Annotated in this window: 117 protein-coding genes, 1 tRNA gene, 1 pseudogene and 1 riboswitch (1 of these 120 only partly in view); of the genes and pseudogenes, 64 read left to right on the plus strand and 55 right to left on the minus strand. The window is 65.8% G+C overall.

Going from position 1 to position 110272, the window contains the following annotated elements:
- The 3 genes from ArtHe_RS13180 to ArtHe_RS13190 form a co-directional block, all read left to right on the plus strand.
- A protein-coding gene (locus ArtHe_RS13180; RefSeq protein ID WP_248317372.1) for an IclR family transcriptional regulator crosses the window boundary here: on the plus strand, nt 1-393 show its final stretch. 474 nt of this gene lie to the left of the window's left edge; 393 of the gene's 867 nt are visible here — the last part of the coding sequence; its start codon lies beyond the left edge, outside the window; its stop codon occupies nt 391-393.
- A 54-nt stretch (nt 394-447) separates the two neighbouring features.
- Entirely contained in the window at nt 448-1044 is a 597-nt protein-coding gene (locus tag ArtHe_RS13185; RefSeq protein WP_248317373.1) for a DUF1349 domain-containing protein, read from the plus strand.
- A gap of 119 nt (nt 1045-1163) precedes the next feature.
- The gene (locus tag ArtHe_RS13190; RefSeq protein WP_248317374.1) at nt 1164-2255 is read left to right on the plus strand and encodes a type I restriction endonuclease; all 1092 of its coding nucleotides are present in this window, start codon (nt 1164-1166) and stop codon (nt 2253-2255) included.
- Nucleotides 2256-2335: 80 nt separating this feature from the next.
- On the opposite strand, the gene ArtHe_RS13195 is transcribed toward ArtHe_RS13190, so the two are convergent.
- On the minus strand, nt 2336-2692 hold the full coding sequence (locus tag ArtHe_RS13195; protein ID WP_248317375.1) for a nuclear transport factor 2 family protein: 357 nt from the start codon (nt 2690-2692) through the stop codon (nt 2336-2338).
- Nucleotides 2693-2790: 98 nt separating this feature from the next.
- Between ArtHe_RS13195 and ArtHe_RS13200 the strand changes: the two genes are divergently transcribed.
- The gene (locus ArtHe_RS13200) at nt 2791-3810 is read left to right on the plus strand and encodes an LLM class flavin-dependent oxidoreductase (protein WP_248317376.1); all 1020 of its coding nucleotides are present in this window, start codon (nt 2791-2793) and stop codon (nt 3808-3810) included.
- A gap of 146 nt (nt 3811-3956) precedes the next feature.
- Here the strand turns inward: ArtHe_RS13200 and ArtHe_RS13205 are convergent, their stop codons facing one another.
- The 4 genes from ArtHe_RS13205 to ArtHe_RS13220 all read right to left on the minus strand — a co-directional run bounded on the left by ArtHe_RS13205 (nt 3957) and on the right by ArtHe_RS13220 (nt 6293).
- Complete coding sequence (locus ArtHe_RS13205) at nt 3957-4499, minus strand: DUF488 domain-containing protein (protein WP_248317377.1); 543 nt, start codon at nt 4497-4499, stop codon at nt 3957-3959.
- Nucleotides 4496-4711 carry a DUF2945 domain-containing protein gene (locus tag ArtHe_RS13210; RefSeq protein ID WP_248317378.1) on the minus strand — a complete coding sequence of 72 codons (216 nt, stop codon included), beginning with the start codon at nt 4709-4711 and terminating at the stop codon, nt 4496-4498. The genes ArtHe_RS13205 and ArtHe_RS13210 overlap by 4 nt, the downstream gene beginning before the upstream one ends.
- A gap of 140 nt (nt 4712-4851) precedes the next feature.
- A complete protein-coding gene (locus ArtHe_RS13215; protein WP_248317379.1) occupies nt 4852-5151 on the minus strand; it encodes a hypothetical protein in 300 nt (99 codons plus the stop codon).
- A gap of 116 nt (nt 5152-5267) precedes the next feature.
- The gene (locus ArtHe_RS13220; RefSeq protein WP_248317380.1) at nt 5268-6293 is read right to left on the minus strand and encodes a hypothetical protein; all 1026 of its coding nucleotides are present in this window, start codon (nt 6291-6293) and stop codon (nt 5268-5270) included.
- Nucleotides 6294-6581: 288 nt separating this feature from the next.
- Here ArtHe_RS13220 and ArtHe_RS13225 point away from each other — a divergent pair, with 288 nt between their 5' ends.
- Nucleotides 6582-8039, plus strand: a complete 1458-nt coding sequence (locus ArtHe_RS13225; protein WP_248317381.1) for an FAD-binding oxidoreductase — start codon at nt 6582-6584, stop codon at nt 8037-8039.
- On the opposite strand, the gene ArtHe_RS13230 is transcribed toward ArtHe_RS13225, so the two are convergent.
- A complete protein-coding gene (locus ArtHe_RS13230; RefSeq protein ID WP_066303580.1) occupies nt 8027-8254 on the minus strand; it encodes a hexameric tyrosine-coordinated heme protein in 228 nt (75 codons plus the stop codon). The genes ArtHe_RS13225 and ArtHe_RS13230 overlap by 13 nt on opposite strands.
- A 104-nt stretch (nt 8255-8358) precedes the next feature.
- Entirely contained in the window at nt 8359-8688 is a 330-nt protein-coding gene (locus tag ArtHe_RS13235; RefSeq protein ID WP_066303587.1) for an antibiotic biosynthesis monooxygenase, read from the minus strand.
- Between the two features lie 51 nt (nt 8689-8739).
- On the opposite strand from ArtHe_RS13235, the gene ArtHe_RS13240 reads away from it, so the two are divergent.
- Together ArtHe_RS13240 and ArtHe_RS13245 are read left to right on the plus strand one after the other, a co-directional pair.
- Nucleotides 8740-9360: a flavin reductase family protein gene (locus ArtHe_RS13240; protein WP_066303589.1), complete on the plus strand. Its 621-nt coding sequence runs from the start codon at nt 8740-8742 to the stop codon at nt 9358-9360.
- A 211-nt stretch (nt 9361-9571) separates the two neighbouring features.
- The gene (locus tag ArtHe_RS13245) at nt 9572-11350 is read left to right on the plus strand and encodes a BCCT family transporter (protein WP_248317382.1); all 1779 of its coding nucleotides are present in this window, start codon (nt 9572-9574) and stop codon (nt 11348-11350) included.
- Nucleotides 11351-11462: 112 nt separating this feature from the next.
- Here ArtHe_RS13245 and ArtHe_RS13250 read toward each other — a convergent pair whose 3' ends face one another.
- Nucleotides 11463-12590: an NADH:flavin oxidoreductase/NADH oxidase gene (locus ArtHe_RS13250; RefSeq protein WP_248317383.1), complete on the minus strand. Its 1128-nt coding sequence runs from the start codon at nt 12588-12590 to the stop codon at nt 11463-11465.
- A 111-nt stretch (nt 12591-12701) separates the two neighbouring features.
- Between ArtHe_RS13250 and ArtHe_RS13255 the strand changes: the two genes are divergently transcribed.
- From ArtHe_RS13255 to ArtHe_RS13270, 4 genes are all read left to right on the plus strand, one after another.
- Nucleotides 12702-13064 (plus strand): helix-turn-helix transcriptional regulator, encoded by a 363-nt coding sequence (locus tag ArtHe_RS13255; protein ID WP_248317384.1) that lies wholly within the window; start codon nt 12702-12704, stop codon nt 13062-13064.
- A 90-nt stretch (nt 13065-13154) separates the two neighbouring features.
- Nucleotides 13155-13221, plus strand: a riboswitch (guanidine-III (ykkC-III) riboswitch).
- A gap of 10 nt (nt 13222-13231) precedes the next feature.
- Complete coding sequence (locus ArtHe_RS13260) at nt 13232-13546, plus strand: multidrug efflux SMR transporter (RefSeq protein WP_248317385.1); 315 nt, start codon at nt 13232-13234, stop codon at nt 13544-13546.
- Between the two features lie 3 nt (nt 13547-13549).
- Nucleotides 13550-13900, plus strand: coding sequence for a multidrug efflux SMR transporter (locus ArtHe_RS13265; protein WP_248317386.1), 351 nt, complete (start codon nt 13550-13552; stop codon nt 13898-13900).
- Nucleotides 13901-14016: 116 nt separating this feature from the next.
- A complete protein-coding gene (locus ArtHe_RS13270) occupies nt 14017-15492 on the plus strand; it encodes an amino acid permease (protein WP_248317387.1) in 1476 nt (491 codons plus the stop codon).
- 6 nt (nt 15493-15498) lie between these two features.
- On the opposite strand, the gene ArtHe_RS13275 is transcribed toward ArtHe_RS13270, so the two are convergent.
- The 3 genes from ArtHe_RS13275 to ArtHe_RS13285 are packed head-to-tail and all read right to left on the minus strand — an operon-like array spanning nt 15499 to nt 19170.
- Nucleotides 15499-17079: a HAMP domain-containing sensor histidine kinase gene (locus ArtHe_RS13275; RefSeq protein WP_248317388.1), complete on the minus strand. Its 1581-nt coding sequence runs from the start codon at nt 17077-17079 to the stop codon at nt 15499-15501.
- Nucleotides 17076-17819 carry a response regulator transcription factor gene (locus ArtHe_RS13280; RefSeq protein WP_066303215.1) on the minus strand — a complete coding sequence of 248 codons (744 nt, stop codon included), beginning with the start codon at nt 17817-17819 and terminating at the stop codon, nt 17076-17078. Before ArtHe_RS13280 ends, ArtHe_RS13275 begins: the two co-directional genes overlap by 4 nt.
- Before the next feature lie 46 nt (nt 17820-17865).
- A complete protein-coding gene (locus tag ArtHe_RS13285; protein WP_248317389.1) occupies nt 17866-19170 on the minus strand; it encodes an MFS transporter in 1305 nt (434 codons plus the stop codon).
- A gap of 150 nt (nt 19171-19320) precedes the next feature.
- On the opposite strand from ArtHe_RS13285, the gene ArtHe_RS13290 reads away from it, so the two are divergent.
- The 3 genes from ArtHe_RS13290 (at nt 19321) to ArtHe_RS13300 (ending at nt 20726) form a co-directional block, all read left to right on the plus strand.
- A complete protein-coding gene (locus ArtHe_RS13290) occupies nt 19321-19761 on the plus strand; it encodes a hypothetical protein (protein WP_248317390.1) in 441 nt (146 codons plus the stop codon).
- Nucleotides 19762-19917: 156 nt separating this feature from the next.
- Nucleotides 19918-20235, plus strand: a complete 318-nt coding sequence (locus ArtHe_RS13295) for a hypothetical protein (protein WP_248317391.1) — start codon at nt 19918-19920, stop codon at nt 20233-20235.
- A gap of 98 nt (nt 20236-20333) precedes the next feature.
- Nucleotides 20334-20726 carry a DUF1622 domain-containing protein gene (locus tag ArtHe_RS13300; RefSeq protein ID WP_248317392.1) on the plus strand — a complete coding sequence of 131 codons (393 nt, stop codon included), beginning with the start codon at nt 20334-20336 and terminating at the stop codon, nt 20724-20726.
- On the opposite strand, the gene ArtHe_RS13305 is transcribed toward ArtHe_RS13300, so the two are convergent.
- Nucleotides 20680-21186, minus strand: coding sequence for a hypothetical protein (locus ArtHe_RS13305; protein ID WP_248317393.1), 507 nt, complete (start codon nt 21184-21186; stop codon nt 20680-20682). The two genes, ArtHe_RS13300 and ArtHe_RS13305, sit on opposite strands and share 47 nt — an antisense overlap.
- A gap of 203 nt (nt 21187-21389) precedes the next feature.
- Here ArtHe_RS13305 and ArtHe_RS13310 point away from each other — a divergent pair, with 203 nt between their 5' ends.
- Nucleotides 21390-21638: a PLDc N-terminal domain-containing protein gene (locus ArtHe_RS13310; RefSeq protein WP_248317394.1), complete on the plus strand. Its 249-nt coding sequence runs from the start codon at nt 21390-21392 to the stop codon at nt 21636-21638.
- Nucleotides 21639-21766: 128 nt separating this feature from the next.
- Nucleotides 21767-23035: an Nramp family divalent metal transporter gene (locus ArtHe_RS13315; protein ID WP_248317395.1), complete on the plus strand. Its 1269-nt coding sequence runs from the start codon at nt 21767-21769 to the stop codon at nt 23033-23035.
- Between the two features lie 9 nt (nt 23036-23044).
- Here the strand turns inward: ArtHe_RS13315 and trxB are convergent, their stop codons facing one another.
- The 4 genes from trxB to ArtHe_RS13335 form a co-directional block, all read right to left on the minus strand.
- The gene (gene trxB / locus ArtHe_RS13320; RefSeq protein ID WP_248317396.1) at nt 23045-24022 is read right to left on the minus strand and encodes a thioredoxin-disulfide reductase; all 978 of its coding nucleotides are present in this window, start codon (nt 24020-24022) and stop codon (nt 23045-23047) included.
- An 87-nt stretch (nt 24023-24109) separates the two neighbouring features.
- On the minus strand, nt 24110-24997 hold the full coding sequence (locus tag ArtHe_RS13325; protein WP_248317397.1) for an ABC transporter permease: 888 nt from the start codon (nt 24995-24997) through the stop codon (nt 24110-24112).
- Entirely contained in the window at nt 24994-25899 is a 906-nt protein-coding gene (locus tag ArtHe_RS13330) for an ABC transporter ATP-binding protein (RefSeq protein WP_248317398.1), read from the minus strand. Before ArtHe_RS13330 ends, ArtHe_RS13325 begins: the two co-directional genes overlap by 4 nt.
- Nucleotides 25900-26109: 210 nt before the next feature.
- A complete protein-coding gene (locus ArtHe_RS13335; protein WP_248317399.1) occupies nt 26110-28461 on the minus strand; it encodes a transglycosylase domain-containing protein in 2352 nt (783 codons plus the stop codon).
- 346 nt (nt 28462-28807) lie between these two features.
- On the opposite strand from ArtHe_RS13335, the gene ArtHe_RS13340 reads away from it, so the two are divergent.
- Genes ArtHe_RS13340 through ArtHe_RS13350 form a run of 3 tightly spaced genes read left to right on the plus strand, consistent with a single transcriptional unit; the run spans nt 28808 to nt 30421 of the window.
- Nucleotides 28808-29401 carry a hypothetical protein gene (locus ArtHe_RS13340; RefSeq protein ID WP_248317400.1) on the plus strand — a complete coding sequence of 198 codons (594 nt, stop codon included), beginning with the start codon at nt 28808-28810 and terminating at the stop codon, nt 29399-29401.
- Nucleotides 29398-29982, plus strand: a complete 585-nt coding sequence (locus ArtHe_RS13345) for a hypothetical protein (protein ID WP_248317401.1) — start codon at nt 29398-29400, stop codon at nt 29980-29982. The genes ArtHe_RS13340 and ArtHe_RS13345 overlap by 4 nt, the downstream gene beginning before the upstream one ends.
- A 40-nt stretch (nt 29983-30022) precedes the next feature.
- A complete protein-coding gene (locus ArtHe_RS13350; RefSeq protein WP_248317402.1) occupies nt 30023-30421 on the plus strand; it encodes a VOC family protein in 399 nt (132 codons plus the stop codon).
- Between the two features lie 695 nt (nt 30422-31116).
- Here ArtHe_RS13350 and ArtHe_RS13355 read toward each other — a convergent pair.
- Nucleotides 31117-31189: transfer RNA gene (locus tag ArtHe_RS13355), tRNA-Ala, on the minus strand.
- Nucleotides 31190-31421: 232 nt separating this feature from the next.
- On the opposite strand from ArtHe_RS13355, the gene ArtHe_RS13360 reads away from it, so the two are divergent.
- Nucleotides 31422-31811 (plus strand): four-helix bundle copper-binding protein, encoded by a 390-nt coding sequence (locus ArtHe_RS13360; RefSeq protein ID WP_248319798.1) that lies wholly within the window; start codon nt 31422-31424, stop codon nt 31809-31811.
- Between the two features lie 12 nt (nt 31812-31823).
- Complete coding sequence (locus ArtHe_RS13365) at nt 31824-32153, plus strand: hypothetical protein (protein WP_248317403.1); 330 nt, start codon at nt 31824-31826, stop codon at nt 32151-32153.
- A 62-nt stretch (nt 32154-32215) separates the two neighbouring features.
- On the opposite strand, the gene ArtHe_RS13370 is transcribed toward ArtHe_RS13365, so the two are convergent.
- A complete protein-coding gene (locus tag ArtHe_RS13370) occupies nt 32216-32521 on the minus strand; it encodes a hypothetical protein (RefSeq protein WP_248317404.1) in 306 nt (101 codons plus the stop codon).
- Entirely contained in the window at nt 32518-33039 is a 522-nt protein-coding gene (locus ArtHe_RS13375; protein ID WP_248317405.1) for a DUF664 domain-containing protein, read from the minus strand. The genes ArtHe_RS13370 and ArtHe_RS13375 overlap by 4 nt, the downstream gene beginning before the upstream one ends.
- 138 nt (nt 33040-33177) lie before the next feature.
- Here ArtHe_RS13375 and ArtHe_RS13380 point away from each other — a divergent pair, with 138 nt between their 5' ends.
- The 9 genes from ArtHe_RS13380 (at nt 33178) to ArtHe_RS13420 (ending at nt 41611) form a co-directional block, all read left to right on the plus strand.
- A complete protein-coding gene (locus tag ArtHe_RS13380; protein WP_248317406.1) occupies nt 33178-33402 on the plus strand; it encodes a hypothetical protein in 225 nt (74 codons plus the stop codon).
- 115 nt (nt 33403-33517) lie between these two features.
- Nucleotides 33518-34459 carry a metal ABC transporter substrate-binding protein gene (locus ArtHe_RS13385; protein WP_248317407.1) on the plus strand — a complete coding sequence of 314 codons (942 nt, stop codon included), beginning with the start codon at nt 33518-33520 and terminating at the stop codon, nt 34457-34459.
- On the plus strand, nt 34456-35256 hold the full coding sequence (locus ArtHe_RS13390; protein ID WP_248317408.1) for a metal ABC transporter ATP-binding protein: 801 nt from the start codon (nt 34456-34458) through the stop codon (nt 35254-35256). Before ArtHe_RS13385 ends, ArtHe_RS13390 begins: the two co-directional genes overlap by 4 nt.
- Complete coding sequence (locus tag ArtHe_RS13395) at nt 35253-36143, plus strand: metal ABC transporter permease (RefSeq protein ID WP_248317409.1); 891 nt, start codon at nt 35253-35255, stop codon at nt 36141-36143. The genes ArtHe_RS13390 and ArtHe_RS13395 overlap by 4 nt, the downstream gene beginning before the upstream one ends.
- Entirely contained in the window at nt 36140-36853 is a 714-nt protein-coding gene (locus tag ArtHe_RS13400; RefSeq protein ID WP_248317410.1) for a helix-turn-helix domain-containing protein, read from the plus strand. The genes ArtHe_RS13395 and ArtHe_RS13400 overlap by 4 nt, the downstream gene beginning before the upstream one ends.
- Before the next feature lie 78 nt (nt 36854-36931).
- Nucleotides 36932-38893: a heavy metal translocating P-type ATPase gene (locus ArtHe_RS13405; RefSeq protein WP_248317411.1), complete on the plus strand. Its 1962-nt coding sequence runs from the start codon at nt 36932-36934 to the stop codon at nt 38891-38893.
- A 34-nt stretch (nt 38894-38927) separates the two neighbouring features.
- A complete protein-coding gene (locus tag ArtHe_RS13410; RefSeq protein ID WP_248317412.1) occupies nt 38928-39278 on the plus strand; it encodes a nuclear transport factor 2 family protein in 351 nt (116 codons plus the stop codon).
- 66 nt (nt 39279-39344) lie between these two features.
- A complete protein-coding gene (locus tag ArtHe_RS13415) occupies nt 39345-40031 on the plus strand; it encodes an ABC transporter ATP-binding protein (RefSeq protein WP_349238356.1) in 687 nt (228 codons plus the stop codon).
- 2 nt (nt 40032-40033) lie between these two features.
- Nucleotides 40034-41611: a DUF6297 family protein gene (locus ArtHe_RS13420; protein ID WP_248317413.1), complete on the plus strand. Its 1578-nt coding sequence runs from the start codon at nt 40034-40036 to the stop codon at nt 41609-41611.
- A gap of 65 nt (nt 41612-41676) precedes the next feature.
- Here the strand turns inward: ArtHe_RS13420 and ArtHe_RS13425 are convergent, their stop codons facing one another.
- From ArtHe_RS13425 to ArtHe_RS13460, 8 genes are all read right to left on the minus strand, one after another.
- Nucleotides 41677-43176, minus strand: a complete 1500-nt coding sequence (locus ArtHe_RS13425; RefSeq protein ID WP_248317414.1) for an FGGY-family carbohydrate kinase — start codon at nt 43174-43176, stop codon at nt 41677-41679.
- Nucleotide 43177: 1 nt separating this feature from the next.
- The gene (locus ArtHe_RS13430) at nt 43178-44812 is read right to left on the minus strand and encodes a fucose isomerase (protein ID WP_248317415.1); all 1635 of its coding nucleotides are present in this window, start codon (nt 44810-44812) and stop codon (nt 43178-43180) included.
- A gap of 57 nt (nt 44813-44869) precedes the next feature.
- The gene (locus tag ArtHe_RS13435) at nt 44870-45730 is read right to left on the minus strand and encodes a dihydrodipicolinate synthase family protein (RefSeq protein WP_248317416.1); all 861 of its coding nucleotides are present in this window, start codon (nt 45728-45730) and stop codon (nt 44870-44872) included.
- Nucleotides 45731-45794: 64 nt separating this feature from the next.
- Entirely contained in the window at nt 45795-46943 is a 1149-nt protein-coding gene (locus ArtHe_RS13440; protein ID WP_248317417.1) for a sialidase family protein, read from the minus strand.
- A complete protein-coding gene (locus ArtHe_RS13445) occupies nt 46940-48541 on the minus strand; it encodes a tripartite tricarboxylate transporter permease (RefSeq protein WP_248317418.1) in 1602 nt (533 codons plus the stop codon). The genes ArtHe_RS13440 and ArtHe_RS13445 overlap by 4 nt, the downstream gene beginning before the upstream one ends.
- Nucleotides 48538-49092 (minus strand): tripartite tricarboxylate transporter TctB family protein, encoded by a 555-nt coding sequence (locus ArtHe_RS13450; RefSeq protein WP_066303132.1) that lies wholly within the window; start codon nt 49090-49092, stop codon nt 48538-48540. Before ArtHe_RS13450 ends, ArtHe_RS13445 begins: the two co-directional genes overlap by 4 nt.
- 2 nt (nt 49093-49094) lie before the next feature.
- The gene (locus ArtHe_RS13455; RefSeq protein WP_248317419.1) at nt 49095-50057 is read right to left on the minus strand and encodes a tripartite tricarboxylate transporter substrate binding protein; all 963 of its coding nucleotides are present in this window, start codon (nt 50055-50057) and stop codon (nt 49095-49097) included.
- A 47-nt stretch (nt 50058-50104) separates the two neighbouring features.
- Entirely contained in the window at nt 50105-50791 is a 687-nt protein-coding gene (locus ArtHe_RS13460) for a GntR family transcriptional regulator (protein ID WP_248317420.1), read from the minus strand.
- Nucleotides 50792-50993: 202 nt separating this feature from the next.
- On the opposite strand from ArtHe_RS13460, the gene ArtHe_RS13465 reads away from it, so the two are divergent.
- Complete coding sequence (locus ArtHe_RS13465) at nt 50994-53957, plus strand: aminotransferase (RefSeq protein ID WP_248317421.1); 2964 nt, start codon at nt 50994-50996, stop codon at nt 53955-53957.
- Between the two features lie 289 nt (nt 53958-54246).
- Nucleotides 54247-54513 (plus strand): hypothetical protein, encoded by a 267-nt coding sequence (locus ArtHe_RS13470; RefSeq protein WP_248317422.1) that lies wholly within the window; start codon nt 54247-54249, stop codon nt 54511-54513.
- 28 nt (nt 54514-54541) lie between these two features.
- Here the strand turns inward: ArtHe_RS13470 and ArtHe_RS13475 are convergent, their stop codons facing one another.
- Nucleotides 54542-54790 (minus strand): hypothetical protein, encoded by a 249-nt coding sequence (locus ArtHe_RS13475; protein ID WP_248317423.1) that lies wholly within the window; start codon nt 54788-54790, stop codon nt 54542-54544.
- A 299-nt stretch (nt 54791-55089) separates the two neighbouring features.
- Here ArtHe_RS13475 and ArtHe_RS13480 point away from each other — a divergent pair, with 299 nt between their 5' ends.
- The 6 genes from ArtHe_RS13480 (at nt 55090) to ArtHe_RS13505 (ending at nt 58837) form a co-directional block, all read left to right on the plus strand.
- Entirely contained in the window at nt 55090-55254 is a 165-nt protein-coding gene (locus ArtHe_RS13480) for a hypothetical protein (RefSeq protein ID WP_248317424.1), read from the plus strand.
- 223 nt (nt 55255-55477) lie between these two features.
- Nucleotides 55478-56425 (plus strand): choloylglycine hydrolase, encoded by a 948-nt coding sequence (bsh, locus tag ArtHe_RS13485; protein WP_248317425.1) that lies wholly within the window; start codon nt 55478-55480, stop codon nt 56423-56425.
- 40 nt (nt 56426-56465) lie between these two features.
- Nucleotides 56466-56786 (plus strand): hypothetical protein, encoded by a 321-nt coding sequence (locus ArtHe_RS13490; protein ID WP_248317426.1) that lies wholly within the window; start codon nt 56466-56468, stop codon nt 56784-56786.
- Nucleotides 56787-57008: 222 nt separating this feature from the next.
- Nucleotides 57009-57200, plus strand: a complete 192-nt coding sequence (locus ArtHe_RS13495) for a hypothetical protein (RefSeq protein ID WP_248317427.1) — start codon at nt 57009-57011, stop codon at nt 57198-57200.
- A gap of 623 nt (nt 57201-57823) precedes the next feature.
- Nucleotides 57824-58165, plus strand: a complete 342-nt coding sequence (locus tag ArtHe_RS13500) for a hypothetical protein (protein ID WP_248317428.1) — start codon at nt 57824-57826, stop codon at nt 58163-58165.
- A 102-nt stretch (nt 58166-58267) separates the two neighbouring features.
- Nucleotides 58268-58837, plus strand: a complete 570-nt coding sequence (locus ArtHe_RS13505) for a sugar O-acetyltransferase (RefSeq protein WP_248317429.1) — start codon at nt 58268-58270, stop codon at nt 58835-58837.
- Between the two features lie 43 nt (nt 58838-58880).
- Here ArtHe_RS13505 and ArtHe_RS13510 read toward each other — a convergent pair whose 3' ends face one another.
- Nucleotides 58881-59960, minus strand: coding sequence for an alkene reductase (locus ArtHe_RS13510; protein ID WP_282568688.1), 1080 nt, complete (start codon nt 59958-59960; stop codon nt 58881-58883).
- 371 nt (nt 59961-60331) lie between these two features.
- On the opposite strand from ArtHe_RS13510, the gene ArtHe_RS13515 reads away from it, so the two are divergent.
- Nucleotides 60332-61840 (plus strand): NCS2 family permease, encoded by a 1509-nt coding sequence (locus tag ArtHe_RS13515; RefSeq protein ID WP_248317430.1) that lies wholly within the window; start codon nt 60332-60334, stop codon nt 61838-61840.
- A 53-nt stretch (nt 61841-61893) separates the two neighbouring features.
- Here the strand turns inward: ArtHe_RS13515 and xdhC are convergent, their stop codons facing one another.
- Genes xdhC through ArtHe_RS13530 form a run of 3 tightly spaced genes read right to left on the minus strand, consistent with a single transcriptional unit; the run spans nt 61894 to nt 66635 of the window.
- Entirely contained in the window at nt 61894-62703 is an 810-nt protein-coding gene (xdhC, locus tag ArtHe_RS13520; protein ID WP_248317431.1) for a xanthine dehydrogenase accessory protein XdhC, read from the minus strand.
- Nucleotides 62704-62724: 21 nt separating this feature from the next.
- Nucleotides 62725-65127: a xanthine dehydrogenase molybdopterin binding subunit gene (gene xdhB / locus ArtHe_RS13525; protein ID WP_248317432.1), complete on the minus strand. Its 2403-nt coding sequence runs from the start codon at nt 65125-65127 to the stop codon at nt 62725-62727.
- The gene (locus tag ArtHe_RS13530) at nt 65124-66635 is read right to left on the minus strand and encodes an FAD binding domain-containing protein (protein WP_248317433.1); all 1512 of its coding nucleotides are present in this window, start codon (nt 66633-66635) and stop codon (nt 65124-65126) included. Before ArtHe_RS13530 ends, xdhB begins: the two co-directional genes overlap by 4 nt.
- Before the next feature lie 678 nt (nt 66636-67313).
- Between ArtHe_RS13530 and ArtHe_RS13535 the strand changes: the two genes are divergently transcribed.
- Nucleotides 67314-68459: a Vms1/Ankzf1 family peptidyl-tRNA hydrolase gene (locus ArtHe_RS13535; RefSeq protein WP_248317434.1), complete on the plus strand. Its 1146-nt coding sequence runs from the start codon at nt 67314-67316 to the stop codon at nt 68457-68459.
- A 296-nt stretch (nt 68460-68755) separates the two neighbouring features.
- Here ArtHe_RS13535 and ArtHe_RS13540 read toward each other — a convergent pair whose 3' ends face one another.
- Entirely contained in the window at nt 68756-69118 is a 363-nt protein-coding gene (locus ArtHe_RS13540) for a DUF1801 domain-containing protein (protein ID WP_248317435.1), read from the minus strand.
- Nucleotides 69119-69380: 262 nt separating this feature from the next.
- On the opposite strand from ArtHe_RS13540, the gene ArtHe_RS13545 reads away from it, so the two are divergent.
- From ArtHe_RS13545 to ArtHe_RS13555, 3 genes are read left to right on the plus strand one after another with little or no spacing between them, the layout of a single operon-like run.
- Nucleotides 69381-70334 (plus strand): ABC transporter ATP-binding protein, encoded by a 954-nt coding sequence (locus ArtHe_RS13545; RefSeq protein ID WP_248317436.1) that lies wholly within the window; start codon nt 69381-69383, stop codon nt 70332-70334.
- A gap of 23 nt (nt 70335-70357) precedes the next feature.
- The gene (locus ArtHe_RS13550) at nt 70358-71416 is read left to right on the plus strand and encodes an iron-siderophore ABC transporter substrate-binding protein (RefSeq protein ID WP_248317437.1); all 1059 of its coding nucleotides are present in this window, start codon (nt 70358-70360) and stop codon (nt 71414-71416) included.
- On the plus strand, nt 71413-73539 hold the full coding sequence (locus tag ArtHe_RS13555; protein ID WP_349238357.1) for an iron ABC transporter permease: 2127 nt from the start codon (nt 71413-71415) through the stop codon (nt 73537-73539). The genes ArtHe_RS13550 and ArtHe_RS13555 overlap by 4 nt, the downstream gene beginning before the upstream one ends.
- A gap of 32 nt (nt 73540-73571) precedes the next feature.
- On the opposite strand, the gene ArtHe_RS13560 is transcribed toward ArtHe_RS13555, so the two are convergent.
- Both ArtHe_RS13560 and ArtHe_RS13565 read right to left on the minus strand, forming a co-directional pair.
- Nucleotides 73572-73991, minus strand: coding sequence for a hypothetical protein (locus tag ArtHe_RS13560; protein ID WP_248317438.1), 420 nt, complete (start codon nt 73989-73991; stop codon nt 73572-73574).
- 17 nt (nt 73992-74008) lie between these two features.
- Nucleotides 74009-74434 (minus strand): hypothetical protein, encoded by a 426-nt coding sequence (locus tag ArtHe_RS13565; protein WP_248317439.1) that lies wholly within the window; start codon nt 74432-74434, stop codon nt 74009-74011.
- A 153-nt stretch (nt 74435-74587) separates the two neighbouring features.
- Between ArtHe_RS13565 and ArtHe_RS13570 the strand changes: the two genes are divergently transcribed.
- On the plus strand, nt 74588-75034 hold the full coding sequence (locus ArtHe_RS13570; RefSeq protein ID WP_248317440.1) for a MepB family protein: 447 nt from the start codon (nt 74588-74590) through the stop codon (nt 75032-75034).
- On the opposite strand, the gene ArtHe_RS13575 is transcribed toward ArtHe_RS13570, so the two are convergent.
- Both ArtHe_RS13575 and ArtHe_RS13580 read right to left on the minus strand, forming a co-directional pair.
- A complete protein-coding gene (locus ArtHe_RS13575; protein ID WP_248317441.1) occupies nt 75031-75801 on the minus strand; it encodes an alpha/beta hydrolase in 771 nt (256 codons plus the stop codon). The genes ArtHe_RS13570 and ArtHe_RS13575 overlap by 4 nt on opposite strands.
- Before the next feature lie 106 nt (nt 75802-75907).
- Nucleotides 75908-76873 (minus strand): GlxA family transcriptional regulator, encoded by a 966-nt coding sequence (locus tag ArtHe_RS13580; RefSeq protein WP_248317442.1) that lies wholly within the window; start codon nt 76871-76873, stop codon nt 75908-75910.
- Nucleotides 76874-76974: 101 nt separating this feature from the next.
- Between ArtHe_RS13580 and ArtHe_RS13585 the strand changes: the two genes are divergently transcribed.
- On the plus strand, nt 76975-77613 hold the full coding sequence (locus ArtHe_RS13585; RefSeq protein WP_248317443.1) for an HD domain-containing protein: 639 nt from the start codon (nt 76975-76977) through the stop codon (nt 77611-77613).
- 67 nt (nt 77614-77680) lie between these two features.
- Here ArtHe_RS13585 and ArtHe_RS13590 read toward each other — a convergent pair whose 3' ends face one another.
- The 7 genes from ArtHe_RS13590 to ArtHe_RS13620 all read right to left on the minus strand — a co-directional run bounded on the left by ArtHe_RS13590 (nt 77681) and on the right by ArtHe_RS13620 (nt 85553).
- Nucleotides 77681-78535, minus strand: coding sequence for an aldo/keto reductase (locus tag ArtHe_RS13590; protein ID WP_248317444.1), 855 nt, complete (start codon nt 78533-78535; stop codon nt 77681-77683).
- 61 nt (nt 78536-78596) lie between these two features.
- The gene (locus tag ArtHe_RS13595) at nt 78597-79364 is read right to left on the minus strand and encodes an SDR family oxidoreductase (protein WP_248317445.1); all 768 of its coding nucleotides are present in this window, start codon (nt 79362-79364) and stop codon (nt 78597-78599) included.
- Complete coding sequence (locus ArtHe_RS13600) at nt 79361-81136, minus strand: FAD-dependent oxidoreductase (RefSeq protein ID WP_248317446.1); 1776 nt, start codon at nt 81134-81136, stop codon at nt 79361-79363. The genes ArtHe_RS13595 and ArtHe_RS13600 overlap by 4 nt, the downstream gene beginning before the upstream one ends.
- A gap of 94 nt (nt 81137-81230) precedes the next feature.
- Nucleotides 81231-82631 carry an MFS transporter gene (locus ArtHe_RS13605; RefSeq protein ID WP_248317447.1) on the minus strand — a complete coding sequence of 467 codons (1401 nt, stop codon included), beginning with the start codon at nt 82629-82631 and terminating at the stop codon, nt 81231-81233.
- Nucleotides 82628-82957, minus strand: a complete 330-nt coding sequence (locus ArtHe_RS13610) for a Dabb family protein (RefSeq protein ID WP_066303529.1) — start codon at nt 82955-82957, stop codon at nt 82628-82630. The genes ArtHe_RS13605 and ArtHe_RS13610 overlap by 4 nt, the downstream gene beginning before the upstream one ends.
- A complete protein-coding gene (locus ArtHe_RS13615) occupies nt 82954-84609 on the minus strand; it encodes an FAD-dependent oxidoreductase (protein WP_248317448.1) in 1656 nt (551 codons plus the stop codon). Before ArtHe_RS13615 ends, ArtHe_RS13610 begins: the two co-directional genes overlap by 4 nt.
- 146 nt (nt 84610-84755) lie before the next feature.
- Nucleotides 84756-85553, minus strand: coding sequence for an IclR family transcriptional regulator (locus tag ArtHe_RS13620; protein ID WP_066303524.1), 798 nt, complete (start codon nt 85551-85553; stop codon nt 84756-84758).
- 135 nt (nt 85554-85688) lie between these two features.
- Here ArtHe_RS13620 and ArtHe_RS13625 point away from each other — a divergent pair, with 135 nt between their 5' ends.
- Nucleotides 85689-86507 carry an SDR family oxidoreductase gene (locus tag ArtHe_RS13625; protein WP_248317449.1) on the plus strand — a complete coding sequence of 273 codons (819 nt, stop codon included), beginning with the start codon at nt 85689-85691 and terminating at the stop codon, nt 86505-86507.
- A 200-nt stretch (nt 86508-86707) separates the two neighbouring features.
- Nucleotides 86708-87484, plus strand: coding sequence for a carboxymuconolactone decarboxylase family protein (locus ArtHe_RS13630; RefSeq protein ID WP_248317450.1), 777 nt, complete (start codon nt 86708-86710; stop codon nt 87482-87484).
- Here the strand turns inward: ArtHe_RS13630 and ArtHe_RS13635 are convergent.
- Nucleotides 87481-87693, minus strand: coding sequence for a hypothetical protein (locus ArtHe_RS13635; RefSeq protein ID WP_248317451.1), 213 nt, complete (start codon nt 87691-87693; stop codon nt 87481-87483). The genes ArtHe_RS13630 and ArtHe_RS13635 overlap by 4 nt on opposite strands.
- A 155-nt stretch (nt 87694-87848) precedes the next feature.
- Complete coding sequence (locus ArtHe_RS13640) at nt 87849-88100, minus strand: DUF4386 family protein (protein ID WP_248317452.1); 252 nt, start codon at nt 88098-88100, stop codon at nt 87849-87851.
- A gap of 93 nt (nt 88101-88193) precedes the next feature.
- On the opposite strand from ArtHe_RS13640, the gene ArtHe_RS13645 reads away from it, so the two are divergent.
- Nucleotides 88194-88439 carry a TetR/AcrR family transcriptional regulator C-terminal domain-containing protein gene (locus ArtHe_RS13645; RefSeq protein WP_248317453.1) on the plus strand — a complete coding sequence of 82 codons (246 nt, stop codon included), beginning with the start codon at nt 88194-88196 and terminating at the stop codon, nt 88437-88439.
- An 80-nt stretch (nt 88440-88519) separates the two neighbouring features.
- Complete coding sequence (locus ArtHe_RS13650) at nt 88520-88747, plus strand: hypothetical protein (RefSeq protein ID WP_248317454.1); 228 nt, start codon at nt 88520-88522, stop codon at nt 88745-88747.
- Between the two features lie 11 nt (nt 88748-88758).
- Here ArtHe_RS13650 and ArtHe_RS13655 read toward each other — a convergent pair whose 3' ends face one another.
- Nucleotides 88759-89490 (minus strand): helix-turn-helix domain-containing protein, encoded by a 732-nt coding sequence (locus ArtHe_RS13655; protein ID WP_248317455.1) that lies wholly within the window; start codon nt 89488-89490, stop codon nt 88759-88761.
- Nucleotides 89491-89708: 218 nt separating this feature from the next.
- On the opposite strand from ArtHe_RS13655, the gene cynS reads away from it, so the two are divergent.
- The 4 genes from cynS to ArtHe_RS13675 all read left to right on the plus strand — a co-directional run bounded on the left by cynS (nt 89709) and on the right by ArtHe_RS13675 (nt 93000).
- Nucleotides 89709-90161, plus strand: a complete 453-nt coding sequence (gene cynS / locus ArtHe_RS13660; RefSeq protein ID WP_248317456.1) for a cyanase — start codon at nt 89709-89711, stop codon at nt 90159-90161.
- Between the two features lie 10 nt (nt 90162-90171).
- Nucleotides 90172-90999, plus strand: a complete 828-nt coding sequence (locus tag ArtHe_RS13665; protein WP_066303512.1) for a formate/nitrite transporter family protein — start codon at nt 90172-90174, stop codon at nt 90997-90999.
- 262 nt (nt 91000-91261) lie between these two features.
- Nucleotides 91262-92461 carry a hypothetical protein gene (locus ArtHe_RS13670; protein WP_248317457.1) on the plus strand — a complete coding sequence of 400 codons (1200 nt, stop codon included), beginning with the start codon at nt 91262-91264 and terminating at the stop codon, nt 92459-92461.
- 101 nt (nt 92462-92562) lie between these two features.
- On the plus strand, nt 92563-93000 hold the full coding sequence (locus ArtHe_RS13675; RefSeq protein WP_248317458.1) for a hypothetical protein: 438 nt from the start codon (nt 92563-92565) through the stop codon (nt 92998-93000).
- Between the two features lie 83 nt (nt 93001-93083).
- Here the strand turns inward: ArtHe_RS13675 and ArtHe_RS13680 are convergent, their stop codons facing one another.
- The gene (locus tag ArtHe_RS13680) at nt 93084-93692 is read right to left on the minus strand and encodes a sigma-70 family RNA polymerase sigma factor (protein ID WP_248317459.1); all 609 of its coding nucleotides are present in this window, start codon (nt 93690-93692) and stop codon (nt 93084-93086) included.
- Complete coding sequence (locus ArtHe_RS13685) at nt 93689-94279, minus strand: hypothetical protein (protein WP_248317460.1); 591 nt, start codon at nt 94277-94279, stop codon at nt 93689-93691. The genes ArtHe_RS13680 and ArtHe_RS13685 overlap by 4 nt, the downstream gene beginning before the upstream one ends.
- 182 nt (nt 94280-94461) lie before the next feature.
- Here ArtHe_RS13685 and ArtHe_RS17885 point away from each other — a divergent pair, with 182 nt between their 5' ends.
- The 8 genes from ArtHe_RS17885 to ArtHe_RS13720 all read left to right on the plus strand — a co-directional run bounded on the left by ArtHe_RS17885 (nt 94462) and on the right by ArtHe_RS13720 (nt 103533).
- Nucleotides 94462-94584 (plus strand): hypothetical protein, encoded by a 123-nt coding sequence (locus ArtHe_RS17885; protein WP_282568689.1) that lies wholly within the window; start codon nt 94462-94464, stop codon nt 94582-94584.
- 186 nt (nt 94585-94770) lie between these two features.
- Entirely contained in the window at nt 94771-95004 is a 234-nt protein-coding gene (locus ArtHe_RS13690; protein ID WP_248317461.1) for a hypothetical protein, read from the plus strand.
- Between the two features lie 185 nt (nt 95005-95189).
- The gene (locus ArtHe_RS13695) at nt 95190-96614 is read left to right on the plus strand and encodes a deoxyribodipyrimidine photo-lyase (RefSeq protein ID WP_248319804.1); all 1425 of its coding nucleotides are present in this window, start codon (nt 95190-95192) and stop codon (nt 96612-96614) included.
- Nucleotides 96615-97107: 493 nt separating this feature from the next.
- Nucleotides 97108-98298 carry a protein kinase family protein gene (locus tag ArtHe_RS13700; RefSeq protein WP_248317462.1) on the plus strand — a complete coding sequence of 397 codons (1191 nt, stop codon included), beginning with the start codon at nt 97108-97110 and terminating at the stop codon, nt 98296-98298.
- A 1163-nt stretch (nt 98299-99461) separates the two neighbouring features.
- Complete coding sequence (locus ArtHe_RS13705) at nt 99462-99815, plus strand: hypothetical protein (RefSeq protein WP_248317463.1); 354 nt, start codon at nt 99462-99464, stop codon at nt 99813-99815.
- Nucleotides 99816-100433: 618 nt separating this feature from the next.
- Nucleotides 100434-101294 (plus strand): DUF4062 domain-containing protein, encoded by an 861-nt coding sequence (locus tag ArtHe_RS13710; protein ID WP_248317464.1) that lies wholly within the window; start codon nt 100434-100436, stop codon nt 101292-101294.
- Between the two features lie 379 nt (nt 101295-101673).
- Entirely contained in the window at nt 101674-101985 is a 312-nt protein-coding gene (locus ArtHe_RS13715) for an ABC transporter ATP-binding protein (RefSeq protein WP_248319806.1), read from the plus strand.
- Between the two features lie 3 nt (nt 101986-101988).
- On the plus strand, nt 101989-103533 hold the full coding sequence (locus ArtHe_RS13720) for a DUF6297 family protein (protein WP_248317465.1): 1545 nt from the start codon (nt 101989-101991) through the stop codon (nt 103531-103533).
- A 55-nt stretch (nt 103534-103588) separates the two neighbouring features.
- On the opposite strand, the gene ArtHe_RS13725 is transcribed toward ArtHe_RS13720, so the two are convergent.
- Nucleotides 103589-104236, minus strand: a complete 648-nt coding sequence (locus ArtHe_RS13725; RefSeq protein WP_248317466.1) for a sigma-70 family RNA polymerase sigma factor — start codon at nt 104234-104236, stop codon at nt 103589-103591.
- Nucleotides 104233-104823, minus strand: a complete 591-nt coding sequence (locus ArtHe_RS13730) for a hypothetical protein (protein WP_248317467.1) — start codon at nt 104821-104823, stop codon at nt 104233-104235. Before ArtHe_RS13730 ends, ArtHe_RS13725 begins: the two co-directional genes overlap by 4 nt.
- 318 nt (nt 104824-105141) lie before the next feature.
- On the opposite strand from ArtHe_RS13730, the pseudogene ArtHe_RS13735 reads away from it, so the two are divergent.
- Nucleotides 105142-105366 (plus strand): annotated as a pseudogene (locus ArtHe_RS13735) (formate/nitrite transporter family protein); the annotation flags it as partial.
- 109 nt (nt 105367-105475) lie between these two features.
- Here the strand turns inward: ArtHe_RS13735 and ArtHe_RS13740 are convergent.
- Together ArtHe_RS13740 and ArtHe_RS13745 are read right to left on the minus strand one after the other, a co-directional pair.
- Nucleotides 105476-106249: a DUF4839 domain-containing protein gene (locus tag ArtHe_RS13740; RefSeq protein ID WP_248317468.1), complete on the minus strand. Its 774-nt coding sequence runs from the start codon at nt 106247-106249 to the stop codon at nt 105476-105478.
- A 416-nt stretch (nt 106250-106665) separates the two neighbouring features.
- Complete coding sequence (locus ArtHe_RS13745; RefSeq protein ID WP_248317469.1) at nt 106666-107373, minus strand: hypothetical protein; 708 nt, start codon at nt 107371-107373, stop codon at nt 106666-106668.
- A gap of 114 nt (nt 107374-107487) precedes the next feature.
- Between ArtHe_RS13745 and ArtHe_RS13750 the strand changes: the two genes are divergently transcribed.
- Nucleotides 107488-108051: a hypothetical protein gene (locus tag ArtHe_RS13750; RefSeq protein ID WP_248317470.1), complete on the plus strand. Its 564-nt coding sequence runs from the start codon at nt 107488-107490 to the stop codon at nt 108049-108051.
- A complete protein-coding gene (locus tag ArtHe_RS13755) occupies nt 108044-108349 on the plus strand; it encodes a hypothetical protein (RefSeq protein ID WP_248317471.1) in 306 nt (101 codons plus the stop codon). The genes ArtHe_RS13750 and ArtHe_RS13755 overlap by 8 nt, the downstream gene beginning before the upstream one ends.
- Before the next feature lie 244 nt (nt 108350-108593).
- Here ArtHe_RS13755 and ArtHe_RS13760 read toward each other — a convergent pair whose 3' ends face one another.
- Nucleotides 108594-108752: a hypothetical protein gene (locus tag ArtHe_RS13760; RefSeq protein WP_248317472.1), complete on the minus strand. Its 159-nt coding sequence runs from the start codon at nt 108750-108752 to the stop codon at nt 108594-108596.
- Nucleotides 108753-108824: 72 nt separating this feature from the next.
- The gene (locus ArtHe_RS13765) at nt 108825-110246 is read right to left on the minus strand and encodes a PIN domain-containing protein (RefSeq protein ID WP_248319808.1); all 1422 of its coding nucleotides are present in this window, start codon (nt 110244-110246) and stop codon (nt 108825-108827) included.
- Between the last annotated feature and the right edge of the window lie 26 nt (nt 110247-110272).

Consider the following 110272-nt stretch of genomic DNA (forward strand, 5'->3'; position numbering starts at 1 on the left):
CTGGCGTCCGGGTTGGTGAAATACACCGAGGACACGGTCCAGAGCCCGGCGCACCTCCGGCGGCTGCTGGCCCAGATCCGCGAACAGGGCCACGCTGTGGGCAACGGTTTTATCCATCCTGATGCGCGGGGAATCGCCGTCCCGGTCTACGGATTGAAGGAAACGGTTGTTGCCGCCATCAGCGTGGTGGTCCCCAATGACGCTGCACCTGCGCTGCCGACTGTGCGGCTGCTCAAGGACGCTGCCCGCCAGGTGTCGACGGCGCTGCAGGCCGCCTATCTGCCGCTGGGTGATCCCGGGTCCCCGGTGGGCGGCAAATACCGCACGCTGGTGCACTCCTCCAGGCATTCCATGGAGTTCCTGGGGCAGCACCGGAAGGACCACCCGCAGTAGGGCCCGGTGTGGGTCATTACCAGGAACGACTACGTGGAGATGATAGGCAGGACTATGCAGGAATTCTTGAACCAGGCCACCTGGACGCATCCGCCCGTCAGGAGCGAACTCGACGGCGGTAGCCTCCTTGTTGAAGCAGCCCAGGGCAGTGACTACTGGGAAAAGACGTACTACGGTTTCCAGCGGGATTCAGGCCATGCCCTCCTGGTTCCTGTCGCTGGGGACGGCGCCCTGGAGGTTACGTTCAAATCCTCCTTTGACGGCCCCTATGACCAAGCTGGTCTCATGATCCGGACCGATGAGTCCCATTGGATAAAGGCCGGCGTCGAATTCACCGATGATGAACCTCACGTAGGCGCTGTGGTGACGCGGGAATACTCGGACTGGTCCCAAAGCGCCGTGCCGGAATGGGCTCACACTGACGTCACCATCCGTGCCAGCTGGACTGGGAACTCGGTCGTCCTCAGGGCACGCGGTGAGAAGGAACCCTGGCGGACCATCCGGGTAGCGCACCTGGAAATCACCGACTCCACCAAAGCCGGCCTCTATCTGGCGGCACCGGAGCGGGCGGGACTCACCGTTTCCTTTTCGCGGGTCTCTTTCGGTCCCGTCGATGATGACCTTCATACCCAGCCCTCAGCGCTCCATTAGAAAGGTCAACGCCCCGATTCTCAGTACGGCGTGTGCTGGTGCAGGGCGAGCTCTACGAAAATGTGAATGTCAGACTGCAGAGATAGACTTCCAAAAAGCTTGTAGAAAATGGGGGAAACATGGATTTCGCAGAACGCTTGCTCGCGCTAGCCGCAAAGGTGCGGCAACAACGGGAGTCAATTGAGACTGAAGAGGCGACGAAGAACGCTTTCATCATGCCGTTCATCTCCACGATTCTTGGCTATGACGTCTTCAATCCCCTAGAGGTTGTACCCGAGTTCACTGCCGACGTTGGCGTAAAAAAGGGCGAAAAAGTTGACTACGCCATTGTGCACAACGGCGAAGTTCAGATCCTGATCGAATGCAAGAAATCGAAAGAACCAGTCAAGATAGAGCATGCTTCCCAGCTCTACCGCTACTTCGCGGTAACCAACGCGCGAATCGCTATCCTGACCAACGGTGAGCACTACCAGTTCTTCACTGATCTCGATGCCCCCAACCGGATGGACGCGAAGCCTTTCCTCGTACTGGATCTCACCGACATCGATGAGACCCTAATCCCGGAATTGCAGAAACTCTCCAAGGACGTCTTCGATCTTGACTCGGTCATCAACGCAGCTGGCGAGTTGAAGTACATCGGGCAGATTAAGCGCATCATCGCCGCGCAGTTCAAGGAACCGGATGACGATTGGGTCAAGTACTTCACGTCGCGCGTATATGAGGGAGCGGTTACGCAAAAAGTTCGGGAGCAGTTCACTCCCTTGGTCAACAAAGCAGCAAAGCAGTTCCTAAACGATCAAGTAAATGGCCGGCTGAAGACGGCTTTGGGGACCGAGACACTGCAGACTGCTAATGCAGAACAGTCTGCCGCAGCGCTGACGAGCGAACCCGAGGTTGAAAAGGACCTCGCGGACAACGACGGAATCGAGACGACGCTTGAGGAGCTCGAAGGGTTCCAAATAGTGCGCGCGATTGTCTGTAGCGAAGTAAGTCCCTCTCGTGTTACTCAGCGAGATGCCAAGACATACTTCGCAGTCCTACTTGATGACAATAACCGGAAGCCTATAGCCCGGCTTCACTTCAATCGAAGCCAGAAGTACGTGGGTATCTTCGACGAGGAGAAGGTTGAAACCCGGATGCCGATCAACTCGCTGGACGAGATCTACAACCATGCCGAAGCGCTTCGAAAGAGCGTCCACAGCTACCTCTGACACGATGTGAGGTGGACGGCGGCCAGGAGCCGCCGTCCACCTCCTGCCCGGGTTTCAATGCCAGCACTCTTAGCTCCCTTTCAGTACGGCGTGTGCTGGTGCAGGGCGAGCTTCCACTCGCCGTCTTCCATAACGTAGACGCTGCTCAGCAGCGCGGTATACGGAGTTCCGTCGCGGTCGGCCCGCACCTTGTAGGTGAGGAAACCGACGTCGGGCCCCAGATACGTTTCCAACGGTTCGATAATCTCGAAACTGGTCCACGGAGGACCGTCCATTGAGGCGATGATCTGGTTACGGTCGGTGATCCGCAGGCCGTTGGTCAGCATGATTACGGGCTCCCGCGCGAGCACCCGGGAGTAGAACGCGGTGGCCTCCTCCGGCCCGATGGAGAGCGCATGCCAGCCCTCGGTTTCCAGCACTACAAGTTCGTTTGCCATGGTCCGGGAGTCTAGACCCGGGACTGTGCCCGCAACAGGGGTTCCGGTATCCGGAGCCGGGCCGGAATATCCGCCCTGTCCCGGGCGCTGTGGCAGATATGAAGAAAATTGGCTTCCTTTCCTTCGGCCATTACCGCGATGTTCCGGGTTCGCTGACGCCGACAGCCCGGGACGCACTCCTGCAGACGATTGACCTGGCGGTCGCCGCCGAGGAACTCGGAGCCGACGGCGCCTTCGTCCGGGTGCACCACTTCGCGCCGCAGCAGGCCTCTCCGTTCCCGCTGCTGGCAGCGATGGCAGCACGCACCAGCCGGATCGAGCTGGGCACCGGAGTGATCGATATGCGGTACGAAAATCCGCTCTACATGGCAGAGGAAGCAGCCGGTGCGGACCTGATCAGCGGCGGCCGGCTGCAGCTCGGCATCAGCCGGGGATCCCCCGAGCCGGCCCTGCGCGGCGCCGAGTCCTTTGGCTACCTCCCGACGGAAGGAGAGTCCGACGCCGATCTGGCCCGCCGCCACACCGCCGTCTTCCGGGCCGCGATCGCCGGGCACGGCATCGCCCCGGCTAACCCGGAGATGACCGGCTCCCGCGGTCTCCTCGCGATTGAACCGCAGTCCCCCGGCCTCAGCCAGCGGATCTGGTGGGGCTCCGGAACGCGGGCGACGGCGAAATGGACCGGAGAGCAGGGCATGAACCTGATGAGCTCCACCCTGCTGACTGAGGACACCGGCGTTCCGTTTGATGAGCTGCAGGCCGAGCAGATCCAGGTTTACCGCCAGGCCTGGGCCGACGCCGGCCATCCCGGCACGCCGCGGGTTTCGGTGAGCCGCAGCATCATTCCGCTGGTCTCCGAGGCCGACCGCCGCTACTTCGGGCTGCGTGCACAGGCCGAGGGCCACGACCAGGTAGGCCGGCTCGACGGCGGCCTGGCCCGGTTCGGGCGCAGCTACGTCGGCGAGCCGGACGTGATCGCGAAGGAACTGGCAGCCGACGCTGCGGTCCGGGAAGCAGACACCGTCCTCGTGACCGTGCCCAACCAGCTTGGCGTGGATTACAATGCCGCGCTGCTGGAGAACATCGTGAAGCTGGTGGCCCCCGACGCCGGCTGGCGGTAGCCGCCGCGGCGCAGGCCCTCAGCCGTTTGGCTCGATCGGCTTGAGCAGCGGTGCCAACGGCGCCGGGGCCAACGGCGCCGGTGCCAACGGCCCCGGTGCCGGTGCCGGCCTAGCGCCGCGGGACCTCTCATTGAACACCCTTTGGCTCAGCGGACTCCCGGATACGTGACCTCATGCCCGGCGCCGACAACCGCTCCCTGGCTCAGTTCCGCCGGCTTGACCTGGTGCCTGCCGAGTATGTGGAGGACCTCCCCGCCGCGGGCCAGGAGGTGGTCCGCTATGATCCGCCGATGGCACCGCCACCAGACAGCCTCGGAGCACATGAGCGCTGTCCGGGATGCTGCTTCTTGGACGGCAGCCAGCGCCTCATGGAATGCCACGGAGAGTGCGTGATCCGCGTAGTTGTGGAAGCTCCGGTTCTCCCACCAGGCGTTCACCTCGAATGGCACGTCCTTACTGACCGGCCGGCGCCCGGTGAGACCTTCCAGTCGGATCAGTGTGATGCCGTTCTCCGCCAGGGACGCTTCGAGAGCGTCGTTGTTGAACTGCGGGTACTTGGTGGAGCCCGGAAGCTTGCGGACGTCGACAACCTGCTCGATATCGCTCTCCCGCAGAAGCTCCAAGAACTCATCCAGCGGCCGGTTGGAATGGCCGATGGTGAAGACCGGCAGTGTTCCCACGGCGCTCACTCCTCCAGGAGGCGGAGTGCACTGCCCTTGTGAGCGGCAATATGGTCTGTCGTGTCGCTCTGGATCTCGTACTGCGGATCCTCCCGGGACGCCCGGTGGGTATGGCCTTTGTAATCGAAGTCAGCCGTGTGCACCTTCACGATCCGGCCCGAGACCCGGCCCGCCTCCGAGTTCCACGAAACGTGGTCGCCTACGGAGAAGCGTTCAGCCATTACTGCTCCCTTGGTAATCCTGATTGAAAGCTCCCGCCTGGGTGCGCAGCTCTGGCGACCTCCCCCGGAGGAGAACCCACCAGAGCTGCACACCCAGCGGAGATCGCCCCTCGGAGGGGCTGCTTCCGTGCGCCCTTTCGCTACTTCCGCCGCCCGAAAGCCAGCGAAGCAACAGCCGTTACCGCCGTCACCGTGTACACCGCGGGCCAGGCACCCAGCTTCTTGGCCAGCGGATGGGAGAGACCGAAAGCGGCGACGTAGGTGGTGGTCAGTGCGACGGCGGTTCCGGTGCCGGCGTCGCGCTTCCACAGCGCAAACGCTGCCGCACCCGCAGCGGCCAGGACAGCGCCGCCAAGCTGCCGGTTGCCGGTGTCACGGGCGGTCTTGTAGCCGCCGATCAGGCCGGCGGAAGTGATGAGCGGGGTCAGCAGGGATGCCACGGTTTCTCCTTCAGATTGGACTGCTTCCAGCCTAACCCCGGCGCCGGACCGGCTCTGGCTGCCCGAGGGTGTCCTGCCCGCCGGCGTCCGCCCCGCCGCCCGGGCGGGTCCGGGGACTACCCGCCCAGCCGCCCCAGCCGGTACTCCAGCTTCGCCCGGCGCGTGCCGTCGTCGTCCATCAGCTGCGTACGTTCCACATAGTCCATCCCGAACCGGTGCAGCAGGACGTCGTCCGCGGCACGGACGTGGCCGGGACGGAAGCGGTACTCGATCCGCCGGGACACAATGGCCCAATCAGCGGTCTTGAACAGGGCGTGGGCCTGCGGCACGGAAACCACGCCGTTGGCGCGGAGCACTTCCACCAGCCACTCGTACTGGTCCGCTCGGCTGCGCGGATTCTGCGGCAGAACATGTTCCAGGATGCCGCGGACCGCATCGGCGGTGAGTATCAGCGAGGGTGCGGCGACGGCGTGTAGGGCCTCCCGCTCGTCCCGGGCCTTCTGCGCCGTGACCAGTTCGTTGATGGTTTCGAACTCGCGGTCGGCAAGTTCGATCAGGCCCGAGGCCAACGTGAAGGCCCGGTTGACCTCCGGAGGTACCTCGCCGCCGCCCTTGTAACGGATATCGTGCTCAAACTCAGCCCACGCGTGCTGCAGGATGGTGCGCAGCTGCACCTCGAACCGCTGGCCGCAGAAGGCTTCGCAGCCGGGCGGTGGATTTCGGTCCGGGACGGCAAGCACCAGATGCTGGCCGGAGTAGCCGAATTCGCCGCGGGAACGCTGCTCACCTGCCTTATCCACGTGGCCCAGCTGGTCGAATGCCCCGCTGAGGGCGCCAATGGCGCTGCTGATATCCGAATCCAGGAAGACGATGATCCGCAGGCCGATGACGTCGTCGATGTCCCGCATACCCCTGGGATACTTCGGCGTGCCGTCGGGCAGCATCCGGGACAGCTTCTCGCTGAGCGAGCCCGCGCCCTTCACCCTGTGCTGAATATGGTGGTAGTTCAGTCCGTCATCCCCCAGCCGGGCCACGACGGCCGCCTGAATCGCCTCCTCGGCAGCCTCAAACTGCGGACGGTCGGCCCGGAAGGCCTGGGCCCACAGATTCACCTGATCGCTGTGAACCGACGGTAATTCCACGTTCGCTCCTTGCCGGCACCGGCGCCGTCGGCAGCGGCGGGATCCGTTAGCGCGACGACGTCGAACCCTTCCCCAGTCTTCGGCCGGGGAAGGCCAAAAACAATCGGACACCGGAATAAAGCAATCATGCACAGTAATCCGTGAGGTTGCCGCCGGTCCGGGGGGGACTTCTCCGCAGGGCGTTGAATCTGCTCCGGGACAGGCAAAGACTGGTTTCAGTGTCCGTTTCCCAGTCCCCCGTTCCTCCCGGCCCGGGCGGAACAGCAGGTGCTTCCAAGGCGGTGGATCATGTCCGAAAACCCAACCCTCTCCGATTCCGCTTCGTCTGCGGTGCCCTGGCCTCAGCCGGAGGCAAGCCTGTATCCGGCGCTGGTGGCTGCTGTTTCCGGAACGGTGACCCTGCCCGGGGACGAAGCCTATGAGGCTTCCCGCCGCGTCTGGAACGGCATGATCGATGTGCTGCCCGCCGCGGTAGTGCGGGCGGCCAGCCCGGACGACGTCGCCCCGGTGCTCGCCTTCGCGCAGGCCACCGGCCTGCCGCTGGCGGTCCGCGGCGGCGGCCACAACGTGGCCGGCAACGGCACGGTCGACGGCGGAATAGTGCTCGACGTCGGCGGGCTGCGCACGGTGGAAGTCGATCCGATTGCCCGGACGGTCACGGTAGGCGGCGGCGCCACCCTGGCGGACGTTGACACCGCCACCGTGCCGTTCGGCATGGCCGTCCCGCTCGGCGTTGTGTCAAAGACGGGGGTGGCCGGCCTGACCCTAGGCGGCGGCGTCGGCTGGATGACCCGTTCCCACGGGCTCAGCGTGGACAACCTGCTCGGAGCGGACGTGGTGCTGGCGGACGGCACAATGGTGCATGCGTCTGCGGAGGAGGAACCCGAGCTGTTCTGGGGCCTGCGCGGGGGCGGCGGAAACTTCGGCGTCGTGACGTCCTTTACCTTCCAGGCCTGGCCCGTGCCGGACACCGTGTACAGCGGAAACCTGGTTTACCACGCCGACCGCTTCCCGGACGCGCTGCGGGCCTTCGACGCCTGGACCGGGGACCTGCCAGATGAGCTCACCAGCATCGCCTCCTTCCTGGTGCCGCCCCCGGATTGGGACATGGGCGACGATCCCATCCTGGCGGTGGGCTTCGCCTGGGCGGGCGAAGACCATCAAGCCGCGGACGACGCCGTCCGCCGCCTGCGCAAGCTCGCTCCCCCGGATGCCGAAATGGTGGATCCGGTGCTGTGGACCGATTGGCAGTCCTCGGTGGACCCCCTGTTTCCAGACGGGTCACGCGCCTACTGGAAGAACACGTCCTTCGACGCACTGGATGCAGACGTCATCGAGGTCCTTACCCGGCGGGGGCGGGAACAGGCGTGGCGGGGCACCGGCTTCGACATCCACCACATGGGCGGCGCCTTCGCCCGGGTACCGGAGGACGCGACGTCGTTCCCGGTCCGCGGCGCCGGCTACTGGCTGAACGTCTACGGGTTCTGGAACGATCAGGCGGACGACGAGCATCACACAGCGTTCGTGCGCGGACTCGCCGCCGACATGGAGCCGCACGCCAGCGGTGGACAGTACGTGAACTTCATGGGCGCTGAAGATCCTGTGCAGGCGGCTCCGAGCGTCTACTCCGGGGAGAAACTGGCCCGGCTGGCTGCCCTGAAGCAGGCCGTGGACCCCGGGAACCTGTTCCGGCGGAACCACAACATCGCGCCGGCAGGCACTTCGGGGCCGGCTCAGCGCCAGTAGTGGTTAGCTGCGGCGATGGTCGCGAATTCGAGCGCCACCACCTGAGAGGACGCGATCAGCTCGTCGGGATCCGTGGCGTAAACCTGCCGTCCGGTCTTGAGCACTTCATCGTCCGGCTGGATCGCGTAGATGCTGTGCAGGGCCATATCCATGGCCAGCCTGCGGCCGGCTTCCGGTGATTCCGTGATGAGGGAGTTGCCCGGGATCAGTTCCATGATGCACCTGGTTTCAAAGTCGGTCCGCCGTGTGCCCCCTGTTCCACCATCCCAGCCCCGGCCGGCTTTGGGAACCGGCCGGGTCCGGCGTCCCGCTGCGCGGCCTAGGCTTCGGGGGTGCTTCCGCCGGCGGTCCGGTAACTCCACAGCTCAGCGCTGACGCCAACCGGCTTCTGGCGCGCCTCATCCGCACCTTCGCCCTGGCCGTGGCCATGTCCGAAGTTCTTGGAGGCAACCCAGTCCTGGAAGGACTTCTCATCCCGCCACCGGGTAATAACCAGCCAGGTGCTGCGCTCGTCGGTCGGCTGGAGCAGCTCGAAGCCTTCGAACCCCTCCTGGTTGTCGACGGCGCCGGCGCGGGCAGCGAAGCGGTGTGCCAACTCGTCTCCGGAGTCGGCAGGGACAGTGATTGCGTTGATCTTGATGATGCTCATAGCCCATTATGCTCACACGGCCATAACCCTGCTCACAGCTAAGCTCGGGGAATGAGAACGGATTTCGAACCGGCTGCCATGGGTGGGCGTGCCTTCTACCGCCTGCTGACTTCCGTGGTGGTGCCGCGGCCCATCGCCTGGGTTTCCACCGTCTCCGCCGATGGTGTGGACAATCTGGCCCCGCATTCCTTCTTCACCGTGGCCTCGGTGAACCCGCCGATGGTGTCCTTCACCTCGGTGGGTGAAAAGGACTCGCTGCGTAACATCCGCCAGACCGAGGAGTTCGTCATCAGCCTGGCGCCGGAGGAACTCTTCGAAGCGGTGAACGCCACCGGCACCGGCTTCTCCGCCGGAGTGAGCGAGTTCGACGCGGCCGGCATCGCCCGGGAACCGAGTGCCGCGGTCCGCCCGCCCCGCGTAGCCGGTTCCCCCGTGGCGCTGGAATGCCGGCTGCATGAGATCCACCCGGTGGGCGACTGTTTTGTGGTCTACGGCGAGATCATCCATGCGGCTGTCCGCAACGAGGTGCTCGACGCCGATGCGCACCCGCGGATCGAGAAGCTCCGCCCGCTCTCCCGGCTGGGCCTGAATGAATGGGGAACCATCGGCGAGGTCCGGACGATCACCCGGATACCCGCCGACCAGTGGCCCGGGCACTACCAGAAGGGCTGAATCCCGGGCGGGAACGGGCTCCTCTAAGACACTCCTGCCGGGATGGCAACCGGTGCCCGGCATCTCAATCGGGCATCAATCCTGGTTAGTTTTCGCTGCGGCTGATCTTTGCACCGGGTTGATCAGTAGACTTACATGCTGCAGAACACCCGCAACGAAGCATTCATCGGAGCAGTCTGAGCGCTTCACAGCGCAGGAGGAGAAATTGGGAATGTCCGCCACACCAGGCGCCAGTACCAGCGAAGACCCGGAGAACGACCCACCGGAAACGGCGGACAACGCCGAGGTGGACCGGGAGCCTCCCGCACCCCCGACGCGGCCCGTCAAGCGCGTCGACAGATGGGTATTCTGGCCTGCGGCCGCCATTATTGTGGCTTTCGCGTTCTTTGCGATTGTGTTTCCCGCCACGGCGACGGAGATGTTCACTTCCATCCAAACCAACGTCATCCGGTGGTTCGGCTGGTACTACGTCGCGGCCGTCGCCGTTTTCGTCGCTTTCGCCCTGTGGATCGGACTGAGCCGCTACGGCGACATCAAACTCGGTAAGGACGACGACGAACCCGAGTTCTCCGTCATGTCCTGGTTTGCGCTGCTGTTTGCCGCAGGAATGGGCATCGGGCTGGTCTTCTTCGGTGTGGCTGAGCCCCTGAGCCATTACGCGTCCCCGCCGCCAGGCGTTGCGGGCACCCCAATCCAGCTCGCCCAGCGCGCCTTGACGCAGACCTACCTCCACTGGGGGCTGCATGCCTGGGCTATCTACGTTGTTGTGGGCGTCTCCATCGCCTACGCCGTACACCGCAAAGGCCGGCCCATTTCCATCCGCTGGACCTTGGAACCACTGCTGGGTACCCGGCGTGTGGCCGGCGGCTGGGGCAACGTGGTGGACATCGTCGCACTGGTGGGAACGCTTTTTGGTGTTGCTACTTCCCTGGGCCTGGGCGTCCTGCAGATCTCGGCCGGGCTCGAAGAGGCCAACATCCTGCAGGCCACCAAGATGACGCAGATAGGCCTCATCCTCTGCATCATCACCCTCACCATTGTCTCCCTGGTCTCCGGTGTGGGGAAAGGTATGAAGTGGCTCTCCAACGCCAACCTGATCCTCGCCGGTGCGCTCCTGCTCTTCGTGCTCTTCACCGGCCCCACTCTGTTCCTGCTGCGGGAGTTCGTGCAGTCCATCGGCAACTACCTGCAGAACGTCGTGGGGCTGACGTTCAATACCCTGGCCTTCTCCGGTGCCGAAGGTGAGGCCTGGCAGGCAGCCTGGACCACCTTCTACTGGGGCTGGTGGATTTCCTGGGCACCGTTCGTCGGCATCTTCATCGCCCGCATTTCCAAGGGCCGCACCGTCCGCCAGTTCGTCGCCGGTGTCCTTCTGGTCCCCAGCATCGTCGGTTTCCTCTGGTTCACCGTCCTGGGCGGGACCGCCATCTACCGGGAACTCTTCGGGGGCGGCGGCCTCATTGCCCCGGATGGAACGGTGGACACCGAGGGTGCGCTCTTCGGCATGCTGGACGGCCTGCCGGGAGGGACCGCGCTCACCATCGGCGCCATTCTCCTGATCGGGATCTTCTTCATTACCTCCGCCGACTCCGGCGCCCTGGTGATGGGGATGCTCTCCACCGGCGGCGAGGTGGAGCCGAAGAACTGGATCCGCATCTTCTGGGCGCTCTCCGCGGCTGCTGTAGCCATCGCGCTGCTGCTGGCCAACGGCCTCGAAGCCATCCAGACCGCAGCGATCCTCACCGCGGTACCGTTCAGCGTGGTCATCCTGATGATGTGTGCTGCCACGGCGAAGGCTTTCCACCAGGAACATGCCGCGCTCATGCGGGCGCAGCGCAAACTGGCCCGTGATGAGCTGATGGCACACGTCACGGACCAGGTGCAGGAGCATTACGAAGAGCACGTAGCCGACCACGTCGATGCCGCTGTCAAGAGACAGTTCAGGCGCCGGGTCCTGCCCGTTCGGAAGGACCGCGGCAGCGGTTCCTAGAGCAGGTGGCCCACCGCGGCGGTGTGCCCCCCCCCCCCCGATCAGCCCCTGCGGCCGCCGCCGGTTCCAACCGGTGGCGGCTGCCGGGCTGATCTACAGGGTGTAGGCGTATCTACAGGGTGTAGGCGTACTGCTCAATGAAGCGGGGCTTTGTGCCCAGCTCCAGGGCGGCATCGTTGGCCCAGGAGGGGTTGCGCAGCAGCGGACGCCCGAGGAACACCGCGTCGGCCTTGCCGGAGGTTACAAGCTCCTCGGCCAGCTGTGCGGAATCGACCCGGCCCACCGCCGCCGTCAGCACACCGGTTTCCGACCGCACCACGGCGGCGTTGCGGGTCTGGTAGTCCTGATCCCGCGGGATCGGGACGACGTCCAGGCCGCCGGAGGAAGCATCGATGAGGTCCACTCCGTGCTCAGCGGCCCACTTGGCCAGCTGCACTGTCTGCGAAAGCGTCCACGATTCACGGGTATCCCCGGGATTCTCTTCCACCCAGTCGGTGGTTGAAACCCGCATAAACACGGGTTTGTTAGCCGGCCAGACGTCGCGGACGGCATCGATGGTTTCAAGCACAATCCGGGCCCGGTTCTCCAGTGTCCCGCCATAACCGTCGGTCCGCCGGTTGGCGACCGGAGACAGGAATGAGTGCAGCAGGTAGCCGTGGGCAGCGTGGATTTCAACGACGTCGAACCCGGCAGTATCCGCGCGGCGGGCCGCATCAGCGAACGCAGCCACCACACCGGCGATTTCCTCACGGGTCAGTTCGTGAGGCACGGCCAAACCGGGGAAGGCAAGCGCGCTGGGACCCACCGGCTGCCAGCCATGGTTTTCACCGCCGTCGGCCTGGCTGTCTTCAGCGATGAGCTCCCCACCTTTCCAAGGCCGGTCAACCGAAGCCTTCCGGCCGGCATGCGCGAGCTGAATGCCGGGAACAGCACCGTTATCGCGGATGCCGCGGGTAAGCCGGGCGAAGCCGGCTGCCTGATCGTCGTTCCACAGCCCGAGGTCGTACGGCGAGATCCGGCCTTCGGGAACCACGCCTGTGGCCTCTACCAACACCAGTCCTACGCCCCCTGCGGCGCGTGTGGTGTAGTGCGCGTAGTGGAAGTCATTGGGCCGGCCGGCCAGCTCCGGCTGGGGCGCGGCGGTGTACGTGCACATCGGCGACATCCAGACACGGTTGGGGATTTCCACATCACGGATCTGGATCGGATCGAACACGTTCGTCACAGCTAAAGTCTCCATTCGTGTTGCCTAGTACGCTGTACGTCGTACAACGACCGCAATCGTACAACACGGTATGATGCTGGTTGTACTTCGTGATGAGACGCATCACCGCATCCAGTGGAGGAATACGTGGCACGCGAGCTGACCCACCCGGACATCACCAAGGTGTCCCTGGACGCCGTCCTGGCCGCCCTCGCCGACCCGATCCGGCGGGAAATCATCGCTCAGCTTTCCACCGGGCACAATGATCAGGCCTGCATTGCCTTCGACCTCCCTGTCTCCAAGTCAACCTCCACCCATCACTTCCGGGTGCTGCGCGAAGCTGGCCTGATCACCCAGCGCTACGAGGGCACCGCCATCCTCAACACCCTGCGCTGCGAGGACATGGAGACCCGGTTTCCGGGCCTGCTCGACGCAGTCATCGAGGCGGAATGCCGCACGCGCGGCCAAGCCCCCAGATCCCCGGCAGAACCCGCTCCAGAGCATCAGTAAGACCCGGATCCATCCTGGTCTCCCTTGCAGCACGGCGGCTGCACCGCTCAACGCCGCGGCACCGGATCGGGGATTTTGCTACCGTTGAGAGCAGGGCCCGCATCTTCCGGCCCCCGGACGACGGTTCAGTACCCGGCACGCGACAAGACTGGCCAAAGGATCTAGAAATGTCATGGGCCATTCTCATCGCTTCCGGGATGCTTGAAGCTGTCTGGGCAACAGCACTCGGTAAGTCGAACAACTTCCGTAAACCCCTCCCAAGCATCGTGTTCGTGCTGGCGCTGACCGCCAGCATGGCCGGACTCGCCTGGGCGATGCTGAGCATTCCGGTTGGCACTGCCTACGCCGTCTGGGTGGGTATCGGCGCCGTCCTCACCGCGGCCTACGCCATGGCCTTCGGCGGCGAAAAGGCCACCGTCGCGAAGGTGGTGCTGCTGATGGGAATCATCGGCTGCGTTGTCGGCCTGAAGGTGGTGGCATAACCCATGGCCTGGATCATCCTCATTCTCAGTGCCGTCCTCGAAGCTGTCTGGGCCACCGCACTGGAGGCCTCAAACGGGTTCACCGTGCTGCTTCCCTCGGTCATCTTCGCCGCCGCTGCCGCACTGTCCATGGCAGGGCTTGGTTACGCCATGAAGTTCATCCCCATCAGCACTGCCTACGCCGTCTGGACCGGGCTCGGTGCCGTCCTTACCGTGGCCTGGGCCATGGCCACCGGCAGCGAGGAACCAGGGGTACTCAAGGTCCTGTTCCTGGCCGGGATCATCGGCTGCGTGATCGGGCTGAAGCTCGTGGACAAGGCTGCGTCTGCTCCGGAGAAACAGGAAATCCCCTAGCCGGAGGTTGCCCGGATTCCCGTCTGTGCCGCCGCTAAACCGGCTGCCGGGGTTACAAAGCCGCACGTCACGGTTGATACTGCACAGACGCACCCCCATCCGGTCAAGGAGCCGATATGTCCGTGGCAGATAAGGATCACTCAGTCTTCCGGCGTAAGCCGATCGAGGAAACCGAGGCTGAAGCCGGCGAAGGAACCAAGCTCTTCAAGAGCCTGGGCCTGTGGCAGCTGACCGCCATCGGCGTCGGCGGCATCATCGGTATCGGCATCTTCACGCTCGCCGGACTCGTGGCCAACGGCGGGCCGGATGCGGAAGGGGTGGGGCCGGCCGTTGTGATCTCCTTCCTCACCGCCGGGCTCGCGAGTGCCGCGGCCGCACTGTCCTATGCGGAGTTCGCCGGAATGGTGCCGCGTGCCGGGTCGGCCTACACCTACGGGTATGTCGCGCTCGGCGAGATCATCGGCTGGTTCATCGGCTGGGATCTGCTGCTGGAGTACACGGCGATCGTCGCCGTCGTCGCCATCGGCATTTCCGGGTACTTCACCGAGTTCATGTCCGGAATCGGTGTCGACGTTCCGGTCTGGATGCAGGGCACCGGAGACGTCATCGAAGGCGGCCTGGTCAACCTGCCCGCCGTCGTCGTCTGCCTCTTCATTACCTTCATCCTCAGCCGGGGCACCCGGACTTTCGGCCGGTTCGAACTGGTGGCGGTGGCCCTGAAGGTGCTGCTGATCCTGTTCATCATCGGGCTCGGCGTGTTCTTCGTGAACACCGACAACTACACCCCGTTCCTGCCCAACGGCTTCGGCGTGGTCTTCACCGGCGCCGCCACGGTGTTCTTCGCCGTTTTTGGCTACGACGCCATGAGCACCGCCGCCGAGGAAGCAACCGACGGCAAGAAGCACATGCCCAAGGCCATCCTGCTCTCCCTCGGTGTGGCAATGCTGCTCTACGTGCTGGCCACCTTGGTGCTCACCGGCATGCAGAACTACTCGGAGATCAGCCCGACGGCGGGATTCGCCTCAGCGTTCCAGAGCGTGGGTCTGCCGATTATCGCCACGGTGATTTCCGCGTTCGCCGTTATATCGATCCTGACCGTGATGCTCACCTTCCTGCTCGGGGTCACCCGGGTCTGGTTCTCGATGAGCCGCGACGGGCTGCTCCCGCGCTGGTTCGCCGGCACCGACTCACGCGGCACGCCGCAGCGGGTGACCTGGATCGCCGGCGGCGCGTCCGCCCTGCTGGCCGGGTTCTTCCCCATCCGGGCGGTCGCGGACCTGACGAACATTGGCATCCTCGCAGCCTTCGTGGTGGTGTGCGTGGCAGTGATCGTTCTGCGGCGCACCCAGCCGGACGCGCCGCGGGAATTCCGGCTTCCGCTGATGCCGTGGGTCCCGGCGTTCGGCGTCCTGGCCTCCGGGTTCCTGATGCTGCAGCTGCACTGGGAGACCTGGGTCCGGTTCGGCGTCTGGCTGCTGGTCGGCATGGCCCTGTACTGGTTCTACGGGCGCCGGCACTCGCTGCTGAATCCGGACAGCCCCCGGCACCGGACGCCGGGGCCGGCTGCTCCGGCTCCGGACACCGCCGGATAGACCGGGCTACTGCCGCGGGCTGGACGCACCCCGGTCCGGAACCGTGCCCGCAGGCAGCCGGACGGTGAAGACCGTGCGGCCCGGTTCGCTGTCCAGGCTGATGCTTCCATGGTGTGCGCTGACGATTGCAGCCACGATCGCCAGCCCCAGGCCGGAGGATGCTGCCCGCCCGCTGCGGGCTGCATCCGCACGGGTGAAGCGGGAGAAAATGTGCTCCTGGAAGGCTTTCGGAATGCCGGGGCCGTTGTCCGCCACAGTGATCACCGCCCCTCCCCCAGCGTCCGGGGCCAGCCTGGTGCTGATCGTGGTCCCGGGGTCGGTGTGCCGGCTGCCGTTGGTCAGCAGGTTGATCAGGACCTGCCGCAGCTGGCCGGGGTCCCCCTGCACAATCACGGGCTCTTCCGGCAGGGAAATGGTCCAGTTGTGGTCCTGCGCCGCCACCCGGGCGTCGCTGACCGATTCAATCACCAGCTGGGTCAGGTCCACTTCCTCACGGACCTCCCCGCGGCCTTCATCCAGGCGGGCGAGCAGCAGCAGGTCCTCCACCAGCCCCGTCATCCGGCGGGATTCAGCTTCCACCCGCCCCAGCGACTGCTGGCCGTTGGCGCTGAGATCCTCCGTCAGGCGGACCATTTCGGTGTAGCCGCGGATGGAGGTCAGCGGCGTCCGCAGCTCATGGCTGGCGTCGGCGACGAACTGCCGGACCTGCGTTTCACTGCGCTGGCGCACCGCCAGCGCGTGGGAGACGTTGTCCAGCATCCGGTTAACGGCCAGTCCCACACTGCCAACCTCGGTGGCCGGATGCGTCAGTTCTTCCGGCACCCGCTCCGGCAGGTCGACGTCGCCCGATTCCAGCGGCATGGTGGCCACCTGGGTGGCGAGGGCGGACACCTTCTCCAGGGGACGCAGCGCGCGCCGGATAATCAGATAACTGAGCACCCCGGTGACGGCCAGGCCCACGGCCGACACCCCGGCAATGGTCAGGCCCAGCGAGAAGAGCGTGTTGTTCTTTTCCGCGACCGGAAGCCCGGAGACGACCACGGTTCCAACCGTTCCCGGCTGGGGCTGCGCCACGAGCCGGTACTCGCCCACCGAAAGCGTCCGGGTGACCGGCTCGCGGACCGGGGGCACTGCCGCGATGATCTCCAGGTCGGATTCCGGCAGCGGAGCCCGGGCGCCGTCCGGCTGCACAACCGCGGCACCAACCACGGCACCGTCCGTGACCCGGGCGCCCAGCATCCCAATCCGTCCCTGGCCCGGGGCATCGAGTGGATCCCGGTCCGGATCGGGGAACCTGCCGTGCGGGAACTGGAAACCGGCGGCCCGGTCAGAAGCCCCGATCAGTGTCTGGTCCAGCTGCCGGGTCAGGTAGACATTCATCACCGCGTGGCTGAAGAAGCCGATGGTCAGGCAGGTGAGAAGCAGAAGGGCCAGTGTTGCGGCGAGGAGCTTGCTGCGCAGCCGCCAGCCTTCCAGCCACCGCGCCCAGCGCGGCTGCCCCGGCTGGGACCCGGGTGCGCTGTGCGCTCCGGCGGCGGACCGCGCCGCCCCCGGTCCCTGTCTCCCGGAACTGCCCAGACCGCTCATGTGGCCGGTTTTAGCACGTATCCGGCCCCGCGGACGGTATGGATCATCGGCGGACGGTCGACGTCGATCTTCTTGCGGAGGTAGGAGATGTACAGTTCCACGATGTTCGCCTGCCCGCCGAAGTCGTAATCCCAGACCCGGTCCAGGATCTGCGTCTTGCTGACCACGCGGCGCGGGTTCTCCATCAGGAAGCGGAGCAGTTCAAACTGGGTGGCCGTCAGCTGGATCTCGTCCCCGCCCCGGGTGACTTCCCGGGTATCCAGGTTGAGCACCAGGTCCCCCACCACCAGTTCGGAGGTATCCGCCGAAGCAGCTCCGGAACGCTGGACCAGCCGGTGCAGGCGCAGCAGCACCTCCTGCAGGCTGAACGGTTTGGTCACGTAGTCGTCTCCGCCGGCGGCCAGGCCCGTGATCCTGTCCTCCACGGCGTCCTTGGCCGTCAGGAAGAGGGCCGGAACGTCCGGGTCGAAGCTGCGGATCTTGCCGAGCGCCTCAACGCCGTCGAACTCGGGAAGCATCACGTCCAGGACGAGGACGTCAGGACGGAACTCGCGCGCCTTCGCGACGGCGGATCGCCCGTCTCCGACGGTGGCGACCTCCCAGCCGGTCATCCGCAGGCCCATGCTGATCAGGTCGGCGAGGTTGGGTTCGTCGTCGACCACCAGGGCCCGGATGGGAGTGCCATCCGGGTGCATGAGCTTGGGCAGATTGGCTGCGAAGTTGTTCGGGGCCTCGGTCATGTAAGCCTTTCCATCGGGTCCGCGGAAACCTGCTTTGGGGGACAGCTTAGCCACCCGGCTGCGGCGGGCCGGGCGCAGCTGCGCCCGTGGCGCCGTTTCGATCATCCCCCGGCCGGCTTTCGGCATCCTTGTTCATTCCTGTGCGGGAACTGTGAGCCGGTGTTCCGCCCGCGTTGGGCGCGTCCAGCCGGCGGTACCCCAGGCCGGTGGCGACGCACAGCAGGTAGGCGCCGCCGATGAACAGCCAGCCGTCCAGGAATCCGCCGGAGAACTCCAGCAGCAGGCCCATGGCCAGGGGCCCCAGCGCAAAGCCTGCATACATGCCCAGCGAGACCGCACCGGAGGCGGCTCCGACGCGCTGCTTGGGCACTTCGCGGAGGACTCCGGCCATCACCACCACGTTAACGCCAAGGACAGAGGCACCGTGGAACAGCACCCCGGCCCAGAGCAGCGCCGGCGCGCCTGTCTCTCCGGCTGCGAGGAGCAGGCCCGCGCCGCAGATTGCCCCGGCGGCCAGGACCAGCAGCAGGGTGGAGGCGCGGACGCCCTCGGCCATCCGCCGGCCCCACAGCACCCGGGAGGCCACCCCCACGATGCCCGCCACAGCCGCGGTGGCGCCGCCCATCAGCAGGGAGAAACCGAGCTCCCGCTGGGCGAAGAGCGGCAGGTAGACGTTGGTGGCCTGCATACCCGCCCCGGAGAACAGGGCGAAGGCGGCGAGCAGCCAGACCGGCACCGGGAACCGGCGGTCCGCCGGTTCCCGGCTGGCCTTGTCCTGGGCCGGCCGGCGCGGCTCTTTGGACAGCCGGTTCCAGGAGTAGAGCAGGAGCAGGCCCAGGACCGCGGCAGCTCCGACGGCGGCACCGCGCCAGCCGGCGAACAGTGCGGCAGCCGGGAAGAACAGGCTGGAAAAAAGCTGGCTGGCCTGCACGCCGGACTGCTTAATGCCCATCCAGCCGGGGCGCTTGGCGGGTTCCACCGAGTGGATGATGATCCGGTTGGTGGTGGGGTTGGAAATGGCCTGCGCCGGTCCGGAGAACAGGACGGCGGCCAGCAGCCAGAGGTAGTTTCCCGAAACAGCCATAAAGATCAGGGCCAGTGCGGTGCCGCCGAAGATGATCAGCAGCTGGGAGCGGGCGCTGATGCGGTCACTGAGCCGTCCCAGGGACATGGAGGACAGTGCCGCGCTGCAGAAGCAGGTGGCCGCCAGCAGCCCGAACTGGGCCTCGCTGATCCCCAGGTCAGCCATGATCAGGGTGCTCGTGGCTGACAGTCCGTAGTTCATGACCGGGCCGGCGCCCATGGCACAAACCAGGACAAAAAGCAGGCCGGGGCCGGGGGTGGAGCGCAAGATTTTCCCTTCCTGGAACGACACACACCATTGTGGCCTGTGTATGCCAGTGTTACGGACCAAAAAGGACTAATATCAGCCTTAGGGTCCACCATCACCGGACCCGCTTAGCTGGGGGAGTTCCAATTGGGCAGTGAGTCTCAGGCGCGCGTGCCTTCACCACGCCGCCGCTCCGTAATGCTCTACCGCCGTGCCCGTACGGCCCTGATTCTGGTTGGGGTGTTCTGGCTGTGGCTGCTGTTCGGCAGCGCAGCGTTCGTTGCATCCCTCTTCGACAGCCCGTTCTATGCGATGCTCGCGCTGTATGCGTTGGGTACCGTCACGTTGATTTCCCTGCTGATCGCTCCGGTGGCGCTGGCCTACCTGCTCATGAACCGCCAGCCGGCGCTCACGGCACCGGCCGCAGCAGACCGGCCGGTCCGGGTGATCCGTCCGGACCAGCCTGCCCAGCCGCCCAGATCTGCCGAGGCGGCGCGTTTCCCCCGCTCGGATCTGGCTCCGGTGATCCGGATGATTCCGCGCAAGGTCAAGGACGGCGGGACTGCCCTGGGCTCCCGTGCGGCCGCAAAATGGCGGGATCTGGCCTCCTAGATACGGCTGCACTGTTCTGAGGCGGGTCCCGCCGGACCCGCGTCCTTCCCCGGCAGACGCCGACCGCCTGACACGCCGACCGCCTGACACGGACCCTGGCGGCCGGGATGATGCCGGCCGGAAGCAATGTCAGTGCCGGCAGCGACAGTGGAGTGCATGAGAGCATCCACGCACCCCGCCCCGCACCCCCAGACAGCTGTCTCCGGTCCACGCGTTGCCCACGCCACCTACCGGCGCGAACCCTATATCCGCTGCCGTATGGACGGCTTGGCGGTGGACGGCAAGGCCGCTGCCTGGACCCGCACCCATGTGCTTGTGCATTGGATCGACGACGACGCCCGGGCCCACAACCGCTGGGTCCCTGCTGCCGCCGTCGTGCGTATTCCCCGGGACGATTCTGCCTGGCGCGATCCGTACGACGATTTTGCCTTCTACTACGACACTTCACCCCAACCGGCGGCTCCGGCGCGCTAGGCCATTGACAGCCGGACCGGCACAGGGCTCAGTGGACTCAGCGGGCTCGCTGCGGAGTGCACCGGCATTCCAGGGGCGGAAGGGGCAGGTGCCTGGGTATGGATTTCCACAAACTCATCGAATCAGCCGGGGCGCTGGTGGACCTGGCGGGTGTCGCGGCGATCGTTGCCGGCGCGGTGGTGGCAACCATCATCGCCGGCACGGGCCTGCTCCAGCGCCGGTCCAGCGTGTATGAGGTCTACCGGCAGCAGCTGGGGCGGGCGATCCTGCTGGGATTGGAGCTGCTGGTAGCCGCGGACATCATCCGCACGGTGGCTGTTACCCCCACCTTCGAGTCCCTGGGGGTGCTGGCGGTGATTGTGCTGATCCGCACGTTCCTGAGCTATTCGCTGCAGCTGGAGGTCACCGGGAAACTGCCCTGGCAGAGCGGGCCGGCCGCTCCGCTCAAGGTACCGGCAGTACCGGGGCGGAAGCCTGATCCTGCCGGGTAGCCGCAGTATCGCGGAAGGCCCGCACCAGGACCACCACCGAGATAAACAAGGTGGCGATGCCGAACGGATTGGCCAGGGCCGCCGAGTACCCCAGGACCTCCTCGCCGGCCAACCCGGACAGTATCGACCCGCTGCCGGGTGTGCCGAAATCCGGAACGAAGAAGCCGAAGGCAGCCGCCAGGAGGTAGTTGCCCAGCAGCAGGAGCGAGGTTTTGAGCGGGGCGCCGAAAGGGCGCCGGGCCTTGGCGTTAACGGTGATTTTCACGGCCGCGGTGAGCATCAGGACGGCGAGGACCGGACCGGCGGTCAGGGCGAAGATCGGGACGAGCTGACCCTCCACACCGAACAGGATGCGCCCGGCAGTAATCCACAGCGGCATAACGATGGCCATGGGGATGCTGATGGCAGCCATCACAAGAGTGAAGCTGCGCGAAAACGCAGAGGGTGCAGGAGCGGGCATTCTTCAACTCTAGCCGGGCCCGGACTGGCCTCTCATGTGCAGGGATGATCCCCGGCGGCACCGAACTCATCTTCAAGGATGATGTGCAGCGCGGCATGGGAAACCTACGCTGGGAACCGTGCCGGCCGAACAGCGGTTTGGATCTTCCGGTTCTCTCCAGAGTCCCTCTCACCAGCCTTCCGTCGAAAGCGCCCGGTTCAATCATGCCCGTTGAGTTCCTGATGTGGATTCCAGCAGCCGCCCTGCTGCTGCTCCTCGTCCTCACTTTGACGGCCGGGGCGCTGTTCAGCCTCTACCGCACAGACTGGGCAGCCGGCGGAGTGCGGGCACTCTGGTGCGCTGCGATCCTTCTGCTGCCGGTGGGCGGCGCCCTGGCCTGGCTGGCTGTGCTGCAGCGCCGCACCCGCTGCGAACCGGCGGTCGAGAGCGGCAGCTCAGAGGCCGCTGGATAGCCCTTCCACGTTTCTTCGACGGCGGTTCCTCGCCTGAAAAAGTGACGGCAGCAACCAACCACTAAGATGTTTCACACTCCTGCGTGAAACTCTTAGGCACGCCGAACTCACGGTGCTACGTTAGCCATATGCTCCACAAAGCAGCACCCTCCGACACCACTTCCCGGCCCGCCCGGGGTGCGGCAAAGACCCGCCTGCCCTGGCTGCTCGGACCGGCGCTCGTGGCTGGTGTGGCGTATCTGGATCCAGGCAACGTGGCCAGCAACATGACCGCCGGAGCCCGGTTCGGCTATCTGCTGGTGTGGGTCGTCGTCGCCGGCAACACCATGGCCTGGCTGGTGCAGTACCTCTCCGCCAAACTGGGGCTCGCCACCGGGCGGAGCCTGCCGGAACTGGTGGGCCAGCGGGTCAAATCCCGGGCCGGCCGCCGGCTGTACTGGCTGCAGGCCGAACTGGTGGCCATGGCCACCGATGTCGCGGAGGTGATCGGCGGCGCCGTCGCCCTCTGGCTGCTCTTTGACCTGCCGCTGCTGGCAGGCGGAATCATCACCGGCACCGTGTCGATGGCCGTCCTGGCGCTGCAGGGCAGCGGGCGGCACCGCGGCTTTGAATACGTGATCGTTTCGATGATGGCCATCATTGTCATCGGCTTCACAGCCGGTGTGTTTATCGCCCCACCGGATGCCGGAGCAGTCGCAGCGGGGCTGGTGCCCCGGTTTGAGGGCGCCGAGTCCGTCCTGCTGGCCGCCTCCATCCTCGGTGCGACCGTTATGCCGCACGCCATCTATGCGCACTCGGCACTGACCCGAGACCGGTTTCCCGAGCGGACGCAGCAGATGACCACGTCGACGCTGATCCGGGCCACCCGCTGGGACGTCACGATTGCCCTGGCCGTTGCCGGCACAGTGAACCTCGCCATCCTGCTGCTGGCTGCCACCTCACTGCAGGGCGTGGACGGTACGGACACGCTCGACGGCGCGCACGCGGCGATCGACGGCGCCCTCGGTGGCGGAATCGCGTTCCTCTTCGCGCTCGGGCTGCTGGCCTCCGGGCTGGCGTCCACCTCGGTCGGGGCCTACGCCGGCGCCGAAATCATGCAGGGCCTGCTCAAGGTCCGAATCCCGATGCTGCTCCGCCGGCTGGTCACTCTGCTGCCGGCGCTGGGCATTCTCGCAGCGGGCATTGATCCCACCTGGGCCCTGGTACTGAGCCAGGTGGTGCTCTCCTTCGGCATTCCGTTCGCCCTGGTGCCGCTGCTGTGGCTGACCTCCAGCGCAGACCTGATGGGGATCCACCGGAACCGCTGGTGGACCACTGCCCTGGGCGCCGTCGTCGCGCTCCTGCTCATCACACTGAACATTGCCCTGCTCGTCCTGACCTTCACCGGCGCGGCCTAGACCCGCACTTCAGCCGTCCAGCGCTCCCTCTACCAGTGCGGTGGCAATGGCATCGGCGTCCTGGACCGCGGCCAGATAGCGTTCCGCGTCCAGGGCTGCGGAACAGCCGGTGCCGGCGGCGGTGATGGCCTGGCGGTAGCGGTGGTCCACGGCGTCGCCGCAGGCAAAGACGCCGTCCACGTTCGTCTGGGTGGTGGGTGCGGCCACGCGGATGTAGCCGGCGTCGTCCAGGTCGATCTGCCCGTGCAGCAGTTCCGTACGCGGGACGTGTCCAATTGCCACGAAGACTCCCCCGACGGCCAGCTCACGGGTTTCGCCCGTGACGGTGTCCGCCAGGGTCAGCCCGGTGACCTTGTCCCCGCCCTGGATCGCGGTGACCTCGCTGTTCCAGGCAAAGCTGATCTTTTCGTGGCATTTGGCCCGCTGGGCCATGATCCGGGAGGCCCTGAGCTCACTGCGGCGGACCACCACCGTCACGTTCCTGGCGAAGCGGGTCAGGAAGAGTGCCTCCTCCATGGCCGAGTCTCCCCCGCCCACCACCGCCACATCCTGGTTTCGGAAGAAGAAGCCGTCGCAGGTGGCGCACCAGGAAATTCCCCGGCCGTTCAGCTTCTTTTCCTCCGCCAGCCCCAGCTCCTTGTAGGCGGAGCCGGTGGCGAGGATAACGGTGCGGGCCTTCCATGTAGTTCCGCCGCCGGTAACCACCCGCTTGGTGTGGCCGGAGAGGTCCACCGAGACGACGTCGTCGTACTCCACCACCGCACCGAACTTTTCTGCCTGCCGTTTGAGCGCCTCCATGAGGTCCGGCCCTTGGATCCCGTCAGGGAATCCGGGGAAGTTCTCCACCTCGGTGGTGTTCATCAGTGCGCCGCCGGCGGTCACGGAACCGGCCAGGACCCGGGGTGCCAGGCCGGCGCGGGCGGCGTAGACGGCAGCGGTGTAGCCCGCGGGACCGGAGCCGATAATCAGGACGGAATCGGTTGTCATGGCTGCTCCTTGAGGATGGCCAGGTGTAGGGCCGGTTCCTCCAGTGTGGAACCGCCGGCCCCGCACTGCCAGAGGCCCGCGGGAACCTTAGGCCTGCACGTGGATGCGGCGGCGGATCCGCACCGTTGCCAGCAGGGTGAAGATAACGGCCATCGCCGCGAGGCTGAACAGCACATACCCGGTGCCCACCTGCCAGTCCCCAACCTGGGCGGTTATGCCGAAGATCTCCTGCAGTTCCGCCGTGGCGGCCGGCTGGTCCCCGGTCATGGCGGGCAGCGTGTCAGCGGTCATTTCCTGCCGGAGCAGCATGGAGGACTGCATAAACGGCAGCGCGCTGACGAAGGTGCGCACACCCTCCGGGAAGTTGCCTACGGGGATGTAGGAGCCGGCCAGGAACCCCAGGACGGTGCCCACGATCGTGGACAGCGCTGAGTAGGCTCCCGCCGTCCGGATGAAGGAGACAACGAACGCGCTCAACGCCGCGAAGGCGACGCAGGAAAGCACCAGGTACCCGGACATCCGCAGCAGCTGCCCGGCCCCCAGGGTCACGCCGCTGACCGTGTAGAGGTAGACCAGGCTCACGATCAGCACCAGGGCGGTCATGATCAGCGAAATCAGGGTGGCGGAGAGCAGGTAGCCGAGGATCAGCTTGCCGCGCTGGATGGGCGAGACCAGGAAGTCGCGGAACCGACCCGACCCGGAATCCTCCACGAACACGTTCATGGCACCCAGCGCCGTCGTAATGGAGGTGATGCCCAGGATCCCGGCGAACATCCAGCTGTCCACGTAGGCCTTGATCTCCCCGCTGGTGGCCTGCGGAAAGGACTGGCCGAGCCCTTCGGTCTGCAGGTTGCCCAGGAACAGGGTGTAGAGCAGGAACACAACCAGCGCGGAGACCAGGGAGAAGAACACGCCCAGGCGGTCGCGGAAGAAGAGCCGGAGATTCCGGGCGGTGAGGTCCATGATGGCGTTCATTCCTGGGCTCCTTCCAGGGCCGGGGTCCGGCCGGTGAGGGCCAGGAAAACGTCGTCCATGGTGCCGTGCCTGAACTCGAAGTCCCGGACGGCGGCGCCGTGCCGGGCCAGGATCAGGCGGGCAGTTTCCGCCGTCTCCACGCCCAGGCGCACGACGGCGCCGTCCACGGATTTGATCCTGCCGCCCAGTTCCGCGGCCAGGGCTTCCAGACCGGGCAGATCGGCTGTGGAGATGGTGAGGATGCTGGAGCTGTGCCGGGCCCGGAGTTCGGCGGGAGTGCCGTCGGCGATGATGCGCCCCGCGTCGATGATGCAGACCCGGTCTGCTTCCTCGGTTTCCTCCATGTAGTGCGTGGTGAGGAAAACGGTGAGTCCGTGGCGGTCGCGCAGTTCGTGGATGGTGGACCAGACAATCGCGCGGCTGGCCGGGTCCAGGCCGGCCGTCGGTTCGTCCAGGAAGATGATCGGCGGTGCGTGCAGCAGGGCACGGGCAATATCCACGCGGCGCCGCTGGCCGCCGGAATAGGTTCCGTAGCGGCGGTCCAGGAACTCCCCCAGGCCAATCAGCGCGGACAGTTCGTTGATCCGGTCTTCGTTGGCGGCCCGGTCGGAGGAGTAGAAGCGGGCCCGCACGCGCAGGTTTTCCCGGCCCGTCAGCAGCGGGTCCAGGATCGATTCCTGGAAAACGACGCCGATGTTCCGGCGCACGCCTTCCCCGGCCGTCCGCACGTTGTGCCCGGCTACCTCGGCTGTGCCCGCTTCAAACGGGTTGACAGTGGTCAGGCAGCCGATGGTGGTCGATTTGCCCGCTCCGTTGGTGCCCAGGAACGCAAAAACGCTGCCCGGTTCCACTTCGAAGGAAATGTCGTCCACGGCTGTGGTGGAGCCGTATCTTTTGGTCAATCCCCGGACGGAGATGGCCGGCGGGTATACAGTCAATGCGCTCTTCCCGGTCAGTGGCCTGCCGGTCCCCCGGGAGGCACGGAGAGCGGATGAGCTGCCCCGATAGGGACAATCTAGCCGAGCCTGGACAACCGAAAGGCCCCTCCCGTCATTTATGTCGGGAGGGGCCTTTCACCTGGCCAAGGGCCAGGTGTGAACTGGGCGCGTTTGCTACCCCGCCCCAGGTGCCGGTGCAGCTTCGGGCTCGCTCGGCGTCGTTGAGGGGGTTGCGGACGGGGTGGGCACCTGTGTGGGCGTCGGCTCCTGCGTGGGAGCCGTCGGAGTCGGGTTGACCGTGGGCCGGGGCGTTGCCGTGGCCGACGGCGTCGCGTCCTTTTCCTCGTCCTTCTCATCGTCTGATTCCGACGGGCTGGGGCTCGGGCTCGGATTGGTCAGCAGGTTGCTCGGCGGGTTCGCGAACGGTTCCCCCGAGTGCAGGTCTCCGACCTGCTGCATGAATTTGGCCCAGGACGGAGCGGCGATCAGCGAACCGTCAATTTCGGGATAGAGCCGGCCGCCGATCTCCAGTCCGGACAGCGAGGCGGTGCCGGCCTTCCAGTTGCCGATCCAGCTGGCCGTGGCCATCCCGGAGTTGTAGCCGATGAACCAGGTCTGTGACCGGCTGTCATTGGTACCGGTTTTGCCGGCCATGGGCTGGTTGCCGTAGTTCAGCAGCGAACCGGACCCGGATTTCATCACTTCCTGCGTCGCATAGTTCACGGCGCGGGCGGTTTCCTTGCTGATGACCTGCTCGCACTCGGGCTCGGGGACCTCGTACGTGTCGCCGTTGGCGGCCGTGACCGAGACAAGGGCGCGCGGTTCGCACACGTTGCCTTCGGCAGCGAATCCTGCGAAGGCCTGTGCCATGGCCATCGGAGAGACATCTTCCACACCGCCAAGCAGGGCCGACGGGTTGACGGTCAGCGCTTCCTCTTGACCGGAGGCGCTCTTGCCGTTGTGGATGCCCATGGATTCGGCGATGTTCATGATCCGGCACAGGTCCAGCTGCTTGGCAGAGGACATGGTGATGGTGTTCAGCGACTGGGCGAGGCCGCGCAGCACGGTGGCGTCACCGTAGTTGGTATCGCCGTAGTTCTGCGGGGTGTACCCCTCCGAGCCCACCACGAAGTTGCCGCCGTCCAGGCAGCTGGCTGTCCAGCGGTCGCCGGCCGGATAGGTCTTCTTCCGGCCGTCCAGCTGGGTGTTCAGCGACTTTCCTGCGTCGGCCCAGGCCGCCACCGTGAAGGGTTTAAACGTCGAGCCGGGCTGGAATCCGCCCACCCCGCCGAGGCTCTTGTCCGGATCACCGTCCTGGTACTGGTCCACGTTGAAGTTCAGCACGGAGTCACCGGGGTTCTCCCCCGGGTTGTACCGGGTGTTCTGTGCCATGGAGAGGATGTTTCCGGTGCCCGGTTCCAGGCTGATCATCGAATGGCCAACCTGTCCGTCAGTGGTGTCCGGGTTGGCGGTCTCGTTGACGGCGTCCTGCGCCGCCTGCTGGACCTGCGGATCCAGGGTGGTTTTGATGGTCAGGCCGGACCGGTAGAGCACGGATCTGCGCTCGTCGTCCGTGTTTCCGAACTCTTCGCTGTTCAGGACCAGGTTCTCCACGTACGCGCAGAAGTAGGGAGCCTGCTCGGCGCCAACGCAGCCGTTCAGGGTGGGGGTGATGTTCAGGTCCAGGCCGGTGGCAACAGCGGCGTCGTACTGGGTCTGGTCGATCTTGCCGTGCTCCAGCATGGTGCCGAGCACCAGGTTCCGCCGTTCCAGTGCCGCATCCGGATTCGACTGCGGATCGTACATAGTCGGCCCGTTCACCAGGCCCGCGAGGAGTGCGCTCTCCTGGATGTTCAGGTCCTTGGCGTCTTTGTTGAAAAGGTACTTCGACGCCGCCTGGACACCGTAGGTGTTGCCGGTGAACTGCACGATGTTGAAGTAACCCTCGAGGATGTCGTCCTTGGACATCTCATTTTCCACGGCGATGGCCAGCCGGATCTCCCGGATCTTGTCCGAAATACCTTTGCTGCCGCTGTAGGTGGCTTCCTCGCCGCGTTCGTTGGCGGAGTTGATCAGTACGTTGGTGACAAGCTGCTGCGTGATGGTGGAGGCACCGCGGTTGGTTCCGCTGGAAATGTTGCTGGCCAGGGCGCCCATGATGCCCTCGACGTCGACGCCGCCGTGTTCGTAGAACCGGTAGTCCTCGATGGCCAGAAGCGCGTCCACCATATGCGGAGAGACTTGATCGAAGGTGATCGGCTGGCGGTTCTCTTCGTAGAGGGTCGCGATCAGTGAATCATCGGAAGCCAGGATCCGGGTGGGCGTCGCCAGGGTGGCCCGCTCCAGTTCTGCCGGCAGTCCATCGAAGAACTTGATGGAGGCCGAGGCCGCCGAACCTGTCCCCGCGGCCATGGGAACGAACAGCCCGGCAACGAGCACGCCGCAGAGCACACTGACTCCCAGGAAGGAAAGCAGTCGTCCGAAGGTGGTTGCCGTGGTGAACACGGAAGATTTACGTGCAGCCATGATAAGGGAGCATAACCCAGGAACCTTTGATTTTTAGATTGATTGGCGGCCCAATACTGTGCATTACCGTTGCCCCCAAGCGGGCATAGAGGATAATTCGCCGGCAGCGAAAGTGACCGGTTTCATGCTCCGGTCCTGGCGCCCGGGGTTTTTGCTGTGTCCCAACTAATCTTCCGGACCCCATCCCCCGCGGGGGTCTGCCGCTGCTAGACTCCTGCACACTTCCTTGTGACGCCCGGGAGCGGCGGCGGACAGCAGCGAACCCCCTACCGGTTCTGCTGCCGGACCTGCTGACTTGGACACCGGCGTCCAGTGAAGCCCGGAGCTACACCGGACGAGGAGAATCATGGCTCGATTACTCCAGGATCTGCGCCGCCTGCGAAAGACAGTCGACGGCCGGCTCAAAACGCCGCCGCCACCGCACGGCAACCATGAAGAAATCCATGCCCGCCTGGTGACCGCGATGAACTCCGCGAAGGCCGCGGGGCGGACGCTGGACGAACAGGAACGGGTGGCGGTGGAGGCCTCCGCTCATTTCGCGTCAGTTGCCGAGGCCTACCGGCTGCGCAGGGAAGCCGTGGAATCGGTGATGGCCGGGCCCACCAACGCCTCGCAGGCCGCACTGACCCTGGCCGCCACGGCCCGGCGGATGCACAGCCTGGCGATGGACCGGGAGTCCACGGCCGACACCCATCTCACCGATATCCGTTCCCGGCTCGAACGGGTGGAGCAGCTGATCTCCGATCTGGTGAAGGCTCAGGCACAGCTGCGGCTGGCGGTCACCGTGGAACAGAGCCGGACCCGGCTGGACGGACTGGGAGGTTCTGCAACCCCTGGCCTGCACAGCTCCGGGAACTCATTTGACGAAGAACTGCGTGAGGCCACCCGGCTGGCGCGGGAAGCAGAAGCCCTGGCAGAGCTGAAAGGCGGATGGGAATGAGTGAAGAATCGAGCGTGCGTGTTGGAGTGCCATTCACCCCGCCGCGTTCTTATTCGGAAAAGGCCGTCAGCCGGCTCATTTTCACCGCTGCGGCCTTCGTGATCTTCGGCGGGTTCAACGTCATCGCCGTGCTGCTGGCCATTCTGCTGGTGGTTTACCCCCTCCTGATCGCCAGGGAGAGACTCGTCCTGCGCCCGCGCCGGGAGGAAACGGAAACCGCCGCACTGAACGACGCCGTCGCCCAGTTCTTCCCCGGCGCACCGCTGGTGCGGCGCGAGCAGTGGCGGGCGCTGATGACCGCGCGGAAGAGGAAAACGTTCCGTTTCCCGGACGACGTCGGCGGCGAGCTGCGGATGGTTCGCACCGGCCGGGCGGCGCTGGCAGGTCATGCTGCCCTTGCCGGGCAGCCGGTGCGCACGCGCAGCCCCAAGCGGACGGAGATAGAGGTGACCTGCCGGTATGGGGACATCGGACTGACGGATTTCGACACCATCATGACTGCCTCGGGACGTGACCCCAACATCGCCCGGGCCATCGCGGAGGTCCGCCGGGGCTACCGGCACGGGCGGGAGTCTGCGTAACCGGCTCATCGGGGCGGGCGGACACCCATATATTGGGGCCATGACACTGAAACTCGGATTCATCGGCATCGTCACCCAGGACATGGCGGCCTCCCTGGCCTTCTACCGCGCTCTCGGCGTGGACATCGCTGCTGGTCAGGACGAGGCTCCGCATGTCGACGCCCAGCTCAGCGACGGCACAGCCCTCGCTTGGGACACTGTCGAGACGATCCGCGGCTTCGACCCCGCCTACACACTTCCCGCCGGAGGGCGCCGGATCGCGCTGGCCTTCGACAAAGGGACTCCGTCCGGCGTCGATCAGGCCTACGCCGAGCTGACCGCTGCCGGCTATGCCGGTCACGTTGCGCCGTGGGACGCGCACTGGGGCCAGCGCTATGCGACGATCCTGGACCCCGACGGCAACTCCATCGACCTTTTCGCTGCGCTCGACGCCGGCTGAGCCGCAGGATGAGCCGGGCCTGTCCGTTAGGCCGGCCCGCCTGAACCGCAGGATAAGCCGCGCCTGTCCGTTAGGCCGGCCCGTCTGAGCCGCAGGATAAGCCGCGCCTGTCCGTTAGGCCGGCCCGTCTGAGCCGCAGGATGAGCCGGGCCTGTCCGTTAGGCCGGCCCGCCTGAGCCGCAGGATAAGCCGCGCCTGTCCGTTAGGCCGGCCCGTCCCCCTCTGAACGCTCCGGGACGACAGACGCTGAAACTCCGCGGGATTCCCCCTTGGGCGACACGGGTTCCCACTCTTTGTAACCTCGTGCGGCCAATGTGGTCACACCAGCCACAGAAGCTAACAAACAGTGGGAACGCGTGTTCGCCGAGTCCAGACCCCGCGCCGGGTCCGAGACCTGCGGGGCTGGGTGGAACACTGAGGCTGGAGGGACCGGGCTGACGATCGACCCTGGGGAGGACTGCAATTAAGGGACCGGGGCTGACCAGCCCCGGATGGCCGAGGCTGGAGGGGCCGGGGGGGGAAGGCGGCTTTAATAATCCATGCGAGCCCTGCGAGCAGGGATTTTCGTTGCCGCCGTCCCGGACCCTCCGGCCCCGGGACCCCGCGGAAACCCGGACACCCGGACACCCGGACACCCGAGAACCCAGACAAAGAAAAACACCCCGGTCCGAAGACCGGGGTGTTTTGGCGACCTGTGGAGCTTAGGGGAATCGAACCCCTGACCTTTTCATTGCGAACGAAACGCTCTACCAACTGAGCTAAAGCCCCGTGCCCGGCACCGAAGCGCCGGATATACATCGGATAACAGCCTTGTCAGGCTACGCCGATTCTATGCACTCGCCTAGGTTGGGGGCAAAATCTGCCGGTGTGGTTGAGGCCCGCCCAACGGCTTAGCTAGGCTCGGAGGAGCGCGCGGCCGGGTGCAGCGGGGGCGCGGATACCCGCCAGGCACTGCCGCCCGGAACCGACTAAGGAGCACACCGTGAGCCAGATCCGAGAGATGCTGACCTCCCATCCCGCAGGCAACTCCAACGTAGACATGGATGCCCTGGCCGCCTGCATCGAGGCCTGTTTCGACTGCGTGCAGACCTGCACGGCCTGCGCTGATGCCTGTCTTAGCGAGGACATGCTCGGGGACATGGTCAGCTGCATCCGCACCGATCTGGACTGCGCCGAGGTCTGCGCGGCCACCGGAAAGGTCCTGGCCCGGGCGGGCAAGGACTATGCCTCAACCGTTGAGCTCATCCGGGCGTGCGCTGCCGCCTGCCGCCGCAGCGCCGAAGAATGCGAACAGCATGCGTCCGCCCACGACCACTGCCGAATCTGCGCCCAGGCCTGCCACCGCTGCGCGGCCGCCTGCGATGCGCTGCTGCTGACGATTTCCGCTTAGGGTTTCCACTAAATGGCCAAGGAATACCGTGATGTAGTGCTCCTGCATGCTTCCAACGAACCCGGCGACGTGCAGCGTGCCCTGGCGGCGGCGGCCACGCTGGGTGCCGGTCAGCCGCAGACCGGGATTCGGGTGATCGTGAACGGTGCCGCGCTGGACGGTCTCACAGGCAGTGACCCGGTGGTCCTGCCGGCGAACACCGAAGTTGAAGCCTGCCTGGTTGGGATGGGTAAACGCGGCATCACCGTGGACCAGCTCCGGCCTGCCGTGCTGACGGTTCCTGCCGCGGTGGTTGCGCTGGCGCAGGCCCAGTTCGCCGGCGCAGCCTACATCCGTATCTAAGGACGGCGGCGCGGGCTGGCCCGCGTCCCCTGGCGCCGCCCATTGCCGCGTATTCCCGCAGCCTATTTTCGACGGCGCAGGCCCCGCACCAGAATCCAGACGATCGGTGTCATCACCGCAATCAGGGTGACGGGGTTCGGCCGGAACACCGCAGGGCCTCCCTCGCGGCCCGCGTAAACACCCAGTGGAACCACCAGTCCCCCGGCTCCTCCGCCGCCGTCGCCGTCGGCATCTCCGCCGCCGCCGAAACCGGCCTGCACCAGCGCCACCGGCACCAGGGTTTCAGCGCCGACCCGCACTGGCCCGCCGTAGGCCTTGCTGACGGCGGTGGTCCGGAAGGTTTCGGCGAGATCCGCAAGTATATTCATGACCCCATACTTCCGCCCGAGAGCATGCCGCGGATGTAGGCTGCCTGTCCGGCGTGTTCGAGGCAGTCGGCCAGGGAGCTGATCAGCCGGACACCCAAAGTCACGGGCGGATCCCAAGAAGTGTCCACCACCTGGTCCAGGTCCGAGGGGGTCAGCCCCGAGACAAAGGCGATGGTCCGCGCGTTCACGGCGTCGTAATATCCCTGCAGCACCTCCGCGGACTGCACCTGGACCTTAGCCACTTCCTCGGAGGTGTGTCCGTAACCGGTGTCCTCCACCATCAGGGGCAGCCCCACCCGGTTTGCCCATCCCTCCGCCGTCCAGGCCTGCTGGTGTCCGGCCATGGGCGCGATTTGGGCATCCTCGACCCGCGCCAGGTGCCAGATCAGCCACGCAATCGAGTTTCCCTTCGGGTACGGCCGGTGGTTCAGCTGTTCCACGGGCAGGCCATGAAGGACCCGCCGAATGGTCCCGGGCAGGCGCCCGTACGCGTCAATGAGCAGGTCGCTCGGTTCCATGGCACTCCACTTCGGATCACTGGACGACGACGGCGGCCGCCGGATGGATTCTTACCCTGCGGACATCGTTCCACCGCAGGGGGAAGAAAAACACCACGCACCCGTTCCAAGCGGCAGAAGCGGTCCTAGACTTTTCCGATGGAGTGGATTGACGAACGTCCCGCCTGGCTTCCTCCCATCCCTCCCCCGCACCGTGGACGGATGCGGATCGTGGCGGGGATTCTGCTGATCATCGGTGTGATGACCACTGTCCTGATTACCGCTTTCCTCGGTGGAATCATCTCCATGTACCTTTTCTGGCCGCTTGCCGGCGGGATGCTTCTCCTCATCTCCGGGCTCCTGAGCCGCCGCCGGCTGCCCTAGCACTGCCCGGTCCAGCGTCATGGCCCCAACTGTTCACGGCTGCCCCAACTTGTACATGACAAAGTTCGGCATGCCGAACTTGTTTAATCTGCTCGCCGAACTTAGGGTTCTGCACATGCCCTTTCCTTCCCTGCCCCGCCGGCTGGCAGCGCTGCCCGCCGCTGCTTTGCTGCTCACCCTCTCCGCCTGTGCCGGTGCCTCCGGCTCTCCCGCCTACTCGGAAAACCAGCGGGATAAACCCGTTGTCCTGACCACCTTCACCGTGCTGGCGGACATGGCCCGCAATGTCGCGGGCGACCACCTCCAGGTCGAATCGATTACCAAGGCCGGCGCGGAGATCCACGGCTACGAGCCCACCCCTGGCGATATCCGCCGCGCCGCGGGGGCGGACCTCATTCTGGACAACGGCATGAACCTCGAGGCCTGGTTCGAGCAGTTCACCGCCGATCTGGATGTCCCGCGGATCACCGTCAGCGACGGCGTGGAGCCCATCAGCATCACCGAAGATGCCTACGCAGGACTGCCCAATCCGCACGCCTGGATGTCTCCCCTGAACGCCATGGTCTACGTCGACAACATGGCCGATGCCTTCGCCGGACTCGACCCCGACAACGCCGAAGCATTCCGGGCCAACGCCGAGACCTACAAGGCCGAGCTGCAGGACATCCAGGACCAGCTGCTCGCGGACCTCGGGGCGCTGCCGGCGAACCAGCGGGCTCTGGTCACCTGCGAAGGAGCCTTCTCCTACCTCGCCCGCGACGCCGGCCTGACCGAACGCTACATCTGGGCCGTCAACGCCGAACAGCAGGCCACCCCGCAGCAGATCACCGCTGTGATCGGGTTCATCAAGGAAAACAATGTCCCGGCCGCGTTCTGCGAATCCACTGTCTCGGACGCCCCGATGCAGCAGGTCCTGAAGGCAACTGATGCGGAGTTCGGCGGCACCCTCTACGTCGACTCGCTCTCCGAGGCCGGCGGCCCGGTTCCCACCTACCTGGACCTGATCCGGCACGACACCCGCACCATTGTCGGCGCCCTCACCGGGAGCGCTTCATGACTTCGGCGGCCACTCCAGCGGCACCGGCCCTGGAACTGGCGGCGGTGACGGTCCGGTACGACGACGTCACGGCACTCGACGGCGTCAGCCTCGCCGTCGATCCGGGCCGGGTCTGCGGCCTGGTGGGGATGAATGGTTCCGGCAAGTCCACGCTCTTCAAAGTGCTGATGGGCCTGCTCAAGCCTGCTGCGGGAGACGTCCGGATCGCCGGGATGCCGCCCGCGAAGGCCCGGAAAGCCGGCTTGGTCGCCTACGTCCCGCAGAGCGAAGATGTGGACTGGAGCTTCCCGCTCTCCGTCCGGGACGTGGTGATGACCGGCCGCTACGGACACATGGGCCCCAGCCGCCGCCCGCGTGCCGCGGACCGGGATGCCGTCAACGACGCCCTGGCGCGGGTGGAGCTGCAGGACCTCGCGGACCGGCAGATCGGCCGGCTCTCCGGCGGGCAGAAAAAGCGGACGTTCGTGGCCCGCGGAATTGCCCAGGGTGCCTCGGTGCTGCTGCTGGACGAGCCGTTCGCCGGCGTCGACAAACGCTCCGAGGCCACCATCACCACCCTGCTGCGCCAGCTCGCTGCCGAAGGCCGCACCATCCTGGTCTCCACCCACGACCTGCACGCCTTGCCCCGGCTGGCTGATGAAGCAGTGCTGCTGATGCGCCGGGTCCTGGCCCAGGGGACCCCGGAAGAGGTGCTGCAGCCGGAGCAGCTGGCCCGGGCGTTCGGGCTCAATGTGCTGGCGGACGCCGGCACGGAAGCCGCGGCCGCCACCGCCGCCGCGGACGGGAGCCGGTCATGATCGATCTGCTGCTGGAACCGCTGGCCTACGACTTTATGGTCCGCGCGCTGGCCACGGCTGTGATCGCCGCCGTCGTCTGCGGAGTGCTCTCCTGCTGGCTGGTGCTGATCGGGTGGTCGCTGATGGGCGACGCCGTGTCCCATGCCGTGCTGCCCGGGGTGGTGCTGGCCTACATTGCCGGAGTGCCGTTCGCCGTCGGCGCCGTGGTTTTCGGGTTCCTGGCCGTGGGGCTGATCGGCCTGGTCCGGGACACCTCCCGGGTCAAGGAGGACGCCGCGATCGGCATCGTGTTCACCACGCTTTTCGCCGCCGGCCTGGTGCTGATCTCGGTGACGCCCAGCCAGACGGACCTGAATCACATCATCTTCGGCAACCTTCTCGGCGTCAGCTCGGGCGACCTGCTGCAGATCGGCATCCTCGCCGCCCTGACCCTGGCCGTGCTGCTGTTCAAACGCCGCGACTTCACCCTGTACGCCTTCGACCCCACCCATGCCCACGCCGTCGGCCTGAATCCGCGGCTGCTGGGCGCGGCGCTGCTGGGGCTGCTGGCGCTGACCGCCGTCGTCGCGCTCCAGGCCGTGGGTGTGGTCCTGGTGGTGGCGATGCTGATCATCCCCGGCTCCACCGCGTATCTGCTGACCGATCGGTTCCCGCGGATGCTGGTGATCGCCCCGGTGATGGCAGCGGCGTGCGCCGTGGCGGGGATCTACGCCAGCTACTACCTGGACACCGCGACCGGGGCCATGGTGGTGCTGGCCCAGGGCTGCGCGTTCACCCTCGCCTACCTGTTCAGCCCGCGCCAGGGTGTGCTGGGCCGCGCACTGGCGGCCCGCCGCAGAAGCAGGACAGCTGCCCGGCAGGCGACTGAGCCTATGATTGGCGCATGACTTCTGCGTCCACGGGTGCCGGTTCCCAGTCCCAAACCCTCTCCCGCGGCCTGCAGGCGCTGGAACTGCTGGCGGACTCGGAGGCACCTCTGAGCATCGCTGAACTCTCCGCCGGGCTGGGCGTCCATCGGTCCATCGCGTACCGGATCCTGCGGACCTTGGAGGCGCACTCCCTGGTGATGCGCGACGACGCCGGCCGGGTCTCCGCCGCGCCGGGACTGGCCGCGCTGGCGCGGGGAGTCTCCCGCGACCTCCAGTCCGCGGCGCTGCCGGAGCTGACCATTGTGGCGAACGAGCTGTCCATGACGGCGTTCATCGCCGTGTGGGACCAGCACGACTGCGTCACCCTGGTGACCGTGGAGCCCCGGCACAGCCGGGCCGCGCTGATCCAGCGGCCGGGAACCCGGCATTCGTTCACGGCCGGCGCGCCGGGCATCGCCATCCAGTCAGCGGTGACCGAGGAGCATTGGAACCGGCTCGCACCGGGACAGCCCTACCGGCCCGAAGCCCGGCTTGCCCGCGAGCGCGGCTACGCCACCAGCTACAGCGAGGTAATTGACGGTGTCGGCGCCGTCGCCGCGCCGATCCAGGTGCCCGGCCAGCTGCCGGCGTCGCTCTCCGTGGTCTATTTCGGCTCCGGAAAGGACGAGGCAGGCATCGGCGCCCGGCTGGTGGAGAGTGTCCGGCTGATCGAAGCGCAGCTGCGCTGAGTCCGGAACCGGGACGTGCCGGGTTAGGCAAGCATTCTCTTGCTGGAAATGCCGCGCACGGAGGCATACAACAAAGGCATGGACTTCAACCGTCTGTCTGTTAGCCGGGCCGCTCTCAGCCGGGCGCTCCGGCGTTATCCGATAGTCGCCGTTACCGTGGTGGTGATAGCTGCCGTCCTGCTCCTCCTCGGGTCCGGAGCGGATACCACCGCGCAGTGGCTCGCGAGCCTGTTTACCCTCGGCGTGGTGGGGCTCACCGGTGTGGGCATGGTCCGGGATATTCTGCGCGGCCACTGGGGGCTGGACATCCTGGCCGTTGTCGCCATGCTCGCCACCGTCGCCGTCGGTGAGTACATTGCGGCGCTGATCATTGTGCTGATGCTGTCCGGCGGCGAGGCACTGGAGGACTATGCGGCCGGGCGGGCCAAGGGCGAGCTGAATGCCCTGCTGGACCGGGCACCGCAGGTTGCGCACCGGCTGCCCTCCGGAGCGGACACGGGAGAACAGGATCCCCACTCATCGAACTACGCGCCGGGGCCGGCGGAAGATATTCCGGCTACCGAGGTAGCTGCCGGTGATGTCCTGCTGGTCAAGCCTGCTGAAGTGGTTCCGGTGGACGGCGTCATGCTTTCCGATGCTGGTTCCTTCGACGAGTCCTCGCTGACCGGTGAGTCCCTGCCCGTCGCCCGGAGCAGCGGCGAGGCAGTAATGAGCGGGTCCGTGAACGGCACCCGCGCCGTCCGGATCCGGGCCACGGCGACGACGGCGGACAGCCAGTACCAGCGCATCGTCGCCCTGGTGCGGGAAGCGTCGGAGTCCAAGGCTCCGGTGGTGCGGCTGGCCGACCGGTATGCCGTGCCGTTCACTGCGGTATCCCTGCTGATCGCCGGGATTGCGTGGGCGGTGTCCGGTGATCCGGTCCGGTTCGCGGAGGTCCTGGTGCTGGCAACCCCGTGCCCGCTGCTGATCGCCGCGCCGGTGGCCTTTATGGGCGGGATGAGCCGGGCTGCGGGCAGCGGCATCATTGTCAAAGGCGGAGCCGTGCTGGAACAGCTGGGCCGGGCGAAAAGCGCCGCTTTCGACAAAACCGGCACCCTGACCTACGGCAGGCCAGAACTGGTGTCGGTGAACCCGGAGCCCGGCTTCGATGCCAACGAGCTCCTCACCCTGGCAGCCTCCGCCGAACAGTACTCCTCCCATGTCCTGGCTGCGTCTGTGCTGGCAGCGGCTGAGGAACGCGGACTGCGCACTGCGCCCGCAGACACCGCCCAGGAAGTGGCAACCAACGGCGTTGAAGCCCTGATCAGCGGGCGCCTGGTCCGTGTTGGGAAGCGCCGTTTCGTGGCGGAAGCCGACCCCCGGACCCGCCGGGTGGAGCTTGCCCCCGGTCAGATGGGCGTTTACCTCAGCGTGGATGGGCGCTTCGCTGGTTCCCTCGTGATGAGCGATACGGCCCGGTCCAATGCAGCACAGACCCTGGACCGGCTGCGCGGCTTCGGCATCACGGACACAGTCATGCTCACCGGAGACGGTTCGGCTACCGCGAATTCCATGGCGGCCGCAGTGGGGATCACAGATGTGCGCGCCAACCTTCTCCCGCAGGACAAGGTCGCCGCAGTCGCGGCGCTGCCGCAGCGCCCGGTGATCATGGTGGGCGACGGCGTCAACGACGCCCCGGTGCTCGCCGCTGCGGGAGTGGGAATCGCCATGGGTGCGCGTGGTTCCACAGCGGCGAGCGAGTCCGCCGACGTCGTGATTGTCGCTGACGACATTTCCAAGGTCGCCACGGCCGTGGACATTGGCCGCCGGACCCTGCAGGTTGCGCTGGGCAGTATCTGGATCGGAATTGCCCTGAGCGTTGCACTGATGCTTGTTGCTGCTTTCGGGTTCATTCCCGCCGTCGCCGGAGCCCTGACCCAGGAGCTCGTGGACTTGGTGGCGATACTCAACGCACTGCGCGCATTGCATGGCCGGAAGCTGTTCCGGCGGGCACCGAAAGGGACTACTGTACAAACGGCTGCAGTCCCGGGTTCCGTCTAAACCGGAACCTCCCCGACCGGCAGGAGGGTCTCGCGTGAGTATTCAGGAGGAACAGGTCCACCGCTATATGGACGGTTTCCGCCGCAGCGACCACCAGGCGATTCTCGCCTGCCTTACTGACGACGTCGTCTGGCGCATCCACGGTGCGCGCACCACGCGGGGCAAGGCGGAGTTCGATGCGGAGATCGGCGCCCCCGGATTCGAGGGCAGCCCGGACCTCAGTGTTGAGCGCATGATCAGCTCAGGAGACACAACGGTGATCACCGGTTCGGGCCACAGCAGCCACCCGAATGTGGGGCCGGTCCATTTCAACTACTGCGATGTCCTGACCTTCCGGGACGGCCTGATCAGCGAGGTTGACTCCTACATGGTGGCGGTTCCCTGACCACCAGCCGGTTCCCGCACGCGCCCGGCGGCGATTAGTGCATCGGCCGTCCGCTAGATTGAAGGCATGACTGCTGTGGGGGCTGTGCTCGAAATTTCGGATCTTAGCGTGGGCTACGGCGGCGCCCCCGTCTGCGGGTCCATCACCGCGGCAGCGGATGCCGGCGAGGTCCTGGGCGTGGTGGGTTTCAACGGTGCGGGCAAATCCACTGCGGCGCGCACGATCGCCGGGAAACAGCCCATGCTCGACGGCGAGGTCCGGGTTCATGGACTCCCGGTCAACGAAGACGGTATTCCGTTCCGCCGGCAGGTCGCGGCGCTCTTCGATGAAGATGCGTTCTTCCCCTCGCTCTCCCTGCGGGAACACCTTCAATTGGTGGCACGCGGGCACTCCGTTCCGGATCCCGATGCGGCGGTCGAGGCGGAACTGGACTTCTTCGCCCTGCAGGACCGGGCTGATGCCGTTCCCGCCGCAGTGTCCTCCGGGCAGCGGCGCCGGCTGCTGCTGGCTTCCGCCCTCATCCGTCCATCGTCCCTGCTGATCCTGGACGAACCGGAACAGCGCCTGGATCCGGTAATGCGCGAGCGCCTGGGCAAACGGATCAGGGCCTATGCCGCCGAAGGCGGCACGGTCCTGCTGGTCACGCACGATCCGGCCTTGCTCCTGGCCACGGCCGACCGCTGCCTGCTCATTGACGACGACGTGCGGGAGATTGCCACGGAGCACGCCGCCGCGGAAATCGCCGGACGCTGACCGTGGCAGCCGAAGCCGCGGTCGGGACCACCGCCTCCGATTTCAACCCTGTCAGGTTTACCCGGCAGGTTTCACGGAGCAACACCCGCGGGACCCGGTTCCGCGATGTGTTTGTCGACGCCTATTCCGCCCTGCTGGCCGTGGGAACGGTCGGTGCACTGGCAGCGGGACTGGTGTTGGCGCTGCGCGATCAGGTCGCCCAGGCCTGGGACGCGGACTCGGCCGGCCGGACCCTGGTGGCCTCGCCGCCGTTCTCCCTGCCCGACGGTGCCGCCTCCACCGTCCTGCTATTCGCGGTGCTGGCAGCGGTGATGGTGCTGGCCCGAAAGTTCGGCCCGGCGGCGGTCACCGATGCGGAGGGCTACTGGTGGCTGAACCTGCCGCTGAACCGGCGGCCGCTCCTCACCGGACGGCTGGCCCGCCGGCTGGTTGTGGTGTGGGCGGGAGCTTCCGTACTGTACCTTCCGGTCGGCTTCATCACTGACCTGTCCGCGGCTGTGCCCGGGCAGTTCCTTGGCGCCGGAGTGTTTGGACTGGCTGCGGTCTGCGCGGTGCTGGTAGCTGCCCTGCGGCAGGCCGGTGCGGGGCCCCTGGTCATGCACAGGGCCCGGACCGGTTTGGTTCACCGGACAGCCACGGGACCCCTGCCGGGCCTGGTACTTCTGGCTGCACTGAGTGCCGTGCCGCGGCAGGCAGCGGCAGGCGTCCTGGGGCCCGCCGTCGTCACCCTGGCAGCCGCCGTCGCGCTCTGGCTGGTCGTCCTGCCCCGGCTGGGGCTGATTCCGGCCCGGGACCTTCTCCGCGGCGGCGCGGTTTCCGGCCATGCAGGTGCGGCCGTGTACCTGATGGACCCCAACGAGGTGGGTCGGGCGCTGTCCTCCGATGCCGGCGCCCCTGCCTCCTCCCGGGCCGCCGCCCGCTGGTATGCGAAAGGCGGACGGACGCCGTTTGGCGCTCTGCTGCGTGCCGACACCGCAGCCTTCCTGCGCACTCCGGGCTGGCGGGCCAGGCCTGCGCTGGTCCTCCTGCTCTGCATGGCACTGCTCCTGACCGGCGGAAGCCAGCCGGCCCTGATCCAGCTGGTCATGATAGCGGCCGCCGTGTGTGCCGCCGTTCCTGCGGCGGGAGTGCTGGCGAGGAGGACCGCCATTGCTCCCGGGCTGGACATGCTGCTGCCGCTCTCGCCCGCCGCCGTCCGGCTGAGCAGGATGGTGATGCCCGCCGCCGTTCTGTCCTGGTGGACTGCACTGTTCGCGGGAGCGCTGGTGCTACTTGGGATTGGCAGTATCGGGCTTGTTCTCCTCGGCGCCCTGGCGGGGGTGGGTTTTGGAGCTTCGGCGGTCCGGGCAGCGTACCGGACCGAGCCCGACTGGACCGCTCCGCCCACAGACACCGTGTTCGGTCCCGTGCCGTCGGCCCAGGCCGGGACCATGATCCGCGGGCTGGACACCACATTGCTGGCACTGGTTCCGCTGCTGCTCGGCCTGTTCCTGGGGTACGTTCCGGGCGTGCTGCTGCTGGCCCAGGCGGGCTTTTCGGCGGTCTGCGTCCTTGTGGTGATGTACTCCAACCCCAAATAGGCGGGTCTTGGAGCCGGCAAACGCCTGCCGGGTGCAAGCCGCCGCGTTCAGCTGCGGCCGGTCCGTCAGCCCATGCGCTGGCTTTCTGCCAGCCGGTGCTGGACGTTCCGCGAAGCGTCGTAGAGCTCGCGGTACAGGCTGTAGAGGGCGTCATAGCGTTCGCGCAGGGACGGATCGGGGCGGATGACCTCGCTGGGCGGGTTCCAGTCCGAGATCCGGACGGAATCTTTCGCCGTGTTCTGTGCGGCCAGGAAGGCCGCGCCGTAACTCGCGCCGATCGTCCGGGCGGGGATCACCTGTTCGCGTCCGGTCACATCGGACACGATCTGGGTCCAAAGTCCGCCCTGCGTTCCGCCGCCCACCGCCACGATCCGGGTGATGTCGCCGCCGGCGGCTTCCATCGCCTCGATGTTGTGGCGCACGCCCATCGCCGTCGCTTCCAGTGCCGCCCGGTACAGGTCTCCGCGGGTCGTGGACAGGGTGAGCCCGGCGATAACACCGCGGGCGTCCGGATCCGCGATCGGCGTCCTTTCACCCGCGAAGTACGGGAGCATCAGGATGCCGTGCGCGCCGGGACCGGATTCCTGGGCCTCGGAGAGCAGCTGCGGATACTCCGGGGAGCCGAAGATTTCCCGCAGCCAGCCGGTGATAGCCCCTGAGGTGGCCATCCCGCCGGCCAGGCACCGGGTGCCTTCGTAGGCACCGACGGTCCCCCAGAGTTCGGGAACGTCGATCCGTTCCGTGACCGTGTGCACCAGGAACATGGTGGTTCCGTACATCAGCATCAGGTCCCCGGGCCCGGTGGCGCCGACGCTCACTGCCTCGGTCCAGGCGTCGATCGTCCCGATGCACACCGGAACGCCGGCCGGAAGGCCCGTCACCCGGGAGGCTGCCGCCGTCACCTGTCCGACGACGTCGCCGGGCCAGAGCAGCGGCGGCAGGTTCAGGTCCGGTGCGATCCGCTCGGTCCAGGGTTTGTACCAAACGAGGGCGTCCGAATCGTAGAGCGGGGTGCACTGGCTGGCGGAGTGGTGGTCAAGCCCGTACTCCCCGGTCAGGTGGTAGGCCAGCCACGACGCCGGCATGTACAGCCGCCGGGCAGCGGCGAAGACCTCCGGTTCGTGGGCGGCCAGCCACTCCAGCTTCGGGCCCACCGCCTGGGTGGAGAGCGTTGACCCGCAGCGGCCCAGGATTTCCGCATCGCCGCCAAGCTCCGCGGTGAGTGCGGTGATCTCCGCCGTGGCCCGGGTGTCCACCCCGTACAGGATGGCCGGACGCAGCGGCGTCGAGTGCTCGTCGGTGACGAGGACGCAGGGACCCATTCCGCTGACCCCTACACCGACGATTGTCACGGCATCTGTCACCAGCGCAGCGGTGATGCTGCGGAACTCCTCCCACCACACTGCTGCATCCATCTCGACCCAGCCGGGGTGCGGCCGGTCGACCCGGTGTTCCCTGGTCTCGGAGGCCAGGACGTTGCCTTCGAGATCCACCAGGACACCCTTGCTGCTGCTGGTTCCGATGTCGACGCCGAGCACAGCTTTGCGGGGGAAGGAGCCGAACACGTTACAGCGCCACTTCGCCGCACAGGTGCACGTGCACGCCCAGCTCGTGGAACAGGGCAGCCTTGGCGGCCAGTCCCTTGTCCGCGGTCTCCGCGTCCGGGGCGTAGACCACCTGGACGTGGTTGGCCTTGTGCCGGGCCATCAGCTGGTCGCGGGATACTCCGTGCAGCACGGCGTGCATGATCGGCCACTGTTTGTCCGTGGCGTTGAGCCGGCGCTGGGTTTCTTCCTCTGGCAGGGCAACCACGTGGCCCCGGCCGAGGTCCACGTGCAGTTCGTCGTCCATGATGAAGACGCGTGACCAGACGATCTCGCCGGGCTTGGACGTGCCGGAGAGCGTGGACCCGCCGCGGGGGAAGAACACCGCGGGCTGGCGGTGGCCGAACGATTTGTCGTAGCCGCCGTTGTGGGATGCCGGGACCGCGCCGGAGATCTCGAAAACCCAGACGAACTCGCCGTCGTACTCTTCGCCCCAGCGGATGTCGTGGAGGGTGTTCGCCGGGTCCAGGCCCATGGCGGTCCAGATCCGGTTGGTGACCAGGGCGTCAACTGCCACGCCCTCGTCAACCTCGTTGAAGTGCGGGAGAGCAGCATCCCGGTACAGCTCACGGGAACCGTCGCGGGAGAGGACCGGCGGCCGGGAGACGTTATTAAGCAGGCCTTCCACCAGGTCGGAGGCCGGGGCCATGTCCTTGAGTCCCTGCTGGTACTGGATGCCGATGGCGTCGGCGCCGAAGTCGTCGGCGATGCGGACGGCGGCCACGTACATTTTGAGCTGTTCGTGCACCTGATCCTCAGTGAGGTCCTCGGCGTCGTCGGGCCCAAAGTGGAAGGTGAAGCCGGCGTCGTCGAGCCACTGCCGGACTTCCTTCGCTTCCCCATCCGTCACCTGGCGCATTTCGGCGAGCAGCGCCGACTGGGAGAGCCGTTCCTTGTAGATGCCGAGCGGGTTCAGCAGCTCGTCATCGATGATGGCGTTGTACATACCCATGCAGCCTTCATCGAACACGCCGATGATCGCTTTTTCGTCCCGGAGCTGCCGGGCCAGCGCGGCACCCAGCCGGGTTTCCTCCGAATCCGGCAGGGCGGGCAGGTCGCGGACATGGCTGAGGTCGTGGTTGATGGTGCCGGTGCGGAGCCATTCCTCCACCTTGCCGATGGCCCAGTCGTCACTGAAGTCCTTGCTCCACAGCGAGGAGTACGGCACACCGGCTTTGGTGAGGGAGCCCGTGAGGTTCAGCAGGCCCACCAGTCCGGGGAAGTCCCCGGCCCAGTTGGCGACCACCAGGATAGGGCCGCGGTGCGAGCGCAGGCCGGCGAGGACATGGTGGCTGTACTGCCAGACGGCGTCGACCACCACCAGCGGCGCCTCTGCGGGGATGTTGCGGAAAACGTCCATGCCGGCGCGCTGGCTGTCGATGAATCCGTGGCCGGTCTCCGGATTAGTTCCGTGGGCGCGCTCGACGGTGAATCCAAAGCGCCCGACGGCGGCGGCGAAGTCCGCCTCGAGCTGCTGCTGGGTGCCCCAGCCGGCGAGGTTCGCGCTCAGCCGCAGGTCGCCGCTGGCGACGGTATAAACGGTCTTTTCCTTCAGGGCAGGCAGATGCTGGTCAGCTGGGAAAGTGTACGTGCTCATTGCTTCTCCTTGTGATCGGAATCGAGTCGATCAGGTGATGGTGCGAAGTAAAAAGGTCTAGGCGTGGCTGGCGGCGGCGGCGGACAGCTCTGTGGCCAGGGCTCCGTCGATCGCGGCCATCGGCATGCGGCTGCGCCAGCTGCCGGGAACGTTCACCGCGACGGCGGCCTTCAATCGGATGATGGAGGGACCGGCGAGGGAGACCAGGTTCTCCACGGTGTCCTGGAGTGCCTTCGTTTCCTCTGCTCCGGAGGCGTCGACGGCGCGCGCCAGCGCGGCGAAGGTCGCTGGGAAGGCAGCCGAGACGCCGGAAACAACGCCGCTGCCGCCGCTGGCCATCACAAACGGCAGGGTGGCGTCATTGCCGGAGTAGAGCTCCTGACCGGGCACCAGGCACTTGGCGTAGGCCTCAAGTTCCTCGCTGGCGGCACCGGAGAGCTTCACTCCGCGGACACCGGGCAGCTGCATGATCCGCTCGAAGACCGCCACGCCGACAGTGATCCCGGTCCGTTCCGGGAACAGGTACACATAGTGGTCGACGCCGGGAAGCGCGGCGGTCACGGCCTGGTAGAACCCGTAAACGGCGTCGTCGTCGGCGGGCAGGTAGTACGGATTCAGGGTCGCCATCCGGCTGATGCCCAGGCGCTGGGCCGCATGGCCGAGCCGGATGACCTGCTGGGGGCTGGCGTGCCCGATGTGGGCAATGACCCGGTCCGCACCGAAGGCCACGATGGCCCGGCGGAACGTTTCGAGCCGCTCGTCGTCGTCCAGCGCCGGGAATTCCCCGGTGGTCCCGGCGACGAGGACACCGTGGACGTGCGGCTCAACGCGGGCCAGCAGCGCCTCGTACGCGGACCAGTCCACAGCCCCGTCGTCAGTGAAGGGAAGCGGGAGGGCGCTGATGATCTGTGCGGTCATGGGGTCGAGCCTTTCGGTGGTGCGGAGATCGGTGCAGATGGTGCGGTGTCAATAAAGTGCGGGTTCATAAAAGTGCCGCTGCGCGGGCCGCAGCGAGCCGGAGGGCGGCAAGGGGGAGAGCGGCGCTGACGATCCCCCGCCGCTGCCAGGTGTAGGTAACAATCAGCTGGTCACCGTGCAGGGTGGCCGACGGATAGGAGTATTCGCCGCGCCCGTCGGTGACCACCCCGGTGTCCCGGGGCTCGAATCCGGCAGCCTGGGTTCGGACGCCCGTGCCTGAACCGGAGACCGCGGGGAAAATGCCCTCCAGCGGAGTGCGTCCGTCCTCCAGAACCACGGCCGGCGGGCCCCACCGGGTTCCGTCCGTGGAGAAGGAGACCGCCAGCGGGCAGCGCGGACCCCAGCTCTCGGCCACCGGGTTGTGGACGCAGGCCAGGAGGTCCTCTGCGATGGCAGCGACGGTCAGGCCGCTGTTGTTGTTCGGGAGGTTCGTCGGCTGCGCCGGGGAGAAGGTCCTGCCGCCGTCGGTGGATTCCGCGGCATAGGCAAATCCTTCGCTGGAGCGCATCAGCGCACCGACGGTGTCTCCCTTCGTCCACAGCGAGGGCTGGATCACGCCGGCGCCGGACAGCCGGGCCCGGTCAACGGGGATGGGGGCCTTGACCCAGGTGGCGCCGCCGTCATCCGAGCGGTCGGCGAAGCAGTCCCAGACGGCGCCGCCCGGCAGCCAGCGCTCCTCGGAGCCCGGTGCCAGCCAGCCGCCGTCGGGCAGCAGGACCGGCGGGTTCTTCACCGGTCCGCGCCCGCCGCTGTCCCCGGGAACCAGCTCCCGGGCGCCGCTCCAGGTGCGCCCGGCGTCCCGGCTTACCCGGAACCAGGTCTGCCAGGCCGAGATCGCGGGGCCGCGTTTGTAGAAGAGCCAGACGCTGCCGTCCGGGCTTGCTGCCAGGACCGGATTCCAGTGCGCTTCGGTACCTTCCCCCGCCACCGGCCGGGGCTCCTGCCAGCGGCCGGTATGGTCAGCCGCGGCGAGCCAGATCCGGTTGTCCGGGGTGCCTTCGGCCGTGCCGGCGAACCAGGCACAGAGCAGCCGGCCGTCCACGGACAGAACGGAGGAGGCATGGCACTGCTGCGCCGGGGTGTCCGACGGCGGGAGCACCCAGCGGCGGTCGACGCCGGTGGTGATTCCCGGGTGCCCCACTGCCGCCGTCATTTACTGCCGCTTCGATCCGCCTCGGCGTCCTGCGCGGTGCCGGTGCCGGTCCCGGAACCGGCGTCGTACCCGGCTTCGCGTGCCGTGCGGTCAACCAGCTGATCCTCGAGCGATCCCGAGGCCTTCCCGGAGCGGGCCGCCCGGGCCTTTCCGATAATCGGAATGGCGATGGACACCGCGGCGAGGATCAGCAGGGTGAGGGAAATCGGGTGCGTGAAGAAGACGGTCGGGCCGTCGATCAGCAGGGACCGGCGGAGGTTGGATTCCGCCAGCGGTCCCAGCAGCAGGCCCAAAACCACCGGGCCGGCCGGGAACCCGGTGCGCTTCATGATCAGGCCGATGACGCCGGAGACGAGCATCACGATGACGGTGTACACGTTGTTGGTCACCGTGTACGTGCCGACCAGGCAGAAAATGAGGATCGCGGACCAGACGTAGTGGTTGGGCAGGTCCATTAGCCGGACCATGCCGCGCATCCGGACCAGGCTCACACCGAAGGAGACGATCGTCGCCAGGATCATGATGGCTGCGATGGAGACCACCAGGTCCGGCCGGTTGGTGAAGAGCTGGGGGCCGGGCTGCAGTCCCCAGATCACCATGGAGCCGATCATCACCGCCATCACCGAGTCGCCCGGAATACCCAGGGCCATGGTGGTGGTCAGCGATCCGCCGAGCGTGGCGCTCGAGGCGCTGTCCGCGGCGGAGATACCCTCGATGGACCCCTTGCCGAATTTTTCCTTTTCCTTCGACATACCGCGGGCCCGGTCCCAGCCGATGAGGCCGGCGATGTCGCCGCCGGCAGCGGGAACGACGCCGACGAAGGCGCCGATGCCGGTGCCCAGGGCGGTGGGCTTAGCCACCTGCCGGTACTCCGCCTTGGTGGGCCAGACCCGGCCCAGCGAGGAAATCGGCTTGACCTTCGTTTCGCGGTAGGTGAGGAGCTGGTCGAACAGTTCAGCAATGCCGAACAGGCCAATGATCACGGCAATGAAGTCGAGTCCGCCGGTCAGGTCGTTCAGGCCGAAGGTGAACCGCTGATCGCCCGTGATGGGGTCCCGGCCGATCGTTGCGATGGTGAGCCCGATCAGTCCGGCGAGAACACCCTTGACCAGCGACTTGGAGGAAATGGAAATCATGATGGTCAGACCGAATACCACCAGCGCGAACATCTCGGGCGGACCGAATTTCAGTGCCAGCTGCGCCACCGGCTGCGCGGCCAGGATGAAAAGGACCATGGAGGCCAGGATGCCGACGGTGGAGACCATGGAGGACATCACCAGCGCCAGCCCGGCTTTGCCCTGTTTGGCCATGGGATAACCGTCGAAGGTGGTGGCGATGGCTGCCGGGGTGCCCGGTGTGTTCACCAGGATCGAGGGGATGCGGTCCCCGTAGTTGGCGCCGACGTAAATGCTGAGCAGGACGGCGAGGCCCTGTACCGGTTCCAGGGTGAGGGTGAATCCGGAGGCCAGGGCGACGGCCATGGAACCGGTGATGCCGGGAAAAACACCAACCATGGTGCCGATGGCCAGGCCGACCAGCAGGCAGATCAGGGTGGTCGGATCCAGCACCGCTTCCATGCCGATTGAGAACGTGTTCATAGAGGCACCTTGAGCAGGAGGTGGAAGAGGACGTAGATACCCGCGGTGGCGAGGATGGGGTACACGGCGAGCGCCCGGACAGTCCGGCCGCCGGCAATGGCGGTGACCGCCGAGATGAGCAGCGGCGCGACGTAGATGAAGCCGACAATGGGCCAGAGCACGATGAACGCGACGGTGGCGGCGAGCGTCACCAGGAGCCGTACCCATCCGGTGCGGGTGGCGCCGTCCAGGTCGCTCCGGTCGGCGGTACGCCCAAACAGGGCCATCACCAGCAGGAGGGCGGAGAAGCCGAAGCCGGCTGCACCGAGCAGCTCCGGCCAGGTGCGGGGGCCGACGCCTGGCGTTTCGATGCGCACGTCGATGTTCTTCGCCAGGAGGTACACCGCGGCGGTGACGGCGGCAACCACCAGGGCAGCGCCGATTTCCAGCGGGCGGGAGTTGCGGGCCGGTTCGCCGGCGTCAGCGGGCTGGGCGGAGACCTCCGGGTGCGGAGCCTGAACCGCAGGCTCCGCACCCGGATCGCTCCGCCTCTGGGGGGAGGCGGATTTCATGGTTACTTCGCCAGGAGCTTTCCGAAGCGCTCGTACTCGGAGTTGATGAAGTCGGTGAATTCCTTCGGGGACTTGTAGACCGGCAGGGCGCCGCCCTTGGAGATGGTCTCCACGAAGGTCTCCGACTGCGCCGAGGTTTCGATCGCCTTGGTCAGGGCTTCGCGGACCTCGTCGGGCAGGCCGGCGGGTGCGTAGACGCCGCCCCAGCCGCCGAACTGGAGGTCGTAGCCCAGCTCTGATGCGGTCGGGACGTCCGGGAGCATCGGGTGGCGCTCGTTGTGCAGGACGGCCAGCGCCTGCACCTGGCCGGCGTCGTGGGCTGCGGATGTCTCCGAGGTGCCGCCGACGGCGCCGTCAACCTGGTTGCCAATGACAGCTGCGACTGCGGGAGCGCCGCCGTCGAACGGCACCGGCACTACCTGCGTACCGGCGGCGTCTGCCATACCCAGTTCTGCGGCTTCCCAGATCGAGCCGGGGCCGGAGTTTGCCATGTTGAGGGGCTTCTCCTTGCCGGCCTCGATCAGGTCCTCCAGGGTTTCGTAGGGGCTGTCCGCGGGTACGGAAACCACGCCGGGAGAGAGCATGATCTGGCCCAGGAAGTCGTAGTTCGCCGGGTCGATGTCGAAGCCCTGGTGGCCCAGCATCGAGATTTCCACGGGCACGAAGCCGATCGTGTAGCCGTCCGTATCGGAGTCGGCAATGTACTGCATGGCGGTCGAGCCGGAGGCGCCGGGACGGTTCTCAACCACAACCGAAACACCCAGTTCCTTCTCCAGCTCAGCGGCGAGTGCACGCGAGGTGAGGTCCGAGCCGCCGCCGGCAGCTGCCTGCACAATGAAGGTGATGTCCTTCTCGGGGAACCCTGCTGCGTCGTCGCTGGCGCTGCTGCTGCTGCCGCAGGCGGTGAGGCCGATGGCTGAAGCGGCGAGAACGCCGATGATGAGGTGCGAACGTGATTTTTCCATTATCAACTTCCTTGTTGGTGGATGCGGGGAGGTGCTGCGTAGGGCTTTTAGTCGTTCCCGAGCCTGCTGAACGCGTTAGAGAGCCTGGTCCGTGAACCCTGCAGGTGTTCACGGAGCATCTCTTCGGCACGGTCCAGGTCCCCGGCCATCACGGTGGTGAACAGGTCAACGTGGTCCTGGCACGTGGGGCCGAGGTCCCGGTCTTCGGCGTTGGTCAGCTCGAGCATGACGGCGAAGGTCGGTTCGTACTGCTGCCAGATGCTCTCCAGCCTTTTGCTCCCGGCGACGCCGTAGAAGGCGGAGTGGAAGGCGAGGTCCGCCCGAGCGAAGGCCAGCGGGTCTCCCGCGGCGGCGCGTTCTTTCATGGCAGAGAGGTGCTTGACCACGGAGGCCCAGATCTCGCCGTCGGGCACCTTGGCTGCCAGTCGGAGCGCCTGGATCTCGAGGAGCTCGCGGATCATGTACAGCTCGTCGACGTCGGTGGACGTGAGGCCGATCGCGAAGACTCCCCTGCGCCTGCTCTCGACGAGGCCTTCTGCTTCCAGCTGCCGCAGGGCGTCCCGGATCGGCCCGCGGCTGACGTCGAACATCTCCGACAGCTGGGACTCGACCAGGTGGGTGCCCCGCGCTATCTCGCCGGCGATGACGGCGTGGCGGAGCCGGGACAGGACCAGCTCGCCCAGCGCCTGCATGGGAGGCAGCGGGAGGTTTTTCGGAAGCAGTGCGTTAGCCATGGGACCCTTCTTTTCGCTAACCGATTACGGTTAACCGTTGACCAAGTAACCCACATCACATCGGGAGCTGTCAACGGTTTTGCCGGAGCCCCAGCGAAAAGCGCGGTTTATGACGGCAGGTTGAGCTCTTTCCCCGCGCTGGCTGCTGCACTATTTCCTTAGTGGCTTCTTTTTCGAAAAACTCCCTGGAAGTTAGTGACACATGCCTGCACTGATAGAACCCGCCGGATTGCCCCGCCCGAACGTTTCTCCTGCCCTGGCCGCGGAATGGGCGGCAGAGTACTTTGCCGTGGATGCCACGGCGGTGAAAGAGCTGGGCAGCCAGCAGGACCGGAACTTCCTGCTCACCACCGCCGACGGGCGCCGCCGCCTGCTGAAAATCAGTAATCCGGAGTTTTCCCGGACGGAGATCGAAGCGCAGAACGCGGCAATGCAGCGCCTCACCTCTGCCGGGTTTTCCACGCCGCTGCCGCTGGAATCGGTGGCCGGGCAATTCGTGGAATTGCCGGTGCTGGACGGAAAGGACCATTGCCTGCGGCTGCTGACCTTTGTGGAGGGCACCCCGGTCATTGACCGGGAATATCTCAGTCCGTCGCTGCGGACCGACCTCGGGAGCTGGCTGGGCCGGACCAGCCGGGCGCTGGCGGGCTTCGAGCATCCGGGGCTGTCACGGTCCCTGCAGTGGGATCTGCGGGCCGGTGAAGAAGTGGTGACTGCGCTGGTGTCCTTTGTCCGCGTTGATTGGAAGCGGGAGCTGCTGGCTGCCACGCTGAAGCGGGTCACCGCGGCACTGGGTCCGCTGAAGGACCTTCTGCCCGTCCAAGCCGTGCATGGGGACATGACCGATGACAACGTGGTTTATGCGCCCACCGCCGAGGGCGTTCCGGAGCTCGCGGGGATCATCGATTTCAGCGATGCCATGTACAGCTGGCGGGTCAGCGAACTCGCCGTTGCCTGTGCGTCGCTGTTTCACCACGATTTGTCCCCCGGCAGCAGCGGCGATCCGCTCACCGTCCTGCCGATGATCCGGGCCTTCCATGAGCAGGCCCCGCTGTCCGACGCCGAGATCCAGGCTCTGTGGCCGCTGATCGTCCTGCGCGGCGCGGTGCTGGCGGTCAGCGGCGAGCACCAGGCCACGATCGACGCCGGCAACGACTATGCCTCTTCGGCACTGGACCGGGAGTGGACCATGTTCGAGATACCGGCACGCTATGACTGGAACGCGGCGGAGGCAGCCATCCGGCAGACTCTGGGCGTCGCCCGGGGCGCCGCCGCAGCGGCTCAAACCGCGTGGCCTCCCCTGCTGCCGGATCTCGGCACCCCGGCCGCCGTGGACTTCGGGTGGGACAGCGAAGACTTCACCAACGGGTCCTGGCTGAACGGCGCCGCCGAAGAGGAGCGGATCCTCGCCCAGGCCACCACCGGCGGTTCCCCTGCCGTGACCCGTTTTGGCGAAGCCCGCCTCACCCGCGCCGCCGCGCACAGCACAGGCGAACCTGCGAACGTGGCTCTCGGCGTCGAGGTCCACACCCCGCAGCCCCTGGCCCTCCACGCGCCGTTCGCCGGCACCGTCACCATCTCCGGCGCGCCGAACGGCACGTTCCGGCTGGAAGGCGGGGACTTCGCCGTCGTCCTCTGCGGTGCTGTGCTGGATCCCTCGGTCAGCAGCGGCCAGGCCGTGCGGGAAGGCCAGCGGATCGGGCAGACCGGGCCGGAGGGACTCTGGGTCTGGCTCCTGGCATCGGGCACTTACCCTACGGCCGAGGTTCCGCCGCGGTTTGTCCGGGCCTCTGAGTTCCCCGGCTACGCGGCCACGCACCTCGATCCCGCGCAGGTGCTGGGAGGGACCCCGGCGGAGGCACCGCCGTCGTCCGTCACCGGGACTGACAGTGTTCTGGAGCGGCGGAACCGTTCCTTCGCCGCGCTGCAGGCGCACTACTATAACGCGCCGCCGCGGATTGAACGCGGCTGGAAAGAGCACCTCATTGACACCTCCGGGCGGCATTATCTAGACATGGTCAACAACGTCACGGCGCTGGGGCACGGACATCCGGAGGTGGCGGAGGCCGCAGCGAAGCAGTGGCGGCTGCTGAACACCAACTCGCGGTTCCACTACGAAGCCGTGGCAGAGCTGTCCGAGCGGCTGCTGGCCCGGGTGCCGGATTCCCTGGACACCGTGCTGCTGGTCAACAGCGGGTCGGAGGCGGTGGAGCTGGCGCTGCGGCTGGGCAAGGCGTTCACCGGCCGGGAGGATGTGCTGTGTGTGCAGGAGTCCTACCACGGCTGGTCCCTGGGCGCCGATGCGGTGTCCACCTCCGTCTCGGACAATCCGCGGGCGGCTCAGACGCGGCCGGGCTGGGTGCACGCGGCGCACGCCCCGAACGCCTACCGCGGTACGCACCGCGGCGAGGGTGCAGGCGAGGCCTATGCCCGCGATGCAGCGGCGCTGCTGCAGGAACTGCACGACGCCGGCACCCCGGTGGGCACGTACATCGCCGAGCCGCGGAACGGCAACGCCGGTTCCATCGGCAGCCCGCCGGGTTACCTGGACGCGGTGTATGCAGCGGTGCGGGCGCAGGGCGGCGTGTGCATTTCCGACGAAGTCCAGATGGGCTACGGGCGGCTGGGCAGGTATTTCTGGGGGTTTGAGGAGCACGGTGTGGTGCCGGACATCATCACGATGGCCAAGGCGATGGGTAACGGCCACCCGCTCGGGGCGGTGATCACCCGGCGGGAGATTGCCGAGGCGCTCTCCTCCCAGGGATCGTTCTTCTCCTCCGGCGGCGGCAGCACGCTCAGCAGCCGGATCGGAGTCACGGTGCTGGACGTGATAGCGAAGGAGCAGCTGCAGGAGAACGCGGTCGCCGTTGGACAGGTCCTCACGGAGGGATTCCGGTCGCTGATGGAGCGGCATGCACTGATTGGCGCGGTGCATGGCATGGGGCTGTATCAGGGAGTGGAGTTCGTCCGGAGCCGGGAGACGCTGGAGCCGGCCGCGGAGGAAACCCGGGCGGTCTGCGACCGGATGCGTGAGCTCGGTGTGATCGTGCTGCCTACCGGCGACCGGCAGAACATCCTCAAAGTGAAGCCGCCGCTCTGCTTCACTGCGGAGAGCGCCCGGTTCTTCCTTGAGACACTGGACCGGGTGCTGACGGACGGGTGGTGAGCGGCGTGCGGGAAACCCTTGACAACCCGTTCGCCCCGGGGCTGTCCTACCAATAAGACCCTCCCGCCACACCGGAAAAACGTCGCGGACCGGAGAAATGAACCGCGCGCCATCGTCGCCGCCCGGCTGACCGCTTCCCGCATCATCACCACTTCGCGCGGAATGGCGGCTGTGCCCTCGGCATCCCGTGAGGCCACCACACCATGATTGCCCGGGGCCACCCGCCCGCCCTGGCTAGGCTGACTGCCGAAAGGTCAGGTTTCCGAACCTGGACCTGGAGGTGCGCGGCTTGCTGTTCCTCAAGCGGTCGATCAACGCGCTGACTGCCGTGAACGTGCGGTTCCACGAGCACGGCTGGATCTTCCCGGAAAGCAGCCACTTCCTCCTCACCTGCAACGAGATGACCGGTGTTCCCCGGAAACCCTGGGAGGTCCCGCTGGTGATCGAGGAGATGAGCAGGCCCGGCCCGCATCCACCCATAGCGGGCTACACGGACCGCCTCTCTGTGTCCGAGATTTGCGCCCGGGCGGAGGTGGTCACGGCCACCTGGCGCTGAACCTGCGCAGACCCAAACCATCAGAGGCTCACTCTGGGACAGGAGACCCATCATGGGCGGAATCGACAAGCGGGGCACGGACGGCTGAGAAGGTGCGCCCGGCGCCGTCGGGGGTGAGGGGCCGGCGGGTCAGGAGGGGTTCGACGCCGTGTGCAGCGGCTGGTTCTTCGTCGGAGACACTGGCGCCACACGGGGCGGGCGCGGCGGCGACGGCGGCCCGGGCGGCCCGGGTGCGGATGGTTTGCCGGGCGGTAAATGCGGCACCGTTGAACTGCACGTGCGGGTCCTTGGCAGCGATGTAGCCGTTGACGCGTCCGGCGGCAACGGAGGCAAAGGCGGAAAGGGCGGAGCAGGCGGCAAGGGCGGCGACGCAAACGACTGTGAGCCCGGTGCGTACGGCAGTGGCGGCGGGAACGGTGCCCAGGGCGGCGTCGGAGGCAAGGGTGGTATGCCGGCGCGGCCGGCGACATCCTGGTCTTCTACGTTTCGGACCAAAGCGGCGGCCAGAGCATCTTCAAGTCGAAGTCGGGGGATCCCGGAAAGGGCGGAGACCCCGGCCCGGGAGGAGATGCGGGAGTGACCGGCGCCAACGGCGAGAGGGGCGACTTCAGCCACGCCACCACGGATCCCGGCCAGCCATCCCTCCCCGGGCTGGCCGGGCCCAGTGGCGCTCCCGGAGCCAAGGGCACACCGCGCGATGACAAGGACAAGGTCAAGTTCCAGCAGGTCACGGAGGTTTAGCGCCGGGCTCCCCGGGATGAGGCCGGCCCGCACGGAAATACGTGTGCGGAGGCCGGGTTTACCGCGCATGCTGCCGCCGGTGCGGGGTCCGGGCCTACCCTGAACAGGGCAGGGAGGTTCCGGACCGGTCAGCCGGCTCCGTTACTTCCCGGAAGTGTCCCTGGCAGGGGGCCACCGGACAGGCGAAGCCATTCAGCGCTTCGCCGGAAAAGGGAGCATCAACATGTGCACAGGCATCAGGTTCTCGGACGGCAGCGGCAATCTCTATCTCGCACGCAACCTCGACTGGACGGCTGGCTACGGGGAGCGGGTGGTGGTTACTCCCACCGGATACGCCGCGAGGTCGCCGTTCAGCGCGGTGCCAAGGATCCAGCACGCCGTCATCGGCATGGGCATCGTGGAGGAGGACACACCGCTCTATTTCGACTGCGGCAATGACGCAGGTCTGGCCGTCGCCGGGCTCAACTTCCCAGGGTACGCGGACTACGCTCCGGAACCGGTCGACGGTGCGACGAACGTCGCAGCGTATGAATTCCCACTCTGGGTGGCGTCCCAGTTCGCGAGTGTTGACGAGGTGGAGGCCGCGCTTGGCAGCGTCGTCATCGTGGACAAACCGATCAATGAGAAGTACCCGAGCTCCCTGCTTCACTGGTTCATCGGCGACTCGAAGCGCGCCATCGTTGTCGAGTACACCAGCGACGGTATGCACGTTTTTGAGAACGACGTCGATGTCCTGGCCAACCAGCCCGGCTTTACCTGGCACCACGAGAACCTGCGCAACTACCTCAACACTTCGCCCGATTTCCCCGAGAAGGTGGTGTTTGGCCGGGCGAATCTGGTCCCGTTCGGTTCGGGGTCGCTGATGCGGGGAATCCCCGGCGACTACTACTCGCCGTCGCGGTTCGTGCGGGCTGCCTACGTCAACACTCATTACCCGGACAAAATGACCGAGGAGGCGAACGTCAGCCGTGCCTTCCACACCCTGCAGCAGGTCGCGATGGTGGAGGGCTGCGCGGCCATGGGCTCGGGTGAGTTTGAGAAGACCATCTACACCGGGCTCTTCTCCTCCCGGACGATGACCTACTACTGGAACACCTACGACGACCCTGCGGTCCAGCGCGTCGCGATGGCTGACCATGCACCCGCCGGAACGGAACTTGTAGTCGTCTAAGCCCTCCGCCCGCCATGTCCTCGCCCTGAAGCAGGACTATTTGCCGCTGGTCGGGTTCGTTGTAATCGAACCATCCCGGACGCACGATCGAGTAGGGATTGCCGCTGGCCCGGACGAGCCGTTCACTGCGCAGCTTCCACTCGGCGTAGGCGAGACCGGGGCGGGTGACGCCGATGGTTGTCATGAGGGCAATGCGGACCCGGCGGCCGTCCAAGGCACGGAGGACGTTGGCGACGCCGGCATAGTCGTTATCCCGGACGTCGTTTTCATTGGTGGTGGATCCATGGGTGAAGACGATGGCGTCGACACCCTCCACCGCCGCGCCCAGGGTTTAAGGGAGGGTCAGGTCCCCGACGGCTAGGTCCACGCCGCCGGGGAGCACAAGGTCGGCGCTGGGCCTGGTTCCGCACCAGCGCCCGCACGCTGTACCCCTGGCTCAATGCCTCGTTGACGGCCGGCTACCAGGCCATGGCCGACCGCGAAGCGCTCAAAGTGCTCGTCCGTCCCTGACGAAATGGATCAGGACTCTGACGCTAAAAAGTGAACCCACAATGCCGACCATGGCGGCTGCCCCCGCAGTTTGATGGCACAATCGGCCCCTACAGACGACAGACTGGGGGCGCTCATCAGCTGGAAACGATTCTGGGTCTTTATGGCGGTGGCACTGACCTTCCTGATCTCGTTGGTCGTCCTGCTCGCCATCAACGAAGGCGGGATCAATGACCCGGACTTCATGTGCCAGCTGGGAATCGGGCGCCGGGCCTGCCCCTCCTAGCTGCGCGGAGCCGCCCCCCCCCTAGGCGCAGCACAGACGGCGTTTACGGCCTGCTGTCCATCCATTCATGCACCGGAACCGCTGGTCTTGATCCCTGATCCCGCACTGGTCCTGGTCCGGGGCGGGTGAACTACATGTCGGGCCGCAGGGTTCCGGGCGGGGGCGGTCCGTACGGTTCCGGGCGGGCTGGCGAATCGTGACGCCGAAATTGGGTTCCAGAGGGGCCTAGATTCCCACGGTTAGTGACGAAAGTAGCCTCCTGAGACCACACAGGCCTCTTGCTTAACGATGGCTGGGAAACTGTGCAGGCCCAACCATAATCCTGGCAATAACCGTCCATTCTGGGACAGATCGACCGCACTGGGACTTCCCTGCTGTGGCGCCACGCAGGAAAGTCCCAAAGTGGCGGGTTTTTCCCAAATCGGAGGGATACGGTTCTCCTGGGCCCGCTTTTCGGGTGCTGTATGGTGGCCGATCATAGGTCGACGTTGACCAGCCGCAGTCTCCCCCAAGGACCAACAGCTGGACCGCGAAACAACTGGGAGGCTGTATGCGCGCGAAAGTCCTGTCCGTTTCTTGGTGTCAGTGCCCTGCTGCTGTGCGGCTGCGCGCAGGCTGCCTCGGTGCCTGAACAAGTGTGGGTGACGCCGGTACCGGATGATCTTCGAATCCCCGCCCATCCGGCCAACGAAAGGTTCCTGGGAGGCACGGAGGGAGCCGGTTCAAGCTCAGGTGGGTTTGGCGCAGCGGGCGCTGCAGTCGCCGTATACCTGGCCTGCCAGTCTGAGGGCGAGCTGACAGTGAACGTTGCCAATACCGGAAAAACCGCCGTCCCCTGCGGCACCCCGGAGGAACCAACCCGCACGGTTTTTGAGCTGGATACCACTGTCGCCAAGCTTTTCATCGACGTTGAGTCCGACGACGTACTGGGGTGGGGCCTCACAGTGACTGACGCCGGAGGCTAAAAGGGCTGCATCGGGAAGTCAAACGGAGCCGTCTTTCGCCGGGGCCAGCCGCTACGGTGAATGAGGGGCGGCACCGCTGCGGACAGCCCCGGATAGGACACCATGGAACTTGACCATCTCCTCGCCGCGTTGAACGCCGGCGAAACCATTACTGCCGGCTCGCCCCTGCACGAAGCCATGCACCACGCCAGCCAGGAAGCCCTGCAGATCACCGGGGAACTGAACAGCGGCTACCACGAACCGGCCAGGGTACGGGAACTGTTGTCCCGGCTGACCGGAAGGCCGGTGGATGAAACCGTGGCTCTGTTTCCGCCGTTTTCCGCGGATTTCGGCAGGAACATCATCCTCGGGAAACGGGTCTTCATCAATTCCGGCTGCCGGTTCCAGGATCAGGGCGGCATTACCATCGGCGATGATTGCCTGATCGGCCACAACGCCGTCCTGGCAACGCTCAATCACGATCTGGCGCCCAGCAGGCGTGCGGACATGCACCCCGCGCCGATCACGCTGGGCCGGAACGTCTGGCTGGGCTCCAATGTCACGGTGCTGCCCGGCGTGAGCATAGGGGACGATTCCGTGGTGGCTGCCGGTGCTGTGGTGACCAAGGACCTTCCCGCCCGTTCCCTGGCCGTCGGCTCCCCTGCCCGCGTGATCCGGTCGGTCGAAGACTAACCGGATTCACGCGGGCTGCCGTCGTTAGGCAGGCAGGCGCCGGTTAGGAAACCGGGGCCAGCTCCGGGTAGTCCGTGTAGCCGGCCACACCATCGGTGTAGAACGTGGCGTAATCCACCTCGTTGAGCTCCAGGTCTTCCTGCCAGCGGCGGGCCAGGTCCGGGTTGGCGATGGCCGGGCGGCCGACGACGACGGCGTCGGCCAGGTCTTCCTGAAGGAGGGCGATGGCGTCGTCGCGGGTGGTCATCACGCCGAAGCCGGTGTTCAGCAGTACCGGGCCGGCGAAGCGGCGGCGCAGTTCCTGGACCAGGTCATCGGCCGGATCCTTGTGCAGGATGCTCAGGTACAGAGGCTTCAGCGGCGCGATGCCGTCTACCAGGGCGGTGTACGTTGCGAGCACGTCCTCGCGGTCGGTTTCCAGGACGCCCTGAATGTTGTGCTCCGGGGAAATCCGGATGCCGACGTGGTCAGCGCCGATCGCCTCGGCCACCGAACGGAAGGCCTCCACGACAATGCGCGCCCGGTTTTCCGGGGATCCGCCGTAGGAGTCGGTGCGCGTGTTGGAGACCGGCGAGAGGAATTCCTGCAGCAGGTAACCGTTGGCACCGTGCAGTTCAACGCCGTCGAACCCTGCCTTCATCGCGTTCACGGCCGCGGACGTGAATTCCTGCACGACGCCGGGGATTTCGGCTTCGGTCAGGGCGTGCGGCACAGGGTAGGGCTGCTTGCCCTCGTAGGTGTGGGCCATACCCTCGAGCGCGATGGCGCTGGGGGCGACGGCGCCGCGTCCACCGTTGATGTTCTCGTGGGCCACACGGCCGGAGTGCATCAGCTGGGCCACAATCCGGCCGCCGGCGGCGTGCACGGCGTCGGTGACCTTCTTCCAGCCGGCAACGTGCTCGTCGGTGACCAGACCCGGCATCCGTGTGTTGCCCTGGCCGGTGAAGGACGGGTAGATGCCTTCACTGACAATGAGGCCCAGCGATGCCCGCTGGCGGTAGTAGTCGATCATCATGTCAGTGGGCACGCCGAACAGATCGGCGCGCATACGGGTCAGCGGGGCCATTACCAGGCGGTTGGGCAGTTCCATGGCGCCGAGGGTCAGCGGGGTATAGAGGTTCACTAAGGGGTTCTTTCTGTCGCTTGCCCCAGGGCAGATGGTGTCCTGGGCTGAAGTTCGTATAGTCAGCGCAACCGGGGAGGAGGCCGCCGGTATTCCACGAAGCGGGGGACGTCACATCCACAGTCCGCTGGTCAACGCCTCCGGGCGCCCGAGGGGATACCGTGTCGTGGAAAAGACTTCTCAAAAAAGTAGTGTTGTAGATCACATTCCGGTGCTACAGTTCGAGTCGATGCCAACGGCGGGCACCCCTCACGGGCTGCTATCTACCAGGCGGACCTGCAATCACAAATCATCGCAGCAGTCTGGCCTCACGCCCTTTTGCCGTTGGCGGTGGCCGTTGGAGATGCTGCCTCTGCTAGGGAGGTACGGCCGTGGCACTCACTACCCGGGACAATGACCCCCATGAAGGTCAAAACGTAACGGATGTTGCAGCGCGTCCGCGCAAAAGCAACCGTTTTTCGTCACTAGACAGCTTCTTCCAGATCTCTGAACGCGGCTCCACCAAGGGGCGCGAAGTCCGCGGCGGCCTCGTAACGTTCATCACGATGGCTTACATCGTGATCCTGAATCCACTCATCCTTGGCGGATTCAGTGCAGAGTCGGCAGCCACCGACATCGAGGGAGGGTGGCTCGCTGCTGCCCAGGTCGGCGCTGTCACGGCTTTGACAGCCGGGGTAATGACCATCATCTTCGGCATGTTCGCGAATCTGCCCTTCGGGATCGCGGCGGGTCTGGGAATCAACTCCTTCCTCGCCGTCTCAGTGATCGGGGATGTCACCTGGGCAGAAGCCATGGGGCTGGTGGTTATCAACGGCCTCCTGATCGTCCTCCTCGCCGTCACGGGTGCGCGGACAGCGATTTTCAACGCAGTACCCCCGCAGCTCAAGGCAGCCATCACGGTAGGCATCGGCCTGTTCATCGCTTTCATCGGATTCGTTGATTCCGGTTTCGTCAGCAGGACCCCGGGAGGCCCTCCTGTTCAGCTGGGGGACAACGGCTCCGTCACCACGTTCCCCACTGTGGTCTTCCTTATTGGTGTACTCACCATCGGAATTCTCATGGCGCGGCGGGTCAAGGGCGGGCTGTTGATCGGCATGGTCTCCACCACCATCATCGCCATCATCCTCGAAGCCTTCCTGGACCTCGGATTCAGCGGCCCCGATAACCCGGGTGGCTGGCATCTGAACGCACCTGTCATTCCAGGCAGTATTTTCTCGGTACCGGATTTCAGTCTCATCGGAGCGTTCAATTTCGGGGCCTTTGAAAGAATCGGTGTCCTCGCGGCAACCATGCTGGTCTTCACCCTTGTGTTCACCAACTTTTTCGACGCCATGGGCACCATGACCGGTCTTTCGAAAAGCGCGGGACTTGCTGACAAGCAGGGCAACTTTCCGCGCCTGAAGTCAGCCCTGATCATCGAGGGCGTCGGGGCCGTCGCCGGTGGAGGAACCTCGAGCTCTTCCAACACGGTCTACATTGATTCCGCCGCCGGCATTGGCGAGGGCGCCAGGACCGGGCTCGCGTCGGTGGTCACCGGGATCCTGTTCCTCGCCGCGACGTTCCTCACGCCCCTCACGGCAGTCGTCCCGCTGGAGGTGGCTGCGTCGGCCCTGGTGGTGGTCGGCGCGATGATGGTCGCACAGATCCGCGAGATCGATTTCCAGGACTTCTCGGTGGCCCTACCGGCTTTCCTCACCATCGTGACCATGCCGTTGACCTATTCGATTGCCAACGGCATCGGCATCGGTTTTATCACCTGGGTGCTGGTGCGGGCAGGGTCGGGCAAGTTCAAGGAGATTCACCCGCTGATGTGGGTGGTCTCTGCAGGGTTCCTCGTCTATTTCGCCCGGGGCCCGGTCACCATCTGGCTTGGGGGCTGACCGGACAGCTGGCAGGGTGGGCCACCGGGCCCACCCTGCCAGGGCAGAATCTACTAAGCCACTACCGGGCTGGCCTGCAGCCTCATCAGCAGACCCGCAGCAACGCTGACGGCGATCACAGCCGGGGCCTTGCCGGTGATATCGGGCAACCCAATGGGGCAAATGATGCGGTCGACGACGTCCTCCGGATGCCCCTCTGCGAGCAGCCTCTGACGGAACCTCGACCACTTGGCCCGCGAGCCAATCAGCCCCACCGATCCCAGGCACCCGTGGCGCAGCGCGGCGTCGCACAGCAGGAAGTCTTCGGCATGGTCATGGCTCATGATGAACACGTGCGAGCCTTTCGGCAATTCACCCAACACTGAATCCGGCACGGGGCTGTGCACCGGATGGACGTCTGCGGGTCCCCTCATGATTTCGCCGAGCCGGGCAGTGCTCAGCTGATCAGCCCGGCTGTCCACCAAGTACAGGCTGATGGACAGCCGGGAGAGGATCCGGGCCAGTTCGTACCCAACGTGTCCCACTCCGAACACCGCAACTGCGGGACGGGGTGCAAAAGGTTCGAGGAGAACCTCGACGACGCCTCCACAGCACTGGCGTCCATGCAGCGTTACCGCACGTTCGCTAAGGCCGAAGCTGAGTCGTTCGGGGGCGGCGATCCCGGACTGGATCATTGCGCGGGCGCGTTCGATCGCCGTCGCCTCCAGGTTGCCGCCCCCAATGCTGTCCCAGGTCTCCTCGGAACCGATGAGCATCTTCGCCCCTGCCTCCCGGGGAGCATGACCGCGGACGTCTATTACGGTGGCGAGGACTCCCGCCGAGCCCTCTGCACGCAACCGCTGCATCGCGGCCAACCAATCCATGTCAGGCCACCTCGATCGGCATCAATGAGTGGGCGCGGCCCGGAGTTCGGGCACTACCTGCGGAGTCTCAGGCGCCTTGCCGTCTGATTCGGTGCCGGCGTCCCTGGCTTCGGTGATGGCCCAGTAAACGGCTTCAGGGGTTGCCGGGCTGGGAAGTCTGACTTCCCGGTTGCCGGGCCCGAAGGTGGCGATGGCCTCGCGCAGCGCTTCGCGGACGCTGAAGGCAAGCATAAAGGGGGGTTCACCCACCGCTTTGGACCCGTAGACGACCCCGCTTTCCGTGGCCTTCTCGAAGAGGTGGACGTTAAACTCTTCCGGCATTTCCGAGAAACTGGGGATCTTGTAAGTGCTGGCCGACTGCGTGGTGATCCGGCCCCGGTGTGGTCCGTCGGAGAGATCCCAGCGCATCTCCTCGAGCGTCAGCCATCCTGCACCCTGGACGAAGCCTCCCTCGATCTGCCCGACGTCGATCATCGGCGACAGGCTGTCCCCGACGTCGTGGACTATGTCGGTGCGCACCTGGCGGTACGCTCCGGTGAACCCGTCCACCTCCACCTCGCTGACCGAGGCCCCGTAGCTGAAGTATTTAAAGGGCTCCCCCTGCATGCGGGCTCCGTCCCAATGCAGCCCTTCCGTCCGGTAATAGCCCGCAGCCCACAGCGAAACCCGCTGGAAGTAGGCGTCGCGCACCAGCTCAGCGAACGGGATGCCCTCGTCATGGAAACCGATTCCGGTGACCATCCCATTCGCGAACCGGACGTCGTCGGGGTGGATGTTCAGCCGCCGTGCCGCTACTTCCGCCAGACGAGCGCTGATTTGCTCGCAGGCATTCTTGATGGCGCCGCCGTTAAGGTCCGCTCCGGAGCTGGCTGCCGTTGCCGACGTGTTGGGGACCTTGTCCGTGCGTGTCGGTGCAAGCCGGACAATGTCCAACGGCACACCGAGGGCGGTGGCGGCCACCTGGCGCATCTTGGTATGCAGTCCCTGCCCCATTTCCGTACCACCGTGGTTGATCAGGACCGAACCGTCCTTATAGATGTGCACCAGAGCGCCGGCCTGGTTAAACGCTGTCAGGTTGAAGGAAATCCCGAACTTGACCGGCGTTATGCCGAGCGCCCTGCGGGTATGCGGATGTGCTGCGTTAAAGGCGGCGATGTCCTCGCGGCGGCGCACGACGTCGGCGCGTTCGCCCAGCTCCTGCCAGATTTCGGTGAGCCGCTCAGCGTGGCGGACAGGCTGCCCGTACGGTGTGCTCTGCCCGGGAACGTACAGGTTGCGGCGGCGCAGCTCGCTCGGTTCCAGCCCAAGCAGGGGCGCGCAGCGGCCCAGGAGATCCTCAATGACCAGCATGCCCTGGGGGCCGCCGAAACCACGGAAGGCCGTCTGGGACGTTTTGTTGGTCTTGGCCACCCGGCCGTGGACCTCAACGTTGGGTATCCAGTAGGCGTTGTCGATGTGGCAAAGGGCCCGCTGCAGCACCGGTTCGGACAGATCAAGGCTCCAGCCGCCGTCGCTGGTCAGCGTCGCCCTGAGCGCCAGGAGCCGGCCGTCGTCGTCGAAACCGACTTCCCAGCGGGCATGGAATGGGTGGCGTTTGCCGGACATGGTGATGTCCTGTGTGCGGTTCAACCGCAGCCGCACCGGGCGGCCGGTGAGGCGAGCCCCCAACGCGGCAACCGCCGCGTAGCCGTGGGGCTGCATTTCTTTCCCGCCGAACCCGCCGCCCATACGCAGGCACTGCACCGTAACCTCGGAACTGGCCAGCCCAAGCACGTGGGCGACGATCTCCTGGGTTTCGGTGGGGTGCTGCGTGCTGCAGTGCACGAACACCTGGCCGCCCTCATCAATGTAGACAAACGAGGCATGGGTTTCCAGATAAAAGTGTTCCTGCCCGCCGAACTCGAGCTCGCCGCTGAACCGGTGAGGGGCGTCGTCCAATGCCTGGCCGGCCGCGCCGCGGGAGACGGTGGGCTGGTTGCCCTGGAAGCTCTCGGCCTCCATAGCCTCGGTAAGGGTCAGCAGGGACGGGAGCGGTTCATAGTCCACCTCCACTGCTTCCGCACCAAGGCGGGCAGCTTCCAGGGAATCGCCCAATACCCAGCACACGGCCTGCCCGTAGAACATAACCTCACTGGGGAAAAGCGGTTCGTCGTGCTTGGTGCCGGAATCGTTGACTCCGGGCACATCCTCCGCCGTGAGGACCCGCACGACGCCGGGAACCAGCAGGGCAGGCTCAGTCCGGATGGCGTTGACCAGGGCATGTGCGTGCGGGGCCTGCACCGGCCAGGCGTGCAGTACATTCTGGCTCCGGACAATGAGGTCATCGGTATAGAGCGCGGCGCCGGTGACATGCAGGGTGGCGCTTTCATGCGAAACCGGCACCCCCACCACGGGATTGACCGGCCGGTCAGCGAGGGATTTCATTTGGCTGCCTCCAGAGCGGGAGCGGAATGGGTCTGCGCGTAAAACCGCAGGACGGACTGCCTCAACATGGCTGAGCGGTAGAGGGCGCTGGCCCGCATGTCATCAATCGGGGTGCCTTCCGTGGCCATCACCGCGGCGGCAGCAGCAGCCGTTTTGGCGTTCCACGGCTGACCCACCAGAACCTCTTCGGTCCGCAGCGCGCGGATCGGGGTGGCAGCCACCCCGCCGAGGCCGATCCGGACCGAAGAGATAATGCCGCCGTCGCGCTGCATGGCAAAACCTGCTGAGACGCTGGAAATATCGTCGAAACGCCGTTTGGAGATTTTATAGAAAGCGGTGGTTTCAGCGAGCGGGAGTGGAATACGGATGGCACGAAGAATCTCATCCGGCTTTTTCACACTTTGCCTGTACCCGGTGAAGTACTCGGCCAACGCCACTTCGCGCTCCCCGGCTACGGAAGCCAACACCACGGACGCGTTCAGCGCCAAAAGCGCCGGCGCCGAATCACCGATCGGCGAGCCGGTGGCCAGGTTGCCTCCGAAACTTGCGGAATTGCGGATCAACCGGGAGGCGAACTGCGGGAAAAGGTGGCTGAGCATCGCTACCTGTCCCCCGAGTCCGCGTTCAACCTCGGAAAGGGGCAGCGCGGCGCCAATCTCGATCCTGTCAGCGCCAATCTCGAGGGTCCGCAGCGCCTCCAGGCGGTCCACGGCCAGAATCAGCGGGGGCCGGGTGTGCCGGAGGTTGATCTCCACCCCTGCATCGGTAGCCCCACAAACAAGCTTTGCCTTCGGATTCTCCGCGAGGCGGTCGAGGAGCTCCTCCAGGCTGCCGGGTCGAATAAACGCAACGTCACCCGTGGCCTGTGTTGTTTTGTGAACCGTTGCTTTGGCTGCGGGTGCCGCCCTGTCCTGCCGGAGCAGCAGCGGGTCGGTTTCCTGCGGCGCGCCAAGCGCGTACGCAGCATCACGGATCGGCCGGTACCCGGTGCAGCGGCAGAGGTTTCCGCTCAAGGCATGGAGGTCAAAGCCGTTGGGGCCGCATTCATGATCGGCAGCGTGCTCCGCTCCGACGGCGTCGGTCCCGGTTTCGCTGCCGCTTTCCTTAGCGGCCGCGGATGGGGACCGTTCCGGACGATAATATTCGGATGCCATGGAGCAGATGAAGCCGGGAGTGCAGTACCCGCACTGGGAGCCGCCCCGGTCAGCCATTTCCCGTTGGACCGGATGCAGGTCTTCGACGAGGCCAACGCCCGGTGCCTTGCCGAGTCCCTCCGCGGTGACAACCTCCTGGCCATCGAAAGCCAGGGCTGGAGGCAGACAGGCGTTGACGGAGGTCCAGCGGCTTCGCCCACTTCCGTCTGGCCGGTTTACCAGCACGGCGCACGCGCCGCATTCTCCCTCGGCACAGCCTTCCTTGGACGCGGTCAGCCCCTCGTCCCGCAGCCAGTCAAGCAGGTTGGTGTGCGGACCTGCTCCGCAGCCCAACACCTGGCCGTTGACAGTCACTTGGATTTCTTCCACACTGCTCACCCCTCAATGTTCCGCCCGAGTTTAGATAAAAGAGCTACCGGTGGACAGGTAGTTCTTCGCCCCCCTCGAGTGCTGCATGTTCTCCGTGCCTCGTCCGTAGGATGCTTCCGCAGACTGTAGTGGGAAGCACCCAGTAACGGCTGTTCGCCGTCGGTCACTAAAAATTGGCTTATCTGCTTCTGCTTCAGGGCTGGCTGGACGCCTGCGGAGCCTGCGATGCTGGGGGCTGTCCGCCCCTGGACCGGAGGGCGTCGTCCGCCTCTTTCCGTCTCAGCAAATCAAAGTCGCTCAAAGTCATGATGGGTGTCAGCTTCCCTGGTTTTCTTCGCAGCAGCGCTGAACACCATTGACCATCGGTCGGTCCGACTTGTTTCGATGTTTCTGCATTACGAAAGTTTGATTCCGCGCTCAGTGTAACCCGGGTCACATGAAGACTGTCAAGCATCCCAGCGGGTGGCTCGGTGCGATCCGCTTCGGCGCCCGCCGCACTTCAATCAGCATGGTGGCGATGGACCCTAGAGGCCGCAAAGAGGAAGTCCACCGCGGGGCTGTTCCATAGACACGCCGCCCCTATAAATGCCGCTGACGCCGGTGCTAGCGTTGACCACGGAGTGAATCACTGCACGGCTGAGGCCTTGCAGGAAGGAGATCGACATGACCCGGCAACTCCACGAATTTGCTGACCTCTACCGGCGCAAGGGGCCCTGGTGCCTCGCATATGTAGATGCGTCAGCGGGGGCTACGGACAGCTTGGAAGCCGCCGAGGTCCGCCCGGGCGACGTCAGGAAGGCCCTCGCCAAACAGGGCGCCCCGCCCCAGGACCAGGAAGCCGCGGAAACCGCGGTACTCCCGGCGGACGGATTTCCCTCCCCGGTCTCACGGTTTCTCCTCGTCCAGCAGGGCACAGTGGCCTTGAACGAAGTGCTGCCCGGCCCTCTCGTGCTGCCGGAACGAGTCTCGGTGGACCCGATTCCGGACCTGCTGCCGCTGCTCAAGCACCGCCCCGAGGAATTCCCGTACATCGTCGCCGAAGCCTCCCGTGAGGATGCGGAGATCCGGCTGGAGTATGCCGGCGGCGGCCATCCCGCCACCGTCCAGGACGTGGAGGGGGAGACAGAGGACATCACAAAGCTCCCGGCAGGAGGCTGGTCACAGGACAAGTTCCAGCGGCAGACCGAACAGATCTGGCGGCGCAACGCGGATCAGGTCGCCGAGGAGATCGACCGGATTGCAGACAGCAGCGGAGCCAGGCTGATCGTACTGGCCGGGGATGTCCGGGCGCGGGGCCTGGTACGGGACCAGCTCTCCGAAGCCCACCAGAAGCTCGTCAGCATGATCGATTCCCACCCGCGTACTGCAGCGCCGGCCAATGGCCATTTCGAGGATGAGGTCCAGGAACGTATTGCCCTGTTGTGGGCTGCTGAGCAGGAGCAGATCATGGACCGTCTAGCCCAGCAGGAAGGGCAGGCCAACCCGGAATCCGCCACTGGTTTCGGCGAGGTGCTGACTGCCCTGCAGCAGGCCCAGGTGGAAGTCCTGATCATGAATGACAGGGCTCTGGCCGACCACCATGTGCTGGCTCTCGGCGCCGAACCCTGGGTGGCCAGCGCCCAGGAACAGTCCCTCGGCGCAGAGATCCTTGGCAAGGTTCCGGCCCCGGCGGCCTTGGTCCGGGCGGCTGCCCTGACTGATGCCAGCCTCCTGCTGGTGCCCGATGGCGTGCTCCCCCACGGTGTCGGCGTCGCTGCCCTGCTCCGCTGGCCCACCGGCCCCGAGGCTCCGGGAAGAAACGTCCCCTAAGCTGCTGCGCGGCGGGTGAGTCTACCTGTGTGTCGCCGTGTCCCTCCGCTTTGGGAAAACCCACCCGTCGTGTGACCCGTTCCCCTCCGCTTCGGGAAAAACCCACCGTTGTGTGGCAATGTTTCCCTCCGAATTGGGAAAACCCTGCCGTAATGGGATTTCCCTCCTGAGCGCACCGGAGGGAAATCCCCTAAAGGTCGATTTGACCCAAAACGGAGGGTTTTAGAGGGTACATTCGCAGCAGGGCAATCAGACGTACCAGTGCCAGCGCACTACTGATCCTTCGAACCCGGCCTCTACTGCCGGTTGGCGTCAATATCATGCACATGTACGCGGACAAGGTCTTCGACCAGACGGCTGGGCAGGGGCTTGTCCAGCGTGAATTGGATCGAGTGTTCGGTGGTCTTGTAGCCCTCGAGCTGGTCCTTAAGCTCCTCGATCGCCCATGACGAGGGATAAAAACTCATGTGCTTCTGGGAAGCGGTGAAGTACACCAGTGCCCGGTTCTTGTATTTGAGCGTCGGCATCCCGTAGCTCATGGTCTCTTCGGTGTCCGGCACGAGCTGGGTGACGACGGTGCGGATCCGCTCGAGTTCCGCCCGGTATGCGGGGTCGAGCGCACCGAGATATTCGGCGACGCTCCTCGCTTTGTCAGCCATGACACGAGTGTAGCGCTGGGCTTCACGAGCGGTCCGGCGCATCGCCAGGCCTGGCCGGCCGTCTGCGGCTCAATCCGTCGGGCCAGGTCAGATGAAATTATGCGCCGTGTGACGTGCACGCAGCCCCAAATTGCGTCCGCCCAACGCAGCTTCTATTGTTGCTTAGGCAAGGCAAGCCTAACCTCCAGTCGGCGGTCACAGCCGCCCGGCCTCGCGATACCTGATTAACCCTCCGTTTGTCCCTTCTGCCCTTAGGTTTCCCATGCCCTGGAGAAATGCCCCTCGCCCCGAGATGGATGGCATCTCCGGCGAACCGCAGGCGGGTGCGAAGCCAGCGACGGCGCTGGCCGGCGAGCAGGTGCGCCTGGGGTACGGGAAAGACGCGGTGGTCCACGGCGTCTCCCTGACGTTCCAGCCCGGACAGGTCACCGCTCTGGTTGGCCCCAATGGCAGCGGAAAGTCGACGCTTCTGCGGTCCATGGCCCGGCTGCACCGCCTGGACGGCGGGCAGATCACGCTGCGTGGTGCCGACGGCGGCGGAACCAACGGTCCCAAGCCAGACGGCTCCACGCCAGACGGCGGCAGCGACCGGGCAGCAGCCGCACTGACCTCCCGTGAGTTCGCCCGCGAGGTCACCCTCTTCTCCCAGTCCCGGCCCGCACCCCAGGGGCTGACCGTCAGCGAAGTCGTGGCCTTCGGACGCCATCCGTACCGGCACCGCTTTGCCGGCCTCTCCGCTGAAGACCACCGGGTGATCAACCGGGCCATGGCTGCCACGGGCGTCGACGACATGTCCGGCCGGTCCGTCGGCGAGCTGTCCGGCGGGGAAGTCCAGCGCGTCTGGCTCGCCGCCTGCCTGGCCCAGGAAACCGGCGTCGTGCTCCTGGACGAACCCACCAACCACCTGGACCTGCGCTACCAGGTCGAGATCCTCGATCTTGTCCGCGACCTGGCGGATGAAACCGGCGTCGCCGTCGGAATCGTCCTGCATGACCTGGACCAGGCCGCCCGCGTGGCCGACCACCTGCTGCTGATGTCCGCCGGCCGCATCCACGCCGCGGGCGACCCGCTGGACGTGCTCACCGAACAGAACATCGGCGCGGTGTACGGCCTCCGCGTTGAGGTCAGCATCGAGCCGGGCACCAACCGCATCCGCATTGACCCCGTGGGCCGGTATGCCGCCCGCGGCCGGTCCGCGGCCAAAGCTTCAGCTTAACCACCCATCCGAGAGGCACTTCCATGACCCGACTCCGCCCACTGGCCGCCACAGCCTCCATGCTGGTTGCCGCTGCGCTGACCCTGTCCGCGTGCGGCACCACCGATGTGGAGGAGACGGCCGACGCGGCAACGTCCGCCACATCGCAGGCCTGCGCTGACGACACCACCACGACGGCGACCGGCCCGGTCTCGCTCACTGACGGCGTCGGCCGCACGGTGGAACTCGACCAGCCGGCCGAGCGCATCGCCGTGCTGGAATGGCAGCAGATCGAGGACGCCCTCACGCTGTGCGTCACCCCCGTCGCCGTCTCCGACGCTGAAGGCTACGGCACCTACGTGAGCGCCGAGACCATTCCGGAGGGCGTCGCCGATGTGGGCACGCGCGGGGAACCGGACCTGGACACGCTGTACGCGGCGGATCCCGACCTGATCATTGTGGAGGCCTTCAGCGCCGACGACGAACTGATCGCACAGCTTGAGGAGCGCGGCGTTCCGGTGCTCGCCACGCTTGGCGCCGACGGCGCGGATCCGATCGGGAACATGAAGAACGTTTTCTCCATGATCGCCGAGGCCACCGGACGCACCGACCGGGCCGAGCAGGTCCTCAGCGACTTCGATAACCACCTGGCTGAGGCGAAGGACAAGGTGAAGTCCGCCGGGCTGGAAACCACCGACTTCCTGTTCTTCGACGGCTGGATCGAAGGCGGCAATGTCACGATCCGCCCGTATGGACAGGGCGCACTCTTCACCGCGCTGGGCGAAGAACTGGGCCTGACTTCCGCCTGGACCGATGAAATCGATGCCAAGTACGGCAGCGGCGGCGTGGATCCGGCCTACGGACTCGGCCAGACCGACATCGAAGGCCTCACGGCGGTGGGCGATGCGAATCTCTTCTACTCCAACGATGAAGAAGCCGGCAGCTACGTCTCTGAACTCGAGAAGAACCCGATATGGACCGCGCTTCCGGCCGTCAAGGAAGGCCGCGCCTACGCGTTCCCCGCAGGCGTCTGGGGCGCCGGCGGGCCGCTGTCCAACCAGCAGGCGATCGACGCCTACGTTGACGCCATGCTGTCTGAGTGAGCACACCGCTCCACACGCGGGACCTCACCGCTCCGCAGGCCCGCCCGGGCCTGCGGAGCGGCTTGCGTGCCACCCTCCAACACACCGGCGGCGGACTCGCGGTACTCGCCGTCCTGATGCTGGCGGTTGTTGTGGTGGGTGCGTGGCACCTGACGCAGGGCACCTCCGGGGCCGGGCTGCTGGATCTGTGGCGCCTGTTCGGCGGCGCGCAGGAGACCGTGGGCGGTGTGCCGATCGCCGACGTGCTGGTCGGCTCGCGGCTGCCGCGGCTCTTCGCCGGCGTGGCCGTGGGCTTCGCCCTCGGGGTCGCGGGGGCGCTGCTGCAGTCCGTGACCCGGAACGCGCTGGCCTCCCCCGATACCCTCGCCGTCACCGCTGGTTCCTACTTCGCGCTCACCGCCGTCGCGGCCTTCGGCCTGTCGGTGCCGCTGTGGGCCTCCGGGACTGTCGCCTTCGCAGGCGGGGTGCTGACTGCCGCCGTCGTCCTGGGCCTGGCCGGACGCTCGGTGGGCTCGGGGACCACCCGGCTGATCCTGGCAGGTTCCGCCATCGCCATGGCGCTGGACGCTGCGACGGCGATGCTGCTGATCCTGTTCAAGGAAAACACCACCGGCCTGTTCGCCTGGGGCAGCGGTTCGCTGGCCCAGCTGAACCTCGACGCCTCGGTGCGTGCCGCCCCGGTGATCATCGCGATGCTCTGCGTCGCGCTGCTGCTCTGCCGCCGCCTCGATGTGCTAAAACTCGGCGACGACACCGCGTCCTCCCTTGGTGTGCCGGTCGCCTCGACCCGCGTGTTTGCCGTGCTGTGCGCGGTGCTGCTGACGAGCATCTCCGTCACCCTGGCCGGACCCATTGCGTTTGTAGGCCTCGGCGCCCCGGTGCTGGCCCGGCTGCTCGCGTCGCGGGCACCGGTGCTGCGCCGGCATCATTTCCTGCTGCCGGTGTCCGGGCTGCTGGGTGCGCTGCTGATCCTCCTCGCGGATGCGGTGCTGCGGGGAATCCTCGGCGCGGAAGGCGCCAGTTCAATTCCCACCGGTGTCCCGACGGCGCTGCTCGGCGCCGTCCTGATTGTGGTGCTGGCGATGCGGATGCGGGATTCCGGTCCCGTCTCGATGCCCCCGCAGGGACGGCTCGGCGTCCGGACCCGCCGCCGCTTCCTGATCGCCCTCGCCGTCTCCGGCCTGCTGCTGCTGGCCGCGGTCCTGGTGGGCCTGCTCGCCGGGAGCCTGTGGCTGCGCACCGGGGACGTGGCGCTGTGGTTGAACGGTTCGGCGCCGGACCTGATTGGCCGTGCCCTGGATGACCGCTTCCCGCGGGTGGCCGCGGCGGTGCTGGCCGGAGCGGCCCTGGGCCTGGCCGGATGCGTGGTGCAGGGAACTGTCCGCAACCCGCTGGCCGAACCCGGCATCCTGGGCATCACCGCCGGCGCCGGCCTCGGCGCCGTCACCGTGGTGACCTCCAACCTGGGCGGCGGACGCCCGATGCTCATCACCATGGCCGTGCTGATGGGCCTGGCCACCTTCGCGCTGATCGCCCTGCTGGCCTGGCGCGGCGGCCTGCTCCCGGACCGCTTTGTGCTCGTTGGCATCGGCTGCGGCTACGGCCTGACCTCGCTGACCACGCTCCTGCTCCTGCGCGCCGACCCGTGGAACACCCCGCGCATCCTCACCTGGCTCTCCGGCACCACTTACGGACGGACGCTGCCCGACGTCGTTCCGGTGGCCGTGGCACTGCTGCTGGCACTGCCGCTGGTGTTTGGTCTGCGGCGCCGGCTGGATCTGCTCGCCGTCGACGACGACACTCCCCGCATTCTGGGCGTCCGGCTGGAGCGTTCCCGCCTGCTCCTGCTCGGTACCGCGGCCGTGCTGGCGTCGCTGAGTGTCGTGGCCATTGGCGCGGTGGGTTTTGTGGGGCTGGTGGCCCCGCATCTGGCCCGGTTTATTGCCGGCGCCCGGCATTCGCGGCTGATTCCGCTGTCGATGCTGCTCGGCGCGGTGCTGGTGTCCGTGGCGGACACCCTGGGGCGGACGCTCATCGCGCCGGCGCAGATCCCGGCCGGGCTGATGATCGCCCTGATCGGTGCCCCGTATTTCGTCTGGCTGCTGCGGCGGTCGCGGGGGTAAAACGTGGGGCCGGGCGCCGGGGCGCCGTGCAACTAGTTTCTGGCCCAGCTGCAGATGCCGGGGGTTTCTTCCGGTGCTGCCGTCCCCGGGTAACCCCGGCCGCCGGGCGCGCTTTCGCAGAACTCTTCAGCCGCGGCCTTGCTGAAGCTAAGAACGGGTGCCGACGCCGCAACGAGCAGGAGCACAACAGTACAGAGGGACAGCACCCATGCACTCCGGTCCGTCGGGGCTCGCTTCATCAGGACACCGGTGGCGATCGCGGCGAGGGCTGACGCAAAGAAAGGCACAAACGTCACCGTCTGGGACCACCTGGCACCTGATCCCGCAATAAACGACGCAAAGGTGACCAGGGAAAGCAGGACAACAAACAGAGCGGGGAGGAAGGTGGGGATGAGTACCCACAGCACCAAGAGATCCGGCTTGTTTGAGCGGACCCGTGTACTGCGTCTCATTTCCCGGTGCCCGGAACTCAACGCGGTTCGGCGATAACGGCGTTCTGCTGGGCCGCGCGGCACAGCTGCTCCTCGCGTGACTCAGGGCTGAGCTCATTCCAGGCCCGTGTTTGCGCCTCAATTTCGGCTGCGGGGCGGCCCATGGCTCTCATCTGCTCGGGCGAAACCATCACGCTGTTCTCGGGACCCATCAGGTTCCTGCGGTCCAGGTCCGCGCCCGGACCATGTGCGTACTCGGCAGAACAAGCGACGAACGGTTCGTACACGGCTGTCTCGGGGTCATCTTCGATTCCAGGAAAACCGGCGTCCGACGCCGGTGAGACGGCAAGGTCCACGGTCGATGATTCCGGGCCTGACTCCGCCGCGAAGTCATCAATCACTGGGGCGGACAGCGTGCCGATCCCGAGGGCGAAGCCGCCCGCAATGGACAGGCCAACGACCATTCCTACTGACGGTCTTTTGATCATTGCGGCTCCCCCGAACCTTTGCGTCGCGCCCCACCGGCGCAACGAGCCGAGTCTAGCGGACGGCAAGGGAACTCCCGCTGCAGTAGGAGCACGTCGTTGTGGCAGATGGCGAACGCATAGAGTTCTAGAGTGAATTTCCGTGCGTTCAGCCGCTTCATCGACTTTGCACCTTCTCCGACCAATGCGCTGGTCATCCAGGTTGAAGAACAGAACAGCGACTACGAATCTGGCGTCGCGAGCCTCGGGGAGGAACACTGGCGAATCCGCACCGCCCGGATCACGCCGACGAAGCCGGGCGCTTTTGTCGCAGTATGGACCCGCAGCCAAGGAGGATCACCCAGGCCGTTCACCGCTGAGGAGTCGTTGGCCGGTTTGCTCGTCTTTGTGGAGGACGAGGACCGGTTCGGGGTCTTCCAATTCACCCCGGCGCACCTGGTCTCGGCCGGCTATGTCAGCTCTGATATGCATCCCGGCAAGCGTGGTTTCCGCGTCTATCCCGCGTGGTGCAGCGACCTCAATCCTCAGGCGTCCCGTACTCAGCGAGTGCAGGCAGCTGCGTTCACCGAGCTGGGTTAAGGTAGCTGCTGCAGGAATTCCCGGACTACGGCGCTGATCAGCGCCGGACGCTCGGCCAGCAGGCCGTGGGTGGCGCCGGGAACGATGCACAGCTGCGCCCCCGGAATGGACGCCGCGATGAGCAGGCTGTGGTCCGGACGGATGGTGTCCCGGTCCCCGGACATGATCAGCGCTGGAGCCTTGATCGCGCCCAGCTCCGCAGGCTCGATGTGCGGCTCTTCAGTCCAGAGCCGGAACAGTTTGGCCAGGACCGCATCGGCGTGGGCCGGCCCGTCCGGAGACAGCCGCTCGTAATGCATCCGCTCGACATCGGGCTTCGGCTCTTCCTTGGGCGCTTCATGCACCGGGGGCCCGAGCACCGGCAGCCCGCCGCCGTCGTCGTCGGATCGTTTAAATGCTGACGGGTCCAGGTTCGCGCTGATGGCGATCAGGGAGCGGACCCGTTCCGGATGGTGCAGTGCCAGCAGCAGTCCGAGGATCGCGCCGTCGCTGTAGCCCAGCACGTCCACCGATTCCAGGCCCTCCGCATCGAGGTAAGCCACGGTGTCGGCGAGGCCGCGCTCGTAGCTGTAATCGCCGTCGATATCAGCCGACCGTCCGTGCCCGGGGCGTTCGAACGCGAAGACCTGCCGCTCCCCCGCCAGCGCATCGGACTGTGCCCGCAGCGATTCCAGCGAACAGAATCCGCCGTGCAGGAAGAGGACGGGCGGCCCTTCGCCGGCCACCTCGGAATAGAGATCGACGCCGTTGATCCGGTGGTAAGTCATGTGGTCCTGCCGTGGGGTCGGGATGGGCTGCTCGCGCGGCGAGCTTTCCCTACCATTGTGGGGCTCACGGAGGTGGGCGGCCCCTCCGGCCAGCCCGGTGACGGCGTCAGGAAAGCGGAATCGGCTGAGTGGTGGCGAAACGCGTCCGGTATTCGGTCGGCGTGATACCCAGGTGCCGGCCGAAAGCCCGGCGGAGCGTTTCGTCGCTGCCGAAGCCGCTCTGCTGGGCCGCCTTGGTAATGCTGTGCCCCTCAAGCACCAGCTCCTGCGCCAGGCCCAGGCGGACGCGCTCAACCCAGCGGGCCGGCGTCGTACCCAGCTCCGCCTGGAACAGGCGGGTCAGATGCCGGGCGCTGACCGCCGCGGCTGCGGACATTGACGGGAGAGTGTGTTCGCCGGCGGGATCTGCCTGCACCGCCGCGGTCACCGCCTGCAGCACGCTGCTGCGGACCCGCGGCATGTCACGGTCCGCGGAGAACTGGGACTGGCCGCCAGGCCGCTGCATAAAGACGACCAGCTCGCGCGCTATCCCGCGGGCCGCCTCTGCCCCGTAGTCGTCTTCCACCAAGGACAGTGCCAGGTCGATTCCCGCGGTGATGCCGGCGGAGGTGACGTATCTGCCGTCCCTGACATGGATCACGTCCGGCTGCACGCGCACCCGGGGATAGCGGCTGGCCAGGGTTTGGGTGTGCCGCCAGTGCGTGGTTGCCCGGCGCCCGTCGAGCAGGCCGAGCTCGGCGAGCACGAACGCACCGGTGCACACTGAGGCCACCCGCTCCGCGCGCCCGGCAACCGTCCGTACCGCGGCCAGCAGGTCCTCGTCGAGGACCGGTTCGGTGAGCCGGTCGGCGCCGACAACGATAACCGTGTCCAGGGCACCTGCCTCGGCGACCGCCGTCGTGCCTCCCACTGCCAGCCCGGAGGAAGCCGTGACGGTGCCGCCGTGCGGGGAGACCAGGACGGGCGTGTATGGCAGGCCGGCGCGGCGTGCCTGGTGCAGGACTTCGCCCGGACCGCTGAGGTCGAGCATCGTCATTCCGTCGAACACGATGAAGCCAACCCGCTGGGTCATGTCTGAAATTGTGGTTTTTGCGGCTGAAAGGACATGGCACCAGCCTATCCGGCTGGGAGACGCTGGAGGAGACCACCGACAGATGTTGATAGGAGAACAAGATGGCTGAATCGATCGCGGGCGTGGAGATTCCCGACAGTGCTTTGGCACGGGAGGCGACCGACCTGGTACGCGAGGTTGCGCCTCCGCTGCTGTTCGACCACTCCCGCCGGGTCTTCGTGTTCGGCTCGCTGCGCGGCAAGGAGCAGGGCCTGGATTTCGATCCGGAACTGCTGTACGTCGGGGCGATGTTCCACGACCTCGGCCTGACCGAAAAGTACCGCCGCGCTAATCAGCGGTTCGAGATCGACGGTGCCGACGAGGCCCGCCGGTTCCTGCTCGCCCACGGAATCACCGGCGAGGCAGCGGACCTGGTTTGGACGGCCATTGCGCTGCACACCACCCCGGAGATACCGCTGCACATGGCGCCCGAAATTGCCCTGGTGACCCGCGGGGTCGAGTTGGATGTCCTGGGCCTGGGCTACCACGCCATCTCGGCCGAACAGCGTGCCGCCGTGGTTGCGGCGCACCCCCGGCCGGACTTCAAGAACCGCATCCTTGAAGCCTTCACGGAGGGCATCAAGGACCGGCCGGAGACCACCTTCGGCAATGTGAAGGCAGATGTGCTGGCCCACTTTGTCCCCGGATTCCAGCGCGGCGACTTCGTGGAAGTTATCCGGGGTTCCGACTGGCAGGAATAGGCACGACGGCGGCTGCCCTGGCAGCCCTTCCCCGGTGAGGGAGGGACACCAGGGCGGTTAGACGCCGTCACTTGCCACTGAAGACCGGGAACCTGCTGGACTTCCCGTAGTCCTTCATCCGCAGGTGGCGGAGGGTGTCCATGTCCTGCCCGGAGATGACGAAATTGACCTCAGCGTTGCTCCGCATGTGCTCCGGGTTCGCGGTCTTGGGAAGCGGCACGGTGCCCAGCTCCAGCGCGTACCGGATGCACAGCTGCGGAACGGTCACCCCATACCGCCCGGCCATGGCGGTGACGTCCGGGTTCTTGAGCATTTCACCGTGGGCAATGGGCGAGTACGCCTCGATGAGGATGTTCCGTTCCGTGCAGTAGTCCAGCAGCGCATCCGGGGTGTTGCCGACGTGAACCAGGATCTGGTTGACCTGCGGAGCTACGGCTGCGGCGGAGAGGATGTTCTCCAGGTCGGCCTGTTCAAAGTTGGAGACACCGATGGAGCGGAGCTTGCCCGCCGTATGGGCCTCTTCCAGCGCCCGCCAGGCTTCCCGGTTGCCTTCGGCGTAGGAGCCGCCGCGCCAGTCGTTCCATGGCTGGGGGCTGTGGATCAGCATCAGGTCCAGGTAGTCCAGGCCCATCACGCTGAGGGAATCGTCGATGGCTGTGACCGCGTCCTGGTAATCCTTGATCTCCGCCGCCAGCTTGCTGGAAACGAACAGCTCTCCGCGCGGCACCCCGCTGCTGCGCACGCCGTCCCCTACCCCGTGTTCATTTCCGTAGGCCTGCGCTGTGTCGATGTTGCGGTACCCGATCCCGATGGCGTCCCGCACGGCCTGGGCCGCGGCGTCAGCGGGGATGAACCAGGTGCCGAGTCCGAGCTTCGGGATCGGCAGTCCGTTTGCCAGCGTGTAGGTTTCGTCCAGGATCATGGGTTTTGCTCCTCGGAATTGGCGGAACTGCTGGGTCTCCTTCCGCTATGGTCCTCCGCTTCTACTGCGCCGTATACCCTCCATCGACCGGCCACACTGACCCGGTGACAAAACTGGCCGCATCGGAGGCCAGGAAGCAGATCACCTCCGCAATCTCCTCAGTGCTGCCAAGCCGTCCCATCGGCTGCCGGGCGAGGATCTGCGAGCGCACGGACCCGTCCAATGCGGCCAGCAGCGGCGTCTCGGCATACCCGGGCGCCACCGCGTTCACCCGGATCCCGGTGGGCGCGTAGGTCAGCCCGGCGGACCGGACCAGGTTCGCGACACCCGCCTTCGCCGCAGAATACGGCCCCGATCCCGCCTGCCCGACCAGTCCAAGGATGGAGGAAACAGCGACGACGGCGCCGCTCCCCTGCCCGGACATGTAACGCAGCGCCTGTTTCATCGACAGGGCCACTCCGGTGAGGTCGATGTCCAGCACCCGCCGCCAGTGTTCGGCGTCCAGTTCATGCAGCGGACCTTTGGATTCCGGGATCCCGGCGTTGGCCACCAGGATGTCCACCGAACCGCCCAGCCGGGCGGCCTCCGCCATCAGCGTGGCCACAGAATCTTCATCCGTAACGTCCGTGCGGACGGAGCGTGCCCGGCAGCCTTCGGCAGTCAGCGCGTCCGCCACGGCAGCCGCACCGGAGCTGATGTCCCCGATGACCACGAAGGCTCCACGGCGGGCCAGCATCCGGGCGGTGGCCGCGCCGATCCCGCCGGCAGCGCCGGTTACGACGGCGGTGCGGCTGGCGAACGGCCCCGCCGTCGCAGCGGCATCTCTCACGCGCCGCCCTCCCGGGAGTTTCCGGATCCGGCACGGCTGTTCCCGGCCGCCAGCCCGGCGATGTCCCGGCCCATGCGGTAGCCAAAGACCAGGGCGGGCCCGATGTGCGATCCGTAGCCCGGGTAACCGCCGCCGAAGACGGAGACAGCGGACGCCCCGACGGCGTACAGCCCGGGAACCCGGGTGCCGTCGGCCCGGATCACGGCTGAATGACTGTCGACGTCGATTCCGGCAAACGTGCCCAGATCCCCCATCCGGACCTTCACCGCGTAGTACGGTCCCTTGTCCAGCGGCGCCAGGTTGGGGTTGGGCTTGTGTTCCAGGTCCCCGCGGAAGTGGTTGTACGCCGTGGAACCACGGCCGAACTCCGTGTCCACGCCGGCGAGCGCATCCCGGTTGAACCGGGTGATCGTCTCCGCCAGCCCTTCGGCGTCGACGCCGATCCGCCGGGCCAGGTCGGCAACGCTTTTGCCCTTGTGCAGGAAGCCAGTCCGGTAATAGAAGGTACGCGGAATGGGCCACGGTTTCGCGAAGCCAACGCCGTACTTGTGCATCAGCTTCGCGTCACCGACCACCCAGGCGTAGGTGGAGTCCTGGTCCTCGTGGTGCTTGAGCATCGCCCCGCCGAAGTCGTGGTAGCTCAGGGCCTCGTTGCCGAACCGTTTGCCGTGGCGGTCAACCGTGATCATGCCGGGCAGGCCGATCTGGCGCAGGTGCGGGAACAGCCGCCGGGTGCCGCTGAGCAGGTGCCGGAACACGGTGACCGGCGCCCAGGAACCCACCGACGAAACGTCCGCATTGATGCCGCCGCCGGCGGACATCGCCAGCCGGGCCGAGGACCCGTCGTGCCCCTGGGTCGGAGTGAAATGCTCGGTGCCGGTGCGGTCATGCGGGAAGTACTGGGCGCGCAGTTCGCGGTTCCCGGAGAATCCTCCGCCGGCCAGCACCACTCCCAGCCGGGCCGTGACCGTTCCGGCGTGGGACCCGCCGAGCACCGCCCCGGTCACCGCCCCGCCGTCGCCCTTGAGCAATGACAGCACCGGGGTGTCCGTCCACACCCGCACCCCGGCATCCAGCGCGGACTTCACCATGCGGGTCATCAGCGCGGAGCCGTTGGTCCGTTTGAGCGGCTGCCGGTGCAGCGCGATGTCCGTCCAGGTCTTCAGCAGCTTGACGGCCACGTAGGTGAAGGACTTGACCGACTGATTCGCGTGCAGGAACTGGCTGAGGTCCGGCCCCACCTGCGGCATGTACCCGAACACGGTGTAGGAGCTCAGGTAGGGCTGCAGCTCGCGGCGGCGGTCCCCCAGAATCCGGACGTCGGCGTCGGCGGGCAGGATGGCCCGCCCGCCGAGCTTCGCGCCCGGGAGGTCCATCTGGTAATCCGGTGCCTTCTCGGGATAGCTGAAAACGACCTCCGTGTGGTTCTCGAAGAACTCGATCGCCTCCGGCACGGTGTCCAGGAACCCGGCCACCCCGGACTCGTTGTAGGTCTCCGGCGCCAGCTCCTGCAGGTACTGCTCGGCTTCGGCCCGGGTGTCTCCGACGGCGGCGGTTCCCTTCGGGTTGCCCGGTACCCAGGCCCAGCCGGCGGACAGGGCGGTGGTGCCGCCGAAGTGCGGTGATTTCTCCGCCACGATCACGGTCAGCCCCTCGTGCGCCGCCTTAATGGCGGCCGCCATGCCGGCGGCCCCGGAGCCGACGACGAGCACGTCGCATTGGAACTGCGCGGCCGGGGCGGGGTGGGAGGAAGGGGTTGGGTTGGTACTCATGGTGATCTCCTTGCGTGGGGCACCGCCCGCCGGCAGGTCCGCCTGCCGGCGCGGTGTCCGTGTGGATGGGGCCGGGCCCGAGGGCCGGCCGGGGTCAGGGCCGGCGGGTGGCCTGCAGGTAGGGTCCGCCGAGTTCCTTGATCGGGGTGTGGGCGGTTTCCCGGGAGCTGAGGACTGCGCCGGCGGCTACGAGGGCGCAGAGGCCGCCGAACACGGCCACCGGTATCCAGCCGAATGCACCCTCGGCCAGCAGCAGGCCGCCGATCATGGGGCCGAAACCGGCGACGACCAGCCCGAGCTGGTTGCCGATGGCCATCCCGGAGTAGCGGACCGGGGCGGCAAACAGCTCTCCGAAGAAGGAGGTCCAGACGCCGTTGAAGCCTGAGTACAGCACGGTCATAAACAGCACGGACACGGCGAAAACGATCCAGATGTTGCCGGTGCCCAGGGCCAGGAAGTAGAGGAAGATGCAGCCGGCGCAGCCCAGCATGGAGGTCAGCATGACCGGCCGGCGCCCAATCCGGTCGGAGAGCCGGCCGGCCAGCGGCATGGCGGCCATGGACAGGCCGATCGCCACCGCGTTGACGGTGAGGATGGACGTCCGTTCGAACCCGCCCTGGTCGGTGGCGTAGGAGAGACCGAAGACGGTGAACACGGTCTGCATGACGGAGAAGATGGACATCAGCAGTACCCGCAGCACGTCACCGCCCTGGTATTTCAGGACCTCGCGGGCCGGGAGTTTCCGAACGGCGCCGGCCTGGGCGACTTCCTCTTCGAACACCGGTGTTTCATCGAGTTTGGTGCGGACCCAGAAGGCCAGGGCCAGGACGGCGACGGAGAGCAGGAACGGCACCCGCCAGCCCCAGCTCATCAGATCCTCCTCGGGCAGGGCGGAGATTGGAATGAAGACGAGGGTGGAGAGCACCATGCCGGAGGCGTATCCGGTCATCACGAAGGAGGTGAAGAATCCGCGCCGGCCTTCCGGTGAGTGCTCAATGGTCAGGGAGGAGGCCCCGGCGGATCCGGCGCCGGCTGAGAATCCCTGCGCCAGGCGCCCGGCGACCAGGAGCACGGTGGCCCAGATCCCGATCTGTTCGTAGGTGGGCAGCAGGCCGATCGCCAGCGAGGCTCCGCCCATCAGCAGCAGGGTGAACAGCAGGACGTTCTTGCGTCCGATCCGGTCGCCGAAGTGGCCCATGACCATACCGCCCAGGGGACGGGCAATATAGGCGACGCCGAAGGTGGCGAACGCGGCGATGGTGGCGACCGCCGGGTTGGCGGTGGGGAAGAACAGCTGCGGGAAAACCAGCGCGGCCGCGGTGCCGTAGATGAAGAAGTCGTAGTACTCCAGTGTGGAGCCGAGGAAGGAGGCGAGCGCGGCCTTGCGCGGGGTCCGGGGTGGTTCGTGGCCCGCCGCGGCATCGGCGGAGCCGGTCTTCCGGGCTTGGGGCGGGGCTTCGCCGGGGCGGAGGGCCTTGGGCAGGGGAAGACTCATGAGATGTCCTTTGCGCTTGGATCCAAGGCTGGATCGTCCAGTTCGAAGTCCACGTAGGCGAGGTCCTGCACGTTGGGCAGGGAGAACGGCTTGATGGCCTCGTGGAGGGGGTGGGTGTTGTAGACAGCGATGTCCGCACGGGTGGTGAAGTCCGCGATGATGACGTGGTCCCAGGACCGGTCGGTGTGCATGATGTCCGGACCGTGAACGAGCCGGAGCATCCCGGGGATGTTGTCCCGCATGGCGTCCAGGCCTGCGGTCCACTGCTCGCGGATGGCCGGCGTGAAGGAGTCCTTCCAGCGGAACATCACGATGTGCCGGATCATGCGGAGACCATCCGGGCCGGGGCGTAGGCGGCGGGTTGCCCGGCCAGCAGGCGGCCGGCCAGGTAGGCCATGGTCATCAGCGGGCCGAGCGTGGCGCCCGCTCCGGGGTAGCCGGCGGAGTAGGGGCTTTCGGTGGTGTTGCCGGCGGCGAACAGTCCGGCGATCGGTTCGCCGTCGACGTCGAGCACCTGGCCGGTGCCGTTGGTGGCCAGCCCGCCGCAGGTGCCGAAGGCACCGTTGACCACTTCCAGCGCGTAGTACGGCCCGTACTGGAGCGGGCCCAGGGAGGGATTGGGCCAGGCGTTGTCCGCATCGCCCCAGTAGCGGTCGTATTCCGAGGAGCCGCGGCCGAAGTCCGGGTCTGCCCCGGCCAGTGCGTGGGCGTTGAACCGGGAAACGGTGGCTTCCAGGGCGTCTCCCGGAACCCCGATCCGCACCGCGAGCTCAGTCAGGGTTGGGGCTTCGACGAGCCAGTCAGGGGTGCGCTGACCCGCCCGGTGGTCCAGGATTCCATAGCGTTCCAGGTAGGACTGGTCGAAGACCACGTGGGCGGGGGTGTTCAGCGTCTGGTTGTTCGCCGAGTCCCAGGACTGCAGCACCCGGGCGAGGTCGTTGTAGTTCTGCGCCTCGTTGGCGAACCGGACACCGTGGCGGTTCACCATGATGGAACCCGGCCCCTGCCGTTCGAACCGCAGCAGCGACCCGACCGGTTCGCCGTCCCGCACCCCGCCGGTGAAGGACATGGGCGCCCACCACGCTTCGCGGGTGCCGCGGGTCATGGCTCCGACGCGCTGGCCCATCTTCAGGGCATCTCCGGTGTTCGACGGCGGTGAGCACATCGTGACCAGGCGGCTGGCCAGCATCGAGTCGGCCAGCGGCCGGTCCCATTCGAACCCGCCGGCGGCCAGCACCACCCCGGATCCGGCGCTGATCTCCGTGCCGTCCTCGAGCCTCACTCCGGTGATCCTGCCACTGCCGGTCAACAGCCGTTCGGCGCGGGCCTCGACGGCCAGGTGCACGCCGTTCCGCTGGCAGGCTGCCACCAGCATGGCGACCAGGGCGTGCCCCTTGGCGGCGATCCCGGCTTCCTGCCGGGCAGTGAGCTGGTCCCAGGGGAACGCGGTGAAGGCTCCCCACTGCTCATACTCCTGCATGGTGTACGGGTGGCGGCCGTCGGTGCGGATGTGCGCGGCCAGGCCGCCGAGGGCTTCGCGGTAGTTGAACAGTTCAGGTTCCACGGTGCGGCCGCCGGGCACAGCACCCGGGAGGTCCTGCCGGTAGTCCGGAAAGTTGTTCAGGAAGATGAACCGAACGTCCAGCTCCTCCTCGGCGAAGCGCAGCATGGTGTCCCCGTGTTCGAGGGCCGCGTCCATCAGCTCCGCCCGGCCGAGGCCACGGGCCACGGCCTCCACATACCGGCGGCCGGCGGCCTTGGAGTCACTGATGCCGGCCTGGCGGGCATAGTGGTTGTCCACCACCCACAGCATTCCGCCGGAGACGGCGGAGGTCCCGCCCAGCAGGGCGGATTTCTCCAGCACCAGGACGGATTGGCCGGCGGCGGCGGCAGTGGCGGCCGCGGTCAGCGCCGCGGCTCCTGAACCCACGACGACGACGTCATAGTGGCCTGCGTTCTCACCGTTGAGGATGCGCATGGGTGGTCCCTTCGATCGGACGGGTGCAATGGAAACTGCTCGTTCGATCGTGACAGGGGTCACACACGGTTCGGCGAGGGTGTTCCATTCATTCGAACCCCTGCTCCGTTGAACGGAGCGGCAGCTCCTGAGCCCGCGAAGGCGGCTCAGCTGGCGGACGGAACGCTGCGGCGCTGCATCCCCGGCGCGGCCGGCACGTAGCCAAGGCGGCGGGTAATCGCCCGGGAAGCCATCTTCAGCTGCGGAACGATCGCCGGCAGGGCCTCCTGACCAAGCGGGACGATCACCGTCAGCCCGGCCACCACCTGGTCCCGCCGCGCAAAGATGGGAACTGAGATCCCGCTGGATTCCTCAACAATGATCCCGGCCATCGAGCAGAAACCGGACTGCCGGACCGCAGCCAGGACGCCGCGCAGCTGCTCGGGATCGGTGACGGTTGCTTCGGTCAGCTTTTCCAGCCGCCGGTGCAGGAACCGGTCCTGCTCCTCCTCCGCCGCATGGGCCATAAAAACCAGTCCGGCGGAGCAGCCGTGCACCGGCAGCCGGCCGGCAACCCGGGTGATGTTCACCGTGGACGCGTCGGAGGCGAGGCGTTCAATGTAGAGCACATCCGTCCCTTCAAGGACTCCCAGCGAGACGTGGTGGCCGCTGTGCGCCAGCAGGTCCTCCATCACCGGCAGGGCGGCTTCGCGGAGGTTCGCCGCGCGGGATCCGCGGCTGGCCAGCTCCCAGAGCCGGTGCCCGTGGCGGACCCGCTTTTCGGCGTCGCGCTCCAGCAGACCCTCCACTTCAAGCTCCGCGACCAGCCGGTGAACCGTGGAGACCGGGAGGTTCGCCTCCCGGGCCAGCTTCCGGAGCGGGAGCGCCGGCTCCTCGTCGGTGAAGGCAGCCAGCAGGCGCACCACGCGGTTAACCACGGATTCCCCCGAGGGTGAGTTGGCCACCGTGCCACCTTTCGCAGATCCTGCACCGGCGGAGCCGTGCGCTACCCTGCACTGGCTCCAAAACATGATCCCGATCATACCGTTGAATGGAACGGGTCCCCTGTGGTGCGCTGCCGGGCTTCTACTGTGGCGGTCATGAGCGAGAACATCTCCAGCCCACATCCACACACGCCTCCGGCGGGACCGGCCCCTGCCGCGGGCCGGGCGGCCGGCAAGGTCGCACTGATTTCAGGGGCCGCCCAGGGCATGGGCGCTTCGCACGCGCGGATGCTCGCCGCCGAGGGGGCCAGCGTGATGATCGCGGACCTGCAGGAAGCGGCAGGGCGGGAACTGGCCCGCGGCATCAACGACGCCGCCGGCCGGAAGGCCGCTGCTTTCTCCCGGCTGGACGTGACCAGCTTCAGTGACTGGCTGACCGCCGTCGAATCCACCGTCCGCCGGTTCGGCGCCCTGCACATCCTGGTCAATAATGCCGGAATCTACACTCCGGGCAACGCAGAGGATGCCAGCATCGAGGACTGGAACCGCACGATCAACATCGATCTGACCGGCTCGTTTCTCGGCATGAAGGCGGCCGTGCCGCAGCTGCGCAGGAATGAGTCCTCCTCCATCATCAACGTGTCCTCGATCGCCGGCCTGGTGGGCTTCAAGAACCGCGCCGCGTATGCCGCTGCGAAGTGGGGGGTGCAGGGGCTGACGAAAACGTCCGCGCTCGATTTCGGCCCGGATGGAATCCGGGTGAACTCGATCCATCCAGGGTCCGTGGAGACCGCCCTGACCGCCGGACTGCAGCGCGGCGTCGGGCAGATTCCTGCCGGCCGGGCCGCGCAGGTGGAGGAGATCAGCTCACTGGTGCTGTACCTGGCTTCGGACGAATCCCGGTTTGTCTCCGGCGCCGCCATCGCGATCGACGGCGGCGAAACCGCGGGCAACAACCTGCGCCAGGATGCCTGACGGCGGCTCCCGCCGGCACCAGCGGACCGTCCAATGAGATGCTGCGTCCGGCGAACGGTCCGGGGCGCTGGCGCGGCGCCGCCGGGGCGTGCTTGCATGGAATGAGTGCGGCGATCGCTGGGCCTGCTTTTCACAACAATCTGCGCCTGACAGTCCCCCGCACCCCAGCGTCCCTACGTGTCAGGGCCAAGGAGCGCATCATGGATGGATCGGATTCCGGTTCCGGTTCCCCGTCCCGCCGGGAGCAGGCCGAGGCAACCTATGCGCGGCTGTTCGGTCCGCGGGACCCGGACGCCCACCAGGACGATCCGGAGCTGATGGAGATCCTGCGCGGCTTCATTTTCGGCGATGTCTTCTGCACCGGAGTACTGGATGACCAGACCCGGGAGCTGATCACGGTCACCGTCCTGGCGTGCCTGCAGACCCTGCCGCAGCTGAGCGCCCACACGGCAGCGGCGCTTCGCGTGGGTGTGCCGCCGGTGCAGATCCGCGAAGCGGTGTACCAGCTGGCACCTTTCATCGGTTTTCCCCGTACCCTCAACGCCGTCGCCACGGTCAACGGAGCATTCCGCGACCATGGCATCTCGCTGCCGCTGCCGGTTCAAGGAACGGTCGACGACGCCGGCCGGTACCAGCGCGGGCTCGCCGAGCAGGAGCCGCTGTACGGAACGGAGATTAAGGACAATCTCGCCGACCTGCCGCAGCCGTTTAACGAGGCCCTCCCCCGGTTCCTGACCGAGTTCTGCTTCGGTGACTTCTACACCCGCGGCGGACTTACCCTCGCGCAGCGTGAACTGTTTGCGCTCTGTGCCCTGGCCGCGATCGGCGACACCTCCGCCCAGCTCGGCCCGCACGGCCGCGCCTGCCTCCAGGTGGGCAACTCCAAGACGGTGATCATCGCAGCCCTGGTCCACTGCTTTCCGTACGTCGGTTTCCCCCGGGCCGTGTCCGCCATCCGTGCGGTGAAGGACCTTTAGGTCCGGTACCTGGATCCGTCGCTGCCGGCCTTGGCCGCTACCGCGGGCTCCGGTGCCCGCCGCACCACGATCAGGACGGTGGCGATCGGCCCCAGCAATATCGACACGAGGAACCAAATCCACCGCGACCGGTTCTTCTGCTCAGCCAGACCGGCATTGATCACGGCAAGCGTGAACCAGAATGTGCCTGAACTAACGTATTCATCCATCGGGCCACCCAATCACAAAAGTTGAGGGATCCTGCAGACCACCCAACATCTGTGTCGACCTCGCCGGACACAGAGGTGTTACACGGGATTCGTCTCCGCGGCCCGCCCGTCGACGTTCCGCAGGGTCCGGAAGCCCGCGAACGTCAGGCAGATCCCTAGTGAGGCTTCCCAAATGATGCGGCAGGGTCAGCAGCGCTGAGAGAACCGATGTCTGCCCATAGGCACCAAAAAGAGAAGGCAATGCCGGACAGGGACATCAGTGGACCGCCGATCAACCCGAACAGGGCCATCGGCCGCGGCACCAGCTGCGAGCGGTACGTCAGGAAGCCAAGCAGCAGCCCATTGCCGATTCCGACGACGATCAGCGCACACTCCATGCTCCGGGCCGCAACATAGGGTGCTGGCAAACCGGGAACGGAGAACCTCCGCCAGCACAATGCCATGATGGGGCGCCTGCGACAGAGCGGTTTTCCTACCGCACCACCGTGCATGTCACATCGATGCTGGATGCCTACGTCTTTGGCTTCGCGCTGCAGCAGAAGACGCTGTCCTTCGAAACCCCGGTGGGATCTGCAGAGACTGCCGCCGCCACCGACGACGGCGAGGACGCAGCGGCAGCGGAGCGGTACCCCTACCTGCTCGAGCTGGTGAGCGAGCTCGCGAAGGACGGATATGACTGCGACGCGGAGCTCATTGTGGGTTTGGAAGTCCTGCTGGACGGTATCGAGACTTTACGAACATCCTGATTCAGCGACTGACCTATGCTCGTCGCAGTAGCATTCGTTTTGTGGCGATGTGCTCGAATTCCAAGTAGCTGGGGGCAGCCGTGAAGTCGTACCGAATCATCCACCAGTTTCTTTTTGTGCTGGCTTTCCTGCCGTTGGTCCTGGGCTGGGGTCCCTGGTATCTCATGACTCTGCTGCCTCTTGCCCTGATCATCCCGTATGGCATCAACGAGGTGGTCATCGACAAGAGGTCCGGACGAAACAGGACGCCCGAGAGCGCGGATGCCCTGCATCGAGATGTCCTGGAACAGTCCGAGCGCCTCGGCTAAGGTTCAAAAGCTCAAACGGACAACAACGCCGGCACCTGGCTGGGAGCCACACCGTAGCGCTGCCGGAAAGCGCGGCTGAAAGTCCCGGGGTCCTGGAATCCCGACGCCAGGCACGCGGTCTGCACAGCGGCCCCCTGCGCCAGCAGGGTACGGGCATGTTCCAGCCGGGCTCGGCGGATTTCGGCGGCCGGTGACGTCCCGGCCTCGGCGAAGACCGCCTGCACCGAACGGACCGAAAGGTGCGCACCGGCGGCAAGTTCCGCCGTCGTGAATTCCGGATCCGTGAACCGGGCTTCGATGGTGCGGAGCATGGACCCGCGGAGCTCGGCCCGGACCTGCACCGCAGGCGTCCGGGGCGCCGGCCCGCGGCTGCGCAGTTCCCGCACAATCTGCGTCTGGGCCCGCGGCTGAGGGCTGAAGCTCAGGAGCGTGCCGAGGTCGCTCCCCATACTGCGGGTGGTCCATTGCACCGGGCGCGCGTCCCCGGCGCGGGTCACAAACCACTCCGACGCCGGGGCGGAGCCGCCCGAGCCGACGATCGGGCACTCGTGTTCCGGGTACGGGGATCCGTCCGGGCGGCGGCAGTGCAGGAGGTCATGACTGGGACCGCCGACGACGTCGTCCTCTCCCCGGTAGCCCAGGAAACGGATGGCAGCCTTGTTCGCCAGGGACACGAGACCCTGGGGGTCGATGACCCACAGCGGAACCGGCGCCTCACGGACCACCTGTGTCAGCAGATCCATCTCCGGTCCTTTCCTGTGGATTTCAAACGGCCCCCAGTTCTACACGGTACGAAGCGTGGAAGGCGGACCCGTTGCCTGGTTGTTTCGCGCAGGTAAAAGGGTGGGCTCGCTGCGTTTTTTGCCGACTGGTCTTCGCAAAAAGCCTGGGTCCGGCGCTCGGCCGCCTTCTACGTTGATGCTGTGGCAAGTGCCGGAATGCAACTCAGGAGGAGATCGAAATGGCTCATTGGAACACGTCACGAGACCAGGCCACGCTCAAGGTGCGCAGCGCCGTCGCCCGTTCGGATTCCTCCTGGGCGGAGATTGCCGAGCAGCTGGACCGGCCGCTGCTGTGGACCATCGCAGCACTGCTCGGCTCCCACCCGGTGCCGCCTGAACTGGCGGAGAAAGCGGGGGAGCTGCTGGAGCTGGATGCGGACACTGTGCTGGCGCTGCAGGAACAGCCGTACCGGATTGCCGGGGACTCGCTGAAGGACGATCCCACGATTTACCGCTTCTATGAGCTGCTGGCGGTGTTCGGCCCGGCGCTGAAGGAAGCCATCCACGAGGAGTTCGGCGACGGCATCATGAGCGCAATCAACTGCAACGTCGAGCTGACCCGGCGCGAAGATCCCGACGGCGACCGCGTCCGCGTGATCATCGACGGCAAATTCCTGAAGTACCAGTGGTAGGGAGCCTGCGATGAGCTATGTGATTCCGAAGGACTTCGCGGTCCGAATGATCGACGCCGGGCACTCCAAGGTGATGCTCTCCACCCGGGACACCCTGATCCGCAGCTACATGGCCGGTGCCATCCTGGCGCTGGCTGCGGCGTTCGCCGTCACGATCAGCACCCAGACCGGTTCGCCCCTCCTTGGGGCGATCCTTTTTCCCGTGGGTTTCTGCATGCTGTACCTGATGGGCTTCGACCTGCTGACCGGTGTATTCACCCTGGTGCCGCTGGCGTGGCTGGACAAACGCCCGGGCGTCACTTGGAACTCGATGCTCCGGAACTGGGGGCTGGTGTTCGTCGGCAACTTCGCCGGCGCCCTGACCACCGCATTGCTGATGGCGATCGTCTGGACCTACGGCTTCTCCTCCGAAGTCAGCGAGGTGGGCCAGGCGATCGGGCACATCGGCGAGGGCCGCACCGTAGGCTACGCGGAACACGGCGCAGCGGGGATGCTCACCCTGTTTGTGCGCGGGGTGCTGTGCAACTGGATGGTCTCCACCGGCGTCGTCGGCGCGATGATGTCCGACAGCCTGCCCGGCAAGGTGATCGCCATGTGGATGCCGATCATGCTCTTCTTCTACATGGGCTTTGAGCACTCGGTGGTCAACATGTTCCTGTTCCCGATCGGCCTGATGCTCGGCGGCGAATTCACGCTGATGGACTATCTGATCTGGAACGAGATTCCCACGGTGCTCGGGAACCTGGTGGGCGGCCTGACGTTTGTCGGCCTGATGATCTACGGCACGCACGCCCGGACGGCGCCTGGGCGGCAGTTCGCGGCGAAGGTGAAGGTTTAGGTTCACAAGTACGACGACGGCGCGGGCCGGCACGGGAGCTTGGCTCCGGGTGCCGGCCCGTTCCGTCGGTAGGAATATGCTCAGCGCCCGCCAACCGGGCCCGCCGCCTCTATTGTGCGGCGGCTATCTGCTGGACACTGAAGACATTGGCCCCGGGGCCACAGTGCCGGTGTGCGCGTCCGCCCCAGGTCACAGGACGCCGCTGCAAACAGCCCTCCGGTGAGGACGATCAGGCGGACCCAGGTACCGGAAAGGCATTCCGATGAGACTTCCTTCTCCCCCGCGGCGGGTGTTCTCAGCAGTTCTCGCCGCCGTCATTCTGCTTCTTCTGACGGGGACCGGCGCATTCGCTTCTTCCCCGGCGTCCAGCCCGCAGTTCTTATCCACTGCGGTAACGAACGACGGGTCTGGCCCGCAGTACTACAGCGGACTGAACATCGACGTCCGGGACGACGTTTCCGGGGACGTGTACGCGTCGGGACAAAGAATCACGATCAGCGGAAACGTCACAGGGGATGTGATCGCAGCCGGCCAGACGATCACCATCACCGGAAACGTTGACGGAAACGTGCGCCTGGCCGGGCAGGACGTGACCATAAGCGGCGACGTTACGCGCAGCGGCACCATCTTCGCGTCGACTGTCGATGTCACCGATACCGGCTCCTTCGGGAACGATCTGGTGGGCGCCGCGGGCGATATCTCCATCGCCGGCGCGATCGGCCGTGATGTCCAGGTCGGCGTCGGGGATCTGACCATCGACGGGACTGTCGGCGGCAACCTGACGTACAACTCCAACGAAGATGCGGACATCGCCGACGGCGCGGTCAGTGGCACCGTGGAGCGCATCGCGCCGCAGCCCGACCGAGAGCCGTCGCCGGGTGAAAAGTTCGTTGGATGGCTCCTAGGGCTGCTCTATGCGCTGGTCGCCTTGAGCCTCATCACGGTGATCGCAGGCTGGCTCTTCCCCCGTCTGCTGCAGCGTGTCACCGACCGCTTGGTGCCCCAACCGTGGAAAGCTTTGCTGGTCGGTTTCGTGGCATCGATCGCCGTTCCGTTCGCCGTGCTGATCCTTCTGGTCACGGTCATCGGGGCGCCCGTCGCGCTGGCCATCCTGCTGGTATGGATCACACTCACGCTGGCAACCTTCGTCTTTACCGCGTATTACATAGGCAGGCTCATCTTCCGCGGGAACCAGCATCCGGTGATCAAGGCGCTCGTCGGAGGCCTCATCCTCATCGTTGCGCTGCATATTCCGTGGCTCAACATCCTCGTCTGGCTGGCCATGGTGTTCTTTGGTCTCGGTGCGCAGCTCCTGGCGATCTACGACCGGCGTCCCTGGCGGCGGCTAAGCGAACAGTCGCGGGATGGCTACGGCCCGGGCGCAGGTCCGGAGAGCGGGCCCAGGTACGACGGCGGACAGCCCCCGCCGCCCCCGGTTCAGCCGCCTCCCCCGGTTCAGTAATCCCGGCCGGGGGGCACGCCAGGCCCCGCGGGCACGCGCAGGGAGCGGATCAGCCGCCGTCTAGTGTCTGGTTAGCTGACAATCGGGGGGGGATACAACACATGGGGACACGAACGGCGGCCATGGACACCATTAAGCCGGACTGCTTCGACCAGGCCGTGGTGGAAGCCATAGCCGAGTTCCCGGAACCGCTGCCACCGGGCACGGACTGGCAGATCCGCGCTGCGGGTTTCACCGAACCACAGCAGACCCCGTCGGCCCAAATGCCGTCGATCGAGGACGGCATCCAGGACACCTTGGTGGCCGGATACTGGCTGTGCGCCTGGATGGATTCCTATCTGCAGGCCGTGGATGGCAATGACGCGCCGGGGCAGGCGGATGGCATGGCGTACCTGTCCAAATTCACGCAGCTGCCCGCAATCCAGGCAAACATGGTCAATCCGGCGGTCTTTGATTCCAGCGTGATCGCGCCGGCCAAGGCCGGAGATCCGGCCACGGTGCGCGAGTATTTCAAGACCTGCTCGAACTACCGTCGCTAGGCCAGACCAAACCAAGCGTCCAAACACCGCTTACAGCAGCAACACTACGATCCGAAGCCTTTGATCCCCCGGGATTCGAAACACTAACTTCGATCAGCTGGAACGTTCGTAAGACGGCTGATTCTGCGACTCTCGTTGAGGGGTTGTCCCGCAAAGGGTGCCGGGGTCGTCGGCAGCTCCCTTCCCTCGGTATCAGCCTCTCGCAGCGCGGTGCGCAACTGCTGCTTCACCCGCGACAACCGTGACCGTGCGGTTGACGGATTAATACCCAAGACGGCCGCTGCCTCGTGGGACGCCAGGCCGTCCCAGTACGTCAGGCGGATGAGCTCGGCGTCCTCATCCGGCAGGCGGTCGAGTGCATCCCGCACCTCGAGGGCCGTGTCATCCTGTGCCGGTTCGCTCAAGTGCCGCATAACTTTCACCAGGCGCTCAACTGCAGCGGAGCGGCGGGCCAATTTTCGGCGGGAATCCCGCACTACGTTATGTGCGGTGGTGAACAGCCACATCCGCCCCTGGGTAGGGTCTGTCGGCACCCGACGACGCAACTTCCAAGCGGTGAGCAGCAATTCGCCGTATGCTTCCGCGGCATCGCCGTGGTTCAGAAGGCGGCGTTGGAAATACCGCAGCAAGTCGTCGGCATTGTTTCGGACGAGTTCGTCGATCAGCGACACCGTCTCGCTCGAGTTACTCACTGGCAGCCCTGCGTGATGCTGAACAGGCTCACGGGGCCCTGCTGCCCCGGGGTCCGTAGGCCACGGTTTTCCATCTCGGCAGACAGGAGGTCAGCTACGGTCCCGTGCACGGCGAACTGTTCGATCAGTTCCGGGCTGTTGTGCAGGACGCCGGGGGTGCCGTCGCCGAACGGTTTGTCGTTTTCTGCCTCCGCGCGAGCTCTCGCAGCGGACGTCTCCAGAGTGTTGAGGTCGAGTCCCGCGACGAACTCACGGGCGGCGACAACTTCCGGTGCATCGTCTGGAACTCCATCCGGCTCAACTCTGAGACCGGAGTAGCAGGTCTGGCCGTTTGGTCCAGGGAACTGGTAAACGTTGTCGGCTGTCCACCCCCAGGGGGTCTGCAGGCCGTTGCCGGCCACAGCGACTGTTCCGGCACCGACAAGCACAGCGGAAGCCGCCGCGCCGGCCGCCCAGACGCGACGGCGATGCTGACGTCGTCGCCGCGCCCCTTCCAGGATGCGCATACTGTGCTCAGCCAGCCCCAGCGGCTGGGATATTTGCGGGGCCGCTGCCCGGATTCGGGTTTCCAAGTCGAGATCATTCATGTGGGTGACGCCTTCCTGACAGAAGCTTTACCCATACATGGCCGCAGACCCCGCGATTGTCCACGGCAGTCCACAGTTTCTCCGGATCACTCAATACAGGGCGATGGCTAAAGGGGCGGAGGTAGGTAGTCGCTGGACGCATACTAGCCACTGGCTGTGGTGGCCACGAGTTGGACCCTGCCATGCGCCGCGAACGCGCGGGAAAGCGCATCCAGGCCTATGCCGACGACGGCGGGACGGTCCTGCTGGTCACCCACGGACCCGGTGCTGCTGCTGACCGCCGCGCAGTGGTGCCTGCTGATTGACGGCAACGTCCGGGAGATCGCGCCCGAGCGCGCCGCCGCGGAAATCGCCGGACGCTGGCCCATGACAACTGAGGCCACTCGGGCCCCTCCTCCCTTCAATCCGGTCCGCTACACCCGGCAGGCCTCGCGGGTTTTTTCCCGCGGCCGGACCCGGTTCCGGGATGTTTTGTCGACGTCTATACCGCCGTGCTGGCGCTGGGGACTATCGGAGCCCTGGCCGCGGGACTCGTCCTGGCCCTGCGGGAGCAGGTAGCGCAGGCCTGGGGCACGAACGCCGCCGGGCGCACGGTGGCGCCGCCGTCGTTCTCCCCGCCCGACGGCGCTGCAGCGGCGGTGCTGGTGTTCGCTGCCCTGGTGACGGTGATGACCGTAGCCCGGAAGTTCGGTCCGGCCTCGGCCAGCGGACCCGAAGGGTATTAGTGGCTGAGCCTACCCCTGGACCGGCGGCCGATGGTGATCGGGCGGCTGGCCCGCCGGCTGGCTGCCGGTGGGCGGGCGCGTCGGTGCTGTATCCGCAAATTTGGATTGGTGTTCCCTACCCAAAGTGGAGGCGCGGGACCGCTGCCAAGGTCCACGGATAGGGTCGTGTTATCCAAAGAAAGGACCTGCCCGTGGTTTCCATCGCCTGGCTCCGTGACGATCTGCGCACAGCTGATAACCCTGCCCTCTTGGCCGCAGCGCACGACGGCGGCGCGGTAGCCCTCTATGTTCTGGATGAGGAATCACCGGGCATCCGGCCGCTGGGTGCCGCCGCCAAATGGTGGCTGCATCATGCGCTGCAGGCCCTGCGGCATGATCTTGAAGCCCTGGGCATTCCGTTGGTCCTGTTGCGGGGGCCGGCCGGCGACGTCGTTCCTGCGTTCACGCAGGAGGTGGACGCGGAGCGGATCCTCTGGAATCGGCGCTACGGCGGGCCGGAGCGAGAGGTTGACGCTGCGGTCAAGGAGTGGGCGGCGAGCACGGATGTGCAGGCGGAGAGCTTCCAGGCGTCGCTGCTGCATGAACCCTGGACCGTGCGTACGGGCGGCGGCGGACCGTACCGCGTTTTCACTCCCTTCTGGCGAACGGTGTCCGCAATGGATTTCCGGGCTCCCCTTCCGGCTCCGGACAAGAATGCGGCTCCGCCGGACGGCATCCCCGCCGGGGAGGACCTTCAGGACTGGAACCTGCTGCCGCTGCATCCGGACTGGGCTACCGGGTTGGCGGAAGCCTGGACCCCGGGTGAGGAAGCCGGCTTGTCCGCACTCAGCGACTTCCTGGCCGGCCCGGTGCAGAATTACGACGACGGTCGCGACCGTCCGGCGAAGGCCGGAACCAGCCGGCTCTCCCCGTACCTGCGGTGGGGGCATGTGAGTCCGTTCCAGGTGTGGCACGCGCTGTCCCGTGTGCGCGGGAACGGGCCCGGGCCGGATGTGTTCGGCACCGAAATTGGCTGGCGTGAGTTCTGCTGGCACCAGCTCTTTCACAACCCGGATTTGGCCACCAGGAACCTGCGGCCGGCCTTCGACGGGTTTCCCTGGGAACATCCTGAGGGCTCGGGACCGCGAACCCCGGCAATCCTGCGGGGGAAGGCAGCGCAATCGCCGTCGGGATCCTGGCCTGATGGCCTGGACCCCCTTGATGCGTGGAAGGCCGGGCTGACAGGAATTCCGCTGGTCGACGCCGGCCAGCGGCAGCTTTGGAGCATTGGCTGGATGCACAACCGGGTGCGGATGGTCGCCGCCAGCTTCCTGATCAAGAACCTGGGCATCCACTGGCGGGTGGGCGAGGAATGGTTCTGGGAGACCTTGGTGGACGCAGACCCCGCGAGCAATCCCGCCAACTGGCAGTGGGTCGCAGGCTCCGGCGCGGACGCAGCACCGTTCTTCCGGATCTTCAATCCCCAGACACAGGCAAAACGCTTTGATCCCCAAGGTGAGTACATCGCCCACTGGGTGCCGGACGCGCTGACTCCCGCCTATCCCGAGCCGCTCGTGGACCTACTGGATTCCCGCCGACACGCGCTTGAGGCCTACGAGAGTATTCGCTGAGCTGCACGGTCACCTCCGCTGGCATGGACCTGCCCGTCTCCTACGCCACCCCGCATCCCGCGGTGCCGGCCGCAGGCACGTCCCCTGGGACACTGAGGTGACCACCATCGCCGGGAAGCAGCAGATGCTCGACGTCGAGGTCCGGGCCACGGACTGCCGGTCAACGAGGACGCGATCCCGTTCCGCCGCTCGGTCGCCGCCCTGTTCGACGGGGACGCTTTCTTCCCCTCCCTCTCCCTGCGCGAGCACCTGCAGCTGGTCGCCCGCGGTCACTCGGTCCCGGAACCCGGACGCCGCCGTCGACGCCGAACGGAGCAGCGTCTGAACCCCGCCAGGCAGAATCAACGAAAACCGGGGCAGTCCCGAAGGATACACGCTGACGCGCCGGAAGCACGGCAAGCACGGCAAGCACCAAAGTAAGCCTCCAGCGTGCTCCGGTTTGCCGGGTCTGGTTGGATGTTGACAACCACACAATCAAAGAGCGGAGAATCGTGTGCCCGTAGACGGCCTCGCGTTGATGTTGACCGATCTGAAAGACAAGTACGAAGAACGCGCTTCTTCGCCAGCTTTCTCCCGCCTTTATGAAGATGTAGGGCCCTGGGGCCATATGTTCGCCGTCTTGCACGAGGCGCTAAATGACCACTTTGAGGCCATCAACGGCAGGGCCGTAACTACGAGACATTATTGGGCTATACCCAGCAGGGACTTAATTGAGCTGATCAAGGACCTGAAAGAGGACCTATACGCCCTGAAGCGCGGCGGCATAGAGATTAAGCTGATCGACAGCTACCAGGAGGCGATCGAGCGGTGCCAGCCCTGGCTCTCCCCGAGTAGCGGAAGCCCAGTGCCGGAGGACTTCGAACCTGTCACGATCATCAAATACGAACGAGTTTTCAGCGAAACTTCCTCATCAGTAACCCTGAAGAAGCAGCGGGCACCGGTCGAACTCAAGATGATCGGCGGCGGCTCGTACGCCAACGTTTACGGATACGTTGATCCGGACTATGGAATAAAATTTGCGGTCAAGCGAGCAAAACGAGGCCTCAGTGACCGTGACCTACAGCGATTCCGCCAAGAATTCGACGTCATGAAAAGGCTTAGCTTCCCGTACGTTGTGGAAGTTTACAAGTTCGACGAGGCGCGCAACGAGTATCGGATGGAGTTCTGCGACGAGACCCTCAGGGCTTACATATCAAAGCGGAATACCAAGCTACAGTTCTCAACTCGGAAGCGGGTCGCCCTTCAGTTCTTGTACGGCATCAGCTACATCCACAGCCAAGGGCTTCTTCATCGCGACATCAGTCTTCAAAACGTACTGTTGAAGGTATTCGGCAGCGGGGCCGTTCTCGTGAAGCTTTCCGACTTCGGCCTTGTCAAGGACCAGGCATCCCGCTTCACGCGCACCCAAACCGAGATGCGCGGAACGATCCGCGATCCGCAGCTCCACAATTTCAAGGATTACGACGTTCCCAACGAGATGTACTCAATTGGCTGGGTGCTCTCGTACATCTTCACCGGACGAGACGCACTAACGAGTGGAGCGGATGCGGCCAGCCGCATAGTCCAAAAATGCACAGCCCCTGATCTCATGGAGCGCTATGGCTCTGTGCTCGAGGTTATTGCGGATGTTGAGCATTTGGAGGCCTCCCCTGCGGCGAGAGCTGCGACGGGAGCCGAGGCTTGATCTTGACTGGCGTCCCCCTGCAACCAGCCGATGCTACCCAGTCCCGGGCGTCCAACTCGGCCATAGCGGCGTATCCATACGGTAACGGAACGGGAAGGGCCTGCCCCGTTACCTAGCGGGGTGAAAAGCCAGCAGCAGTGGCCCGGCCTGACGAAGGAGCGGCCGGAAATCCAGTGCGGAGCGAAGCGGAGGGCAGCTAGTGTTGTCTTTGGACTTGGGCCGACCGCGCCGTCTCGGGGAAGGGACGGGGCCGGCTGGGCGGTTACTCTACGGTCGCCCGTCCAGAGATCCAACTGAAATGGGGCTTCCGGAAACGGCTGGGCAGTTCGGCGGCAGGTCCACCGGTCCGTCCGACTGGCCTAACTTCCAAAAGCCGAACACCACTTCGGTGATTGCTTCACGGCAAGCGGTCTGTGAGCGGAAGCACTGGGTTTCCGTGTCGCCCTCGACGTAGAGCCCGTACCCATAAAGGAGGCCGTCGGCGTCGGAGTGTTTGGCCGAGGCGAAGATGACGTAGGGCCAGCTTCCGGCGTCGCTGCCCCCGCTGCCCCAACTGGCCCGAATGTCCCAAGGGGTGCCTTTGAGGTTTTCCGCCCAGTCGTACACGCTGCCGGTACGGTCATCTTGGGGCAGCCGCGGGGCGGTTACATGTTCGCTGGTGTCGTGCGTGGTGAACTGCTCATTCGTGGTTTTGCTCCTGTGGTTGGGGTGGATTCGGGGCCTGTGGTGGTCCAGTAGTTGGCCTCTCCCCCGGGGTGTGCCTGCTGGCAAGCTTGCTCGCTTGTTCCCAACGGAGCAGTGCTCAACGCCGCAGGTGCAAGGGACCGGGAATCCTGGGACGAAATAAGCGACGTAGGAGCGACGACGGGATTCCTTGGCGCATAGCTGGCGCAGCCGGTTGACGCTACGAAGCGGGGACACATACTCCGCAGGACAGCAGCAAAACACGTCGTAGACAAATCTAGTCCGGGGTGGCCGGAGCTCTGCGACGGGGCACCCGGGCCAGGGAGCTGACCGCGCAGCGGACGCCCGGTTCCCTGGTAAAGCGCGCCATCGAAAACCGGTGCTGCAAGTGTTGTTCTTGAAGGCGACCGCGTTTTTCGATGACCACTGTGGGCGTCGTTTTGGCGTGCCTAATATTGTGGCCTTATGGTCTTTGTCCTATGAGCCTCAATAAAACTGATCCCCAGAAACCCATGCCCAACCCCAAAAAATCTGATCTGGGTATTTTCATTGGAACATGGATAATCCTCCTTGCCGCCTGCACCATGTATGCCATGTGGCCGACTTGGAGTGGCGCGGAGCGGCTGGAAGCATCGGCAACCGGTCAGAGGGAAATTATTGCCTTCATCGGCGCCGGTGCATCACTTGCCGCTGCCTTCTGGTTCAGCTTTTCGTTTATGCGTGCGCGCAGAATGAACGAATTGAAAACCATCGATGCATTAGGCCTTCTTGGAACAATGATTGGCTGTGCAACCGCCGTCGAAATCGGCCTCTCAGCCGCGGGTGTGCTGTAGTCCGGAATCGTTCGATCGTCTACTTATCCTGCATCGGCCACCGCCGGTAAAGAGTCTCTTTCAGATAGACCTTGGGCGTCCCGGACCGTCCGACCGGGGCGCCCTGTCGATATCAGCCATTCAGGCGCTTCTTGCTGCAGCGCGTAGTCGATGCTCATGAGCCACACCTCCTTTCTGCCCCGCCATGCGAGGCCCCCACCGATTCAGCCGGTCGAGGGTGGACTGTCAATCGCGGAGAGTGCGGGCACAGGCCGGGAAAATAAGGGAGCGCAGAGACCGCGCTGGCTCGGGTTCGCGCGTGGATTGCCTGGACGGACTCCCGGACGGCTACGATCGGTGGCCTTGTATGACGGAGATACCCAGCCACCCACAAGGCAGAAAAAGATCATGCGGGAGCGCAGCTGAGGGCGGCTTCTGAAGATCCCGGAGCCAGTATAGAGACGGGTCCGTGCTGGGTGGGAGGGCACTCCCGATCTGCACTGACTGCCAAGACTGCCCGCATGTGATCGGACCGAAAGCTAGGGTACTTTTATCCGTTCGACCATTCCCGGGGATCATAGAAGCGTCTGGCGCGGGGCGGCCCGGCGGTGGTTTTGACCCGGCATTTAGGATGTGGATATGACCTATACCGCGCACGTTTTGAGCGTAATGATCGCCTCTCCGTCCGATCTACCCCACGCCCGGGATGCCATGGAAGAAGCTATTCGTAGCTGGAATGTGGCTCACTCGCGCAACAGGCAAATTGTACTATTGCCGTGGCGCTGGGAGGAGAACGCGGTCCCGACGCTGGGGGATAGACCGCAAGCGCTCATCAACGCCCAAGGTGTTGACCAATCCGACATCGTGTTCGCGCTGTTCGGTAGCCGTCTAGGCAGCCCCACCGGCGAGGCCATTTCAGGCACTGTCGAAGAAATCGAACGCGCCGAACAGCAGGGCAAGCATGTGCACGTCTACTTCTCCAACGGTCCGTTGCCCAACGATGTGGACGTCGAACAGCTGGCCGCCGTGCGCGAGTTCAAGGAGGCCCTGTTGAAGAGAGGCCTGCTGGGAGAATTCAGCACCCCGAGCCAGCTGAGCCACGAAGTATGGAAGGCCATCGAATTCGATCTTGCGCAACTTGATTTGGAGGCTCCGAACGTACCTAAGCGCAACGTCGGTGTGGACTTTCTAGTGCAGCCCCGGCAGGAGCGGGAGATGAAGGGGCTGAGCCGACAGGGCAAGCCTCAGTACACCACTCGACGATGGCTGGAGATTATCAATCAGGGTGACGAGGACGCCGAGAATTTCCGAATCGAGGTCGCGAACTCTGACGCAGGTATGGTTTTGGGCGGCAGCGACGACAGCCCGACCACCATCCATCGTGGGCAGGTACGAACTGTTCCCGTCATGATGATGATGGGCGGGGAAGGGCAGCCTGCGGTCCGCTTGTTGTGGACAGAGGACGGCGAGGAAAAGTCGAAGGAAGTCCACGTGGGCTGACAAGCCGGAAGCGTGGAGCACCCCACCACCGTCCTGGCTGGGAACCTCCAGGCCGCCGCCGACCGCTAGTCTGTTGGACAATTATCTCCACTCGCCAACCCCAGCGGCTGGGATGCTTGCGGGGCCGCTGCATGGATTCGGGTTTCCAAGCCGAGATCATTCATGAGGGTGGCGCCTTCTTGGAAGGAGCTTTACCCACTACATGGCCGCAGACCCCGCGATTGTCCACGGCACTCCACGAATGTTCCAGATCACTCTATATTGGGACTGCGATGATCCAAGGACCGGAGGAGGTAGTCGTTGGACGAATAGTAGCCACCGGAGGCCGTGGGTGAGGTAAACCGGCTACGCCGTCGACGCCGAACTGGCCTTCTTCGCCCTGCAGGAGCGGGCCGACGCCGTTCCGGCCTCCGTTTCCTCCGGCCAGCGCCGCCGGCTGCTGCTCGCTTCGGCCCTGATCCGGCCGTCGTCGCTGCTGATCCTGGACGAACCGGAGCAGCGTCTGGACCCGGTCATGCGCGAACGGGTGGGAGAACGCATCCAGGCCTATGCCGACGGCGGCGGGACGGTCCTGCTGGTCACCCACGATCCGGCGCTGCTGCTGGCCACCGCGCGCCGGTGCCTGCTCATTGACGACGACGGCCGGGAGATCGCGCCCGAGCGCGCCGCCGCGGAAATCGCCGGACGCTGACCCATGACCACTGAGGCCACTCAGGCACCTCCTTCCTTCAACCTGGTGCAGTACACCCGGCAGGCCTCGCGGGCGTTTTCCCGCGGCCGGACCCGGTTCCGGGATGCTTTTGTCGACGTCTACACCGCCGTGCTGGCGCTGGGGACTATTGCAGCCCTGGCCGAGGGACTCGTTCTGGCCCTGCGTGAGCAGGTGGCCCAGGCCTGGAACGCCGGTTCCGGGCGCACTCTGGTGGCGCCGCCGTCGTTCGCCCTGCCCGACGGTGCGGCAGTGACCGTGCTGGTCTTCGCGGCCCTGGTGACGGTGATGACCGTGGCCCGGAAGTTCGGTCCGGCGTCGGTCAGCGGACCCGAGGGGTACTGGTGGCTGAGCCTGCCGCTGGACCGGCGGCCGATGGTGGCCGGGCGGCTGGTCCGGCGCCTGTTGCTGGTGTGGGCGGGCGCGTCGGTGGCGTATCTGCCGCTGGGGTTCATTAGCGATGTTGGGGCGAGCGTGTGGGGCCAGTTCCTGTCGGCCGGAACGTTTGGGGTGGCGGCCGCCGCCGCTGTGCTGCTCGCGGCGCTGCGGCAGGCAAAGCCGGAGCGTTCGGGTTCCGGGGCTGGCGGGCGCGCGGGTCTGGGTCCGGGCCTTTTGGTGCTGGCGTTGCTGAGTCTGACGCCGTTGCGGGTCACTGCCGGGTCCTGGGCTCTGGCTGTAACTGCCCTGAGCGTCACCGCCGCGCTGGGGCTGCTCGTTAATGCCCGTCTGGACAGGATCCCGGGGCGGGAACTCATCCGCGGCGGTGCGGTGTCCGGGCATGCCGGCGCTGCGGTGTTTTTGATGGACCCGAACGAGCGGGGGCGGTCATTGTCCACCGATCACGGAGTTGCTTCCGCCCGCGCCGCCCGCTGGTACGCGCGGGGCGGGCGGACGCCGTTCGGCGCGCTTCTGCGTGCTGATGCTATTGCGTTCGTGCGGACGCCGGGCTTGTGGGTGCGTCCGGTTGTGCTGCTCGTGCTGTGTTTGGTCCTGCTGCTGACCGGTGGGGCGCAGCCGATACTGGTCCAGCTGGCCCTGATTGCGGTCATGGTTTGTGCTGCCGTGCCGGCCTTGGGTGCGGTGGCCAGGCGGACGGCGATTACGCCGGGTCTGGACATGCTGCTCCCGTTGTCGCCGGCAACGGTGCGGCTGAGCCGGATGGTCATGCCGGCCGCTGCTTTGGCGCTGTGGTTTGCGGTGTTCTGCGCCGCGCTCGTGCTGCTCGGTGTCGGCAGCCCGGCGTTGATTGCCCTTGGCGCTCTGGCTGCTGTGGGGTTTGGCGCGTCGGCGGTGCGGGGCGCCTACCGGGTCCAGCCCGACTGGACCATTCCGCCCACGGACACTGTGTTCGGCCCGGCGCCGAGCGCCCAGGCCGGGTCGATGATCCGCGGACTGGATACGACGTTGCTGGCGCTGGTTCCCCTGTTGTTGGGGCTGTTCCTGGGGTATGTGCCCGGTGTGCTGCTGCTGGCGCAGGCTGGATTCTCGGCGGTGTGTGTTCTTGCCGCGATGTATTCGGGTCCCAAATAGGTCATTTGCGGGGTTTCGCCCCGGCTGGAGCCAGCCGCGACACGCATGAAAGGGTCTACGAGGGCTCGTGGATGCCCTTGTAGGGGCAGACACTAACCTCGATCCGCGGGAACATTCGCAAGACGGCTGACTCTGCGACCTTCGTTGCGGGGTTGCCTCGTAGGTGGTGCCGCAGTCCCCGGAGCAGATCTCTTCCATCGCCATCAGCCTCTCCCAGCGCGGTGAGCAACTCCTGTTTTACCCGCGACAGCCGTGACCGCGCGGTTGATGGATTGATACCCAAGACGGCCGCTGCCTCGTGGGACGCCAGGCCGTCCCAGTACGTCAGGCGGATGAGCTCGGCGTCCTCGTCCGGCAGGCGGTCGAGTGCATCCCGCACCTCGAGGGCCGTGTCATCCTGTGCCGGTTCGCTCTGGAGCCGCATATCTTTCACCAGGCGTTCAACTGCAGCGGAGCGGCGGGCCGATTTGCGGCTGGAGTCCCGCAGTACGTTGTGTGCGGTGGTGAACAGCCACATCCGCCCCTGAGTTGGGTCTGCCGGCACACGCCGGCGTAACTTCCACGCGGTGAGCAGCAGCTCTCCGTATGCTTCCGCGGCATCGCCGTCGTTCAGAAGACGGCGTTGGAAATAGCGCAGCAAGTCGTCGGCATTGTTGCGAACGAGCTCGTCGATCAAGGACGCCGTGTCGCTCGCGTTCCTCATTGGCAGCCCTGCGTGATGCTGAACAGGCTCACGGGGCCCTGTCCTTCCGGGGTTCGCAGGCCGCGGCTTTCCATCTCCGCAAACAGGAGGTCGGCAACGGTCCCGTGTATGGCGGACTGTGTGATCTCGTCCGGGCTGGAGTGCAGAACACCTGGGGTGCCGTCGTCGAACGGTTTGTCATTCTCTGCGTCCGCACGAGCTCTCGCGGCGGACGTGTCCAGGGTGTCGAGGTCTAGCCCCGCGACGAACTCACAGGCGGCGGCAACCTCCGGCGCATCGTCTGGAACTCCATCCGGGTCTACTCTGAGACCGGAGTAGCAGGTCTGGCCGTTTGGTCCAGGGAACTGGTAAACGTTGTCGGCTGTCCACCCCCAGGGAGTCTGCATACCGTTGCCGGCCACAGCGACTGTTCCGCCGCCGACAAGCACAGCGGAAGCCGCCGCGCCGGCCGCCCAGACGCGACGGCGATGCTGACGTCGTCTCCGCGCCCCTTCCAGGATGCGCGTACTGTGCTCAGCCAACCCCAGCGGCTGCGATACTTGCGGTGCCGCTGCCCGGATCCGGGTTTCCAAGTCGAGATCATTCATGAGGGTGTCACCTTCCTGACAGAAGCTTTACCCACTACATGGCCGCAGACCCCGCGATTGTCCACGAAGACCCACAAATCCTTTAGGTCACTCAGTATTGGGACTGGGATGGACCAAGGACCGGAGAAAGTAGTCGCTGGACGAATAGTAGCCACTGGCTGCGGGCGGGGAGGTAACCGTTCCCGCCTATCGGCCCCGAACTCGGCGCCCTGCGGAAAGAGCCGATGCGGCACGCTGACCCTACTCTGCTGATGGCGATCGCCTGGACCTACGGCTTCTCGTCCGAGGTAAGCGAGGTGGGCCGCGCGATCATGCTCTTTCTTCTACATGGGCTTTGAGCACTCGGCAGTGCACATGTTCCTGTCCCAGATAGGCCTGATGCTCGGCGTCAAGTTCACGCTCATGGATTACCTGATCTGGAACGAGATCCCGACCGTGCTTGGCAACCCGGTGTGTGGCCTAACCTTCGTAGGCCTGATGATCTACGGGACGCATGCGCGGACCGCGCCGAGCCGGCAGTTTGAGGCGAAGGTCAAGGTTTAGGTTCTTTGGAACGACGACGGCGGCGGCGGGCCGGCATCTGGGTACCCGTGAGCCGGCCCGTTTCGGCCGCCCTACCCTCCGAACCGAGGGAAAAACTCCAACCCGGCAATCACCTAAAAGACGTGCGTACAGGATCCAAGAGGAAGAGGCAGGAGCTCTCCTCGAAACCCACAACGCGCGCCGTAACGCGGAGGTTGTCACCGACGCCAACGGTGTCTGGGCGGTTGGTATCCGTGAAATGCATGTCGGATGTGGCGTTCACATCACGGAACTGGAATGCTGGCCCAGGCGAAGTGGTCTCGCTGAAATCTCCGGCTCCGATCAAGATGTCGTACCGCGTCTTGTAGTCGCCATGAGGGTTCATGGCACCGATGCTTCCGTCGAACGCAATGGTCTTCCCCTTATTCTGGGCAGCGAAGACGGCAACTGGTTCGCTGCAGTGGTCCGTGATGGCCAGCAGGGCCGCTAAGTCACTGCTGTTCTCAACGGTGAGCACTTCCTCTGGCTCAGCCGTCTCCGCGGTCTCGGATGCTTGCTCACTCGGGCTCGCTTCCGGTGATGCCGATGCAGGGCCTGCCTCTTCGGTTGCTTTTGTCTGGGCCGGTGACGCAACCGGATCGGCTGCGGCGTTTCCGCTTCCGTCTTGGATCGCGCCGACAGTAATCGCTGCGGCAATCAGGAGTGCAATGCCGCCCCCGACCGCAAAAAGGCGCCAAGGCGTCTTCCGTTTTGGACGTCGAAACGTAATCTCAGACCGTAACGTTCCTTTGTCTTGGGAGACGAACTCCCACCCTTCGTTTTCCCACTTCGACGTTGACCGGGCTTCAGCGCCGCGGATTGCCTTTACCGTTTTGAACTCGTACTGCACTTCGTTGTCAGCCACGCGGCTTCGGCTCCCCCAATAGGCCTCATATATAGGTGACGAGCATAGCAATTTCTGCCGCCTGACCGCGGTATGCAGGCCCGTGCCAGGAGCCAATCAGGAATAGCCCGGCAACGGGATCGTGAGCGTAGGGATGCCTGACTCTTCTGCGTCGGTCAGCCGCCAGCGAGGCCAGCCCAAACAGCATCATTCGCATCTGGGTCCGACGCCGGGCAGCCCCTGCTCGCGCAGGCCGGCACTGACCTTTTGTGGTCTTCGCCGGGCATCTCCCGTATCAGGGCACGACCACGCTTGAACTTCTCAGAGTTCAAGGAATGAGCCTGGACCCGGCAGTTCACCCGGTCCAGCTGGAGGCAGACTGAGGTGGGGTGTCCGTGTTCTTCAGCCATCGGCCACAGTAACAATCGGCGGCATTCTCAAACTGCAGGCCGGTCCCTGGTGAGGTCGAAAATAGCGAGCTCGACCTGTGCACGGGTGCGACCGTACGGCCCGCCCCAAGCATCCAATAAATCCAGGTACCGCTGGTAGTGCGCGGTCGACGTCGTCCGGAGATTGATCTGGTCCGTGCCTCTTGTGTTCTGGAAGATCCAGTCACGCACCCGCTTGTCGAGAATAGGTGCAACGTTCTTGCCGTCGACCGAATCGGTCATCGAGCTGAAGGCCAGCCATTTCGTGAAAAAGGCCGGACCTAGGAATTTGATTCTGCCTTCGTTATTCATGAACCGGAACGCTTCGGCAGCAGCGTTTTCATCGCGCACGATATCCCCGGCTTTGATGAGCTGCTCCCGGATGTCCGTCTCCACTGCTCCGCCGGCGGTGTTGGTGCCCGCCGTCAGGATGCGGCGTGCCCGGTAGGGGCCGTAGCGGCCCGGACCGCCCCAGATCAGGACCGGAACCAGCGCGCCCAGCACACGCTCGCGGACAAGATTGCCTTGCACAGCGCCGCGCACGGCGTCCCTATCGAGTTCGTTGGGGAGGTCTTTGAGGGCCGCCGCGGCATCCGGAATATCACTCACAAGGGGTTCCCATTTGGCTCGATTCCAGAGAAAAGCTTTTTGATGCGCCTGTTCGGCAGATAGGCGAGTGGCAAGCACGGCGGGAATGCCGGTTTCAACTGTGGACATCTGCCATTTCTACCCGAAAATTCCAGGTCTGGGCATAAGTACCGGATTCGAGTCCTGCCCTCTCGCGCTTCTCATTTTCCGCGGCAGGCAGCGGCCGGTGTGCTGGGCCCGGCGTTGGTCGCTCTGGCGGCCGACGTCGCACTGGGCCTGCTTGTGTTCGTTCGGCTGGGCAGGAACCCGAGCCGGGAGCTGATCCCCGGCGGCGCGGTGTCCGGGCACGCCGGAGCCGCGGTGTACCTGATGGATCTCAATGAAATGGGCCGTGCGCTTTCGGCGGAGCCCGACGGCATTGCCTCCGCCCGTACTGCGGGCTGGTATGCGCGGGGCGGCAGGACGCCGTTTGGTGCGCTGCTGCGCGCTGATACTGCTGCTTTCCTGCGGACCCGCGGACTGTGGGTTCATCCGGCGCTGGTGCTTGCCCTCTGTGTCGCCTTGTTGCTGACAGGCGGTGCGCAGCCTCCGCTGGTGCAGCTGGGGATGATTGCAGCGGCTGTGTTTGCGGCGGTTCCGGCGCTGGGTGCGGTGACCCGGCGGACAGCAATTATGCCGGGCCTGGACCATGCTGCTGCCGTTGTCGGTGTCCGTCGTACGGCTGAGCCGGATGGCTCTGCCTGCCGCCGCGCTGGCGTTGTGGACGGCGGTGTTGTGTACGGTGCTGGTGCTGCTTGGCGTGGGTAGTCCGGTGCTGATTGCCCTGGGGGCGCTGGCCGGCGTGGGCTTTGGTGCGTCAGCGGTGCGGGGCGCCTACCGGGTCCAGCCCGACTGGACTATTCCGCCCAAGGACACCCCGTTCGGCCCGCAGCCCAGTGCGCAGGCCGGGTCCATGGTCCGTGGTTTGGACACAACGCTGCTTACTATGGTTCCGCTGCTGCTTGGGTTGTTCCTGAGTTATGCGCCTGGGTTGCTGCTGCTGCTGGGGCAGGCTGCGTTTTCCACGGTGTGCGTTCTTGTGGTGATGTATTCGAGTCCCAAATAGCGTGGCGTCCTACGTTTCGGCGTCGGTGTTGTCCGCTTAACCTGGTGCCGGCAATATCAATACTCATGCATGAGGTGGTTGCACGGAGAAGTCATTACAGGAAATCTCCGATCGCGGATGCGCCATCGTCGCAGGGTTCAGGCTGTCCAACAGTGCGAGGCCAAGGAGCGCCCACAGCAGGCCTGCACTCATCATGTTTCTCGTGCGGTGTTCAGCCACCCGAGAATGCGGTTCAGGCACTGCGCTAGGACGTTTGTAGAGTCTCGATGCCTTCCAGCAGTACTTTCAGATCGACCGTGAACTCGGCGTCGCAGTCAGTTCCCTTGGCGCTGGCGCCCTGCCAGAGACGTGGCCGAAGCGGCTGGGTGACGGCAGCGGTGAGGAGGATGCGGGTAATCGTCACGCTTACGGCGGCCGAAGGGCTCACCTTCGCCTGACTAGTTCCGCGCCCAGCTTCCCAGATACCACCCATCTTTTAGACGCCAAACGAAAGGTCACGAGGCCCACTATGATGATGGGGAAATTCTTCAGCCAGACGATCATCATCTAGGTAACGCCACATGTACAGGTCCTCCGAACCTTCCAAAATGGCATGAAAGAGGTTCTGGACCTCTTCGCTCAACCTATACCCCTGGACATCTACTGTTCCGCCCTCAGTTCGTCTCATTACTGGGAGCAGGGGAGCGGTGGCAGTAGGGGAAATCAATCTTTCGTCCTGTAGGGCGTCGATAGTGCGCTCCAGATCGGTCCGAACCTGTCCGAAATGTGAGAACCCGAGTTCGGAAGCCATCTGCTGGTCCACGACCTCACCCGTTGTGGCAAGTCGAGTGAGTACTGTGGCTAATGGTGATCGAGCAACTGTAAGGGCATCCAAGAGGTTCTCGGCTGATGCCACATCCCACCCGGAACTTTGCCGGATCCAGTGATATGCACTAATAATACTGTGAACTGGTTGTGCAGCTTCGTTCAAGCGGCGAGCATCAGCTAGAGATTCATCGCTCACTTCCACAGACATGTTGTTGCGCGCCAGCTCAAGAACGCCTGCGGGAGATCGAAGGAAGAACCTACGTCCAGTCTTCGCTAGCATTTCCTGAACCAGTTCAGGACGAGGACCGCTTAACTCATCATCTTTTCGACGGACCCAGTCCTCCTTTAAATCCCGAGTGACAAAGAGAACATCGCTATCCCTGTTTGAAGCCTCAGTCATGATTTGCTGCCAAATTAGGTAGTCGCCAGCAGCTTTAGGGTCGCTTTTATGCCTGTCCTTATATCCTGGCGGTTCCTTGGCTTCAATTCGCCTGAGGGCTTCCTCGACACAGATTGCAAGCTCTGCATCAGTCGGAGGCGCCCCAATTTTTCCTTGGAGCAGCCTTTCCAACTCTCGCAGGACCGGGTCTTCGTTAGTATCCTTCAGCCAATCCTTGTATGTGCCGTCTGATCTGGCAGATATCTGCTCTCGTGCCTCTTCAAAACCGCTCTGAATATACGACGAGACTTCGTCTCTTATGTAGTCCGGTTGAGCACTGAGCTTGGCCCAAGAATTGATTGACTGCACAGCGGTAGCTTCAGCTTTGTCGAGGCTGGTCACGACTCCTTTGGCACCTTGAGGGTCACCCAGGACTTCTTCGCGGTTGTTCCAGAATTCATGCAAGACCTGGTGGGGAATCCAAAGTCGGTGCCCGAAGGCACGGAAGGTGGCGAGCAATGAGAGCCGCCCGCTATCGTTGTATCGATATAGGTCTAGCAGGACGTTCGCGTCCACTACTATGAGACCGTGCAAAAGCGCACTCACATAATCTACATGGGTTGGGGTCCGTTGCCCCTCGAAGCCCTTGAAGACATCGGGGCGGTCTGCCTCAGCAGGAAGGGAGTCTGGCGCATTTCCAACTGGTGACATTCTTGAAGTCAAACCGATTTCCTTAC

This window comes from Arthrobacter sp. Helios (assembly GCF_023167125.1).
In the GTDB taxonomy this organism is placed as follows: domain Bacteria; phylum Actinomycetota; class Actinomycetes; order Actinomycetales; family Micrococcaceae; genus Arthrobacter_B; species Arthrobacter_B luteolus.

Excerpts from the sequence above, each read along its gene's own strand:
- ArtHe_RS13185 (WP_248317373.1), top strand. The coding sequence starts at position 448 with ATGCAGGAATTCTTGAACCAGGCCACCTGGACGCATCCGCCCGTCAGG.
- ArtHe_RS13190 (WP_248317374.1), top strand. The coding sequence starts at position 1,164 with ATGGATTTCGCAGAACGCTTGCTCGCGCTAGCCGCAAAGGTGCGGCAA.
- ArtHe_RS13195 (WP_248317375.1), bottom strand. The coding sequence starts at position 2,692 with ATGGCAAACGAACTTGTAGTGCTGGAAACCGAGGGCTGGCATGCGCTC.
- ArtHe_RS13200 (WP_248317376.1), top strand. The coding sequence starts at position 2,791 with ATGAAGAAAATTGGCTTCCTTTCCTTCGGCCATTACCGCGATGTTCCG.
- ArtHe_RS13210 (WP_248317378.1), bottom strand. The coding sequence starts at position 4,711 with ATGGCTGAACGCTTCTCCGTAGGCGACCACGTTTCGTGGAACTCGGAG.
- ArtHe_RS13225 (WP_248317381.1), top strand. The coding sequence starts at position 6,582 with ATGTCCGAAAACCCAACCCTCTCCGATTCCGCTTCGTCTGCGGTGCCC.
- ArtHe_RS13230 (WP_066303580.1), bottom strand. The coding sequence starts at position 8,254 with ATGGAACTGATCCCGGGCAACTCCCTCATCACGGAATCACCGGAAGCC.
- ArtHe_RS13235 (WP_066303587.1), bottom strand. The coding sequence starts at position 8,688 with ATGAGCATCATCAAGATCAACGCAATCACTGTCCCTGCCGACTCCGGA.
- ArtHe_RS13240 (WP_066303589.1), top strand. The coding sequence starts at position 8,740 with ATGAGAACGGATTTCGAACCGGCTGCCATGGGTGGGCGTGCCTTCTAC.
- ArtHe_RS13245 (WP_248317382.1), top strand. The coding sequence starts at position 9,572 with ATGTCCGCCACACCAGGCGCCAGTACCAGCGAAGACCCGGAGAACGAC.
- ArtHe_RS13250 (WP_248317383.1), bottom strand. The coding sequence starts at position 12,590 with ATGGAGACTTTAGCTGTGACGAACGTGTTCGATCCGATCCAGATCCGT.
- ArtHe_RS13260 (WP_248317385.1), top strand. The coding sequence starts at position 13,232 with ATGTCATGGGCCATTCTCATCGCTTCCGGGATGCTTGAAGCTGTCTGG.
- ArtHe_RS13265 (WP_248317386.1), top strand. The coding sequence starts at position 13,550 with ATGGCCTGGATCATCCTCATTCTCAGTGCCGTCCTCGAAGCTGTCTGG.
- ArtHe_RS13270 (WP_248317387.1), top strand. The coding sequence starts at position 14,017 with ATGTCCGTGGCAGATAAGGATCACTCAGTCTTCCGGCGTAAGCCGATC.
- ArtHe_RS13275 (WP_248317388.1), bottom strand. The coding sequence starts at position 17,079 with ATGAGCGGTCTGGGCAGTTCCGGGAGACAGGGACCGGGGGCGGCGCGG.
- ArtHe_RS13280 (WP_066303215.1), bottom strand. The coding sequence starts at position 17,819 with ATGACCGAGGCCCCGAACAACTTCGCAGCCAATCTGCCCAAGCTCATG.
- ArtHe_RS13295 (WP_248317391.1), top strand. The coding sequence starts at position 19,918 with ATGAGAGCATCCACGCACCCCGCCCCGCACCCCCAGACAGCTGTCTCC.
- ArtHe_RS13300 (WP_248317392.1), top strand. The coding sequence starts at position 20,334 with ATGGATTTCCACAAACTCATCGAATCAGCCGGGGCGCTGGTGGACCTG.
- ArtHe_RS13305 (WP_248317393.1), bottom strand. The coding sequence starts at position 21,186 with ATGCCCGCTCCTGCACCCTCTGCGTTTTCGCGCAGCTTCACTCTTGTG.
- ArtHe_RS13310 (WP_248317394.1), top strand. The coding sequence starts at position 21,390 with ATGCCCGTTGAGTTCCTGATGTGGATTCCAGCAGCCGCCCTGCTGCTG.
- ArtHe_RS13315 (WP_248317395.1), top strand. The coding sequence starts at position 21,767 with ATGCTCCACAAAGCAGCACCCTCCGACACCACTTCCCGGCCCGCCCGG.
- trxB (WP_248317396.1), bottom strand. The coding sequence starts at position 24,022 with ATGACAACCGATTCCGTCCTGATTATCGGCTCCGGTCCCGCGGGCTAC.
- ArtHe_RS13325 (WP_248317397.1), bottom strand. The coding sequence starts at position 24,997 with ATGAACGCCATCATGGACCTCACCGCCCGGAATCTCCGGCTCTTCTTC.
- ArtHe_RS13335 (WP_248317399.1), bottom strand. The coding sequence starts at position 28,461 with ATGGCTGCACGTAAATCTTCCGTGTTCACCACGGCAACCACCTTCGGA.
- ArtHe_RS13340 (WP_248317400.1), top strand. The coding sequence starts at position 28,808 with ATGGCTCGATTACTCCAGGATCTGCGCCGCCTGCGAAAGACAGTCGAC.
- ArtHe_RS13345 (WP_248317401.1), top strand. The coding sequence starts at position 29,398 with ATGAGTGAAGAATCGAGCGTGCGTGTTGGAGTGCCATTCACCCCGCCG.
- ArtHe_RS13350 (WP_248317402.1), top strand. The coding sequence starts at position 30,023 with ATGACACTGAAACTCGGATTCATCGGCATCGTCACCCAGGACATGGCG.
- ArtHe_RS13360 (WP_248319798.1), top strand. The coding sequence starts at position 31,422 with ATGCTGACCTCCCATCCCGCAGGCAACTCCAACGTAGACATGGATGCC.
- ArtHe_RS13365 (WP_248317403.1), top strand. The coding sequence starts at position 31,824 with ATGGCCAAGGAATACCGTGATGTAGTGCTCCTGCATGCTTCCAACGAA.
- ArtHe_RS13370 (WP_248317404.1), bottom strand. The coding sequence starts at position 32,521 with ATGAATATACTTGCGGATCTCGCCGAAACCTTCCGGACCACCGCCGTC.
- ArtHe_RS13375 (WP_248317405.1), bottom strand. The coding sequence starts at position 33,039 with ATGGAACCGAGCGACCTGCTCATTGACGCGTACGGGCGCCTGCCCGGG.
- ArtHe_RS13380 (WP_248317406.1), top strand. The coding sequence starts at position 33,178 with ATGGAGTGGATTGACGAACGTCCCGCCTGGCTTCCTCCCATCCCTCCC.
- ArtHe_RS13385 (WP_248317407.1), top strand. The coding sequence starts at position 33,518 with ATGCCCTTTCCTTCCCTGCCCCGCCGGCTGGCAGCGCTGCCCGCCGCT.
- ArtHe_RS13390 (WP_248317408.1), top strand. The coding sequence starts at position 34,456 with ATGACTTCGGCGGCCACTCCAGCGGCACCGGCCCTGGAACTGGCGGCG.
- ArtHe_RS13395 (WP_248317409.1), top strand. The coding sequence starts at position 35,253 with ATGATCGATCTGCTGCTGGAACCGCTGGCCTACGACTTTATGGTCCGC.
- ArtHe_RS13400 (WP_248317410.1), top strand. The coding sequence starts at position 36,140 with ATGACTTCTGCGTCCACGGGTGCCGGTTCCCAGTCCCAAACCCTCTCC.
- ArtHe_RS13405 (WP_248317411.1), top strand. The coding sequence starts at position 36,932 with ATGGACTTCAACCGTCTGTCTGTTAGCCGGGCCGCTCTCAGCCGGGCG.
- ArtHe_RS13415 (WP_349238356.1), top strand. The coding sequence starts at position 39,345 with ATGACTGCTGTGGGGGCTGTGCTCGAAATTTCGGATCTTAGCGTGGGC.
- ArtHe_RS13430 (WP_248317415.1), bottom strand. The coding sequence starts at position 44,812 with ATGAGCACGTACACTTTCCCAGCTGACCAGCATCTGCCTGCCCTGAAG.
- ArtHe_RS13435 (WP_248317416.1), bottom strand. The coding sequence starts at position 45,730 with ATGACCGCACAGATCATCAGCGCCCTCCCGCTTCCCTTCACTGACGAC.
- ArtHe_RS13440 (WP_248317417.1), bottom strand. The coding sequence starts at position 46,943 with ATGACGGCGGCAGTGGGGCACCCGGGAATCACCACCGGCGTCGACCGC.
- ArtHe_RS13445 (WP_248317418.1), bottom strand. The coding sequence starts at position 48,541 with ATGAACACGTTCTCAATCGGCATGGAAGCGGTGCTGGATCCGACCACC.
- ArtHe_RS13450 (WP_066303132.1), bottom strand. The coding sequence starts at position 49,092 with ATGAAATCCGCCTCCCCCCAGAGGCGGAGCGATCCGGGTGCGGAGCCT.
- ArtHe_RS13455 (WP_248317419.1), bottom strand. The coding sequence starts at position 50,057 with ATGGAAAAATCACGTTCGCACCTCATCATCGGCGTTCTCGCCGCTTCA.
- ArtHe_RS13460 (WP_248317420.1), bottom strand. The coding sequence starts at position 50,791 with ATGGCTAACGCACTGCTTCCGAAAAACCTCCCGCTGCCTCCCATGCAG.
- ArtHe_RS13465 (WP_248317421.1), top strand. The coding sequence starts at position 50,994 with ATGCCTGCACTGATAGAACCCGCCGGATTGCCCCGCCCGAACGTTTCT.
- bsh (WP_248317425.1), top strand. The coding sequence starts at position 55,478 with ATGTGCACAGGCATCAGGTTCTCGGACGGCAGCGGCAATCTCTATCTC.
- ArtHe_RS13495 (WP_248317427.1), top strand. The coding sequence starts at position 57,009 with ATGGCACAATCGGCCCCTACAGACGACAGACTGGGGGCGCTCATCAGC.
- ArtHe_RS13505 (WP_248317429.1), top strand. The coding sequence starts at position 58,268 with ATGGAACTTGACCATCTCCTCGCCGCGTTGAACGCCGGCGAAACCATT.
- xdhC (WP_248317431.1), bottom strand. The coding sequence starts at position 62,703 with ATGGATTGGTTGGCCGCGATGCAGCGGTTGCGTGCAGAGGGCTCGGCG.
- xdhB (WP_248317432.1), bottom strand. The coding sequence starts at position 65,127 with ATGAAATCCCTCGCTGACCGGCCGGTCAATCCCGTGGTGGGGGTGCCG.
- ArtHe_RS13535 (WP_248317434.1), top strand. The coding sequence starts at position 67,314 with ATGACCCGGCAACTCCACGAATTTGCTGACCTCTACCGGCGCAAGGGG.
- ArtHe_RS13540 (WP_248317435.1), bottom strand. The coding sequence starts at position 69,118 with ATGGCTGACAAAGCGAGGAGCGTCGCCGAATATCTCGGTGCGCTCGAC.
- ArtHe_RS13545 (WP_248317436.1), top strand. The coding sequence starts at position 69,381 with ATGCCCTGGAGAAATGCCCCTCGCCCCGAGATGGATGGCATCTCCGGC.
- ArtHe_RS13550 (WP_248317437.1), top strand. The coding sequence starts at position 70,358 with ATGACCCGACTCCGCCCACTGGCCGCCACAGCCTCCATGCTGGTTGCC.
- ArtHe_RS13560 (WP_248317438.1), bottom strand. The coding sequence starts at position 73,991 with ATGAGACGCAGTACACGGGTCCGCTCAAACAAGCCGGATCTCTTGGTG.
- ArtHe_RS13565 (WP_248317439.1), bottom strand. The coding sequence starts at position 74,434 with ATGGTCGTTGGCCTGTCCATTGCGGGCGGCTTCGCCCTCGGGATCGGC.
- ArtHe_RS13575 (WP_248317441.1), bottom strand. The coding sequence starts at position 75,801 with ATGACTTACCACCGGATCAACGGCGTCGATCTCTATTCCGAGGTGGCC.
- ArtHe_RS13580 (WP_248317442.1), bottom strand. The coding sequence starts at position 76,873 with ATGACCCAGCGGGTTGGCTTCATCGTGTTCGACGGAATGACGATGCTC.
- ArtHe_RS13585 (WP_248317443.1), top strand. The coding sequence starts at position 76,975 with ATGGCTGAATCGATCGCGGGCGTGGAGATTCCCGACAGTGCTTTGGCA.
- ArtHe_RS13590 (WP_248317444.1), bottom strand. The coding sequence starts at position 78,535 with ATGATCCTGGACGAAACCTACACGCTGGCAAACGGACTGCCGATCCCG.
- ArtHe_RS13600 (WP_248317446.1), bottom strand. The coding sequence starts at position 81,136 with ATGAGTACCAACCCAACCCCTTCCTCCCACCCCGCCCCGGCCGCGCAG.
- ArtHe_RS13605 (WP_248317447.1), bottom strand. The coding sequence starts at position 82,631 with ATGAGTCTTCCCCTGCCCAAGGCCCTCCGCCCCGGCGAAGCCCCGCCC.
- ArtHe_RS13610 (WP_066303529.1), bottom strand. The coding sequence starts at position 82,957 with ATGATCCGGCACATCGTGATGTTCCGCTGGAAGGACTCCTTCACGCCG.
- ArtHe_RS13615 (WP_248317448.1), bottom strand. The coding sequence starts at position 84,609 with ATGCGCATCCTCAACGGTGAGAACGCAGGCCACTATGACGTCGTCGTC.
- ArtHe_RS13625 (WP_248317449.1), top strand. The coding sequence starts at position 85,689 with ATGAGCGAGAACATCTCCAGCCCACATCCACACACGCCTCCGGCGGGA.
- ArtHe_RS13630 (WP_248317450.1), top strand. The coding sequence starts at position 86,708 with ATGGATGGATCGGATTCCGGTTCCGGTTCCCCGTCCCGCCGGGAGCAG.
- ArtHe_RS13635 (WP_248317451.1), bottom strand. The coding sequence starts at position 87,693 with ATGGATGAATACGTTAGTTCAGGCACATTCTGGTTCACGCTTGCCGTG.
- ArtHe_RS13645 (WP_248317453.1), top strand. The coding sequence starts at position 88,194 with ATGCTGGATGCCTACGTCTTTGGCTTCGCGCTGCAGCAGAAGACGCTG.
- ArtHe_RS13655 (WP_248317455.1), bottom strand. The coding sequence starts at position 89,490 with ATGGATCTGCTGACACAGGTGGTCCGTGAGGCGCCGGTTCCGCTGTGG.
- cynS (WP_248317456.1), top strand. The coding sequence starts at position 89,709 with ATGGCTCATTGGAACACGTCACGAGACCAGGCCACGCTCAAGGTGCGC.
- ArtHe_RS13665 (WP_066303512.1), top strand. The coding sequence starts at position 90,172 with ATGAGCTATGTGATTCCGAAGGACTTCGCGGTCCGAATGATCGACGCC.
- ArtHe_RS13670 (WP_248317457.1), top strand. The coding sequence starts at position 91,262 with ATGAGACTTCCTTCTCCCCCGCGGCGGGTGTTCTCAGCAGTTCTCGCC.
- ArtHe_RS13675 (WP_248317458.1), top strand. The coding sequence starts at position 92,563 with ATGGGGACACGAACGGCGGCCATGGACACCATTAAGCCGGACTGCTTC.
- ArtHe_RS13685 (WP_248317460.1), bottom strand. The coding sequence starts at position 94,279 with ATGAATGATCTCGACTTGGAAACCCGAATCCGGGCAGCGGCCCCGCAA.
- ArtHe_RS17885 (WP_282568689.1), top strand. The coding sequence starts at position 94,462 with ATGCGCCGCGAACGCGCGGGAAAGCGCATCCAGGCCTATGCCGACGAC.
- ArtHe_RS13705 (WP_248317463.1), top strand. The coding sequence starts at position 99,462 with ATGAGCCTCAATAAAACTGATCCCCAGAAACCCATGCCCAACCCCAAA.
- ArtHe_RS13710 (WP_248317464.1), top strand. The coding sequence starts at position 100,434 with ATGACCTATACCGCGCACGTTTTGAGCGTAATGATCGCCTCTCCGTCC.
- ArtHe_RS13720 (WP_248317465.1), top strand. The coding sequence starts at position 101,989 with ATGACCACTGAGGCCACTCAGGCACCTCCTTCCTTCAACCTGGTGCAG.
- ArtHe_RS13725 (WP_248317466.1), bottom strand. The coding sequence starts at position 104,236 with ATGAGGAACGCGAGCGACACGGCGTCCTTGATCGACGAGCTCGTTCGC.
- ArtHe_RS13730 (WP_248317467.1), bottom strand. The coding sequence starts at position 104,823 with ATGAATGATCTCGACTTGGAAACCCGGATCCGGGCAGCGGCACCGCAA.
- ArtHe_RS13745 (WP_248317469.1), bottom strand. The coding sequence starts at position 107,373 with ATGTCCACAGTTGAAACCGGCATTCCCGCCGTGCTTGCCACTCGCCTA.
- ArtHe_RS13765 (WP_248319808.1), bottom strand. The coding sequence starts at position 110,246 with ATGTCACCAGTTGGAAATGCGCCAGACTCCCTTCCTGCTGAGGCAGAC.